62 protein-coding genes and 1 pseudogene (2 of these 63 cut by a window edge) are annotated in these 115,343 nt (G+C 51.4%); 25 read left to right on the top strand and 38 right to left on the bottom strand.

Annotated elements, in window-relative coordinates:
- From FJM74_RS08145 to FJM74_RS08025, 25 genes are all read right to left on the bottom strand, one after another.
- Positions 1-1,095: the beginning of a DUF5123 domain-containing protein gene (locus FJM74_RS08145; RefSeq protein ID WP_187262092.1), read on the bottom strand. Its footprint begins 1,281 nt before the window's first position; only the first 1,095 of its 2,376 coding nucleotides appear in the window; its start codon is at positions 1,093-1,095; its stop codon lies off the left edge, out of view.
- A 511-nt stretch (positions 1,096-1,606) separates the two neighbouring features.
- Positions 1,607-4,906 carry an Ig-like domain-containing protein gene (locus tag FJM74_RS08140; protein ID WP_187262091.1) on the bottom strand — a complete coding sequence of 1,100 codons (3,300 nt, stop codon included), beginning with the start codon at positions 4,904-4,906 and terminating at the stop codon, positions 1,607-1,609.
- A gap of 392 nt (positions 4,907-5,298) precedes the next feature.
- A complete protein-coding gene (locus tag FJM74_RS08135) occupies positions 5,299-6,264 on the bottom strand; it encodes a hypothetical protein (RefSeq protein WP_187262090.1) in 966 nt (321 codons plus the stop codon).
- Positions 6,265-6,550: 286 nt separating this feature from the next.
- On the bottom strand, positions 6,551-8,329 hold the full coding sequence (locus tag FJM74_RS08130; protein WP_187262089.1) for a RagB/SusD family nutrient uptake outer membrane protein: 1,779 nt from the start codon (positions 8,327-8,329) through the stop codon (positions 6,551-6,553).
- 19 nt (positions 8,330-8,348) lie between these two features.
- Positions 8,349-11,627 (bottom strand): SusC/RagA family TonB-linked outer membrane protein, encoded by a 3,279-nt coding sequence (locus FJM74_RS08125; RefSeq protein WP_187262088.1) that lies wholly within the window; start codon positions 11,625-11,627, stop codon positions 8,349-8,351.
- A 1,279-nt stretch (positions 11,628-12,906) separates the two neighbouring features.
- On the bottom strand, positions 12,907-15,306 hold the full coding sequence (locus FJM74_RS08120; RefSeq protein ID WP_187262087.1) for a glycoside hydrolase family 2 TIM barrel-domain containing protein: 2,400 nt from the start codon (positions 15,304-15,306) through the stop codon (positions 12,907-12,909).
- Between the two features lie 304 nt (positions 15,307-15,610).
- A complete protein-coding gene (locus FJM74_RS08115) occupies positions 15,611-16,753 on the bottom strand; it encodes a glycoside hydrolase family protein (protein ID WP_187262086.1) in 1,143 nt (380 codons plus the stop codon).
- Between the two features lie 208 nt (positions 16,754-16,961).
- Positions 16,962-19,760 carry an alpha-L-rhamnosidase gene (locus FJM74_RS08110; RefSeq protein WP_187262085.1) on the bottom strand — a complete coding sequence of 933 codons (2,799 nt, stop codon included), beginning with the start codon at positions 19,758-19,760 and terminating at the stop codon, positions 16,962-16,964.
- 544 nt (positions 19,761-20,304) lie between these two features.
- Positions 20,305-23,607, bottom strand: coding sequence for a glycoside hydrolase family 2 TIM barrel-domain containing protein (locus FJM74_RS08105; protein ID WP_187262084.1), 3,303 nt, complete (start codon positions 23,605-23,607; stop codon positions 20,305-20,307).
- Between the two features lie 37 nt (positions 23,608-23,644).
- A complete protein-coding gene (locus FJM74_RS08100) occupies positions 23,645-24,409 on the bottom strand; it encodes an SDR family NAD(P)-dependent oxidoreductase (RefSeq protein WP_187262083.1) in 765 nt (254 codons plus the stop codon).
- Positions 24,410-24,659: 250 nt separating this feature from the next.
- Entirely contained in the window at positions 24,660-25,733 is a 1,074-nt protein-coding gene (locus tag FJM74_RS08095; RefSeq protein ID WP_187262082.1) for a mandelate racemase/muconate lactonizing enzyme family protein, read from the bottom strand.
- A gap of 508 nt (positions 25,734-26,241) precedes the next feature.
- Positions 26,242-28,383, bottom strand: a complete 2,142-nt coding sequence (locus FJM74_RS08090; RefSeq protein WP_187262081.1) for an alpha-L-rhamnosidase-related protein — start codon at positions 28,381-28,383, stop codon at positions 26,242-26,244.
- 170 nt (positions 28,384-28,553) lie between these two features.
- On the bottom strand, positions 28,554-29,537 hold the full coding sequence (locus tag FJM74_RS08085) for a sugar phosphate isomerase/epimerase family protein (protein WP_187262080.1): 984 nt from the start codon (positions 29,535-29,537) through the stop codon (positions 28,554-28,556).
- A 243-nt stretch (positions 29,538-29,780) separates the two neighbouring features.
- Complete coding sequence (locus tag FJM74_RS08080; protein WP_187262079.1) at positions 29,781-30,911, bottom strand: sialidase family protein; 1,131 nt, start codon at positions 30,909-30,911, stop codon at positions 29,781-29,783.
- Positions 30,912-31,057: 146 nt separating this feature from the next.
- On the bottom strand, positions 31,058-33,823 hold the full coding sequence (locus tag FJM74_RS08075; RefSeq protein WP_317175544.1) for a glycoside hydrolase family 78 protein: 2,766 nt from the start codon (positions 33,821-33,823) through the stop codon (positions 31,058-31,060).
- A gap of 320 nt (positions 33,824-34,143) precedes the next feature.
- On the bottom strand, positions 34,144-35,589 hold the full coding sequence (locus FJM74_RS08070) for a sialate O-acetylesterase (protein ID WP_206684018.1): 1,446 nt from the start codon (positions 35,587-35,589) through the stop codon (positions 34,144-34,146).
- Positions 35,590-35,729: 140 nt separating this feature from the next.
- Positions 35,730-37,583, bottom strand: a complete 1,854-nt coding sequence (locus tag FJM74_RS08065) for an exo-alpha-sialidase (RefSeq protein WP_187262078.1) — start codon at positions 37,581-37,583, stop codon at positions 35,730-35,732.
- A 147-nt stretch (positions 37,584-37,730) separates the two neighbouring features.
- Complete coding sequence (locus FJM74_RS08060) at positions 37,731-38,498, bottom strand: SGNH/GDSL hydrolase family protein (protein ID WP_187262077.1); 768 nt, start codon at positions 38,496-38,498, stop codon at positions 37,731-37,733.
- Between the two features lie 232 nt (positions 38,499-38,730).
- Entirely contained in the window at positions 38,731-39,702 is a 972-nt protein-coding gene (locus tag FJM74_RS08055; RefSeq protein WP_187262076.1) for a glycoside hydrolase family 43 protein, read from the bottom strand.
- Between the two features lie 96 nt (positions 39,703-39,798).
- Positions 39,799-41,217, bottom strand: coding sequence for a glycoside hydrolase family 140 protein (locus FJM74_RS08050; RefSeq protein ID WP_187262075.1), 1,419 nt, complete (start codon positions 41,215-41,217; stop codon positions 39,799-39,801).
- 42 nt (positions 41,218-41,259) lie between these two features.
- On the bottom strand, positions 41,260-44,382 hold the full coding sequence (locus tag FJM74_RS08045) for a DUF6298 domain-containing protein (RefSeq protein WP_187262074.1): 3,123 nt from the start codon (positions 44,380-44,382) through the stop codon (positions 41,260-41,262).
- Between the two features lie 173 nt (positions 44,383-44,555).
- The gene (locus tag FJM74_RS08040) at positions 44,556-46,229 is read right to left on the bottom strand and encodes a polysaccharide lyase (RefSeq protein ID WP_187262073.1); all 1,674 of its coding nucleotides are present in this window, start codon (positions 46,227-46,229) and stop codon (positions 44,556-44,558) included.
- A gap of 227 nt (positions 46,230-46,456) precedes the next feature.
- Positions 46,457-48,130, bottom strand: a complete 1,674-nt coding sequence (locus FJM74_RS08035) for a pectate lyase family protein (RefSeq protein ID WP_187262072.1) — start codon at positions 48,128-48,130, stop codon at positions 46,457-46,459.
- 395 nt (positions 48,131-48,525) lie between these two features.
- Positions 48,526-48,684, bottom strand: a complete 159-nt coding sequence (locus tag FJM74_RS08030) for a hypothetical protein (protein WP_187262071.1) — start codon at positions 48,682-48,684, stop codon at positions 48,526-48,528.
- Between the two features lie 189 nt (positions 48,685-48,873).
- Positions 48,874-49,587, bottom strand: a complete 714-nt coding sequence (locus FJM74_RS08025) for a DUF3826 domain-containing protein (protein ID WP_241738994.1) — start codon at positions 49,585-49,587, stop codon at positions 48,874-48,876.
- A gap of 863 nt (positions 49,588-50,450) precedes the next feature.
- Here FJM74_RS08025 and FJM74_RS08020 point away from each other — a divergent pair.
- The 7 genes from FJM74_RS08020 (at position 50,451) to FJM74_RS07990 (ending at position 62,223) form a co-directional block, all read left to right on the top strand.
- Positions 50,451-51,476 carry a LacI family DNA-binding transcriptional regulator gene (locus tag FJM74_RS08020; protein WP_187262070.1) on the top strand — a complete coding sequence of 342 codons (1,026 nt, stop codon included), beginning with the start codon at positions 50,451-50,453 and terminating at the stop codon, positions 51,474-51,476.
- A 58-nt stretch (positions 51,477-51,534) separates the two neighbouring features.
- Positions 51,535-52,701 carry an iron-containing alcohol dehydrogenase gene (locus FJM74_RS08015; protein ID WP_187262069.1) on the top strand — a complete coding sequence of 389 codons (1,167 nt, stop codon included), beginning with the start codon at positions 51,535-51,537 and terminating at the stop codon, positions 52,699-52,701.
- A gap of 340 nt (positions 52,702-53,041) precedes the next feature.
- Positions 53,042-53,986, top strand: coding sequence for a dihydrodipicolinate synthase family protein (locus tag FJM74_RS08010; protein WP_187262068.1), 945 nt, complete (start codon positions 53,042-53,044; stop codon positions 53,984-53,986).
- Positions 53,976-55,031: a 4-hydroxythreonine-4-phosphate dehydrogenase PdxA gene (gene pdxA / locus FJM74_RS08005; protein ID WP_187262067.1), complete on the top strand. Its 1,056-nt coding sequence runs from the start codon at positions 53,976-53,978 to the stop codon at positions 55,029-55,031. The genes FJM74_RS08010 and pdxA overlap by 11 nt, the downstream gene beginning before the upstream one ends.
- Positions 55,028-56,209: a four-carbon acid sugar kinase family protein gene (locus FJM74_RS08000; RefSeq protein WP_187262066.1), complete on the top strand. Its 1,182-nt coding sequence runs from the start codon at positions 55,028-55,030 to the stop codon at positions 56,207-56,209. The genes pdxA and FJM74_RS08000 overlap by 4 nt, the downstream gene beginning before the upstream one ends.
- A gap of 777 nt (positions 56,210-56,986) precedes the next feature.
- Positions 56,987-58,573, top strand: coding sequence for a sodium:solute symporter (locus FJM74_RS07995; RefSeq protein ID WP_206684017.1), 1,587 nt, complete (start codon positions 56,987-56,989; stop codon positions 58,571-58,573).
- A 116-nt stretch (positions 58,574-58,689) separates the two neighbouring features.
- Entirely contained in the window at positions 58,690-62,223 is a 3,534-nt protein-coding gene (locus FJM74_RS07990) for a glycosyl hydrolase (protein ID WP_187262064.1), read from the top strand.
- 409 nt (positions 62,224-62,632) lie between these two features.
- On the opposite strand, the gene FJM74_RS07985 is transcribed toward FJM74_RS07990, so the two are convergent.
- The 4 genes from FJM74_RS07985 to pelA form a co-directional block, all read right to left on the bottom strand.
- Positions 62,633-64,132, bottom strand: a complete 1,500-nt coding sequence (locus FJM74_RS07985) for a RagB/SusD family nutrient uptake outer membrane protein (protein WP_187262063.1) — start codon at positions 64,130-64,132, stop codon at positions 62,633-62,635.
- 132 nt (positions 64,133-64,264) lie between these two features.
- On the bottom strand, positions 64,265-67,435 hold the full coding sequence (locus FJM74_RS07980; protein WP_206684016.1) for a SusC/RagA family TonB-linked outer membrane protein: 3,171 nt from the start codon (positions 67,433-67,435) through the stop codon (positions 64,265-64,267).
- A gap of 1,191 nt (positions 67,436-68,626) precedes the next feature.
- Positions 68,627-70,093: a DUF1593 domain-containing protein gene (locus FJM74_RS07975; protein WP_241738993.1), complete on the bottom strand. Its 1,467-nt coding sequence runs from the start codon at positions 70,091-70,093 to the stop codon at positions 68,627-68,629.
- A gap of 74 nt (positions 70,094-70,167) precedes the next feature.
- Positions 70,168-71,409, bottom strand: coding sequence for a pectate lyase (gene pelA / locus FJM74_RS07970; RefSeq protein WP_241738992.1), 1,242 nt, complete (start codon positions 71,407-71,409; stop codon positions 70,168-70,170).
- 564 nt (positions 71,410-71,973) lie between these two features.
- Between pelA and FJM74_RS07965 the strand changes: the two genes are divergently transcribed.
- Positions 71,974-73,218, top strand: a complete 1,245-nt coding sequence (locus tag FJM74_RS07965; RefSeq protein WP_187262062.1) for a glycosyltransferase family 61 protein — start codon at positions 71,974-71,976, stop codon at positions 73,216-73,218.
- 413 nt (positions 73,219-73,631) lie between these two features.
- Here the strand turns inward: FJM74_RS07965 and FJM74_RS07960 are convergent, their stop codons facing one another.
- A complete protein-coding gene (locus FJM74_RS07960; protein ID WP_187262061.1) occupies positions 73,632-74,882 on the bottom strand; it encodes a class I SAM-dependent methyltransferase in 1,251 nt (416 codons plus the stop codon).
- 527 nt (positions 74,883-75,409) lie between these two features.
- On the opposite strand from FJM74_RS07960, the gene FJM74_RS07955 reads away from it, so the two are divergent.
- From FJM74_RS07955 to FJM74_RS07905, 11 genes and pseudogenes are all read left to right on the top strand, one after another.
- Positions 75,410-76,174: a DeoR/GlpR family DNA-binding transcription regulator gene (locus tag FJM74_RS07955; protein WP_187262060.1), complete on the top strand. Its 765-nt coding sequence runs from the start codon at positions 75,410-75,412 to the stop codon at positions 76,172-76,174.
- The gene (locus FJM74_RS07950; RefSeq protein ID WP_187262059.1) at positions 76,174-77,595 is read left to right on the top strand and encodes an L-fucose/L-arabinose isomerase family protein; all 1,422 of its coding nucleotides are present in this window, start codon (positions 76,174-76,176) and stop codon (positions 77,593-77,595) included. Before FJM74_RS07955 ends, FJM74_RS07950 begins: the two co-directional genes overlap by 1 nt.
- 27 nt (positions 77,596-77,622) lie before the next feature.
- Positions 77,623-78,456, top strand: coding sequence for a transketolase (locus FJM74_RS07945; protein WP_187262058.1), 834 nt, complete (start codon positions 77,623-77,625; stop codon positions 78,454-78,456).
- Positions 78,457-78,651: 195 nt separating this feature from the next.
- On the top strand, positions 78,652-79,620 hold the full coding sequence (locus FJM74_RS07940) for a transketolase family protein (protein ID WP_187262057.1): 969 nt from the start codon (positions 78,652-78,654) through the stop codon (positions 79,618-79,620).
- 444 nt (positions 79,621-80,064) lie between these two features.
- A complete protein-coding gene (locus FJM74_RS07935; RefSeq protein WP_187262056.1) occupies positions 80,065-81,012 on the top strand; it encodes a D-ribose ABC transporter substrate-binding protein in 948 nt (315 codons plus the stop codon).
- Between the two features lie 7 nt (positions 81,013-81,019).
- Positions 81,020-81,673 carry a DUF2291 domain-containing protein gene (locus FJM74_RS07930; RefSeq protein WP_187262055.1) on the top strand — a complete coding sequence of 218 codons (654 nt, stop codon included), beginning with the start codon at positions 81,020-81,022 and terminating at the stop codon, positions 81,671-81,673.
- Between the two features lie 143 nt (positions 81,674-81,816).
- Positions 81,817-83,322: a sugar ABC transporter ATP-binding protein gene (locus FJM74_RS07925; RefSeq protein ID WP_187262054.1), complete on the top strand. Its 1,506-nt coding sequence runs from the start codon at positions 81,817-81,819 to the stop codon at positions 83,320-83,322.
- 10 nt (positions 83,323-83,332) lie between these two features.
- Positions 83,333-84,367: an ABC transporter permease subunit gene (locus FJM74_RS07920; RefSeq protein ID WP_187262053.1), complete on the top strand. Its 1,035-nt coding sequence runs from the start codon at positions 83,333-83,335 to the stop codon at positions 84,365-84,367.
- A gap of 5 nt (positions 84,368-84,372) precedes the next feature.
- Entirely contained in the window at positions 84,373-85,887 is a 1,515-nt protein-coding gene (locus FJM74_RS07915; protein ID WP_187262052.1) for an FGGY family carbohydrate kinase, read from the top strand.
- A 439-nt stretch (positions 85,888-86,326) separates the two neighbouring features.
- Positions 86,327-86,974: pseudogene (gene ribB, locus FJM74_RS07910) on the top strand (3,4-dihydroxy-2-butanone-4-phosphate synthase); the annotation flags it as partial.
- Positions 86,975-87,201: 227 nt separating this feature from the next.
- Positions 87,202-88,470: a glucuronyl esterase domain-containing protein gene (locus tag FJM74_RS07905; RefSeq protein ID WP_187262050.1), complete on the top strand. Its 1,269-nt coding sequence runs from the start codon at positions 87,202-87,204 to the stop codon at positions 88,468-88,470.
- A gap of 347 nt (positions 88,471-88,817) precedes the next feature.
- Here the strand turns inward: FJM74_RS07905 and FJM74_RS07900 are convergent, their stop codons facing one another.
- The 5 genes from FJM74_RS07900 to FJM74_RS07880 form a co-directional block, all read right to left on the bottom strand.
- Positions 88,818-90,257, bottom strand: a complete 1,440-nt coding sequence (locus FJM74_RS07900; protein WP_187262049.1) for a pectate lyase — start codon at positions 90,255-90,257, stop codon at positions 88,818-88,820.
- A gap of 249 nt (positions 90,258-90,506) precedes the next feature.
- Positions 90,507-92,552 carry an aceric acid hydrolase gene (locus FJM74_RS07895; protein ID WP_187262048.1) on the bottom strand — a complete coding sequence of 682 codons (2,046 nt, stop codon included), beginning with the start codon at positions 92,550-92,552 and terminating at the stop codon, positions 90,507-90,509.
- Between the two features lie 81 nt (positions 92,553-92,633).
- Positions 92,634-94,175 carry a sodium:solute symporter gene (locus tag FJM74_RS07890; protein WP_187262047.1) on the bottom strand — a complete coding sequence of 514 codons (1,542 nt, stop codon included), beginning with the start codon at positions 94,173-94,175 and terminating at the stop codon, positions 92,634-92,636.
- On the bottom strand, positions 94,172-95,119 hold the full coding sequence (locus FJM74_RS07885) for a dihydrodipicolinate synthase family protein (RefSeq protein WP_187262046.1): 948 nt from the start codon (positions 95,117-95,119) through the stop codon (positions 94,172-94,174). The genes FJM74_RS07890 and FJM74_RS07885 overlap by 4 nt, the downstream gene beginning before the upstream one ends.
- A 177-nt stretch (positions 95,120-95,296) precedes the next feature.
- Positions 95,297-97,087, bottom strand: coding sequence for an L-fucose isomerase (locus FJM74_RS07880; protein ID WP_187262045.1), 1,791 nt, complete (start codon positions 97,085-97,087; stop codon positions 95,297-95,299).
- Between the two features lie 740 nt (positions 97,088-97,827).
- Here FJM74_RS07880 and FJM74_RS07875 point away from each other — a divergent pair.
- Entirely contained in the window at positions 97,828-98,706 is an 879-nt protein-coding gene (locus FJM74_RS07875) for an AraC family transcriptional regulator (protein WP_187262044.1), read from the top strand.
- Between the two features lie 636 nt (positions 98,707-99,342).
- On the opposite strand, the gene FJM74_RS07870 is transcribed toward FJM74_RS07875, so the two are convergent.
- Complete coding sequence (locus FJM74_RS07870; RefSeq protein WP_187262043.1) at positions 99,343-101,097, bottom strand: RagB/SusD family nutrient uptake outer membrane protein; 1,755 nt, start codon at positions 101,095-101,097, stop codon at positions 99,343-99,345.
- Positions 101,098-101,127: 30 nt separating this feature from the next.
- Entirely contained in the window at positions 101,128-104,178 is a 3,051-nt protein-coding gene (locus tag FJM74_RS07865; RefSeq protein WP_187262042.1) for a SusC/RagA family TonB-linked outer membrane protein, read from the bottom strand.
- Between the two features lie 1,129 nt (positions 104,179-105,307).
- Here FJM74_RS07865 and FJM74_RS07860 point away from each other — a divergent pair.
- Positions 105,308-106,996 carry a glycoside hydrolase family 28 protein gene (locus tag FJM74_RS07860; protein ID WP_187262041.1) on the top strand — a complete coding sequence of 563 codons (1,689 nt, stop codon included), beginning with the start codon at positions 105,308-105,310 and terminating at the stop codon, positions 106,994-106,996.
- A gap of 429 nt (positions 106,997-107,425) precedes the next feature.
- Here the strand turns inward: FJM74_RS07860 and FJM74_RS07855 are convergent, their stop codons facing one another.
- On the bottom strand, positions 107,426-108,124 hold the full coding sequence (locus FJM74_RS07855) for an MCP four helix bundle domain-containing protein (RefSeq protein WP_187262040.1): 699 nt from the start codon (positions 108,122-108,124) through the stop codon (positions 107,426-107,428).
- A 962-nt stretch (positions 108,125-109,086) separates the two neighbouring features.
- On the opposite strand from FJM74_RS07855, the gene FJM74_RS07850 reads away from it, so the two are divergent.
- The 4 genes from FJM74_RS07850 to ccsA all read left to right on the top strand — a co-directional run.
- Positions 109,087-110,388, top strand: a complete 1,302-nt coding sequence (locus FJM74_RS07850; RefSeq protein ID WP_187262039.1) for an acetylxylan esterase — start codon at positions 109,087-109,089, stop codon at positions 110,386-110,388.
- Between the two features lie 380 nt (positions 110,389-110,768).
- Positions 110,769-111,422: a cytochrome c nitrite reductase small subunit gene (gene nrfH, locus FJM74_RS07845; protein ID WP_187262038.1), complete on the top strand. Its 654-nt coding sequence runs from the start codon at positions 110,769-110,771 to the stop codon at positions 111,420-111,422.
- Positions 111,423-111,429: 7 nt separating this feature from the next.
- The gene (gene nrfA / locus FJM74_RS07840) at positions 111,430-112,917 is read left to right on the top strand and encodes an ammonia-forming cytochrome c nitrite reductase (protein ID WP_187262037.1); all 1,488 of its coding nucleotides are present in this window, start codon (positions 111,430-111,432) and stop codon (positions 112,915-112,917) included.
- A 4-nt stretch (positions 112,918-112,921) separates the two neighbouring features.
- Positions 112,922-115,343 carry the 5' portion of a cytochrome c biogenesis protein CcsA gene (gene ccsA, locus FJM74_RS07835; protein WP_187262036.1) on the top strand. 716 nt of this gene lie beyond the right edge of the window, so only the first 2,422 of its 3,138 coding nucleotides appear in the window; it begins with the start codon at positions 112,922-112,924; the stop codon falls past the right edge of the window.

Genomic DNA, 115,343 nt, shown 5'->3' with positions numbered 1-115,343 from the left:
AATAGCCGCTTCTGTTGCCCAGGTCGGATCGCCTAACGCGCCAGCCTCTGTGTCAGCTTTCAACAATGGGGAACCGGTAAAAAGGCCAAAATTGCCTACAGCCCGGTTGGCAAAGCCTGGGTCATTTGTGTTAAGGTCTGTGACGGTTACAGTAGAAAGCTCAGAGATTGGATCTAAGTTGTACGCCAGCCCACCCGCACCAGTGGCCACAAAGTCGTGCAGAACGTTGTTGGTGAAGTTAAATGTACCTGATTCTGCGCTCAGCAGGAACGGCCGTGCGTTTTTATGGTCTTTGAGTGTGCTGACGATGTTATTGGAAAAAGTCAGGCTCACAGAGGCGTCTTTCGGGTCGTTGATCTGGAAAAGCGCCTTATTCTCTGAACCAATCCGGTAAAAGGTGTTATGGTCCACTACAATTTTCTGCTGGATCACCTCTTCTCGGCCTTCTTTTGAGAAATAAGGATTGAACATGAAGCCACCAGCATTATAGAAGGTAGAGTTTGTGATGCTTAAATCTTTAAGGGCATTTATGCGCGGATTAAACACCCAGTCGGTTATATCGTTCCAAATAACGTTCTCGACCACTATCTTATCATAAACCTGCCCCTGGTTGTAGAACAGTTCTATGCCGTTTTTCAGGCCATAAGCGTGCATATCCTCAATATGGATGAGCTTGGCACCGAAGGCATTTAGCCTACCGTACTCTATAATCATGGCACGCACTTCTTTGTCCTCTGCATCCCTGGTCTTGCCATTAATGTCAAAACCTTTTAACGTAATACTAAGGTCTGCTGCTGCCGGCCTGAAGCCGCCGCCATGAAAGGTAATCATCGGGCGAGTAGCCGCTTCGGAATCACCTATGATGGTAATGTCCTGTGTGATGCTGATATGGCCCGTCTCCATATAGTTTCCTTCCAACATTATTATGTCGCCAGGCGCCCATTTCGTCGGATCCTCTATAAAGGTCTTCAGCGAGTTCTCCTCCATACTAGAGATGCGGTGTACCTCCTGGGCTTCGGCATTTACCTGCAGAAGAACCAGTAAGACGGCCACAAGACTAGCGCCTTTTAAAAATTTAAAGTAATTTTTTATCATAATGCTGAGATTAAGGGTTAAATAATTTACGATTGAGATCTTATTTTTCATCGGGTTAAATCACCCGTTAAACACGAACGTTTGTTTTCAGCAGGGCAACACGTAAATCGAAACTACTATCCAATCCTGCTACTCTCTGTATACAATTATGCTAATCAAAATGCCCCTCCGGAGGCTATAGCTGCTGCTGAATTGATGTTGCCTAATGCCCACAAGTTCTTTTCTTCCAGGAGGACGGAGCAGTTCGCGTTACAGCAGCTAAAGGCTATCATAGACTGCCACTTAGCTTACCGGAACCATACATAGTATCACCTTAAGAAAAACGACACACATACCACGATACCTCACATTTTATGCTTTGTTTATAAGGTGAAACAAATTCCGCTAAGTTGTGCCGATGACTAGAAGCAATTTAACCATTCAACAATCAGCAACTAACAACCAGCAATTAATCTAATCAAAATGCCCCTCCAGAGGCCACTGCTGCTTCAGGCTGGCCAGTTGGCAGCCCTTACTGCTTCATTAATTTCCGCTCAGCGGTGTGCCCGTTCCTAAAGAAAGAGCGCATAACATAAAAGCCTGCCCGCAGGTGTCCTACCCCTATATGATTATCCTGAGCAGGATCGAAATCGGTTTTGGCAAGCACAAGCCTGCCGCTTAGGTCGTAGAGCTCTACTTTTAGTAACTTTTCGGTACTGCTGAAGAACACTCTGTCGCTGGCCGGGTTGGGGTACATTTCAAAACCGGCAGCCAGCATTTCGCCGCTGCTGGTCACGAGGCCCGGCACCAGGCTGTTTAGGTAAATCTCCAGGTTGGAATAACCTCCCTCCACAATTATCTTCCCATCTTCTGCATCGCCCGGGTCCAGGTTGTGCGCCAGTTCCCAGGCATCCGGCATACCATCCTTATCGGAATCAGTGGGTGCTGCTGTGCTGTTGTAATTCGGCCAGCCACCTACTTCCGAAGCGGCATCTATAATGCCATTTCCTCTTACCGGCACATCGCCTCGGGTCTCGGCCACTATGCGGGCATCCACGGCATCCCTTTTTGGCAGAATGGCACCGGCATTCTCCAGCACCAGGCTGTAGGCCTCCTGCGCCGAATGTGTTTGCACCGGATCTACCGGAAACCAGTACTGGTGCCTGATATTATCTGTGCCACCCACTCTGCCGGCATCCACGCCCAGCCAGTTGTCGTTGTTCATGCCACCGGTTACGCCTTCCATGTAGTTCCCGTCGAAATACCACTTGGCATGCCCCATGGCTGTATTACCTTCTGTTACATACGAAGGCTCGGCAAACAGACGGGTACCTGGTGTAGCCGGACCTGGCTTGTAGTAGTTGTTCACGAAGTTTACTTTGCTCTCACCGCCCCGTATTTCTTCTTCGCCGCCGTAAACAGCCCCTCTGCTGCCCCAGTTAAAGATCACGTTGTTCCGGAAATCGACTAAGGCCACGGTGTCGTTAGACCGGCTACCATTGATGCGGGGGGAGCGGCTGCGGTGATGGGCCAGCAGGTTGTGGTGGTACGAGGCATACTGGCCGCCCCACTGCGAGCCATAGCTCCGGGCACCTTTGCCATGAACCGAATTGTGCAGGCCCTCGCTCAGGATGCTCCATTGCACGGTGGTGTAATGGTTATCGTACATGCCCATGTTCTCTTCTACCGCCCAGCTGAAAGAGCAGTGGTCTACCATTATATGCCTTGCGTTTTCTATATTCAGAGGCGTGGTTTGTACCCCTGTTTCATCGCCCGGCCTGAAACGGACATACCGTATAATCAGGTTACTGCCCGAGAGCGCCACTGTATTATCTTTGATACAGATCCCATCTCCCGGTGCTGTCTGGCCGGCTATGGTCATGTTTGATCTGTTCGATTTGAGTTCGGCATTTAGTTTTACAATGCCAGACACCCTGAAAACAACTGTAATAGGATCTGTGCCAGGTGTGTTGAGCGCTGCCCGGAAGCTGCCCGGCTCAGGCTGCCCCGACTGGTTCTGATCGAGCAGGTTCGTAACCTCTACTACTCTGCCTCCACGGCCACCTGTGGCATGCTTGCCAAAGCCCTCTGCACCCGGAAATGCAATTGGCTGGCTGTTGGCCGGCGCAGGTTCACCAACCGGACTGTTGGGCGACTGTATGGTAACTTTAGTGGTGCCAAACATAAACCGGTTTTCCTCCGCATAAGCAGTTACTGTTACCACACCACCGGCCACTGCTGTCAGCACGCCGTCTTCAGAGATGGAGGCTATCCGTGCATCGTCCACACCCCAGATCACCTGCGGGTTATCAGGGTCCGCTGGCGTAAGCGTAGCCACCATCTGAACCGATTCCCCATCGCCCAGGGTGGTGCGGCCATCTTCTGCGGCCACGGTAATTGAAGTTATATTCGACTGGTTGCTGATGGTTACATCCACGGAGCCGGTTACGCCCGATCCGTCGGTGGCGGTAGCGGTTACGGTTACCACGCCGCTTGCTTTTGCCACCAGGCCGCCATTCTGGTCGATCGCAGCTAATTGCTCGTTATTTATGCTCCAGATAATGTTCCGGTTTGTGGCAGTACCAGGCAATACGGTTGCCACCATACCCAGGTAGCCACCTTTAACAGTAATAGCAGATTTACCTCCCTGCCCTGCAACAAGAATCTGGCTAACCAGCACCTCTTCCTCCTCTTCATCGTCATCGTCGGAGCCTCCTGACCAGCGCGGGTCTCCTACTGCTCCGCCCGTTGTTCCGGAAGTCAGCAGAGCAGAGTTTTCCGGCAGCGTAAAATCGCCAGCGGCAGGGTCGGCAAACTCAGGATCAACGTTAAGGATATTGCTGGTAACGACATTCGCCTGGGCGGCATCAATACTGGACAGGTTATACCGGCCGTCGTCGCGGGGCGAATTGAAATTGTGGAGAACATTGTTGCTGAAACTGAAAACCCCGGCCAAAGGATCTAACCTGAAAGGCCTGGCGGTAGCCGGATTAATGAGTGTGCTTACAATGTTATTATTAAACGTGAGGCTAACCTGCCCATCTTTGGGGTCGTTTATCTGAATCAGGGCATCTACACCTTCTTCTCCTGAAGCCACCCTATAGATGGTGTTACGGGAAATGATAATCCGCTGTGGAATCCGGAGGGTGCGGTCAGGATTTGTAAAATAAGGATTTCTCAGAAATCCCCCGATATTATAGAATGTGGAATTGGTAATTCTGATCTCGTCGGTAGCGTTGATGCGCGGGTCGAGCACCCACCCGGAGATATCGTGCCAGATAACGTTACGGATCGTGATGGACTTATAGCGAAGGCCCTGTTCATAGAACAGTTCGATTCCTGTACTGAAACCAGATGCCCGGATGTCTTCAAATTTAATGATGCTGTTGCTGAAAGCCCCGTTTTCGGATCTTCTTCCGAAACGCAGCAGTGCGGCTCGTTGTGGGTCGCCCTTTTCATCAAGGGTGAGGCCTTTGGCATCGAAGCCCAGAAAGGTCATGGTGAGGTCGTTTGCCCTTGGTTGAAAACCACCTGATGCCCCAAAAAAGGTGATCAGCGGTCTTTGGTCATTTTTAAGAGCAGGGTCGCCTTTAATAGCTATACTCTGTGTAATCTGAATAGGCCCGTTTACACGGTATTCGCCAGCGCTAACCAGCAGTATGGTGTCGCCGGGAGCCCAGTTGGAGGTATTTTCAATAAAAGTTTTGAGCGCGTCAGGCCCAGTATTCTCGATGGGATGGGTTACTTGTGCTTTGGCATTTAAATTTATCAGAAACAGGAAGGCTAGGAAAAGGCCTGATTTGTACATTAATCTTTTGTAAATTTTAATCATACCTTCAGGGTTAGAGGAAACCTTAATTAACTGCCAACAGGAGGCAATTAGCCGCACATGTAATCTTAGAAACTGGGCACTGAAAAATTACAGTTTTGCAATTGGCCATTCTGACTGAAAAATAAAACGAGGAGGCAGTAGCTCCTCCGTTTATTAACTGACTGAGTCCCGGTGACTATGCTCATCTGAAGCAATTCCGGCCAGAAAGTTAAAGTGCAGTCAGCACGCTGTATTACAAGAGAAATGAAAGGGCAACCGGAATAGTTGGGCAATGCAGCAGGATCAAAATACAACATGTCTTTGGACCGGTTGCAGCCTTGCTGAAACATAAATTGTTCACAGCATTAGTAGCTACTGCAAGTAACCGCTAATGCTGTGAACAAAAGGAATGCTTATTGTAAGAATACTTTTTTAGACAAGCCGCTGTCTGAGCGAACAATGTACAGGCCACCGCCAGAAACTTTCACATTTTTTCCGGAGCCAACCAGTGCGCCTACCATGTTATACACACGCAGGTTTTCTTTAAGGGCTACAAACGTGTTTTCCTGCACATTAAAGAAAGGCTCATTTTTAGCGATTTCCTCTTTGCTGGATGTTACGGCAGGACCAGTAGCTTCAAGCGCCAAGCTGAATACTTTCAGTCTCTGGCCTCTGTTATCGTTTTTCAACGGACCTTGCCAAGGTATAATTCTGATCATGACTGGCTTAGTTGCCGAAAGAGTTGCAACTTCATTAAAGCCTGGATTATCGCCACCAGCAGTAAATGTGTAAGTTGATGCACCTTGCTGTGCAAGAGACTGCATTACATACATCTCCCAGGTCGCGCCATTGTCTTCCGATGCCTCTATAGCAAATGTAACTGACCGGTCGGCATTGATGCTCAGGTCACTGCCTGCAATAATTGTAAGGGATTTAATAGCTGTAACCTGCGGGCTTGTAATATTGCTGATGGTATATTCGCCGGGAGTACCTGCTGCATAAGCTGCCCACTGTGCGCCGTCGAACTCTCTTAGCTGAACATAGCCTCTAAGAGACTCTAAACCAAACTCAGGCGTTCCTTTACCGTTGCAGTTTGGCATAACTGATACGTGCTCAAACGTGAACCCACCATAAGCGCCATTCTCGTTGTGGCTGCTTGCTGAATGCTCTGTAACGTTTTGGTTTTCACCGGCACCACATCCTTTATGGTTCACACCATCTTTCATTACACCAGCATTGTAATAACCTTCAGCAGAAGGCGGAATTTCATTTGGCTTCAGTTCGTACGTACGCGGCTCGTTCTGCGCAAACACACTGCCAGTAGTACCTACGGCAATAAGGAAGGCAGCAAAGAGGTTTTTTGTAATTTTCAATTTCATAGTTAAGAAATTTTTAGTTGAAAAAATATATTTAGCACTCTTAATTAAATACGTAAAATCCGGTTAAAGTGCTGTCTTATTTTATAAAATGTGCATTTATTCACATTTTATAAACCCTCAGCTACAAAAAACATTATAGCTGAGGATCAACACTTTAAGAAACATTATTTTAAACTAGGCAGTAGGCACAAACATCAATTATTCATACTTAAACAATTGTTTCATTTGCAAAACCTGATATATCACAAATCTTGTATATTATCTGGTTCCCGTGTTTATATCTGTATCAGGGAGCAAGTGGGTCAAAACCATCGCCTCCTGTGGTCCAGCCAATAGTTTGTTTTATTTTAGGGTCCTTATCCAAGTTCGTTTGAGGAATAAAATAGAAATTATATAAAGGTTGTAAGTAATTAATTTCTCTTTCGTCCAGAAGAACGTTATAATTTGTAATAAAATACTTATTATAATCCTTGTCCCAATTAATGGTATCACGCATTGAACTTTCAAAGACAGCCTTAGCTTGTACAGCCGGAACATTCGCCACAGAAGCAATATAGTCAGTATTTAATTCTGCTTGTATACCAGTTCTTCTTGTACCATTCAGTTTCTGAGCAAACAAGTTACGACGGCGCAAGTCCCAATGGCGTTTGTTTTCATAGGCTAACTCAAGCTGTCTTTCCAACATTACAGCTTCGCGCATCGTTTCTTTAATCATGCCCGCAGCCAGACCGTAGTTGCCATCGCCTCCGGCTTGTATTCCTGCTCTTTGCCGGATTGCTTTTAACTCCGCATATGCTTCGTCCACTTTTCCTACCTCATTAGCAGCTTCTGCCAAGTTTAACAGCACCTCCGCATATCGTATTTCGATCCAATCGGTTGGAGTTCTGATCGTTTCAGTTTTTGGAATGGAAGCATCCACATTCTTCCTTAAATAGAAACCTGTTGGTGTGTTCTGGTTGGCTTCCTGATCGTTATTAAGGTATGTCCATTGCCTTCTTGTTTTGCTGGTATTCTCATAAAATCTATCACCTGGCATTTGATACACAGCGCTGTTCCAAACGATTGTAGCATAAAAACGAGGATCCCGGCCTTTCCAAAAGAATGTTTGGTCATATCCGGGGTGACCTTCAATTGAATGTCCATCTGCCATTGGGTATGCCTGTACCATTTCCCAGGTTGGATTTGCATTTGCGCCACCTGAGTTCTTAACGCTCGCAGGACGTACGCTATTCTCGTATCCGTGATACTGCTGCGTTTTGTCAAACACGCGCACAAAGATTGCCTCTTTATTCGCCTCATCTAAGAAGATGCGTTCATAGTTCGAATGTAGGGCATGCCCTGCTGCCTGCGCCAATTGTTTGGCCTGAACATTAGCGTCATAAGCGGCGGCCCAGCGTTCAGGCAAGTCATTTGGATTAAATTGCGGACTTGCATAATAAAGCAGAACTCTACCTTTCAGCGCTGCTGCAGCTGCTTTCGTAATCCGACCGTAGCTATTAGACGGCCAGGTAACAGGAAGTTTTGCAATTGCCTCATCAAGGTCCCGCACAATAAGTTCAATACATCTTGATGCAGGGTCACGTTCTCTATAAAGACCCTCGCCTGCATTTACATCCTGCATTTCCATGACCATAGGTACACCTCCATGCAGTTTTACCATTTCCCAATAGTTCCAGGCTCTTAAGAAGAGCGCCTGCCCCTTTATTGGATCTCTTTCTGCCTGAGGAATATTGCCTTTATCTATTTCGGTAACAAGAAGATTTATTCTATTTATTACTCTATAGTTGCCAACACCGTAGTTGCCGACACCATCAGAAACCGTTAACATTCCATACATCATGTTCCCGGCTCCGGTACCCATACCTTCGTCAGAAAGACCCGAGTTTGCAGCACCTCCAAATCCAGGGAGGCTCATGCTGTATAAATTATTCAGATAAAAGGTTGCCAGCGATGCGTTGTTCCACAGATCAGTGTCATCTATCGCATCAAGCTCTTTTTTATCTAATACATCTTCACAGCTCGCAAAAAAGCTAAGCATAAAGAGATATAGCACGTATTTTTTCATATTAAATAATCATTAAAAACTAGAAGGTAACGTTTAGCCCTAAGCTTGAGGTAGTAACCATTGGGTAATCGTAGGCTCTTGACACGCTCGGATCTTTGTGATCAAAAGGATTTATTAAGGTTAGAAGGTTCGTACCTGTGTAATAAATTCTGAAATGAGGTAGTTTCCATTTTTCACTTATGCTAGCCGGCAGGTCGTATGACAGGTTAACATTTACCAGCCTCAATGTATGACCATTACGCATCCAGAAGGTTGAGATCTGATCAGCATAGCCATAGTTATAAGGTCTTGGCATAGAGGCATCCGGATTATCTGGTGTCCAGTAATCACGCCAAAAAGAGAAAACATTTGTGGTTGGCGAAGGCAGTGCCATTTCATCTTTCTCGATAAATACTTTATGCCCGAATCCTCCGTTGAATGTCCCGCTCAATCTGAATCTTTTATAGGAAGCACCTAACGTAAATCCATACACATATGCTGGGTTTGTTCGTTTTGCGATCACAGTTCTATCCCACTGGTCTATCACACCATCAGGCCCCTGAGAGTAATTTTCTCCATGGATGTCCTGATAATAAATCATGCCTTGTTCAACAGGAACACCATCAATTGTGGGGTACATGGCTAATACTCGGTCCAGGTCCTCCTGCGTTCTAATAATTCCCAGAGCAATAAGCCCAGGCTGATGACTTGGATCATTCAAGTATAAATCATCCCAACGGCCTAACACGGCAGGGTTTTGGAACAGAAAAGTGGGGCGACCATAATTATATGAAATATTACCACCTATGCTATAATTGAAATCCTTCCCGATATTGTTTTCATAGCCGAGAGAGAACTCAACACCTTTAGAGTAACCTTCACCGGCATTTTCAAGAGGCGGCTTATCAACCCCAAGTGTAGTAGGAGAATTACCTCTGGCAATAAGACCATCCCAATTGTAGCGATAGAAGGCGTCCAACCCTATCCTTACTTTATTATTAAACATCCTGGAATCTATACCCACATTATAGTAATCACTTTTACCCCAGGTTGCAGTAGGAATAGCAATTCCATCATTCCTTACATCAATTGGTGTTGCCGAGTTAGCTGTGGTACCCGTTCCAAATAAAGGTCCTGTGCCAGAGGCACTAAAGGATTGTCTCCAGGTGAACGGCCTATTTGTCTCCTGCCCGATACGTCCGTAGGAAGCCCTGAATTTGAAAAAGTCTATGAAACCTATGTTATCCCTGAAGAAAGGCTCTTCTGAAATAATCCAACCCGCCGATACATTTGGAAATAGTCCCCAGGCATAATCAGGATGATACTTTTGAGAGGCTTCATAACGGAAGGCGGATTCAAGCAAATACTTACCTTTATAATTATAATTCACCCGTCCAATGTAAGCCAACCTTCCGGATTCTGAAGCACCTCCAGCAGGTATAGCGGATCGATTAAAGGCCCACCACTGATCTACCCCTTCAATTTGGACTCCCTCTTGAGACATTCTAAAGTCTCTGTTTTGCGATTCCTGCTGCTCGTAAACCAACAAAGCATCCACTTGATGGTCTCCAAAAATCCGGTTATAGGTAAGCGAGGCATTAAACTGATAATTACTTGACTCACCGGAGCTCTGCTGCAAACCAGCCTTATTACCATTTGTTTGCAAAGAGTTCGTTGGTGATAACTCATTGGTATACAAGTGCGAATTTGCTCCGGCCCTTCTAAATGCGTACGTATAGAAGCTCTGGTTGAATGTTATCCCCCGTCCGGAATTCTGGTTATAAGAAAACTGCGCTTTTGCTTTCAGACCTTCAATAAAAGGCAGCCTGTAATCTAACGCACCTGTCACTGTGCTTGTAGAAGATGCGCTTGACTTATAACTTTCCGAATCAATTAAACCATACGGATTCCAGCTACCATCTATAAATACAGGACGGCCATCTACTGTTGGCGGTGTCCATTTAGGCGCTGTGACCAACCTTTTGTAAAATTCTCTGAGCAAACCACCACTATCTCCTGAATAGGTTGGCTCCTTACCATCATTTCGGTTTGTATTAAGCCCTATTGAAAAAGTAACGTCTTTGGTGATATCGGCTTCAACGTTAGTTCTGAGAGAATATTTCTTATAATTAAGGCTTTTGATGTTACCAGTCTCATTATAATAGCTACCACCCACAAAGTAACGCACATTGTCTCCCCCACCACTCACATTCAACGTATGACGCACTGTGGTTGCATCTTTATACAGTCCATCCAACCAATCGTAATTTAGCGTATCCATTGCGGCTAACTCGTCATCAGAGAAATAGTTAAACCGGTCAATCCTTTTATTTCGCTCGTATTGAGCTGGGGACACATAATACTTCCGGTGTTTTTGGTCCAGCATCTCATTCACCATAAGTGCATGATCCTTAGCACTTAGCATATCAGGGAACTGAGTTGGAGTACCTATACCAATGGAGGTATTGTAGCTAATCTTAGGCTTACCCTTGGTTCCCCGTTTTGTCTTAACCAGCACTACTCCACCACCCGCACGAGCACCATAAACAGCTGCAGCACCATCTTTTAGAACAGAAACACTTTCAACCTCAGAGGCATCAAGCATGTTAAACTGAGCACCGCCATCATAGAACTGCACTCCATCAATTACATACAAAATTTCATCTACAATAGCCGACTTATCGGTTTGCCGACGAATAACTAAAGGGTTAGACTGCCCTGGTTTACCAGTTGGCATAGAGACTCTCACACCAGCCATCCGGCCTATCAGTGCCTGAGCTAAATTTGGTACAGGAATGTCCTGAATTTCTTTGGCGTCGAGGGTTTCTACGGCACCTGTCAGGTTGGCTCTTTTTTGTTCACCATAACCCACAACCACTACCTGCTCCAGTGTAGAAGCCTCTAAACCCAGCGAAATATTAATGGTGTTTCTGGTACCTACCACCACTTCCTGGGCCTTATATCCAATATAGCTAAATACCAGTACAGCCTCAGCGTTAGGCACCGCAAGTGAGAAGTTGCCGTCTATATCGGTAATGGCTCCTTTCGTGGTATTCTTGATCAATACGCTTACACCAGGCAAGGGGTCACCTGAGTCCTGGTCTTTCACCTGGCCGCTTACGGTGATGGCCTGCTGCACCTGCGAAAGGGGCACCGTTCTTTCAGAAGCCTTGCTCTTCAGCACAAGTGTTTCCTTCTGGCTCTTTTTTACTCCCGGAGAGATGGTAGCATCTGCCAACTCTTGCGAATAGCCAGCGTTCCATACCAGCATAAAGCTTAATCCCAGAAGCCACTGTGGTTTAGGTAAAAAATGATTCATATTGCAGGTGTTAAATAATACTCGAACCAAAAATAACAAGCTCTCACTAACGTTTGTTGTTTAAGCTTTACAAAACAAAAAACCTCTCCTCAGAAAAACAGAAAAAGCCCTTCGGGTAACCGATCTTCAGAAAAGCTGCGAAGTGTTCAGGCTTTACTAACAATCATTATCCTGATTCAAAAATAAATAAATTCTTTATATATAAAAATAATTTTGTTATTTATTTTCATTTGAACTTCTCAGAAACAGCCTCTGCTGCACCTGAAGTAAGTAATTGATTGTTAGGCTCAAAATTAACCATTCGGAAATAAATCGGCTATAATTTAAATTCTGAAACCCGCCGAAAACTGACAAATATCATCTCTTCTCCTAAGATAATCAAAACTTCCTGCATACCCTAGCGAAGGACATTAGCCTGAAAAGGTGGGCGCCAGGATTTATTGACTATCTTTTCCTTTTTGAGAAAATACGCCCGACAGCAAGACCGGCTACCGTGCCTGCACAGAAACAAGGGAGAACTTTCTTTACTTAACAGCAAATACATTAGCTAACGCGCGTGGCCCTCGCCCACAAAATTATGCAGGGAGGACAAAAGGGGGCGGCGGAAAAACCAGGTACCGCCTAATGCCTGCCGCAAAATTTAAATTACTGCTGTTACGCACCAGTTTGCAAAAAGCCCTGCTGTAGCGGCCTTGCCTTGTAAGGAGCAACCTGTTCAGCATAAAATGCCTGAGTTTGCATGGGTATCCAATCATTTATCAGGACAGATGGCGATTTGGCTCATTACCAGCGGTGTTACCGTGTCACGCCGCTCCAGAGCATCAACAGAAGACTCACGAGGGGCATTTTCATTCAAATAATTGCCTGAGAAGGATTCTATTGGTCAGGATGCCTAACATCTATCAATTATTCGAATCAAAATGCCCCTCCGGAGCTCATCTTGCAGGGGGAATAGCATATAAGTCGCTGGTACGAGCTTGTAGCTCAGACCTTTTTCTCTTTTTGGTCAACAGCATGTATGTGAAGCATCAACACTACATCACCTGATTTTGCCTGATTAAAATGTTCACGTATAATGAAAGTGCAAGCTCGCACTTGCGAACAATACGTCGCATTACGTCCCGAATCTATGCCTGCAAAATGAGCTTAGGAGGCTCTGCTGCTCTCACTACATGCTTCAGGTTCCCGGGCAATCATCATAAAAAAACAGCGGTCGGCTCAGGAAGCCCTCTTTCAGAGAACCTTCTGAGCCGACCGCTATGTTTCTTACTAACCCTGCCTACCTGGCTGATCTGATGCTTACCTGCGCGGGAGCAAGCCCATCAGCCGTGGCTTTTAAGGTAATATTGCCAGCCTGGCCATTCGACTTAACGATAACCAAACATTTTCCCTGCCATGCCTTGCGCTGCGGATCTACGTAACTCTCCAGGCTTTTTGGGTTGGCGTTACCTACCCCTACTATGGTACCGGGTCCGTCTATTTCGAATTTCAGCAGGTTCTCCGCCTTCGGGTCGCGTACGCCATTGGCATCTAGCAGTTCTATGGTAATATAGCTCAGGTCCTGGTTATCAGCTTTTATCTCGTTGCGGTCGGCGCTCATTTTAAGTTGTGTTGGCGCGGCTGCCGTGCGCAGCACCGAGGTGGCTGCCTGTTTGCTTCCTTTATAGGAGATGGCCTTCAGCTCACCGGCCTGGTATGGCACCTCAAAAAGGGCTTTGAACTCGGTGGAGCGGTTGGTTGGCTTGCGACCCAGCGACTTTCCGTTCTGGAACAGCTCCACTTCGTCATTAGACGAGAAGACTTCTACCTCCAGGGGCTTGCCCTCGTTTCCGGGCCAGTTCCAGTCGGCTACCAGGTCATGCCATTTCCAGTTAGCCCAGGTTTCGGGCCGTGGGTTTGTTTCCGGGAATGAGGGTGATGGCGGTTTCACGAACAGCGACACGTTGTCGCCTACCTTCCAAAGGGCATCGCGGTAATAAGATTGCGGCCGCTTCCAGCCACAGATGTCGATGTCGCCTACAAAAGCCAGGTTCCAGGGGTAAAAGTCTTTGCTCTGCTTGTAGCCCAGCCAGCCAATGCTGGCCTCGCCAATATGGTCAAAGGCAGTCCAGACAAAATCGCCGATCACCCAGGGGTAGTCCACAACATCCATCCAGTACTCAAAGGCCTCTATCGTAAACGACTCTGCCGCATACACCACCCGCTTCGGATCACGCTCATGCTCCGACACATATTTATCGCGGGCATAGTTATAGCCAACTACATCAAGGGTAGCAAAAAGGGCGTCTTTATCCGGGTCCACGCCATTTACACCATTGGTTACCGGCCGGGTAGGGTCCAGTTCGTGAATAAGGTCTGTGAGCTTACGCGATACCTCGGCCACCTCCGGCTTGTGCCGGTTCGGGATTTCGTTGCCGGTGCTCCACATAATAATAGAGGGGTGGTTACGGTCGCGCAACACCATTGCTCTGGTATCGGTATCCCACCACTTATCGAAATAAACATTGTAGTCGTCCTTGTTCTTTTTCTCGCGCCAGGTGTCGAAGGCCTCATCGATCACGAGCATGCCCAGGCGGTCGCAGGCATCCAAGAAGGCGGGCGACGGCGGGTTGTGGGCACAACGGATAGCGTTGTAGCCACTGGCTTTCAATATCTCTATCTTGCGTTCTTCGGCTCTGTCGTAGGCTTTAGCTCCGAGGGGGCCGTTGTCGTGGTGCACACAGCCGCCTTTCAGCAGCATGGGCTTGTCGTTTAGCCGGAAACCGTTTTTGGCATCGAAGCTTAGTTTACGCACCCCGAATTTTGTTTCTGTGCGGTCGGCGAGTTTGCGGCCACGGTACACCTCCGTTACAGCCGTGTACTGCACCGGCGACTCCACCGACCAGAGAGCAGGCGAGGCAAGGGTGGCCTCCTGGCTGAATTCGTAGGCACCACCGGCCGGAACAGAGTGGGTGGTTTCTGCTTTTGCCTTTTCAGCTCCTTTTGCATCCAGGAAGCGGGTTACCACACGCACCTTCTCGGCCTTGCGGGTGGTGTTCTGCACGTTGGTGCGGGCGTTAACTTTGGCTGTGGCTGTGCTCACTTCGGGAGTGGTAATATAGGTGCCCCACTGCGCCACATGCACCGGCTCCATGGTTTTGAGCCACACGTGGCGGTAAATGCCCGAACCAGTGTACCAGCGGCTGTTGGCGCCTTCGTTTTTGACCTGCACCGCCAGCACATTCTGCTGCCCCGGCTTTACTTTGTCCGTTATGTCGTACCAGAAAGTGGAGTAGCCGTAAGGGTAGTTGCCCAGGTGCTGCCCGTTGAGCCACACATCGGAGTTCATGTACACGCCCTCAAACTCTATAACCATGCGCTTGCCCTTGGATTTGGCTGGCACGGTAAACGTTTTGCGGTACCAGCCGGTGCCGCCTACCGTAAAGCCCACACTCACGCCATTTACGGCATCAGGCGTAAATGGCGAGGTAGTGCCAGGCAGATTCTCGATACTCCAGTCGTGCGGCAGGTCTACGGTGCGCCATTGGGCGTCGTTAAAACCCGGCTGCTCCGCCCCCTGCACATCTCCCCTATGGAAGCGCCAGTCAGCATCAAATAACATAGTTCTTTCAGTTCCCTTTTGCTGCGCCTGCAGGGTAAGGCAGGAAAGAAGGAAACAGAGAATGAGAAAGTTTTTCATGGATGGTTTAAATGAATTATAAAATATATGTTTGTCTGCGTTTTCCTGTAGGGCTCTTACCCCGGAAATTCACAGCATTCAAGATTTTTTTTGCGTTTCTCTCCCGAAGGATTCTTCCAGAATGACAACCGAGAGTGAGCCGGTTTAGAACCTGCCATGTAGCCATTTAATAATCTAACAGGCAGCTATCAGATTATTCTAATAAAAAAAGACCTCCGGAGCTAATTGCCGCTGCTACTGTTCCGCGCCTGGTGTAGAAAACCTGACAGGTTCTAGAGCCCGTCAGGTTTAATCACAACACAAACTATTTATTAATGGCTTCGGACTTGGAATCGGTCCTAAACGTAAGCTTGCTTTTGCCGAGGTCCTTAGAGGTAGCCACGGCTATACCGCGCTGCTCCTTTTTGTTCACGGCATTGTAAAAGTGGTACACCACGCCCTTGTGCTTCACCACATACGATTTGTGGGCATACTGCTCATCGTAGGGTTCCGATGACTCGATCAGGTTGTCGCCGTTCCAGTCGGTCCAGTTCACCAGGTCGTAGGAGGCGGCAAAGCGGTTGAAGCCTCCCTTACGGTCTTCCCAGAATGCTCCGAAATAGAACATCACGTACAGATCGCCCATCTGCTGAATAACCGGGTCGCCGGTAATGCCCACCGGGTGATGTACGATCGGGTCTTCCACGGTTCTTTTCCAGTTCACCATGTCGTCCGACACGGCCATGCCGATGCGCTCGTACCAACGGGTTTTCAGGTTGTTCTCCAGCGAGTCTCCCACGGCATTGTAGTACATGACAAATGGGTAGCCGGTCAGCTTCTTTTTATCCTGGATGATGGTGCTTTTAAAGAGTTTGTTCCTGTTCTCCCACCAGCGCACGTCCGGGTCGTTGGGGGTAAGCACCGGCTTTGGCAGGCGCTGCCACTCATGCACTTTGGTTGGGTCTTTTTCGGTATAGGCCAGCCCGATGGAGAGCGGGCCCTGCTCATAGCCCCTGGAGTTGCCACCGAAGTAGCTCATCCAGTACTTGCCATCATACTTATTCAGTTTGTAGCTGCCACCCCATTTATAGTCCTGCAGGGCGAGGTAGCCCGCTTTCTGGTGCGCGTCCCACAGAGTAGTGTCATCGGAAAAAGACATGATGGTGCCTTTGTTTTCCCAGTTTAGCAGGTCTTTGCTCTCAGCCAGCCAGGTTTCGTAGCCACGGCCGTCGAACACCAGGTAGGTCATGTACCATTTGTTGCCCTTGCGGAACACAGTGGGGCAATCTGTTTTTTTGGAGTTGTTGGGCGGCACCACTACCAGGCCGTATTTGTGGGGCGTTTTCACCTCCTCGTACACCCGTTGCATCTCGCTTTGCGGCACCTCCTTTTTAGGTGTCTGCGCAAAAGCAGATGAAAAAGACAAGGCAGCAGCTACCAGGAAAATGCTTGCTTTTTTCAATATCATGCTAATTGTTTCATTAATGGTCTTTGTCTGAAGCAGGATTTACAGCCTTTCAGCATGAGTGGCATCCTGCCGTAGGCTTTTGCAAATTATTCCAATGAAAATGCCCCTCCGGAGGCTCTAAAGCTACTTTCGCCCAATGCCTGATGGCGGCCTATTCTGAGCGAAGTAGTTCAGACTAGATTCACTTTTTTGAAAATACAAATTCAAGCTATAGCCCCTGCTTTTCCTGCACCACGAACTTGTATGTGCCCGAACCTACTTTTATAACAGCACGGTCCTTCTGGGGCTCCAACTGTTGCAGGTCTTTGTTGTCGGTAACCGGTTTGCCGCTTTCCATAACCTGGGCTGATGCAGTGGCCGGTAAGTGAACAGTGGCGGTGGTGTTGGCAGGTATCTCCACACGCAGCTCAAACGTTTCGCCGTTTCTTTTCCAGTCGGTGCTGATGGTGCCGTATGGCGAGTTGTAGCTTACAGTTGAAGAAGTGAGATCACCTACAATTTCAGGGCGAATCTCGATCTGGTTAAAGGCAATGCCATTTTCCGGCTGCCGGATGCCGCCAATGCCGCTGTAGAACCATTCCAGAATATGCCCCAGCATCAGGTGGTTGTTCGACACGGTTGGCAGCGCCTGCCACGATTCGGTAAGGGCGGTGGCTCCCTGCGCCAGTTGGTAACCATAACCAGGCACATCCGAGCGGCTGTTCATGTCGTAGATCACATCGGAGCGACCGGCATCGTCGAGCACGCGCAACAGGTAACGGTAACCCACGTCACCGGCGGTTAACCTATTGTCGCGGTTTCTGATGTCTTTAATGATATTCTCCACCACAGCTTCTTTGTGTTGCGGCTCCACGAGCTGCATGTACACGGCCATGGCGTTGGCGGCCTGGCTGCCGGTGGCGTATTGTTTTGTTTCTGCGTTAAAGAAGGCGTCGTTAAATGCTTTCCTTACCTGCGCGCCCAACTGCTCGTATGCTTTGGCATCTTGTGGCTTGCCCAGCAGGTTGGCTATTTTGCTCATGATGCTGAGGTCGTAGTAGTAAATGGCGGTAGCCGTAACGCCATTGGGTGTTTGCTGCGAAAAGCCGGGGCGCTCCGGGCCCAGGTCGTACCAATCGCTGAGGCCATGCGACACAATGTGGTTTTTGGATTTACTTTTCAGGTACTCCACATAGCGCTGCATCATGGGGTAGTACTCTTCCAGCACTTGCTTATCGCCATACCACTGGTACAGGTACCAGGGCAGAATAATGCCGTTGCTGCCCCACTCCGGAGAGTCTCTGAACACACCGTCTGCAAACTCGAACTCTACATACTCCGGCGCAATGTTCGGAATCAGGCCATCGGCTGTCTGAGCCATCTGCATATCGCGCATGGCTTTCCGGCAGAGGCTGGCAATGTCGTAATTGTACCGGATAGAACTTCCTACCAGGTGCACTTCCTCCAGCCAGCCCAGCTTCTCGCGGTGCGGACAATCGGTGAACACGCTTTGCATATTGCTGCGGATGGCCCAATCGATCAGATTCTCCGTTTTATTGAACAAGTCTTTGGAAGTCGCAAATTTTCCTACCCGCTCTGCCGCGTTGGTGTTGTGCAGCCCCTGCAGGCTGACCACCACCGGCAAGCCCTGTGGGTTCGGCTGCCCCTGGGGCACACCTCCCTCTACCATCACATACCGGAAACCGTAATACGTGAAGCGGGGCTGCCAGCTCTCGGTGCCTTCGCCTTTCAGGGTGTAGATAAAGTTATAAGGGCTGCCAGTGTGTTTCTGCGTGACCAGTTGCTGGTCGGTCAGCAGTTCGCCGGGCGTAATCTTAACGGTTGTTCCCTTCTTGCCCTGCACGGTAATGCCTACGATGCCCGATGCATTCTGGCCCAGATCGTATACCCACTTGCCGGGCTCGGGCTGCGTTACCTTTATGGGCGCATAGCTCTGCACCAGTTTAACAGGCGTGGAGGTTTGTGCCTCCAGCTTCGGCCCCTCTACCAGCAGTGCCTGTTTCCAGGTGTTGTTTTCCTTGAAGTTCGGCTTGTTCCAACCGGCCTGCTCTAAGGTCGCATCGTAATACTCGCCACCGTAAATGCTGCTGAAAGTGATCGGTCCGGGAGCTGTTTTCCAGGAGCCGTCGCTGATGATGTTCTCGGTCTTGCCGTTCTGGTACTCCACCACCAGGCGGCAGATCATTTTAGGATAACCAAAAGAACCTGTCAGTTTGCGGTACTGCGGCCCGCGCGGAATATGATAAAAGCCATTACCGAGCATAACACCCACGGCGTTGGCTCCCTGCTGCAGTTGCTTGGTAATGTCGTAGGTTACATAGAGTGCGTGCTCGTCGTAGTCGGTCCAACCGGGAGCCAGGAAATGGTCGCCCACTTTCTCTCCGTTCAGGCTCATTTCGAAATGGCCAAGGCCCGACACATAGACGGTTGCCCTTTTCACCGGGTTATTCACCGAAAACTCTTTGCGTAGAATCGGCAGCACATTGTTAGCTTCGTCCAGGCTCTTCTCGCCTTTGCCGTGTTGGGCGGGCACGATGCGCCGCTCGGCAGGCAGGTCCTCGTAGGCAATCCAGCGGGCGCCGTTCCAATCCTTTTCAGTGGGCAGGCCTGTTTGCCACTGTGCCGGCTGGCTCCAACCGGAGGCGTTGCCTTTGTTGTCCCAAACCTGCACTTTCCAGAAGTAAGCTTTGGCGGGCTCCAGCTTTTTGCCAGCGTAAGCCACCTGTATCGATTGGCTAGACTTTACCTTTTTGCTGTCCCAGATGTTGCCTTTGTTTTTCTGCAGCTGCTCCGGGCTGTCGGCCACCAGTATGCGGTAAGCCGTTTGCACCACGTTGCGTTGCGATGAGTTTAACTGCCATTGTAAGCGCGGGGCGGCCACCTCCACACCCATCGGGTTTTCCCGGTACTCACACTTCAGCTCATTAACTTTAAGCGGACTTCCTTTTTGAGAAAAGGCCTGCCAGGAGATCAGACAGAGAAAAAGAATGAGAACGGATCGGATCATGAATTAAATTTATCTTAACCTTAATCAGGTAATGAACACTTGTAGAGAAGAGGCCTACAACACAAATCTTAGGCACTATGGTAATTATTTCTTAGCCGGTTACTGAGCTACCAGGCATAAGCCTCAGACTTACAAACATTTGCTGGCTTACCGAGGGTATGATGCCTGGATTTTATATTATCAAATATAAAGATTAAATTTATATCTAAACAACAAATGCTGAGATTCCCGGCTTCTTCTATATTAAAACCACGCCTCACACCAAGCAAAAGCCGTACCTTCTTTGAAATACCGAAGGCAGATAAATGGTCACGCGATTATTCCAATGAAAATGCCCTTTTGGAGGCTGATGTTACTTGTCTGAATTTAGATTGGCATGATTCTGCAAATTCACTACGCTACATATCGCCAAATCTACAATTAGCAAACAAATTATTTTAATCAAAAAGGCCTCCCAATTGCTGCTGAGTTACCTTAATCAATCAGCTAGGCAAAGCTGCTGCCTATCCCGTGCGCCGGTTAAGAGTGCAAAAAAAATGTCAGGTTAAAACCTGACATTTTTTGCTGTGGCGCTTATCGCGTCTTTCTTCTTTTTAACAGGCTGCAGGTAGAAGCTGTAGCGGTATGGTTTGGCCGGTATCTGGTACTGCGCCAGCGGCTGCGCCACATCCGACCAGGAATCGTTTCCGCCAACGCCCATTTGCTCCAGGTCGATGTTCAAGGTTATAAAACCGGCATCTTTCAGGTCGTAGGTGTGTTTGGCGGCGTTGATGTTGGCCTCGGTGTATGGCCAGGCGCTCATGCTGAGCAGGCTGTCGGCTACCACCAAGAGGCCTTCATTGCTCTTGTTCGCCAAAAACATCCAGCGCACGTCGGTGCGGTTTCCGTTTTCCTGCGGCATTACGTATGGCTCCATAAACTGCTGGATCGGCTGCGAATAAATGGCCGCATCGAAACCGTAGCGCTTGTCTACGTAGTTCTCCACAGGTCCTCTGCCGTACCAGTTGATCTGGTCGTAGTCGCGTGCGATGCCAACCTGCATGCCCACTTTCGGGATGTTCGGCAAGCCGGCATCTGGTGTAAGCGCATAGTCTACTTTCACCACACCGTCGCCTGCTAGGGTGTACACTACCTGCACCTTGGCTTTTCCGTCTATCAAGGTGTAGTTGCTGGTTACCTTCACCACGCCTGCCTGTGCCTTGTCGGCAGACACGCTCTGCAGTTTCAGGTTAGGCTCGTACCACTCCTTCAGTTTCTTGTCGGCTTTCCACCCTTTTTTGTCGTTGTCGGTAAGCGGGCGACTGAAGTTGGGGAGCAGCGGGCTGTGTATCTGCTCTTTGTTGTTCCACAAATAAGAGCTCAAGGCACCATTAGCCTTGTCGATGGTCAGGCTGAAGCCTTTTCCGCTTATCACAAAGCCTTTGTCGTTTTCGGCTACGGCAGGCGCTGCACCTGTTTTACGGGCAGATGTTGCGTGTGGAACACCTGTGAGTGCAAACTGGTTAGAAGCTATTTCATGGCCTTTTGGCGCCCAAAGCTCGTCTTGCGGCAAGGTAAAGTGAATGTCGGCCAGGTATTCTGCACCTGCTTTTTTGCGAGGAAGATAAGAGGAAATATTAATGACGGTGTCTTTGCCGGCTTCCAGCGAAAGGCGCGGCAGCTTTCTGGTCTGTACTACTTTGCCATCTTCCCGTACGATCAAGGTCACCTCATACGCATCGGCATTTTTGCTGGCATGCCGGTTCAGCACCCTGATCAGATTCTTCGACGCATCTGCCAATTCTGACTCTATCGGCTGGTACACGCGCTTACACTCATATATAGCCGACTTCGGTCTGCCATCCGATGCCACAATACCGTTGATATTGAAGTTTCCGTTGTGCAGCTTTTCTCCAAAATCGCCACCGTAGGCATAAAATTCTTCGCCGCTTTCGTGTTTCTTCACCAGGCCCTGGTCTTTGAAGTCCCAGATGCAGCCCCCGATCATGCGCTTAGTGGATCGGAAGGCGTCCCAGAACTCTTTCATGTTGCCGGTGGAGTTGCCCATGGAGTGCGAGTATTCCACAAATATAATCGGGCGGTTATCGCCCGGCTGGTTGGCCAGCAGGTCTACGGTATACAAGCCCGGGTAAAAACGGCTCACCATGTCCACATAGTAAGGATCGACCGGATTCTGAATGCGGTGCGAGTGGTCGTTGGTGGCCAGGTACCGTGGGTCGCCAAGTTCTATGTAGCCTTCTACGCGGTGATTTCCCTGGGCCGGCTCGTAATGCACCGGGCGGGTAATGTCGAAATCGTGGATCCACTCGGCCATGGCGGCATGGTTCGGGCCGCGACCCGCTTCGTTGCCCAGGCTCCAGATAATCACGCTCGGGTGGTTCTTGTCGCGCATGACCATACGGGTAACCCGCTCCATAAAAGCGTGCGTCCAGGTTGGGTCGTTGCTGAGTTTGCCCCCGATACCGTGCGTCTCGTGGTTGGCCTCGTCCATCACCAGGATGCCGTACTCATCGCACAGATCATAAAAATACGGGTCGTTGGGGTAGTGGGCGGTACGGATGGTATTGAAGTTAAACTGCTTTATTGTTTTAACATCTTCCAGAATATCTTCGCGCGTCATGGCTTTGCCCCTGGTCGGATGGTGGTCGTGGCGGTTCACGCCATAGAGGTAAGTTTCCTTTCCGTTGAGGAGCATTTTGCCGTTCTCTTTGGAGAACTCGATGCTGCGGAAACCTACCTTGCAGCTTTTAGCCTCCAACACCTTGCCATTGGCATCTTCCAGCAAGAGCACCAGCGTGTAGAGGTTCGGGTTTTCGTCGCTCCACTTCAGCGGGTTTTTCACGGTCGTTTCCAGCAGGCCGAATTTCACGTTGTCCAGCCTCGGGTAAATCTCGTTCACGATCGATTCGGCTGTTCTTTCCAGCGCCTGTTCCAGTACGGGCTGACCGGCTTTGTTGTAGAGTTGCGCCTTTACCTTGTAGCCGTCTATCTCGCCGCCGGTAAAGTTATCGAGGCGCGGACGGATGCTGAACACGGCGTCTTTGTAGTCCTTGTCCAGCTTTGCCTGCCAATGGAAATCCGCGATGCGCAGCTTTGGCTCGGCCAGCAGCATCACCTCACGCTGAATGCCGCTCATCCGCCAGTGGTCCTGGTCTTCGAGGTAGGCGCCATCGCTCCACCGGATCACCTGCACCGACACAATGTTCTCGCCTGGCTGCAGGTAAGGCGTTACGTTAAACTCGGATGGCAGAAAGCTGTCTTCGCCATAGCCCAGAAACTGACCATTGACCCACACCTTAAACCCGGAGCTAACGCCCCCGAAATGCAGCGTCACGTTCATGTCTTTCCAGTCGGCCGGTAGGCTGAAAGTGCGCTGGTAAGAACCAACGGCATTGTAGTCTTTCGGTACGCGGGGCGGGTCTATCGGGCGGAAGGGGTACACGGCACTCTTGTAGATCGGAATGTCGTAACCTTTCATTTCCCAGTTGGAAGGCACCTCAATCTTGTCCCAGCCGCTTACGCGGCCTTTGTAAAAATCGGCGGGCGCATCGGCAGGCTTCAACGCAAATTTAAAGTCCCACTCACCGTTCAATAAGATCATGCGGCCGGACTTGTCTCTATCACCGGCAAGCGCTTCTTTTTCAGATTTAAAGGAATAGCCTGTTGCCCGTGCCGGGTCGCGGTTAATGCTGGTGACGTGCTGGTTCTCCCAGGGTTCCAGGTTAAAGATGGTCGGCACTGGCGGTATGGTGGCCGGCAAGCCGTCTACAGTCTGGGCCTTGAGCACCTGCGTAAACAAAAGACCTGCTATAAAAAGAGATAAGCGTACTGGGTTGTAAATTTTCATGTTGCCTGGTAGCAGAAAAAAAATGAACTGAATTGTATTAAAAACCATAAGCCAGGGCACCTGCGTCTACGCAAAAGTCCTGACCGGTAATATAGGTGGCGGCTGGCGAGGCCAGAAAACAAACCATGGGCGAGAGTTCCTGCGGTTTGCCGAAGCGGTGCAGCGGCATCCGGTCCAGAATCCGGGCTTTCCGGTCCTCGTCCATCACCTGCTCGCTCATCAGCGATGGGAACCAGCCCGGAGAAACGGAATTTACCAGCACATTATGCTGGCTCCACTCCACGGCCAGGCCCCTGGTAATACCCTGCACAGCAGCTTTGCTGGAACTGTAGGGCACCACCTCCGAGAAACCAAGGTGCGACGCCATAGACCCGATGTTGATGATGCGCCCCACATGCGGCGAGTTTTTCAGGAAAGGGTATGCGTACTTGCAGCAGTTGAACAGGCCCGTCACATTCACGTCATGTATGGCGTTCCATTCCTCAGTCGTCAACTCCTCGGCGCGTTTACGCTTGGTAATGCCAGCGTTGTTCACCAACACATCTATTCCGCCTTCCTCCCCTATTTCGGTAAAAACCCGCTGTATGTCTTTCTCATCCGACACATCGAGCCTGCCAAACACAATGCTTTTGGGCACCTCTCCTTCGTAATCGACTTTAATGGCACCTGACCGGCTCAGGGCAAACACCTGGGCACCTAACTCCGCCATTGTAATGGCCTGGTGCAAGCCCAGACCGCTCGATGCGCCCGTCACGATAATGCGCAGCCCCTCCAGCGAGAAGAGTTCTTTTAGTTTATCCATTTTTTTGAGGCACAGGTATCAGGACACATAGGACTTTATTGTCTGCTGCTGGTGCGAGCTTGCAGCTCGTACCATTATTTAATTGGCCAGTACCTTTGCAGTTTTAAAAATTCAGGGTACGAGCTACAAGCTCGCACCAGCATAAATACATTAACCATATTGTGCCTGATCAAATTATTCTAATCAAAAAGGCCTTCCGAAGACTTTTATTCAGAAAAGGGCTCAACCTAACTAGCGCAGCATTTGGCACCTACAGCTCCGTCAGGGTTTCGTCTTTGAAGGCGAAGCCCCAGCCTGGCCTGTCGTGGGGCGAGGCAAAACCGTCTTTTATTTCTAAGGGATGGTCAATCAAAGGATCTATCCAGTCGAACGATTCGGCACCGGCTCCGTTGGCGATGGTGCAGAGCAGCGGAATGTCGTAATCTTTGTAGTAATGCGGCAGCACCGGAATGTTGAAGCTGGCGGCCAGGGCTGCGCTGTTGCGCCATGCCTCCACCCCACCGAGCCGTAGAATGTCCGGCTGCCAGATGTCGAGGGCATTGCGCACGAGCAGCTCCCTCAGCGGCACAGTGGAGTACTCGCGCTCGCCCATGGCCAGTGAGATGCCAGCCTGGTTGCGCAGGAGCTGGTATCCCTGAAAATCGGCATGGTCGATCGGTTCTTCGAACCAGTGGATGTTCAGTTCGCGGGCGGCTCTGGCCAGCATCAGGGCGGTGGGCACGTTCATGCCCTGGTTGGCATCCATCATGATGTTGATGTCGTTGCCCACGGCCTCACGCACCAAACGCAATCGCTCCAGGTCTTCTTTCCAGTCGGGTTTGCCTACTTTTATTTTCACAGCCTGAAAGCCTCTGCGTTTGTAGTCGCTGACTTCGCCTATAAGCTCCTCCACCGAGTAGGAGATCCAGCCACCGCTTCCGTAGATCGGCACTTTGGTTCTGGAGGCACCGAGTACCTTCCAAACCGGCTGACCCAGCGTTTTGCACCAGGCGTCCCACATGGCAATGTTGTAGGCTCCCTGTGCCCACCTGTTAATGCCCTCCAGCCCGAAATATTCGTTGGCGGCATTTACTTTCTCAAAAACCTTTACCGTGTCGTACACCTGCTCCCCTACTACCATCTCACCCACGTCTTTCAGTGCACCGGCGATCGCGGCCGGGCTGTACTGGAAGCTGAGCAGGTAAGACTCCCCTACTACGCCGCTCTCCAACCGGATTCTCAACACGATAAAGGAGATCTCCGTGAGCGTATGGGTGGCATCGGCAATGGGTTTGGCCAGTTTGGCTTTGGCCGAATAAACCGTGTAATCTTTAATTTTATGCATGTGCTGGTTAAGGACAGTCCCTTTAAAAACGTCTATTCCGATGATGTCATGCCAACGTCAGAGTTCATGATCATGAACTCTCACATCTCACCTGATGTCGAAATGTCAAAATACACTTTGCTTGCAGCTGCTCATCCTGACTAAGAAGTCCGGAATCGCAATGTAGCCGTAATAAAGCCGTTTGTGCTGGTGCGAGCTTGTAGCTCGTACCCCTTTTATCTGGTTGACATTCTTCGGGATTCTCAGGAATTCAAGGTACGAGCTGCAAGCTCGCACCAGCGAAGAAGTTACCATTTATAAGTCCTGGAAGGCCATTTTGATTAGAATAATTTGTTCATATACTGACTATAAACCTGTTAGTCACAACGCAAATTTGAAAGATCTATCGCTTTATTCCAGATCCCAAAACTCCCAGATCAGCACTTCAGCACATTAACCCGATTATTCTAATCAAAATGGCCTTCCGGAGCGGTTTTCGGCTCCGGAAGTTCCAGGTGCCAGACTGCCTTTAAACAGCCTTATAGGAAACTACATAGTCTTTGCCCTTCTCAATCTTCATCTCATACACATTGTTGCCTTTCGACTGGAAAGTGGCTCCCTTGGCTTTTGGTTTCGACTTGCTCTTGAAACGCAGCGTGCCGGTGCCTTCGGTGGATTTCACTTTTATCTGGCTGGTGCTGCAGTAAATGTTGATGTCGCCGTTTGGTGTGGGCACGGTGCCTTCCATCCATTTCAGGCCGCCCAGCACTGGTGCTACTTCGTAAGTGGCATAGCCTGGCGATAGCGGCTTCACGCCGAGGTAGTATTTGCCCAGCAGGTAAATCGGGCTGGCTCCCCAGGCATGGCAAAGGCTCTTGCCAAACGGACGTCCATACATTTCCAGGTGCTCCACACCGGATTCTGTTGGATCGTATTTTTCCCAGAACGAAGTGGCTCCCAGATCAAGCATGGCACCCCAGTACGATTTCATTTCCTTCATCACGTAATCCTGCTCGTCCATGGCGCAGAGGGCCTCCAACTCATAGAAACGCATATAAGGAGTGGTTATCTGCTGCACCTTGTCGTTCAGGAGCACATTCTGTTTCACGCCCTGCTTCTGGCTCTCGTTAAAGTAGTCGAAAAAGATGCCGAACATGTTGGCGTAGCGGGTCACGTTCTCAGTTTGTTTGCCATCTACGCGGCTGTGTACCAGCGCCTGCTTCTGCTCGTTCCAGTACACAGAAAATAGCTTCTCTTTTAGGTCGGCAGCCAGCTTGGAATATTTGGCGGCACCTTCTTTATCGTCCACAATGTCGGCACAAAGCGCCATGGTCTCTAAACTGCGGGCAAGCAGCAACTGCTCAAAGCTCACCTCACCCTGCTTGCTCAGGCCGTCGGCCCAGTCAATAAATACCCAGTCGCCTGCCATGCCTTCCATAAAACCGTCTTCGTTGCGGCGCTCCAAGCAGAAATCGATGAGGGTCTGCATGCGCGGGTAAAACTGCTGGATAAAGTGCTTGTCGCCGGTGTACTGGTAGTAGTCGTTAATAGCGATGAACCAGTACAGCGTGTAGTCCATAATGGTGTTGATGTGCGTGGTGGTAGGCTCTTTGCCGCGCAGGGCCAGCATAGTGCGCCTTACAGAAGGCGAGTCGAAGCCCAGGTAGTAGTTCATCAGGTAGCTCTGGATGGCATCGCCAGACCAGATCCAGCGGTCACGTTTGATGCCGTCTATAAAGAACTCGCGGGTGGTGAGCTCCATGGTGTATTTTGAAACGTCCCAGATCTTGTTCAGCTGCTCATCGGAGCTGCGGAACTTGCCACGGTCGGCCATCGGCAGGAACTCGTACAGCATCGATACGTCGGCAATCGTGATGCCCGGATCGAACTGGATGTTCACGTAGCGGAACGCCTGCGAGTGCTCCAGCGTCAGGTCTGCTGCCTGCGGCTGATCGATGTTCAGGTGGTCCAGGGTTTCGCAAAACTCTGTCGACAGGGCTTCCTCTACCGACTCGCCGTAGTAAAGCGATACTTTTCCTTTGCCTTTGAGGCCGTGCAGCTTTATAAAGCCGAAGGTTTCTTTACCGAAGTCTACCAGGATCGACTGCCCTTTGCGGTCGATTTTGGCGGCCTTCTGAGGAGTGGTGGGTAATGTAAAAGCTGATGGCAGATTATCTGGCGTATTAAAATTCCAGTTGCCAGCCATGAGCCATTTCGTGCCCGACTGGTCCGACACTTTTCCCGACTCATCTATCCATTCCTTGTCTTCGTAAGTCACCAGCCAGGTAGAATCCGTCATGATGGTCTTGCCCTTCACGAACAAAGCGGGCACCCTGTCCTGCGCATACACTTTAATGTTTATTTTCTGCTTTCCGGCCGGAATGGTGAGTTTTTCAGGCGTGCCGTTCACCATCTTGCTGTTGAGCTTCACGTTGTAGCGGCCTTCGGCAAAAATCTCGATCTCCTCAGGTTCCTTCAGGTCGAATACCTTATGAAAGTCGATCAGTACATAATGGTTGTCCATGCGCCAGAAAGGCGGGAAAAAGGTGCCTCGCTCGGTACGGCGGTTTTGCATCTGGTTGCTTAGCCAAACCTCGTAATCGCCCGGATACCAGATCCAGGTGGCTTGGGGTTGCTGCTGCTGCTGGGCTTTGGCGGTTTCTACAGACATAACGGTCAGAAACAGACAAAAAAAGATCACTACTCTCTGCAGAAATGTAGCTGGTTTTTTCATAAGGGTTGAAAAATGAAAATTAGGTTAATCATGTACAGATCAGTAAACCGACTGTACTTTTGCGGTCCGGGCTGTTGTTTGCCACAAACGCACGTCAAGTTAATAATTTAAGCCTGAAACACAGACTTCATGTAGCGGGTGTTCGCACCAAAGTTGCCTTTTACATCGCGCGGGTTGGTGGCATCGCGGGAACGCTCGATCACCAGCCAGCCACTCCAGCCCATCTTGTCGAGGGTCTGTTTTACTTTCGGCATATCGAGGCGGGTATTGTTCTCCAGCCACACGCCATCCTCATCGGTGGCGTGGATCATGCAGATGCGGTCTTTGCCCAGAATACGAAGCTCCTTGTGCAGGTCGCGTCCTTCTTTGAGTGGGTTAGAGAAGTTAAAGTATATCTTGATTCCTTTTGAACCGATATCCTTCAGCAACTTCTTGTCTCCTTTGGCATCCAGGGCCGTCTCAATACCGATCACCACGCCAGCCTCTTCCGCCATTCTGCCCACCACCTTAAGGCGCTCCACAATAGCGGGGCGCAGGTGCGGGTGCTGCACCAGGTCGCCTTTTACGCCCAGCGGCAGAAAGCCGACCTTTATGTTCATCTGCTTCATGGTTTCGATGCAGTCGCCCACCATTTGCTGGTAGGTAGGCCGCTCCGCGAACGATTGCGCATAAAAGCCAGTCATTGCCAGGGAGCAGAGTTCCAGGTTCAGCTCTTTGGCTTTGTCCAGGTACTCCCGTCGCACTTCCGGGTCGGCAAGTTTACTCTCGAAGGTATCTCTGTTGCCAAGGCCGCCCATGTCAATTTCCAGTCCATCGGCTCCGATTTCCTTTGCCAGCGGCAAGGCACTTATTTTCTGGCGCTTCAAAATCATAAGGTCGATCACCGCGATTTTGTAGCGCTGGTCAGCCGCAAACAAGCTTTCTATTGTTACTGCTCTTTTTGTGGAAGAAGCAGCCAGCAGATCCGGGAAAACCAGCAGCCCAGCTGCAAGCGTAGCGGCACCTCCCAGGAAATGGCGGCGATTGACAGTGGTTGGTTTTGCCTTGTCAGCAGGAAGTGTATTTGTAAGATGATTCTTTGAATCCTTCATAAGCCTTCACTTTTGTTTTCAACAGATTTGCTCCGCTTGTGCGAATTGGCAGTTTTCTGCTGGTGCGAGCTTGTAGCTCGTACCGCTGTTTTTATCTTTAATTAGATGATTAGAAAACAAATTCCACAAAAGCAGGAGCTGCGAGTCCGCACTAATGGAAGTTCCCAAAGCGGCCATAGACCGCAGAAAAGTCGGCACGAGCCAAGACGCTCGCACCATTCTAATTTCTAATTTGGCAAAGCTCTACTCCTCCTGGTCCTGCACGTCGCCCGCCACCGGGTTGCCTCCTGGCCACTCGCCTTTCTTAATTTTCTTCGTCTTCATTTTAGACGGGTCTACCACCACATGCTTGATGCGCTCACGACGCCAGGTGTAAATAAAGTGCAGCATGCCATCGGAAGTCTGGATCACAGCCGGATAGGAATACTGGCTAATAGGGGAATCTTCGAGCACCAGGGCCGCTTTCCACTTTTTGCCGTCTTTAGAAACAGCTACGTTCAGGGGTGTGCGTGGGCCTTTGGCCAGGTCGCCCGGAGGTAGCACGTGGTTATACACCAGCACATGGCGGCCGTTGGCCATGGTCACGGCATCGGTGCCGGAGTTGTTGTTTGGCAGCTCTGCCTTCTCTAACGGTGACCAGGTGCGGCCATTGTCTTCGGACCAGGAGGTTACGATTGTCCTGTTCTTGCTGCGGCACAGGACCTGCAGCTTACCATTGCCATGCTTTAAGATACTTGGCTGAATGGCATCATAATTTTCTGCTCCTTTATCGATCGGGCCGATTTTTCGCCAGGTCTTTCCAAAATCAGGGGTTACCTCAAAATGCACTTTCCAGCCGTCTCCTTCGGTGCTGGAGGCACAAAACAGCTCGCCGTTAATCAGCTCTGGTTTATTTTTAACAGGGCCAACATATCCTTCGGGCAGCATGCGCGCCTCCGACCAGGTGGCACCACCATCGCTGGAGGTTTTGAGCCAGCCCTGCCACTCCGATGGTTTCGGGCCGATCTTGTAGAACAGCATCAGGTCACCGCCCGGGATCTGGTAAAGTACCGGGTTCCAGGTGGGCAGGCGGCTGCCGTCTTCCTGGTTACCGTTGGCTACTTCTACTGGCGCGGTCCAGGCGCCATTCAGCTGGCGGCATACCCAAATGCCCACATCCGGATGACGTTCTTTTGTACCGCCAAAGAAGGAGGCAACCAGGCCTGTAGGTGTTTCGGCAAGTGTGGCAGAGTGGCAGGATGGGAAAGGGGCTTTGTCGTAAAGAAACTCCTCCACCAGTATGCCTTTGTTCCATTTCTCCTTCTGCGCCTGCACCGGCATAAATCCTGCACTTCCGCATACTAAAATAGCCAACGCTATTACAAATCTCTTCATGTTACGCTTATTACTCTTGTTTAAAATCATTTATTTCTGGCAGTTATCTTGCTACCGCTGTTTCTGTTTCATCCCCAGACTATCGCAGGAGCCCCCGAAATGCTTCGGGGCAGGTGTGCACGCTGCTAGTTCTTTGCTGTCTTATCTTACTTCGCTACAAAAGAATAGGAGCCTGACCCGACCTCGAACACGGCTCTATCGCCTTCCATGCGGAGAAATTTCACGCCGTTTGCTCTGGCAGCTGCTTTGCCTCCTTCCGTCACACTTTTCTCAGAGCTGGCCGGAATGTATACCACCGCCTTTGTGTTGCCTGGCACTGTAATGTTCCAGGTAAACCGCTTCTTCTCCTTTTTCCAATCGCTTTTGATCAGGCCGTACAGGGAATGATAGCTGGCATTCACGAACTCCAGGCCATTCACCATCAGGGGCTTCATTTCAATCTCCTTAAATCCGGTCTGCTCCCGGCTGGATCTGATGCCCCCCAGGTCTTCGTAATACCAGCTCAGCAGGTCCCCCAGCATCATCACGTGGTTGTAAGAATTCATATTGGGGGCGGCAGTATTGCCATTCCATAGTTCCCAGATAGTAGTGGCCCCATTAGCTACCATGTAGCCCCAGCTGGGGTAGGTGGTGTTGGTGGCAAGCCTGTAGGCAAGGTCAGGGCGCCCGAATTCGGTCAGGCTGCGCATCAGCCACTGGGTTCCTACCACGCCGGTGCTTAGATGTCCTTTGTTCTGCACTTCAATAATATGGACAATGGATTTGAACAAAGCCGCTTCCTGCTCCTTAGGCACCAGCCCGAAATACAAGGCCAGCAGGTTATCCGTTAATTTATTCTCGCCATAGAAGGCCCCTTCCGGATTGTAAAATTCATCGTTAAAGCCATCCCGCACTTTTTCGGCCAGGGCCTGATATCCTGCAATGTCTCCTTCATTTCCCGTAAGGCGGGCAAAGCGCTGCATCATCTGCAAGTAGTGATAATGATAAGCTGTAGAAATTAGCTGACTGGGGTATTTCACATTTGCGTTCATGCCCCGGCCTTCTTCTATAGTGGCCGGAGGCGCGCACCAGTCGCCATAGCTGTCTTTCGTCATGATATAGCCGTCCGTCATATACACGTTCTGCATATACTGCAGCCACTTTTTCATGGATGGGTAATGCTTCTCGAGTGCCTGCACATTTCCGTATTGCTGGTGCAGCATATCGGCGATCATCAGGTAGGTGCCCGCCCAGGTCATGTTATCGCTATAATAGCGCCAGAAGGCAGGGGCTACATCCGGAATAGAGCCATCAGCTTTCTGGGCATACTGAATATCGTCGAGCCACTTGGCATATAACTTTCCATTGTCAAAGATAAAGCTTTCGCCATAGGCCTGTACAGGGCGGTCGCCGAGCCAGGGCTGCCGCTCATTTCGTTGCGGGCAATCTATCGGCATACCTTTGTAATTTCCTTTGATGCCCCAGTAGGAGTTTTGGTGCACCTGGTTAATGATGGGGTTGGAAGTCCTGAAGCTGCCTACTGTTTGAATGGCATCGTACACCACGCGGCCTTCGAAGCTGTTGGCAGTAGGCTTGCCAGGGTAACCGGAAACTTCCACATAGCGGAACCCGTGGTATACAAAAGACGGCTCCCACACTTCTTCTGCGCCACCTTTCAGGGTGTAAATATCAGTTACTTTTGCATCGCGCAGGTTTGCCATGGCCAGTTCGCCTTTCTCATTCAGGACTTCCGCAAACTTCAGCGTTACCTGGTCGCCGCTCTTGCCCTGCACTCTCATTCGCACCCAGCCCACCATGTTCTGGCCCATGTCCACGATATAGGTGCCAGGCTTCAGCTGCTTCACGGAAACAGGTTTAAGGGTCTGCATTACTTTCATGTTCTCATTCATCTGCGCCTCGAACTCTCCGGTGGGCTCCTGCACATACTCCGACGGCAGCCATTGCTTGTCGTCGAACCCTACTGTGTTCCAGCCGGGCATTTCTTTGCGGGCATCGTATTCTTCGCCATCGTATTCGTTGTTGGTCCGGATAGGGCCATCGGCCGTCATTTTCCAGCTTTCGTCGGTGCGGATTTTTTCGGTAGTACCGTCTGTGTATTCGATCACCAGATTGAGCAGCATTTTAGGGTAGCCGAAGTTTTTGTTCTTATAGGCCTTGTACTGCCGCATGGTATAGAAGCGCCCGTTGCCTAACACAGTGCCGATCGCATTTTTGCCGGACTTTAGCTGCTCCGTTACATCGAAGGTATTGTATTTTACATTTTCGGAATAGTCGGTAGGCGTTGGCGCCAGCACCTGGTCGCCGATGCGCTGCCCGTTGAGGTACAGCTCGTATAACCCGAGGCCTATGATATATACTTTGGCTTTTTTGATCTTTTTAGGCGCTTCAAACTCCTTACGGAAATAGCGGGCAGAGAGGCGCGAGAATCTCTCTTCCTGATCCCAGGGAGACAGCTTGTCCATGCCGATCCAGCGCCCGGCCCAGTCGCCATAGTGCAGCAGCCCCATGCTCCAGTAGGCGGGTTCGCTCCAGGAGCTTTCGCCGTTCCCGGTCCAGGTCTTTACTTTCCAGTAAGCTTCCTGGCGGCTCTCTAGGGGTTTGCCGGCATACAGCACGTGCACCGACTGGCCGGAACTTACCTTGCCGGAGTTCCAGAGGTCGCCGTCGTTGGCCGCCAGTTTCTCGGGGGTGGATGCCACCAGGATCTGGTAGGCTGTTTGCCCGATGCCCCGCTGCTTGCCGGTTAGTTCCCAGCTCAGCCGGGGCGTGGTGACATCGATGCCCTCGGGGTTTTGCAGCAGCTCACAGCGCAGGTTCTGCAGCTGCACATTGGCAGCAGCTTCTCCACTGCCAAGGAGCGAAAGCACACCCGATAACAGGATAATGACTGGGATATAGATATAGTTTTTCACGAAAGATATAAGATAGCTAATTTTTGAATTCTATGTTTTGTCTGAAACCCGGCATTATTAACCTGCCAGATTTGGTTCTCCAACACTCCCCGGTGCCGGCATAATGCTGTCTGTGAGGCTCTGAAGCAATTATTCTAATGAAAACAGCCCTCCAGAGGCAAAAGAGACTTTAAACGGTATGTAAGTTAAGAGTTGAAAGTTATGAGTTTAACATCACACTTTCTGATCACTCCTTTAACCATTAAGCGATTGGACAGCCAACCCGATTATTCTAATCAGAAAGGCCCTCCGGAGCTTGCTGTTGCTGCTACTCTACCTGACTACAGCTTCGGCTGCCACTCCGGGGCATCGGTGCGGAAGGGCCTGGCTGGCAAACCTTCTTTGTTAAAAAAGTTCGATTGAGCGGCTTCATGCCAGGCAAATCGAACGGCCACTGGCACCTTTACCCCCGGTGCCGACACCACCACAGTTCGGCCTTTTATGACGGCTTTTGCCGGCACGAACGTCCCATCGGCGCCTGCAACGGTAAACCAGGAAAGCGGCTGGCCGTCGTAGCTGGTGAGGCCGCTGCCAATGTGGTCGAACTCCAGCACGGCTTTCTTTCCCTTCACTTTCATCTGCTTGTACACCGGGCCGGCATAAACCACCTTTTTGCTATAGCTCTTGGCCAGCGCCACGTTGGCCAATCGTCGCCCAATTTCCCATTTATAAGTCGGATGAATATCGGCGATGCTGTCTACCAGGTCGGTGGTCACGATCATTTCGGTGTTGGGTATTTTGAGCGCCTCTGCCTGAGCCTCCCAGAACGCAGGTAAGGTTTCGGTGGTTCGCGGGTGCTTGTCTTCGCTCTGAGAGTATGCAAACGGCGCAATCTGCACATAATAGAAGGGCATCTCCCTGTCTTTCCAGATGTGCCGCCAGGTGTTGATCAGCACCTCCATTTTGTCGGTGTAGTCGAAAGTTTCGCTCTGGAAGCAATTGGTTTCGCCCTGGTACCACAGGAAACCGCGCATGGCAAAAGGGGCCAGCGGCTGTATCATGCCGTAATAGAACTTTCCGTCCTTGATGTCTCCTACTTCCTCTTGGGTCTTTGTCGCTTCCACATCAAAGCCCTGCTGACCTTTTAACGCTTCTTCCGGCGCCCATCGTTCAATGTGGCTACCAGATACTGAAGCAGCAATGATGCCGATAGGAATGTTCAGCTGCTGGTGCAGCTTTTCGGCAAAGAAAAAACCAGGGGCTGAGAAGTCTTTCACTGCTTCATAATCGGCTTCTTCCCAGGCGGTGGGCAGCCCCCCTTTTTTATAATGATCCTTCTTCACCAGAAAGACCCTGATGTTCGGGTAATCTATCTTCTTTATTTCTTCCTCTGAAGGGCCTTTGCTGCGTTTGGCATCGGCATACTTGGCGCTCTTGTTCATGGTGAACTCCATGTTCGACTGACCCGAACACAGCCACACCTCCCCTACCAGCAGGTTTTCCAGACGGATGGTGTTGGTTCCGGCAATGGTCATAACGGCGGGTGTGGCGGAGGTTTGCAAAGGGTCGAGCACTACTTGCCACTTGCCGTCTGCTCCTGCCTTTGCGCGTTTCTCCTGTTTGCCAAAGGTCACGGTCACTTCCTCGCCTGCCGCCGCAGTTCCCCAGACAGGGAGCGGCTTGTCGCGCTGCAGCACCATGTTGCTTTGCAGGATTTTGGGCAGCGCCACGTCGGCCTGCACGCGGTAGGCAAGCAGGACAAACAAGGCGCAAAAAAATAAATTCACTTTTAACATCGCTGTTTTTGGGCATTAAACCCGGCAGGCTTTTAAGTTCCTGCCGGGTGGTGAGGCGGCGCGTGCCATCTCTGAATTATTTTAATGAAAACACCCCTCCGGAGCCTTAATCTCAATTTTGGGCGCTGACCTTACAGGTTCAGGTTCTCGGTTTTAAAGGATTTGATGAAAAAGGCTGCCTCTGCTTCCGGTTCTCCCGGGTTCTCCAGGTCGTAATCCTGATCGGTTGGGGTATCGGCATCGGGGAAGCGGCGTACCTCGCCGGTCCTGAACATAACGCGGTCGATGGAAGCAACCGGGGCAAAGAAAATACGGGTCGATACTTTTTTGCCATCTACAAACACGTGGTAGGTTCTGGCCGCCACATCTGCCTCTACCCGAACATTGTACTGCTTTCCAGCCTCGTATTTCATCATGTTCGACAACCGGTAGCCTGCCTTGTTCTTGAAATTGCCGTCTGCATCCAGAATCAGGCGGATAGCCGGATTGCCTTTGGCATCCTGAAACTCGATGTGCAGCTGGCCCTTGTCGTTCTGGGCCGGAATCACTGAAAATTCTGCCGTTACCTGCTTGGAGGACGGGATAACACGTTCAGCCTTGGCGTAGTCGTAGCGGTCTTTGTCGCGAAGTGCCAGTGCGTTGGTGCCGTCTGTCGCTTTTTCGATGTTTACCGGTGCCCACAGCGGGCTGTAGATATTCCAATCTGCCAGGTCCTTCAGTTCAGATATGTTGGCAAAGTTCACATCGGCATGACCATTCACCTTACTTGTAACCGGCACCGGGATCTTAGACACCCACATGTCTTCCTTGTTCATGCTGTAGGTTACCCACATGTTGCCGTCGGGAGGCGTGCCGTTTCCGGGCAGGATGCCTCTTACATACTGCGGGCCGTAGGATTTGTAGTTGCCGCCGTAGCGCATCGGCGAAATCTCGCCGTTCACGAGCAGCAGGTCTTTGTACTCCAAGCCATCGTCGCTGGTAGAAACGGCCAGCGGCCAGCGGAACTCCGAAGGGTTATACACGGTGGCATAGCGGCCGTCAGAAGTTTTCTGGCCCCAGATCTTGGCATTGCTGTTCACGAAGCCGGGCGCACGCAGCGCATCGTACTGCCAGGTTTTGCCGCCGTCTTTGCTCATGGAGGTCAAGGCGTGTTTCCAGAGGCCTACCACTCTGCCATCTTTCAGGTGATAATAGCTGAACGCCTTGTACTCTTTTTTGAGCGGAATAAGCGGATCGTTTCTGTCGGCCTCCTCTGCCCACTGCTGCATCATGAGCGGGTCTGCCATCAGCTCTTTGCAAGCCTTCACGAAGCCCTTGTCCTTGCTCTTGGTGTAGAAGGGGAACTCTGACTTTTTCTTATCCCAGGAGGAGTTGTAGCGGATAAAATAGATCGGGCCAAAGGTGCCGTCTTTCTTGATCTCCCGCACCACGCGCCCGATGCCCTTGCCATCGTTCGGGTCATCTTTCGCATCGAGGGCGATGCCGTAATAAGCCAGGGCCAGCAGGCGGTTGTCTTTCGACACGTAGAAGCCCATGCGCTGGTGCACAATGGCGTACAAGTCTTTGGCCACGCCAGGGTGCCCCTCTTTGCGGGTGCCGTCCGGCACTTTGTAAGGAGGGAAGATTATTTCGGGCCCCGTCCAGCTGTAGCCGTCTTTAGAAGTTTGCAGCAGCGTCTGGCTGGGCGGAATGTGCTCACCCACAGGGTCGCTCAGGTAGTTCATGTAGAAGGTATTGTTCCAGTAGGCCAGCATGGGGGCGTGGTTGTAGGTCCACCCAAAGCCGTTGGCCGGCGTCGGGTTCTCCCGGTTAGCCCGCATCACCTGGATGTTGTGCACGCCGATGGCCGGGCTGAGTTGCCCATGATGATAATCGACATTAGATAAGGTTTTGCCGGTATACTTGATGGTATCCTGCGCCTCTGCCGTAAAACTCCAGGCCCCTAACAGGGCAAGTACAGCCGTCTTATACACTCTTTTTAACATACTTTATTAGATTATGGAATGCTTTGTTTCAGATGCTGGACAATTTATGTTCTCGCATAAGTCATCATCATCTGCTCATATTGTCTTTCAAATTCAGGTTACCAGCTATAAAATTACCTCGGGCACATTTCCCGGGTCTTTGGGTCACTATCCCTTCACGGCCTCCAGCCAGGCCTGCGCCATCAGGCGGTTGCCGGCTATGGTGGGGTGCACCCCATCGTAGGTCCAGTATACCCCTGGGGCGGTTTTCTGGGCTTTGTCGAACACGCTTTGATAGGGTATAAACCCTGCGCCATAGTTTGCTGCTATTTCGCGGGCTGCCTGGCGGTACTCGTTAAAGGCCGGGAACCAGGTGTCGTCTACACTCTTAATGCCCGGCACGGCAAACGGCTCTCCGATTATCAGTCTAACATCGGGCAACTGCTGCTTTGTTCTGTCGAGCAGGGCGCGGTAATCGTCGCGGTAAGTTTTGATGGTACCTTTGTAGTCTCTTACCAGCGAGTGCCAGAAGTCGTTCACGCCGATCAGGAGGCTCAGCACATTAGGATTCAGTTCCAGGGCATCGGTATCCCAGCGCTCGGCCAGTTGATAGACTTTATTTCCGCTGATGCCTTTGTTGTAAATCTGAAGGTTCTTCCCGGCCTGGTTACAGAGCAGGTCGGAGGCAGCCATAAACGCGTAGCCACTGCCAAGGGCAGAAGCACTGTTCACGGTCATGTCATCACGCTTCCGGCGGGCATCCGTAATAGAGTCGCCCTGGAAAAGGATAACATCGTTGTTGTTCAGGCGCACCTTCTTCACCTTTTCGGCAGCGAAAGCCGAAGTTACAATGGCAGGAATACTCAATGCCGCCAACCCGCCGATAGAGGCGGTTTTCAGGAAATTTCTGCGGCCTTCGTTCTTATCTTGATGCATGTAAACTGCTGATTATGTTTTCGTTTTTAACCCCGACATTTTAAATTATTCTAATCAGAATGGCCCTCCGGAGCTTTCTGCTGCTCTTTAAAAAGGACACAGGACCAGCTTAACTAGTTAAGAGTTGGTCGCTCTTTTTACCCCAGCTGAATTCATTTCGAAAATTCCGAACCTCCACATTCCCAAATCCTCTCATCTTCAAATTTCCAAATTGAAAAATTAGCACACTAAATTACGGGGCCTCTGTTCTGTTTAGCAGGTTCTGGAGCACTTCTTCGTTTGCCTTAAAAATGGTGCCATGTTTGTGTCCTTCCGGAATCTGCAGCTCTTCGGTAATGTCGGTAAAGGTTTTGAAGTCGCGGGTTTTCATGCCTCCGTAAATTTTCTTCTCATACACGTCATAGTAAATCAGCCAGTCGTCGCCTACTTTCAGCACAGTAGGGCCTTCGATAAAATTACCGGTAAATGGCTCCGAAATATTGGAATAAGGTCCCAGCGGGTCGGTGGCGAAGGCCACTTTCAGGTTGCGGTTCGGGCGCGTGTTGTCCTTGAGCACCTGCACATAGTCATTTTTGTCTCGTTTCACGATCACCGCATCGATGATGCTGAAGTCCGGATCCATGAACAGCTTCGTCTCGGTAAAAGTCTTGAAGTCTTTGGTGGTGGTGTAGTACATGCGGTGGTTGTTGTCCTCTGCCTCTACGCCTCGCGGAAAGCGGTTCGGGATCGTAGAAGCCCAGATAATGATGTAACGCTCATTCTCGTCGTCGTAGAACAGCTCGGGTGCCCACACGTTTACGGTGGTTGGCTCGTGCTTCATCACATCCACAAACTGCTGCTCCGACCAGTTCACCAGGTCTTTGGAGCTGGCGTAGCCAAAACCATTGTCGCCGCGCCAGGCGGTCGTCCACACCAGGTGGAAGGTGCCATCAGGCCCTGTTACGATAGAGGGGTCGCGCATCAGCTTGCCTTTTCCGGCATCAGGCTTCAGAAAAACACCTTCCAGTTCTTCCCACTTATAACCATCGTAGCTATACAGCAGGCGCAGCCCTTCGTCGGCCGGTTCCCGGAACGAGCTGAACATATACACTTCCCTGGCAGCTTCTTCTGTCGTGGCTGTTTCTTCGGTCACCTCTTCTTTGGCAGAACCGCAGGAGGCGAACAGCCATAGGGCCAGTAAAAACAACAAATTCTGTTTGATCATGTCAGTTTGATATTTGTAGAGTTACTGGTATAGCGGCGCTACACAAGTAACTCTACAGTTTTAACTCTTAACTTTAAACTCTTAACTTAAATAAGCCTATTTTCCGTCCAGCACCAGCACCCAGTCGTTGCCGTTGCGGGGCTCACCCGGCGGGTTAAACTCCACCACGCCTTTGTTCGGGAAAGTCTCTTCCAGTTCGGTGAAGGTCCCTTTTTTAGGGTTGAACCAGGAAGCTTTCACGTTGTCGCCTTCTATCTTGCCCATGTTCACGCTGATGTTCTTGCCGTTGTAGGTGTAGATAAAAGCATAATCCTTGCCACGGGTAGCGAGCTGGTAATCGTACTTATCGCCGGGCTGCTTGGCCACCAGTGACTGGTCCGGTACCCGATCAAAATATGGTCGCGACAGCATCAGCGTTTTCAGGTGTACCATCTGCCCCGCTCCCGGGTGATCGATGGCATCGTCCCAAACGCCCTTGCCGCCAAAGGCGCTGCCCTTGTCAGTCGGCTGCAGCATCTGCATCACGGTGTTGTGCCCGTAGGTATAACCGGCTCCGCCAGCAAATACCGACCAATAACCGTACCGACGCACATCACTGGAGCCCCAGTAGGGGTTCTCCGGGTTGTGCAGCCCCTGCGGAATCATTTCGTAAGATGGTTCTCCGTCCAGGGTAGGCTTGGGAGGCGTTTTCTTCATGTCTTCTACCACAAATCGCCAGTTGTCTTCGCCGTAATGCAGTTCACCGGCGCTGGTATCCTGCGCATAGTTGCGATGGCCAGACTGGAACATGTTGAAATCGAGCCAGTCTTCGTTATGGAACCAGAATGAGGAGGTTGTTCTGCCGCGCGGGTGGAACGTGATCAGGTGGTTCTTGTCTTTTTCGCGCAGTGTAGCGCCCATGCGCTGCCACACTTCCAGCGAGTCGGAGCCTTTAATGTCGCCACCGTTCAGCCAGATAATGTTTGGCCTGTCTTTGTATCGGTCAGCTATCCAGGCAGCATAGGCCTCGCCCTGCGCCTGGTTTACATGCCCGCCCTTCACATCTGTTCCCCAGATCGGCACCAGGGCCATATAAAGTCCTTTCTCAGCGGCCAGGTCCACCATGTAGTCCACGTGGTCCCAGTAGTCGTACTGCAGAGAGTCCTCAAAGGAGTTCCCCTCCGTCACTTTTGGGGTGGCCACATTCTTCTTCACCAGGGCCGAGTCGCCATACACATTCACAGCTCCTACCGTGTGCAATACCATCACCTGAATGACGTTAAAGCCTTTTTCACGCCTGTTCTCCAGATATACCTCTGCCTCGTCGCGGTCTAGTTTCGAAAACAATAGCCAGCCGGTATCGCCCAGCCAGAAAAATGGATCGCCGTTCTCTCTTGTAAAATACCTGCCATCGTCCGATATCTTCAGCTTACCTACGCCCCCTTCCTCAGCGGTAGATTCTTGTTTTTGATCCTGGGAAGTACAGGCTACAGCTAGGATAGTCAGCAGCACTAAGGAAAAAATGTTCTTCAACATGTCCGGGTTTTTATCTGTTTTAGTTGATGATAATTCAGTTTTCTATTTTGTTACCCACAGCACAGCCGGACCGGAATTCGGGCCCGACAGGTTCAGTAGCTTTCCGCCTTTGAGCCGCTCTTCCTTCTTCAGGAGTTTGCCGGTTTTCGGGTCGAGCCAGCGCATTTTGTAAGTGCCGGAATCTTTCGACAAATCCAGTTTCAGCTGCTTGCCTGAATCGCTGTAAATGATGTAACCTTTGCCACTCTTGCCCAGGGTAAATTGCGTTTCGGTGCTGCCCGGAATATCAACGGGCAGCATGGTGGCTGCATCGGCCAGAAACTGAGCTGGTGTAGTAGGCGGGATAGCGGCTAAGGAACCACCAGCCATAAATACCGCCCAGCTGTGGGCATCGTAATTGCCTTCCGAGTAAATCACGGCCTTATCCAGGTGCTTCTGCCTGTACTCCCGCACTGCCCTGTATACCTGCTCTGCCGATCTCTTGCCCACCTTCATTTTCCGTGCGTGCTGGCGTGGTGCCAGGTTTACGCCGCCTTGGGGGGCATACACACTGCCATCCTCACGGTAGCCCCAGTATCGTATATCAATCAGGTCGATGGCCGCCGCTCTGGCCGGGTCCCCCAGAATAGCGTCCTGCACGTCTTTGGTGGTGCTCAGACCAACCAGGGCATTTTTGCCAGTTTCCTTCTCCCACTCCAGTATAGTGTCTATCCAGAACTCCACAAAGTGCAGGGGGCCGGTATACTCGGCACTGACCAGTTGGATCACGCCGGTATTGTCGGCAAAATTATCAAGGCACTTGCGGATATACGTTCTGTGCAGCTCCCGGCGAATTGGGTGGGTAGTGTCGTAAAACTGCTCGGCCATGAATATGCGCTTATCGCCGGCATAAGGAGGGGGCTCCGGGAAACCGGTTTCGTTAATGTTGTTCGCGGGCCGCCACGGAGAATCGGACCAGTGCGCCCCCGCTTCGATGATATTGTGCTGAAAATAGTTCTGATGCACCAGCACCAGCCCCTTTTGGTCAGCCAGGTCTGCGAACTGCTTCAAACGGCTCCAGTACCAGTGGTTGAATTTGGTGAGGTCATATTTGCTCAGGCCGTCCCAGGCTGTTCCTTCGCCGCTCCTGGCAAAAGGCTGCTCATAAAATGGAGCCCAAACCTCCCCGTCCATTCTCCTTACACGCTCATGGTCGTCGCGGCGGCGCTCGTACCACAGGCCGTAGTTGTGCTCCAGCGCCACCACCCCACGCTGCGCCATGCTGTCAGTTACTTCCTCCAGGTTGTCTGTCAGCCCCGGGCCGGTGCGGCCTGCCACATAGCGTGTAACAGCCGGCTTGGCCTTTGGCTGCTCGTAATAGCGTATATCTCCCCGCCACCACGGCACATCCTGCCGCTTGCCGGTTACGATGGCATTGCCCCGCACCAGCCAACCGTTGCGTACCTGCATCGGAGCAGCCAGCTTTGCGGGTGTAGTGTTTTTAATGCCAATCTGGTCGATTGTCTTAACTTTTGAAGTCTGTACCGGAATGGGCACACGCTCCGAGGCTTTCTCAATCCAGTCTTTCAGTTGGGGAGCTGGTTCAACTGCTTGCCTGGTCAGTTCCATGGCCTGCTCCACGGTGGGGCTGCTGGTGGCATTTGTTTCCATGGGAAGCAAATGCGCACGGGCCATCACCTGTTCTCCGAGCCTGTCGCTGAGCTGCGCATAATACAGGCTGCGGGGTTTCACGTGGCTGTTCACGCTGCCCCAGTAGCCATCGCCCCCGAACTGTGACCAGGCTCCGAAGGCCCAGTTCGTGGCGGTAGGCGGAGCGTAATTATCGATGCGGGCGGCAGTAGATTGCCAGAACACGCTGTTGGCTGCGGCCCAGCCTGCGCCCTGTGCATCCTGATACCTGTTCTTAAAGCTCAGTGCCTGCCCGTCTACGTCCACAATATCAAACAGCACGCCCGATGCCCAGCTATCGATGGCGCCGCTAAAGCTGTGCGGCAAATACGAAACGCACTGTACAAAGGCGTTTGGGCCGGCAGCCATAAAGCCCACGGCAAAGTCATGATAACCGTCTTCGGCATACAAACGCTGAAAGAGTGTTTGCTGGCCTGTGGTGTAAAAGGTATAGCGCCGCTGCCCCCCGATTTCGGAGACAGGCGCCAGCGATTTGCAATCTTCCACGGTTACCCGCTTTGCCGTCTCGAAAGCAGCCACGGCAGAACCTGCAAAATGCTTAAAGATGATCTGACGGACCCAGGCATCCTGCACGTTTTCCATCGTGATGGCCATCCAGCGGTGCGCCTCGTCTTTAGGGTTGCTCTTATCATAAGTAGATTGCAGCCTCATATTCTCCACGCCTACCTGTGAAATACGCCCAGGCCAGGTATAAGCTATCAGGTTGCCGCCACCGTAAGTAGCATCTAAAGCCGTGGTAATGGGCGCATCCAGTGTCACAGTACTACCTTCCACAGCTACAACGGTACGGTCCCAGTATATATCGCGTTCGCCGGGCTTCCAGCCGATATAGCCGGTTTCGCCGCCGAACTCCTCCATCTGCAGCTTCTGTATCCACTCTTTGGTACTCGGCCGGTGCACCAGCACCTTATCGCCTGGTTTAAAGGTACCTGCTGCTGCCACCCGCACTTTGGTAGCGTTTACAGGCACATAATTATCGGTAATTTTAACGGCAGGTTTTAACTGCCTATCATACTTACCTGCCACTGTAACCAGTGTTTCGCGCGTCAGGCCGCTTCCCAGCAGTACAGTTCCGCCCTCCTCCTCGCCACTTCCGCGAAGCACGACACCCGAGGCTGTTATGCGCAGGCTGCCCAAAACTTCGTAGGTGCCTTTCTCCAGCAGTACCGCCCCACGAATACCCTGCGGGTCGGCTGGCAAAGTAGCCACATGATCGAGCGCTGCCTGAATCCGGCGCGTAGCATCGCCTTGCTGCACCGGCACCACCACTTTAACAGGGGCATCCGGAATGGCCTGCTCACCGGCCATGTAACCGCTGTAGGAGAAATCAGGCACCCTGTTGCCAAGCGAATCGGGGGCATAGGCGAGCCTTCCATCTTTCCCGATCGCAACAGGTGGCACAGGAGGTGCCTTTTTGGTCTGCGCCCAGGCGGTGTTCCCCATGGCCATACTGCCAGCCAGGAGCCAGAGAACCATGCAAACGATTTGTTTCAGCTTAATTATACTATTCACAGGAGTGATCTTTCTCAAAGCTTCGTTATCAAATTTTGGCTGTTACAGCACCCTACTTGCCTCTTTTTCATAGCGCTGCCCCGCCCTTATTTTGTGTTTTGAGGCGGGGCAAAGCTTATTGCCGAAACGTGCAGTTCTTATTTTCTGGCAAGCGTATCCTTGTTATTTTTCAGGTCTGTCCAGTCTATTTTCTTCTTCGGGTCGATGCCGTTGATGAACTTCTCGATGTTGGTATAACCGTCGCCGTTCAGGTCGCCGTTGGCATCAGAGGGATCATTGGGGTTCAGACCGTATTTTTTCTCCCAGTCATCCGGCATGCCGTCGTTGTCGGAATCTTTGTAAGGTTTGCCTTTGTACTCCGGATACCCGCCTACCTGGCTGATGTGGGTAATGATGCCCAGTTTATAGGAGTCTTCTGGCAGGCGGCGCTTTATATATTCGCTGCCGACACCTGTCTTTCCATTCTTCTTGTACTTGATCTTGCCTGTTTTTACCTGCTCTATGATGCGCTCATCCACGGCATCGCGTTTAGGAAGCGTGGCACCGGCATTGGCCAGCACATACTGGTAGGCTTCCTGCGCCGGCATGATGGTAACCGGTGGCATGGCAAATGGCTTTTTGGTGCGGATATAGTCGGTGTAATCGCCTGTTCCGGCCTTGTCCTGCACCTGCACGCCACCTTCCCAGTTGTTGTTGGTCACCTTTTCGTTTCCTTCAATAAAGTTCCCATCTACATAGGCGCGGCCGTACTCCTGCTTTCCTTTAAGCGAACGGTTCGACTCGGGTTTCAGGATCCGGTAAGCCATCGGCTCATCTTTAGGTGTGATTGGCCCTGGCTTGTAGTAGTTATTGATCATGTTGAACTGCGACCGATGATCGCCTCCGTCTACAGAGCGGTTCCACCAGTTAAAGAGCACGTTGTTCACAAAGTTGAAGCTGCCATACATCCCCACCGATGGGTTCCGGCTGATGTTGCTGGCCCACAGGTTGCGCGAAAAGGTGCTGTTCAGGCCCCCGACGGTACTGCCAAACGAGTGATTGTAGGTATCGAGGCACTCAGAGGAGATGCAGTTCTGGAAGGTAACGTTTACCGTAGGCAGCTTTTGCAGCTTCCCGTCGCCGGAGTCGTACTGGTGGCGATACATGGAAATGTTCTCATCAAGCCCCCAACTGGCAGAAACGTGGTCCACGATCAGGTTGCCGATCGGGTTGCCTCCCAGGGCATCGTCGCGGCGGGCCACATCTGTCTCGCCTCTTCTGAAACGCATGTGCCGGATCACCACATCGTGCGTGTCTATCCAGACAGACTCTCCTGCAATGCAGACGCCATCGCCCGGAGCTGTCTGGCCGGCAATGGTGATATAAGGCGCTCTTACAATAACCGGGCTTTTGAGGCGGATGATACCGGCCACGTTAAAAACTACAATCCTTGCGCCGCCCTGCTCACAGGCATCGCGGAAGCTGCCGGGGCCGCTGTCGTTGAGGTTGGTCACCACATATACCTTGCCGCCACGCCCGCCGAAGGAGTACATACCGCCCCCCTCAGCTCCCGGGAAAGCCGGGATATCAGCCTGCGGCAGGTCAGATGGCACCGCAGCCCACGGAATATAAGGCTTCCCTTCACGCGCCTCCTTGTCTATAATAGGCAATGCCCGCGCCCAGGCCTCATCGGAGCGGCGTTTGGACTCCTCCAGTGCTGCATCTGCCTTGGCCTGCACCTCTTTTGGGATGGTAGGGTATTGGGCAGAAGCAGTGTGCGTGAGGGCAAACATGGAGACAAGTGTAAAAACAGGAATGAAGTACTTTTTCATGTTTGATATTTTCTGGTTATAAGGTCTTCTTTTGCTGCTACTGCTGTTTGGCCGTAACCGAACCCCGGCAGCTCTATGATTGGCGCTGAAATGTATCAGAAACACCGCCTAAAATGGCATGAAGATACTGGCTGTCAGCAACAGCCAGTATCTTCAAATTTTAAAACAGCACCATAAACTGTTGTTCTTTCAGTAGCATAAGTCTTTGCCAAGAACATGGCCGGCAATTATTTGCTCGCCAGTGTGTCTTTGTTATTTTTAAGGTCTGACCAGTCTACTTTTTTAGTCGGGTCGATGCCGTTGATGAACTTCTCGATGTTGGTATAGCCGTCCCCGTTCAGGTCGCCGTTGGCATCAGAAGGATCTTTTGGATTCAGGCCGTATTTTTTCTCCCAATCATCCGGCATACCGTCGTTGTCAGCGTCTTTGTAAGGCTTGCCTTTGTACTCCGGGTAACCACCCACCTGGCTGATGTCTGTGATAATACCAAGCTTATAAGAATCTTTTGGCAAACGACGGTGCTGGAAGTCCGACTCAGGCAGCTTCACGTTTTTCTTCGGGTTAATTTTACCTGTTCTTACCTGCTCCACCACACGGGCGTCTACCGCGTCGCGCTTAGGCAAGGTGGCACCAGCATTGGCCAGCACGTATTTGTAAGCTTCCTGGGCAGGCATAATGGCCATGGTTGGCATAGGGAAAGGTTTTGTAGCACGTATATTATCGCGATACTTGCCTGTGTTCGGCAGGTCCTCTACCTGCACGCCACCGTCCCAGTTGTCTTTGGTAATGCGCTCGTTGCCTTCCAGGATGTTTCCATCAACATACGCTCTGCCAAACACTTTGTAATCCAGCTTGCTTCGGCCAGACTCAGGCTTCAGGAACCTGTGGCCCACAGGTGCATCTGTTGGCGTGGCGGGTCCTGGCTTGTAATAGTTGTTGATGATGTTGAAGAGGGCTGTGTAGTCGCCACCGTCTACAGAGCGGTGCACCCAGTTAAACACGACGTTGTTGGTAAAGTTGAAAATACCGTTCCAGCCGATAGAAGGGTTCCGGCCGGCGTTATTGGCCCACATGTTGCGCATAAAGCTGCAGTTCTCACCGCCCAGGGTGCTGCCAAACGCATGGTTCCAGGTATCCAGCGCCTCAGAGAAAATACTGTTCTGGATGGTAATGTTCACGGTTGGAAGCTTCAGCTGCTTCGACCCATCTCCCGGATCGAACATATGCCGGTAGAGCGACATGTTTTCGTCGAGGCCCCAGCTGGCAGAAATGTGGTCCATGATAATGTTGCCTACTGCGTTCCCGCCAATGGCATCGTCGCGGCGGCCTACGTTGGTCTCGCCTCTTCTGAAGCGCATGTGCCGGATCACCACATCGTGCGTGTCTATCCAAACTGTTTCACCGGCCACGCACACCCCGTCACCAGGAGCGGTTTGGCCAGCTATCGTTACATAAGGAGCCCGTATAATAAGGGGGCTTTTCAGTTTAATGATACCAGCCACGTTGAAAACGATGATACGGGCACCACCCTGCTCACAGGCATCGCGCAAACTGCCGGGACCGCTGTCGTTGAGGTTGGTCACCACAAACACCTTGCCGCCACGACCGCCAAACGAGTACATGCCACCACCCTCAGCTCCCGGGAAAGCAGGGATTTCGGCCTGAGGCAAATCAGTTGGCCTTGCTGCCCACGGAATATAGGGCTTTCCTTCTCTTGCTTCCTTTTCGATTATCGGCAGTGCTTTCTCCCAGGCTTCGTCAGACCGGCGTCTTGCATCTTCCATCAGCTTGTTGCTCGCCTCCTGCACATCCTTCGGCACTTTAGGGTACTGCGCCAGAGCCGTCTGGTTCATGCCCAGCATAGCGGCCAGCGTAAGAAGTGGTATAAAGTATTTCTTCATAATATGAATTATTAATCTTTTTCTTAATTTATAATATTACCCTGATTAGCTGGCCTGAAACCCTGCCACAGGCATGCTGTGATAAAAAAACCTGTAAGGCTAAACAGAACCTGCACTTACGTTCGTTGCTGAAAGCAGCAGACGGCCCCTACGCGCCGCACTCTGTTTTAATTGCCCGGTGCTGCGCCGGCTACCCTGAAGTCATCTGCAAAGCCAAACACGATTATTTATTTAAATATAAATATGATTTTCAAATATACAAAATTATATTAACAATCATTTGTTAGATAGCTAGCATTCAGGCAATTACGACTCTTTATTTCAGCTTCCTGTACAAGATATCGGCTGACAAAGTCACTGTGCCGGCGCAAGACCGTATCAAAATAATGCTACTTTCACCCCTCCTGCTTTCTACTTGCCCCGCCTTTCGGGAGTTGCCACACATACCCCTGGCTGACTACCAGCAGCGGCATCTCCGGAGGGCCTTTTCCATTAGAATAATCTACCTGTGCGGCAGCGGCACCAAACAAGGCAAATAACGTTGCCAGCTTCACAGCCTGACGAATCTTCTTTTGCGCGCTCAGGTGGCAAGCAAAGATATCCCCGATTTTGAGCCGCTTGATTTTCGCTGGAGCTCTCCCTCCATTTCCAAGAGGCGCCACCCTTGCAGCAGCTTAGAACATCTAATTCCCCCGTAACCAAATTATTCGAATCAAAAGCGCCCTCTGGAGCCCGAACTGCCCTTACTCAGCTTTGGCAGCCTGCTCAGCTTTTACTCGCTCGGCCCAGTCCTTGCTCGCCTTGTTCAGGTCGTAGCCGGCAGCAGACAGGTAGTTGTTTATTCTGCCTTTGTATTTACCGAACCAGGCGTGCTTTTTATCAGATGTACCGGCATCCATGGCGTGCTCCCGCGCCTCCACCAGCCAGGCCCAGATCTGCGCCTTCTGCTCCTCGGTCAGGTTAGGCAGCATCTCCTGGTATCCTTTATAGGTGATCGGCACCACGCCATAAGTCATACCGTCTTTCACCTGGTCTACCTGCTCTTCCGTAAGCTGGGCCTGCAGGTTAGCTATATAAGTTTCGTGAAGCTTTGCCAGTTGGGCATTAGTGTGCTCCTCGATCTCGGCCACACGCTTATCAGCCGCCTCTTTGTTGCTGCCTGCTGTTTCCTTCACCGCCTTCACTCTGCGATCGCGCAATTCATGAATCGCGCTCAGGTCGCGGTACTGCTGGGCGATGTAGTTACGCACGCGTAGTTTCTTAGCCCTGTCCGCGATCTTCATGTTGTCCACAATCTTACCTGCCCGCTGATTGGTAACCTGAATATAGGCTGCCGCCTCTTCTTTTGCTGTTTTTTTGCCGCTTTGAGCAAGCGCAGGCGCAAGGCCTATCAACAGGAGCCCCGCCAGCAGTGAGAAGCTTTTCATTCTCCAGTTCAATTTCAGATTCTTCATCATACTAGTATTTCTATTTGATTGTAATTTTTCTTCAGAAAGGCCACCTGCATGTCAGTGTTGTTCCCAAACTTAAACCAGCTATAGCCCGACTTCTGCTAGCTAGTCTCTAGACACGCGCCTTTTATTTATATATGAAATCAATATTCATGCAAATATAGCAAATAACTTACTACCGTTTGTGCTTTTTCTTCGCAAATTATTGTAGTATATTAGCACTGGTACAAACATGCTGGCTACGCCAATGAGTCAGCCTGCCGACAAAGGGCACGCTTTCTGTCAACCCGAAGCAAAAGGATACATAATTCCTTACTTATCAGCAAATTACCAAACTGGCAGCTGCCTGTGTCTGTTTAATTTTGCGCAGCATCAGGCAGGCGCTTCGGTTTGCTGAAAATTAACGGCCTTGCGCCAAAATAGTAGAGGATTCAGCAATTCCCGGAAATGGCCACAGGAGACGGGCAACCCTCCCCAGCCGTGCCTTAATACCCTAAAAGTAGAGGACAGGGAGCACAATGTATAGAAGAGAGCGTTCAACCCAGACTAAAAGCGTATCAACCGGGATTAATCCACGCTGAAAAAGAAACACCAGACCTGCGTCTCAACTGTGCAGGGCAGCCAGGCAAACCCAGCCGCTGCACCCGATTATTCTAATAAAAGCAGGCCTCCGGAGCCTCAGCAGCTGCTGCAGCTCCTCCACGGATCCTTACGGCTGTTCTGGATTTGCTTTTATTTTTAAAAACATTTTTTTACCTTACCTCTTGAAAACGTTTTCATGCCATTACAAAGGCACAAGCGCACTGCGTAATCCTACAGCAGGCGCATCAACTGAAATCGTTTACAGCTGTTTACAGAAAAAATACCTGATGACAAAACTGACAGATGTGGCCAGGGCAGCAGGCGTATCCATCGCCACGGTTTCCAGGGTGCTCAATAACCCGGGCTCGGTAAATGCGGCTACGCAGCAGAAGGTGGAGCAGGCTATCCGGTCGCTCAACTACCGCCCTAGCCGGGTGGCGCAGCGGCTGCGCAGCAAAGGCGGCAACAGCAAGATCATCGGGCTGGTGCTGCCCGACATCCAGAACCCCTTTTATGTGGATGTGATACGCGGGGTGGAAGAGGCGATGTACGAACAAGGCTACGCGGCCATTATGTGCAACTTTGCCCAGAACGAAGACAAGGAGCGCCTTTACCTCGATATTCTGCAGTCGGAGTCTATTGATGGGCTGATAGTGGCGCCCGTGCATGGGCGGGACCAGAAAGTGGTGAACCTGGTGCTTAGTGGCCTGCCCATTATCTGCATCGACAGGGGGCTGACAGGCGTGGACGTAGACGTAGTACTGGTAGACAATCACCAGGGAGCATTCGATGCCGTGAGCCACCTTATAAAGCTGGGGCACCGCCGCATTGCCTTTATCTCGGGCCTGCCGCAGATACCGACCAGCAAAGCCAGGCTCGGCGGCTATGAGGCGGCTTTCAGGGAGCACGGCCTTGCTATAGACGAATCCTATATTAAATACGGCGACTCGAAGCATGAGAGCGGCCTGCGCCTTTCGGCTGAGCTCCTGGACCTGCCCACGCCACCAACAGCCCTCTTCACCGGCAACAACCTGATCACGCTCGGCGCCCTGGAAACGATCCACCGGCGGGGCGTTAAAATTCCGGAGGAGATCGCCTTAGTAGGCTTCGACGACATGTACTGGTCTATTTCGCTGAACCCACCGCTTACAGCCGTCCGCCAACCCGGCTTTGAGATGGGGCACCGGGCGGCAGAACTGCTCTTCCAGCGGATAAAAGACCCTGGCAGGCCAACCGTTAAAGTAGTGTTCGATGCTGCGCTGCAGGTGCGAAGTTCCTGTGGTGCAGCCACAGCAGCCCTGAAGGATAATTAGTGCGCGCCAAACCATCTTCACAATGGAAAAGATATTTACAAAAGAAAGACAGTTAGCTATGGAACCATTGCAGGTTACAAATCAAGAATTAAGGATACAGTTTCCGGGGAAGCTGATTTTTGGAAAGGGAGTACTCTCCAAACTGGCCGAAGAGATCAGCAGCCTGGAGTGCTCCAGCGTATTTATTGTTACGATTACCCCGCTGCTCCCTAAACTGGAGGAACTGGTGCAGCAACTCCGGGAGCAGGGCATCAGCACCACCTTCGACACCAGCATCGTGCAGGAGCCCACCTTCAGCGATTTTGAAAACCTGATGGAGCAGGCCGAGCAGGCGAACCCGGATGTAGTAGTAGGCATTGGCGGCGGCAGCGTGCTGGACGTAGCCAAACTGGTGGCCGCCCAGCTCGGCAATGAGCAAACGCTGCAGGAGATCGTTGGTATCGGCAACCTGAAAGGTCGCAGCCGAAAACTGATCTGCCTGCCAGCCACAGCTGGAACAGGCAGCGAAGTATCGCCCAATGCCATCCTGCTCGACGATGCCGACAACCAGAAAAAAGGCATCATCAGCCCCTTCCTCCTGCCCGATATTGTATATGTCGATCCTTTGCTCACCATGAGCGTGCCGGCACACATCACCGCCGTAACCGGCCTCGATGCCCTTACCCATTGCCTGGAAGCTTATACCAACAAATTCTCACAACCCTTTATCGATATGTTTGCGCTGGAAGGCATACGCCTGATCGGAGCGAACCTGGCAAAAGCGGTTCAGAATGGCGAAGATGAGGAAGCCCGTACGCATGTAGCTATGGGCAGTATGCTGGGCGGCTTCTGCCTCGGCCCCGTAAACACGGCCGGTGTGCACGCCCTGGCTTACCCGCTTGGCAGCATGTTCCACCTGGCGCACGGCCTGAGCAATGCGCTGCTGCTGCCTTACGTCATGGAGTTTAACCTGCCGGCTGCCCCGGAGCGCTTTGCGGCCATAGCGGTGGCACTAGGCTGCACCCCCGGCAGCAACCACCAGGAAACCGCCCAGAAAGGAATCGCCAAAATCCGTTCTATTATAAAGCAGTGCGGCGCCCCGGCCAGACTACGGGATGTAAACATTCCGCAGGACGCCATCCTGAGCATGGCTCAGGACGCCATGAAAATAACCAGGCTCCTGAAAAACAACCCCCGCCCTATTACCGTGATAGACGCTGTGGATATTTATACAGCGGCGTATTAGGGCGGCGCCTAAATAAAATTAGAAATTAGAAATTAGAAATTCTGAGAATTTGGAGGAGATAGGGAGGCAGAAGCCTGGAGGATTAGCAGGAGCTTTTACCCGGATGAAACGCTCACAGGTCTGAAAGACGCTGCGAGGCTTACAGCTCCTAAAACTAAATTATTTAAATAAAAAAGGCCCTCCGGAGCATCTAAACACTGCTGATGCCCCTGCTGCTACTTTCTGAAGCACCAGCAGTAGAACGGGCATTGCAAGTTGAGTTAAGTGGAAATGTTTCCGATTCTCAAAAATCAAAAGCTACAGCCACTTAACAATTCAACCATTTAACCATTAACCGAAAATGAAACAGAAAAAGAAATACCAGGGCGTGGTCGTACCGGTAGTCACGCCGCTTACTGCCAACTACCAGCTCGACCACCAGGCGGTGGAGCAGATACTCGCCAATTTCAGGCAACATGATACCAAACCCTTTATTCTGGGCACTACCGGCGAAGCAGCTTCCCTGCCTTTCGCTGTGAAAGAGGATTTTATCAAGCTTGTAGGAAAAAGCAAGCAAGCGGGCGAGACCTTTTATGCCGGCATTGCCGCTAACGTACTGCAGGAGTCGGTGGAGCTGGCTAAGCGCTGCTTCGATGCCGGCATTGATGTGGTAGCGGCCAACCTGCCCTCCTACTACGCCCTCTCCGAAGACCAGATGCTCCGCTATTTCGAGCAACTGGCCGACCAGTCGCCGGCACCGCTCATTATCTATAACATACCGGCCACCACGCATATGTCTATCCCGCTGCCCCTGCTCGACAAACTGAGCCAGCACGACAACATTGTGGGGGTGAAAGACTCGGAACGAAGCGAGGAGCGCATGCAGGAGTCGCTGCGACTGTGGGCCGAGCGGGAGGATTTCAGCTATTTCCTGGGTTGGGCGGCGCAGTCGGCGGAGTGCCTGTTCCGGGGCGGCGATGGGTTGATCCCAAGCACCGGCAACTTTATACCGAGCATTTACCAGGATTTATACCAGGCGGTGGCGCAAGGCGACCGCGAAAAAGCATTCCAGCTACAGAAACACTCTGACTTGCTGGGAGCTGTTTACCAATCAGGGCGCACCCTGGGGCAGTCGCTGTGGGCGCTGAAAGTGCTGATGCAGGACGCAGGCCTTTGCCAGCCGCACATGATACCGCCGCTCACCGAGGGCACCGAGGCAGAAGCAGAAGCCCTGCGCCGGAACTTACAGGAACTCATCTCAAAAGAAGAAATAAAGTTTAACGGAACATCATCTTATGCAAGATAAACCAATTATTGGCGTAACCATGGGCGACCCGGCCAGCATAGGCCCGGAAATTGCCGTGAAAGCTCTTTTAGACGAAAACATACATGCCATCTGCAAGCCGCTTATAGTAGGCGATGCAAAAGTTTTCCAGCAGATAATAGACAGGCTGGACCTCAAAGCAACAGTTAACGCAATCCAAAACGTGAAGGACGCGCAGTTTAAACTGGGCGAAATAGACGTGTTCGATCTGCAGAACGTGGATCTGGCGCAGCTTGCTTTCGGCGAGATCTCGGCTATGGCCGGCGAAGCCTCCTTCAGAGCAGTGGAGAAGGTGATTCAGCTGGCTTTAGCGAATGAGATAGACGCGACCGTAACCGGCCCGATCAACAAAAAGTCTATCAACGAGGCAGGGCATCACTTTGCAGGGCACACCGAGATCTACGCGCACTACACCAACACGAAGAAGTATGCCATGCTCTTGTCAGAAGATTTCCTGCGGGTAATCCACGTTTCCACGCACGTATCGCTGCGCCAGGCCTGTGACAATGTGAAAAAAGACCGCATTCTGGAAGTAACGGAGCTGCTGCAAAACGGCCTGAAGCAACTGGGCATCGAAAACCTGAAAATCGGCATTGCAGGGCTTAACCCCCACGCCGGCGACTCCGGCCTGTTCGGCACCGAAGAAGCAGAAGAGATTCTACCAGCCGTAGAAGAGGCGCTTCGCCTGGGCTACGACGTGGAAGGACCGGTTCCGGCCGATACCATGTTCTCGAAAGCTGCCACAGGTTATTATGGTGGCGTGGTGGCCATGTACCACGACCAGGGCCACATTCCGTTCAAGCTGTCTGGCTTTAAGTGGAACGCAGAGAAAAAGCAGATGGACAGCGTGAAAGGGGTGAACATTACGATGGGATTGCCGATTATCCGCACTTCCGTAGACCACGGCACCGCTTTTGAGATTGCGGGTAAAGGCGTGGCAAGCCCCGATGCCATGGTGCTGGCCATTGAGCACGCCGTGCAGCTGGCAAAATATAAGTTGGCAGAAAAAACAACCGTTTCTTCATGATCGCAGTAGTGGCAGATGATCTTACCGGGGCTGCAGAGCTGGGCGGCATCGGGTTGCGCTATAACCTGAAAGTAGAGATAAACGCAGAAGTAAACCCGCAATCGCAGGCTGACCTGCTGGTGATCTCTACCGACACCCGCTCCAAGCCCCGGGAAGAAGCCGTACGCGTGATGACCAAAGTAACGGAGGAGCTGCTGAAGCTGCAGCCCAGGCTAATCTACAAAAAAGTGGACTCCGTGCTGCGGGGCCATGTGCTGGCCGAGATGGAGGCGCAGCTCCGTGTGCTGGAACTGGAGCGGGCATTGCTCGTTCCGGCCAACCCTTCGCTCGGCAGGGTGCTGGTAAACGGGGAATACCTCATCAACGGAACACCCATCCACGAAACCAGCTTCTCTCATGATCCTGAGTTTGCCATTACTACCTCGGAAGTACGCAGCATTTTAGGGGCCGGAGAGCTGCCGGTACATGTGCAGCAGCACCAGGAGCCCCTGCCAGCCACAGGCATTATAGTAGGCGAGGCAACCAGCACCGCCGACCTGCAAACCTGGGCCAGCCTCACCGACCACAGCACCTTTGCCGCCGGTGCCTCCGGCTTTTTCACGGCCCTCCTGGACCAGTTGGTACCGCAGGCAGCCGACAGCCCGGAAGCAGCTAAAGACGCGTTTGGCTCGCCGGCGCTCTACGTGTGCGGCACCACCTTTAGCGAAAGCCGCAACGCCATCCGAAAGATAAAAGAGAACGGCGGCCCCGTCTGCTACATGCCTGCCGAAATTGCCCTTGCCGCTGCCCCTGCTGAGGAGGCTTTTGAGAAGTGGTGCGCCGCTATTGTCTCCTGCCTCCATACCACCGGCAAGGCCATTATAGCCATAGCAGCAGAAACAACAGCAGGAGTTACCACCAGCGCCGACGACCTGAGAAAGAAAACGGCCCGGGTGGTGCAGCTTGTGTTTGCAGAAACAGTCCTGCGTGAGCTGGTGCTGGAGGGAGGCTCCACGGCCTTTGCCGTCCTAAAAGCGTTGCACCTGCAGGAGTTTTACCCCATCCGTGAGGCAGGCCCCGGCGTTATCCGTATGCGTGTAGGTAGCAAGCCCCACCTCTGCCTCACCCTCAAGCCCGGCAGCTACGCCTGGGGTCCCGATATCTGGGACTTTAAGGGTACTAAGGCTGGGGTTTCTTGAAGCAGGACATAGGACACAGGAGCTTCAACAGTTAGAAAATAGAGTTTTCCTGCTTTCTAAACGCCAGAAGGTATCTGATTCAGTGAGTGCTGTGTTTTTGATAATTTGAGCCCCTTCTGGCGTCTAGATAACAGGAAAAAAGCATCAGGGGCATCAGCAGTACAAGGTCCTCCGGAAGGCTATTTTGATTGAAATAATTTTAGTTATGCGCTTATTGGATCAAGGTGCTAATTCCGGAATAGTTAATTAAAAACAAGTTGGTACTTTTTTGTTAGCCTGAAAGGGTGATGAGGCGAGAAGCACATCGCTAAAGCAGTGAAAAGATCCTGCGAATCCTGATTCAGACAGATGACCAGCAGCATCAGCAAAGCCTCCGGAGGGGCAATTTCATTTGAATAATTTAAGTATATAGCATACTGGGTGGTGTATAAGAAGCGATAAAAAGCACTACTCCCGCGAGAATAACCGCAGCCTTCTCCTCTCTTTGCCTTTCAACAATTGAGGGGGGTAAATTTTAAAAATAAGTAACTATTGTTCGTTATGGCCCAAAGTTTTAGTACATTTATATATAAATTTCCCTTTTATATAATAATAGACATAATATCTTCCCGGAAGCCTCTGAAAGCCAGCCACTCATTTAATTCTATTAACAAGGGCTTGTATATGCTGATGAGGCACAATCTGGCCCGGCTTGCGATACCGGCCAGGAGGTTGAAAGAAGATAAGCACGGTAAGAGTACCTACAAACAATCCTTTCATCTATACTAATCAATGGGAATGGAAACATTACACATCGTTGACTACATTATTATTTTCATCTCGCTGGCAGTCTCGCTTTATGTAGGCTTATACTTTGCCAAAAATCAGAACTCGACGGACACTTATTTTGCTGCCAGTGGCAGCATTCCGGCCTGGGCTATTGGCATGTCGCTGCTGGCTACGCTGGTGAGCAGCATTACTTTTCTGGCTTACCCCGGCGAGGGCTACTCCTCTAACTGGATCCTGCTGGTGCAGGGTATTATGGTGCCGGTGGTGCTGGTAGGTATGATCTGGTTTATTGTGCCGCTCTACCGCAAAGTTATCGGGCTGAGCACCTACGAATATTTTGAGAAACGCTTCGGCAAGTTTGCCCGCTTCTACAGCTCCCTGGCCTTTATTCTCACGCACTTCTCCAAAATGGGTACCGTGTTCTTTTTGCTGGCGCTGGCACTGGCAAACATGACGGGTGCCAACGTCTATGCCACGATCTGGGTCATCGGCCTGCTGATTATTGCCATCACCCTGCTAGGTGGTATAGAGGCCGTAATCTGGCTCGATGTGATACAGGGCTTTATGCTGATTGCGGGTGGCATTGTGTGCCTGCTCATTATTATGTATTCGGTAGATGGCGGCCCGGCTGCTGTATGGGAGATTGCGGAGGAGAACGGCAAAACCGGCTTTGGCCCCTACGACTGGAATTTCACGAAGCTCACATTTGTGGTGATGGCCCTGAACGGGGTGTTTTACGCCATCCAGAAATATGGCACGGACCAGACCATCGTACAGCGTTACCTCACCGCCCGAACCGATAAAGCTGCGGTGCGGGCATCGCTGATGGGTGTTTTGCTGACAGTGCCGCTGTGGGCGCTTTTCATGTTTATCGGCACGGCCCTGTATGTGTATTACCTGCAGAACCCATTGCCTGACGGGCTCCGCCCGGATGCGGTGTTCCCTTACTTTATCAATACGGAATTGCCTATTGGAGTTACCGGACTTATCCTCTCTGCCCTGATCGCAGCCGCCATCTCCAGCCTCGACTCCGACCTGAACTGCCTGGCCGCAGTAGGTGTAGCCGATTATTACAAGCGCTTTAAGCCAGATCGCCCCGACGCTGAGTACCTGAAAGTGGGCAAATGGATTGTGGTGGGTTCCGGCATAGGCGCCATCCTGATTGCGACCCTCTACCTGTCGGCTGGCGAAGAGGGCGTGCTGGGCATTGTCTTTACCCTGTACTCCATTTTCTCGGGTGGTATAGCCGGCATCTTCCTGTTGGGGCTCTTCAGTGCACGCGCCAACAAACAAGGCCTGAACATCGGCATTATCTCCTGTATTGTATTCACAACCTACGCTTTTCTGTCGTCTACGAAATTTGATTTCGGAAACGGCCCACAATTATTACTGGATCTGGGAACACTTAACTTTACACAACACAAATACATGCTAGGCGTTTACACCCACCTGATAGTGATTGTGGTAGGCTATATTGCCAGCTTGTTTTTCCCGAAACCAGTGCTGGACAAGAACCTGCTCTACAGTGGCTGGCTGGAAACCCACCGCAAAGAAAAGAGAGCACGCAAGGCGGAAGAAGCCATACATATTCGTTAATTTCAACTTTCCTTTTTGTAGCTGAATAGAAAAAAACAGCTACCATCTGTTAGAGTAAAAGAAGCTTTCTTCAGCATTAAAAAGTTAACTAATACAAATATACCTCATCCCTCCTGATGAATTTGAAGTGGAATAGAAGAGATTTTTTAAAGAAAACAGGCGCCGCCGGCCTGGTATTGTCTGCTACAGGCGTTCCGCTCGCCGGCTTGCTGTCATCGTGCAGCAGGCAGGGCACGGCCTGGTCCAGCATGGTTCCTGCCAGCGCGCTGAGTGCCGCGTTTCAGTCGCCACCGGCTGCTGCCAAACCCTGGGTGCTCTGGTATTGGATGCATGCCAGTTCTTCTAAAGAAGGAGTAACTGCCGACCTGGAGGCCATGAAAGAAGCCGGCATAGGCGGAGCCTACCTGGTGGCTATCAAAGGCAAAACGGATCCGCCCCTTACGCCAAATCCGGTAGAGCAGCTGTCGCCGGAATGGTGGCAGATGGTGAACCACGCCCTGAGCGAAGCCGGACGGCTGGGCCTGGAGATGGGCATACACGCCAGCGATGGCTTTGCCCTGGCTGGCGGCCCCTGGATAACGCCGGAACTCTCGATGCAAAAAGTGGTTTGGTCCGAAACCCATACCGAAGGCGGCCGCCGGTTTAGCGGAAAACTGCCACAACCACCCACCAAAGAAAACTACTACCGCGACATAGCCGTACTGGCCTATCCTACGCCGGACAAAGCGGATATATCCACACGAACGGTCGCGCCGAAAGTAACCTCCAACAAGCCAGACGCACCTGCCCCGCAGTTCCTGGTTAAGGAGGGCAACAAAGAGAACTTCACGAGCAAAGAGCCCTGCTGGATCCAGTATGCGTTCGACAAGCCGTTTACCTGCCGCTCTATTCTCATCCGCACCAATGGCAACAACTTCCAGTCGCAGCGGCTGCTCATCGAGGTCAGCGACGATGGCAAAACCTTCCGCTCGCTTGGCCGGCTGAAGCCGCCACGCCACGGCTGGCAGGATACCGATGCCAACAACACCCACGTGATCGAGCCCACCACGGCCCGCTATTTCCGGTTCGTGTACGACAAGTCCGGATCGGAGCCCGGCGCAGAAGATGTGGATTCAGCAAAATGGAGCCCTACGCTCAAGGTGGCCGGAATCGAACTTTTCGGAGCCCCGCGCATCCATCAGTACGAAGGCAAAACCGGCGAAGTATGGCGCATCAGCCCCCGCACCACTGCCACACAGGTGCCGGATGCGCTTTGCGTGCCTGCCGATAAAATAGTAGACATCACCAAACACCTGGACGCCAACGGCAACCTGAACTGGAACGCACCGAAAGGCAAATGGACCATTCTGCGGATGGGCCACACCTCCACCGGCCACACCAACGCCACAGGTGGCGCCGGGGCCGGCCTGGAGTGCGACAAGTTCAACCCCGAGGCGATCAACCTGCAGTTCGACGGATGGTTTGGCGAGGCGCTAAAGCAGGCCGGGCCGGAACTGGCAGCCAAAGTAGTAAAGCTTTTCTACATAGACAGCTGGGAGTGCGGCAGCCAGAACTGGTCGCCGGTGTTCCGGGAGGAGTTCCAAAAGCGCCGGGGCTACGACCTGATGCCTTACCTGCCGCTGTATGCTGGCATCCCGATCCAGAGCGCCGACGTATCGGAACGCTTCTTGCACGACGTGCGCCAGACAATCGCGGAGTTGGTAAACGACATGTTTTATGGCACCCTCATGACCAGAGTGCGCGAACATGGCCTGCAGTTTACCGCCGAATGCGTGTCGCCAACCATGACCAGCGATGGCATGCTGCACTACAGCACCGTGGATGTACCGATGGGTGAATTCTGGTTCCGGAGCCCCACCCACGACAAGCCGAACGATGTGCTCGATGCCATCTCAGGCGCGCACGTATATGGCAAGCAGATTGTGCAGGCTGAATGCTTTACACAGCTGCGCATGGCCTGGGATGAGCACCCGGCCCTCTTCAAAACACTCGGCGACCGCAACTATGCCCTCGGCTTTAACCGTTACGTGTACCACGTATTCACCCACAACCCCTGGCTCGACCGCAAACCCGGCATGACACTGGACGGTGTAGGTATTCATTTTCAGCGGGACCAGACCTGGTGGCAGCAAGGCCGCGCCTGGGTTGCATATGCGCAGCGTTGCCAGGCCCTGTTGCAGCAAGGCAATTATGTGGCCGATATTGCTGTGTTTACTGGAGAGGATATTCCGAGAAGGGCCGTTTTACCTGACAGGCTGGTATCTACACTACCCGGTATTTTCGGAGAAGAGGTAGTACAGCAGGAAAAAGAACGACTGGCCAATACAGAAGTACCCTTACGGCAGATGCCGGACGGCGTGACGCACACGGCCAACATGGCTGACCCTGAAAATTGGGTGGACCCGCTCCGTGGCTATGCCTATGACTCTATAAACCGCGATGCGCTGTTGCGGCTTGCCAAAGTAGAAAATGGCCGCATCGTGTTGCCTGGCGGTGCCAGTTATGCCCTCTTGGTTATTCCGGGCGCACGGCCGATGGCGCCAAACAGCGACACCATGTCGCCGGAGGTGGCGCAGAAGCTGCTGGAACTTGTGAAGGATGGCGCCACGGTACTCATTACTGATCGCCCTGACCGCTCGCCCAGCCTCCACCAGGCCCAGGCCAGCGACGCGAAAGTGCAGCAACTGCTACAGGAGCTGTGGGGCCAGGGCGCAGCTGAAGCCAGTGCCGCCACAGGTGCCAGCGCCGCCGCACAAACAGTAGGCAAAGGCAAAGTGCTGAAAGGCCCTTACCGCGCTTCTTCCTTTGACGCCTTGGGCCTGGAACGCGACGTGATCGTAAGCGAAACAGGCAGCAGCCAACGAGCCGCCGACATTGCCTGGACCCACCGCTCCTCCCCTGACTTCGACATTTACTTTATTTCGAACCAGCAGGAAAAGCAGCGTAGCCTAAACCTGTCCTTGCGCGTGGCGGGGCGGGAGCCGGAACTGTACGATGCCGTAACAGGCGAAGTACGCAGAGCTGCCAACTGGCGCATCGAAAACAACCGTACTCTTCTACCGCTGCAGCTGGAGGCAAACGGATCTGTTTTTGTGGTGCTGCAACATACGGTGTCTAACAAAAAAGCTGAAGAAGGAGACAACTGGATAACTCCACAGCCTGTACAGACGCTGGAAGGAAGCTGGCAGGTGCAGTTCGACCCCGCTTTTGGCGGACCGAAAGCAGCTGTTGCTATGAACCAACTGGCGGATTGGAGCAAACATGATAGCTTTGGCATAAAGCACTACTCCGGCACAGCCGTCTACACCAAAACGTTTGAGAGCAAGGTATCTACTGATAAAAACAACCGCGTGTGGCTGGACCTAGGTAACGTGGCGAACATAGCAGAGGTAAAAGTGAATGGCACCCCTTGCGGCGTTGCCTGGACGGCCCCTTACCGCGTGGAGATAACAGACGCCATCCGCTCCGGAAAGAACCAATTGGAGATCGAAGTTTCCAACACCTGGGCGAACCGCCTGATCGGCGACCATGGCTTGCCGGAGAACGAACGCATCACCTGGACCCTGGCACCTTACCGCCTGGAAGGCAAGCCGCTGCTGGAGGCAGGGCTGCTCGGCCCGGTAACGATACAGACAGCAAAGCAGCCGTAAATTGCAATTTCACCTTTATAAGAAAAGCACCTGTTCAGCTGAACAGGTGCTTTTCTGTTTTTTAATCAAATTACCCGCGCTCATGACTAGCCAGATGAGCAGCATATGCAAATGCTCAGGAGGGGCATTTTAATTAGAATAATTTCATTCAGAAAAATAAAGTCACTACATCTGTCATTTCGACGCAAGGAGAAATCTAAGTTTTTACTAGAACTGCTTCATGAAGCAGATTTCTCCTTACGGGGAAATAACAAAGCAGGCAGGTCTAAACCAGCAGCACCAGGAGCAGCGAAACCTCCGGAGGGCCATTTTCATTAGAATAATTAAGACCCTTGCTCTCCCATTCAACCTCCCCCTAAGGTCTCACAAGTCTTGATGACAGTGTGAGGTCTTAGGGAGAAGGCAAATCTTACTTCAGGTTAGGGTTAACCTGGGCCTCTGTGAACGGAACAGGGAATAGCAGCTTGTCGGCCGTAACATTGTAAGAACCAGGTAACAGGTACGGGTATTTGCCGCTCGCCTTTATGGCGGTTCCATAGGCCGACAACACCTCAATAGCCTTGCCAGTACGAACCAGATCCAGCCATCGTTTATTCTCGAAGGCCAGCTCCACCCTTCTTTCCTTCATAATAGCTTCGCGCAAGGCCTCCTGCCCTGTAACCGTAACCGGCGACACGCCTGCCCCGAAAGCCCGGTCGCGCACCTGGTTCAGGTAAGGCAAGGCCTCGCCGCCTTTCCCCTGCTCGTTTAGCGCCTCTGCCAACAGTAACAGCACCTCCGAATAGCGGTAAACAGGCCAGTTCTCATCGGTGTTCGGCGAAGATCCGTTCGGTGTAGGCAAAGGCAGGTGCAGATACTTCTTCACGTAAGGCTGATCCACAAAAGTGCCGTTTGCTGCCGTATACCCTGGGGCTATCGACGCCTCCTTGCGCTTATCGCCGGGTTCGTAGGCAGCTATCAGGTTATCGGTTGGGATGTTCCAACCACCCGTGTTCTGGTTGTTGAACCGGAACCCGACAATAGGAGTCAGGTCGGTGAGGTTGGGCATAAACACATAGGCGAAATTGCTTTGCAGCCCCAGGTTGCCCTGCATGTACTGCACCTCAAAAACAGACTCCGCATTGTTCTTATTAGCCGGGTTGAAAAAAGCAGCATAATCCGGCAACAGGGAGTATTGGCCTGAGTTCACGACCTCCTTGAGCACGGTTTCTGCTTTGTCCCACTGCTTCAGCACGACATGCACGTTGCCTATAAGCGTTTTGGCCGCACCAGAGGTGGCGCGCCCCTTCTCCTGCTGGTCTTTGGCAGGCAAAAGTGTGGCAGCATCTCCGGCATCTTTCAGAATCTGGTTATACACCTCCGCCACCGGCACGCGCGATTTGGTAGAGTGTACATTCAGGATCTCGTCGTCGCTTCCGGCAGTCGGTTCCAGCACCAGCGGCACATCCCCGAAATACTGTACCAGGTCGAAGTAAGCCAGGGCCCGCAGGAACAGCACCTGCCCCTTCAGGTTGCTCTTTACGCTCTCGCTGAAGGTGGTGGCATCTATTCTGGCGAGCACCTGGTTGGCGTAAGAGATGATCCGGTAATTGCCCGACCATTTATCCAGCATAGGCGCAGCGGTAGGGTTGTTCATAAAGTCCGCTATCTCTTCCCGCACCAGGTTGCCCCGGTTGGAGTTGTTAAAAATGTAGTGGGTATTATCCGACCGCATTTCACCTGCTATGTAGGCACTGTTGTACACAGTGCGGAGCGGCGCGTAGGTAGCATTTACCGCCTGTGTAAAATCTGCTTCCGTCTTGAAGTAGTTGTTCGAGCTGATAAAATTTTGCGGGGTCACATCTATGAAATCTTCTTTACAAGCGCCCAGCGACAGCAGCAACCCTATAGTTATGATTTTAATTTTCATCTTTTCTTGAATTTTAGCTCTTCAGCCACCTGTTGCTCTTTGGCCAGTCCCGCCTGCACGCGGTGGCAGGAATGGAAAGGAACAAGTGCCGGAAAAGGAGTTTAAACGTTCTTAACGGTCACATTTCCGAGGTTATAAACCTAAATTCACACCAATGGTGAAGGTGCGCGGAACCGGATAAGCGCCCAGGTCGAGCCCCTGCGCCAGCGGGTTTTCCCCTCCTGCGTTTACCTCCGGGTTGGACCCTTTGTATTTGGTGAGCACCAGGGCCTGCTGGATGCTGCCATACACGCGCAGGCTACGCACATGCTTAATCAGGTTCTGAGGCAGGTTGTAACCTAGCGAGATGTTCTTCACCGTCAGGAAGCTGCCGTCTGTTACCCACAGGGTGTTCGCGTTTCTAAAAAGGCCTGTCGTACCAGCCAGCACACGGGGGTGTACGCCATCGCCGGGATTCTCCTCCGATCTCCATCTGTTGGCTACGTCCTTGGTCACGTTAAACACACCGTCCAGGTTGTTGATGTACTCCATGGAAGTGTTCATGATGTCGTTGCCCACAGAACCGGAAGCCACTATGGAAAGGTCGAAGTTTTTCCAGGCAAAGTTGTTGGTGAAGCCGAAGATGAAATCAGGGTTCGGGTTGCCGATTATGGTGCGATCGTCCACAGTAATCACGCCATCGCCGTTCACGTCCCGCATTTTCACGGCGCCCACAGTCGAGGTCTGGAATTTAGGAGAATTATCGAAATCGGCCTGGTTCATGTACACCCCGTCGGCCACATAGCCCCAGAGCATGCCAATCGGCTGCCCCACCATCGTAATGTTGCGGCTGGTGCCGCCGCCCAGCGCCGCGTTGGCTGTGCCCAGCTGCATCACCTCGTTGCGGTTAAAGGAGATGTTGAAATCTGAGTTCCATTTAAAGTCGCCCACCAGGTTACGGGTGCTCAGCGTGAACTCATGTCCCCAGAACTGAAACTCCCCTATGTTGGCGATGAGGCTTGAGAAGCCTGTGTGTGTAGGCACCTGCACCTGAAACAGGAGGCCGTCGGTTGTTTTGGTGTAGTAGTCATACCCCAGGAAAATCCTGTCGTCAAAAAGCCCCAGGTCGAAGCCGATGTCGAACTGCGAGGTTCTCTCCCAGCCCAGGTTCGGGTTAGCCAGCGAAACAATGTTGTTGCCGGGGGCCAGGGCGTTGTTAAACACATAGTTGTTAGAAGTGCCGCTGTTAGTGGAGCTTACCTGCTCAAAGTAGGTGAAGTTGCCAATGTTAAAATTGCCTGCGAGGCCGTAGCTGGTGCGCAGTTTCAGGAAAGAGACCGCCGACAGGTCCTGCATAAAGCTCTCGTCCGACACGATCCAGCCGGCTGATACAGATGGGAAGTTACCCCACTTATTGTTTGACCCAAAACGGGAGGAACCATCGCGGCGCAAAGAAGCGGAGAACAGGTACTTGCCTTTATAATTGTAGTTCAGGCGGCCCAGGTAAGAAAGCAGGCTCCACTCCTCCAACGAACTGGTCGGCACAAAACTGGTGGCTGCACTTAAGGTCCGCACCAGGTCGTTAGGAAAGTTTGTCGCTGTCACGTTGCTAATATCGGCCCTGAACTTCTGGGCCGTGTACCCGCCCAGCACTTCCACGGAATGATCTCCGATCTCCTTGGAGTAGGTGGCCGTATTCTCAGAAAGCCAGGTGAAGAACTTGTTATTGCTCAGGGTCAGGTCGCCCGATGCCCGTGGCAGTGCCTGGTTTACGTTGCCGGAGGTGGAAGGCACAAAGTTCTTGAAAAACGTCTCGCCCAGTTCGGCGTTGATTGATGTTTTCAGCACTAAGCCTTTCAGGACCTCATATTCCAGGAAAGCGTTTGAAAGCAGGCGGTTATTTCTGTTAGTGCCATCGGCTTCGCGTGCCACGCGGTACCAGTTCGGCACGTTGAGCATGCCGGGCGTATGGGCTGTGATGGGCAGGCTGCCATCGGGGTTCACGGCAGGGGCCAGCGGCGAAGCCAGCAAGGCGCTGGTCAGCATGCCGCCCGTGTTAGTGAACGGACCGCCATCGGTAGGTCTACCCGATGTGTTGGCCACTGTAGGGGCGATGTTCACTCCTACGCGCACCCTGTCGTTGAACCGGTACTCTGAATTGAGCCGGGCCGAAAACCGTTTGTAGCCTGTATTAATAATAACGCCCTGCTGATCGAAAAAACCCAGCACGGCTGAGGTGCTGAACTTCTCTCCGCCTGCGTTAAATGAGACGCTATGGTTCTGGATAGACGCTGTCCGGGTCAGGAGGTCGTACCAGTCGGTGCCTTCGCCATACTGGCTCGGGTTCTGGTATATTTCCGGCACCGCGCGCTTATTTTCCTCATGCACCTCTTTCATGTACTGGGCAAACTCCCGGGCGTTCATCACCTCCGGCACTGCGCTGGATGGTATCTGCTGCACCCCGTAAAAAGAGTTCAGCCCCACCGTAGTCTGGCCGGATCTTGCTCTTTTGGTGGTCACGATTACAACCCCGTTGCTGGCCCTGGAACCATACATGGAGGTAGAGGCGGCATCTTTCAGCACACTGATGGTTTCTATCTCGTCAGGGTTCAGGGTGCTGATGTCGCCACTGATCGGGAAGCCGTCTACCACATAGAGCGGCTGGTTGCCGGCCGAGGCTGAAGCCTGGCCCCGCACCCGCACGGTCATGCCTTCGCCAGGGCGGCCCGTGGTCTGCAGGATCTGGACGCCTGCCAGCCTGCCCTGCAGTTTCTGAGCTACCTGTGGCACCGGCAGGTCTGTAAACTCTTCGGACTTAACGGTTTGCACGGCTCCGGTTATGTTTCGCTGGCTTTGTGTGCCGTACCCCACCACCACTACTTCATCGAGCGCCTTAGCATCAGGAGCCAGCGATATGTTAACAGAAGCACGGTTATTAATAGCTATCTCCTGTGAGGTATATCCCACAAAAGATACTACCAGCGTGCCACTTCCGCCCGGCACCGACAAGCTATAATTGCCATCCAGATCGGTTGATGTTCCCTGTGTGGTTCCTTTCAGCATAACCGTTACGCCAGGCAGACCATTGCCGGCCTCGTCCAGGACGCGGCCAGTTACCGTTACTCCCTGCTGAGGCGCCACTTCCGTATATCTTATGTTAGGAAAATCCACAGCCCCTTTCTCTGCACGTAACGCAGAAGAGAGAAGCAAACTCTCCTGAGACAGCCAGGCATCGGGCCCGCTGCGGCTAAAGCCGGCATGGGCAGAACCGAGGAGCAGGCATGGGAAAATCAGGTTTTTTAAATAGTACATCTTTTTTTTCATGGCACAAGCTTTAAAATTGAGCGTAAACGATTAAATCTTCCTGCAGACAGGGCATGGATTTTTGTGTAGACGAGGCTGAAGGCCGAACACCTTAGGCAGCAAAGACGCTGGAGTAGCGGTACATGTCGTAGCAGAAGTTCCCTCTGGAGCCCATCGGTTTCTTTGCCATCTTCCTGATGCCTTACCTCAGCGCCTGGTGGTTACAGCCCCTATAGGCCGTAATGGTTGTATCAATCGATATCTGCCTAACAAACGGTAGTTAATTTTTAAACCTTTCATAAGGCCTGTTTATTTGTCATACCGGTTTGGTGTTTATTAAAATAAAGGTTTGCTGTACACTGGATTAGGATGAAGGCCGCAGCCTGTAAAGCAGATCAGGGAAAAGTCCCCTTCCAAGATGCTGCCAATGCTCCTTCTGAAAGCCATGCTACAAGTGGCTTGAAGTGTCGCCGGAGCATTGAGCTACCAAGTGTCTTATCCTGTTTTGCCGTTAAAAAGTAATGTTTCTGCTTTAGCCATGTCATACGCCAATTTTGGTTTCTGCTTAATCAGAAATTATTCTAATGAAAAAGGCCTTTCCACAGGACTGCTCCTGCTGGTGCTTCTGTTGCTCCCTACCATGAGAAAATATAAAGGCAGGGCACTGATGAGTATGGCAGGCAACCAGGCTAGGTTGCTATATGAAATACAAGTATAGCAAAATAAAAAGAAAACAAAAGAAAAATAACGGAAATTATTTTTTCGATATTTTTCCTCCTCTTTATCCATTAAGCTCGGATCAACAAGAATATTTGATAAAACGAAGAAAGTTCAAAGCTAAATGATAAGTTTATTATTAGAACCAGTGTAGCCATATTTTTTGCAGTTTAACTATAGAGATTCTAACTGGTAGAGGATAACAGCATGCAGGCTCGCTGAAAAACCAGCTAGGAAGTAGATTCTCAAATTGCTAAATGAAGATGGTGCCGCTGAGGATATCAACTGGCCAAGCATTTAGAGTCACCGAGGTCACGTACCACGACTTGAAGAAATTAAAAATAAGAGGGAACACGCGACCAAGTTTCTCTCCCTGCAGTTGCCCTATGGGTACAGGAGCAATTATTTAAATGAAAATGGCCTTCCAGAGGCTTTCCTGATGCCGGTGCCATCTACCCCTGAATAACTGCCAGGGAACCCTTCGGACCAGCAGCTTCATTCCGGATACACCACCACCATTACCCGCTGGTAACGTGTCAGGGCTGGTTTTCCGTTGTCGGTCACGGCCACTACAAAATGGATTGTTTCAGGCTTGGTTACTTTTGGGGCTACAAACGACGCTCTGGCATGTTGGCCACCTCTAATCGGGATTAAATCTTTGAAGGTATAGGTGCCGGCTTCTCTATACTGCATCCACTCATAGGAAAGCTTGTTCCCGTCAGGGTCTGTCGACTTTTCGGCACTTAGTATCACCTCTTCGCCACTTTTTGCTTTTAACTCGTTCGGGTGACTTAGCCTGGCAACCGGAGGATGGTTTGCCTTGTGGTAAGCAGGCTGAACGGACCAGGCAATCCGTGCCGCAAAATCATTTTGGTAGGCCTGGCGCCACCGCCAGATCGTAGCCTTGTTGCTCGTCTGAAAATTACCGTCTACCCCTTTGGCCTCATCCTCGGCACTGGCCCAGAAAGGCCTTGTTTCGGGCTCGTAGAACCAGGGCTGCTCCCTGGGTGTGTAATACTCGTACCTGCCGCCCCAACTGCCATAGTTCGGATGCTCGGAGTTGCCTAAGCCGTTATCTACCAGATACAAAAAAGAGGGAGAATCACCTTCCATCAGGAATTCGGTATGTGGGTACTCCGCACCAAGCGGACCTTGTTTGCGGATGTGCTTGTCGAGCCAGGGGTTGTCCACCAGGCTGAAGTCTGGTCCTGAGAAACGACCGTGGAACTTGTCGCCGCTTATGCCGGTCCAGGTGGCATGATGATAGCCTCCTTTAGCATGGTAGCCAGGGCTGGCAATGTAAAACAGGCCCGGAAATGTTTTCCGGAGCCAGGGACCCGAATCATCCTGATCGGAGATGGTGTATACCCTGAGCTTGGAAACGAATTTATCCAGTTCTCTGGGGGAGCGTGTCATCCGCACTTTCCACAGGGCCTGCGCCAGGCAGTTCGGGCCGCCCCACACCAGCACCCACACCGGCCGTTCATCCTCCTTGTCTACGGTTGAGATAAGCCAGTCGGAGCCTTCCGAGTCTTTGCCCGACCCTACCGCATCCATGCCAAACCCCTTGTAGCCTTCTTTGATGACGCTAAACAGGTAATCTGTTTCAGGAAATCCTTTTTCGTGCACCAGCAGGTTATCCCGCACCTTGCCATAGGCGGTCACGATTTCCTTTATCCGCCACGTTGCCAGCTTATCTTTCTGATGCACGGAGGTGGTGGCTACCAGCCCTTCTACATCCCACTGGTTGGCATAGGTCAGGAAGCGCACCAGAGATTGGGCATCGTCCGGTTCGTTCTCAATGTCCGTCAGCACCAGTACCCTTGGCTTTTGGCTGTTCTCCTGGTCCTGCGCCAAGGCAGGTGCCAAAGCCGGGAGAACCAGCAGAAATATGACAGCGAAAGCGCGCGAAGCAGGTGGCACAAAAGGAAACAGCATCACGGAAAGTCGCTCGTGGTTCATAAAATTGCTTTCTACATACTTTAATTAGGAGAGCAGCCGGATAGGATGGGGCAATTTCAGGGAGACGTGCCCGTTTACTGTCGCGACGCCCATTTCTGCTTCCATTGTGGGTAGCTCTTCTCCAGCAAAGCTTGCGGGCTGTTTACATACCAGCTATAGCCGGCGCGCCGCTCCTGCTCTATCTCCGACAGATGGTCGCGGATAATGCCGTCGCGGCCTACGAAAATAGGGCGGTTGGTGCCGATCTCATAAAAGCGTGCCCAGAGCGGTGATGCGCCAGGATCATTCACCACCACCACATCATACCCTTTGTACAGGGCCGTATCTTTTTTCCTCTCCAGCCGCAAGCCGGTTAACTTCGCCTGCTCAAACCAGGCCACAGCACCTTCCACTGCACGGATCACTTCCGGACTAGGGTTCTCGATCTCCATCAGGTACTTCACAATGCCCACACTCTCGCTTCCGCTAATGGACGGCAGTTCGTATGCCCGCGCTTTTGCCGGGGTTAAGGTATGGCGGTCGTACTGTGCGCACCAGGCAGTAAGCCTTCCGTCTACTTTTATCTGTGTCCTGAGTATGATATTCAACCCTTTGCCAATGGCGCTTGCTGCCTTCTGCCTGCGTTCCGTATCAACAACGGCATAGGCGCCTTTGCCCTCCGACACATCGCGCAGCAGGCGCATCACGCCCATCATGGCACCATCGTTAAAAGTAATGTGCTCGTAGTATCCTTTCCGGATGGGATAAAACTGGGCCCAGCCCCCATCCTCATACTGCGCATCGAGCAGGTAGTCCAGGCCGCGCATAAACCCTTTCTTGAACTTTTCCTGACCTGTTGCCTTATACACCCGCAGCAGGTACTCCATTTGTGTAAAGGTGGCTCGGTTATCGATGGTTGTTTGTGCGTCTGCATTTGCCTGCTCTGCCTTCAGGTGCGCTTTCTCGGGCTCACTGAGCACTTTGGCCATGTCTATGTTCTTTAGCCAGCCGCCATTCTGATTCTGATAAAGAAGCACATTGTCGGCTATGCGGACAGCCTCAGCCCCGGAGTACCAGTCCGGCTCCTGCTCCAATGCCTGGCTCCACCTAACAGGATCGGCAGCCATCACTGTTTCGGAGTGCTTAGTGGCGGTATCGGTGGCCGCCATATTGGTTCCTCCTGCACAGCCTGCCAGCCCTAGCGCGACCACCAGGCAAAACGACCCTGATCTGGCTGCCAGGGGCAAAAAGCGAAAAGGGCGCTCGATAACACCGGAAACTTTACTATCTATAAGCCGAACTCCCCCTGCCGCCGTAAGTGCAGGCTCAGAACTCAAACGTCGATTTGTAACAGACCGCCCGCTGCGAAACACAAATCCGCAGACCGATTGGAACATGCTCTGAAGTTCTTTTAAAATCATAAGCTATTTTATTTCTGGGTTCTAAGACATGACTCCCTTTTAAACAAACAGAGCTACCTAACTAGACTATGAGGGAGTTGACTATGTTTATGGCAGGTGTTCTGGTAAGCATGCCAGAATGCGGGATCAATCTCACCATACAACCTGACGGCCCCCATCTGCGCGTAAGATAAAAAATGATTACGAATATTAGTTAGCTTTGTGAAATTTAGATACACAATTCATCCACCTGGCCGGCATATGCCCTGCTTTAGCACAGCAAATGGCTTTTTTAGGGGCGCCTGAGGCTTCACCATCGTCCCCTGCCGCACCTCCGAAATACAGATGCTTTTCTTACTAACCTTCCGGGTAAAATATCGTTTACGGCATATTCGGCTGTCACTCCCATAATATTTGAACTATGCTCTTCCTGTAGCATGCAGAACAGACCCGGACTATAAAACTCCTCATCCCTTGAACCTATTCTGAAATCATGACACGATGAAAGCAAGTGTACTCTACCGCAAAGCCTTGAAGCGGCTAAAGAAGATTGGCAAACGAATACTCCCTTACAACCTGCGCTACAAACCCACAGGTGTGTATACACTGCAGGAGGCCGGCCAGGGAGGCAACACAGGTGAGGTGGTGCACCACATCTACCCGGCGCTTGTTTCCACCATGGACATTCCGGAGCAGCTCTTCGATGCCTGCCCGGCCTACTGGAAGCCGGAACGAAAAGTGGTTACCGATTATGTGGTGGTGGAGCTTCCGAATGGCCGGCTATACACCGATAATGAAAGCAGCGTGGCCCTTATTACCCAACACAACAAGGTAGTGGAGAATGTGTCGCTCAGCCTTCGGGATGGTGGGATCGCTGCAGGGCCGGCATACAACAACATATTTCAACAACGGTTTTTCAGCCCTCCCACCCGCCTGGCGGGCACTGTTTTCTCGCTGCTCACGGGTGGCGCGGGCCTCAACAACATCAGCCACTGGTTTATGGATGTACTCCCCCGGCTGCACCTGCTCCAAAAGAGCGGTTTATACGATCAGGTCGACTGGTTTCTGGTCCCGAGCCTGCGCTACGATTACCAACGGGAGACGCTCGAACTCTTGGGCATACCAACTGCAAAGCTGATCGCCGGAGATGAGCACCCGCATGTCGCAGCGGACAGGGTGATCGCCTCCACAGCTCCCCGCGGCAACTACACCCTGATGCCGGACTGGCTGTGCGACTATTTACAGGAGGCTTTTGCGCCGCTGGCAACGGCCGAGGATGTGCTGGTGGAGGAAGCTCCGTTTATCTACATTGCCCGCAGCGACTCCAGCATCAGGCGGGTGCTCAACGAGGAAGAACTAATTGGGCGACTGGAACCCTACGGCTTTAAAACCATTGTTTCGAGCAAGCTGAATATCAGGCAAAAAATTAAGCTGTTCTCTAACGCAAAGGTGGTGCTGGGAGCCAGCGGTGCCGGCCTGATCAATTACATTTTCTGCAAACCAGGCACCACCGCCATCGAGGTCTTTAACAAAGGGTTCATGCTGCTGCCGTTCTTCAACATCGCCCAAAAGATAAACCTGGACTACCATTACCTCATCTGCAAAGGCGACGAGGGTATCGAGGATGCGGGCCAAGGGCAGCGCGAGGACGTGGAAGTGGAAATAGACAAGGTGCTGGACCTGCTCAACGAGCTGGCTGAGAAACCCGACTCACCACTGCCAAAGCTTACCGAGGCAGTAAGCTGATTGCGGCCTCACTTAGCAGCGATCAAGTTAAAGCCAGCCACGGACAATCCCGAATTATTTGAATGAAAAAGGCCTTCTGGAAGGCCTTTTTCATTCAAATAATTCGGGATTGTTGTTGATTGCTGAAGGGTTGTTTCAGGATTTGGAAGATGAACGGTCTAGGCGAACCTCCCAAAGTGGTCGGCCTATAACAAGCAGTCATCAACGACTTGCAAACTGATGTCCGGTTACAGAAGAAAGTCTTGCGGCTTGTGTCCTTTATCTCGTGTCGCTGTCCTGCCTCCGGAAGGCCATTTTCATTCAAATAATTGCGCTTTACCACGCAAAGCATCTTCCCAAAGGCCCACTGAAAAAGCACGCGGCATGCTGAACCTGTCAGCATGCCGCGTGCTTTTTATAGCGGAAAGGCAAGATTACTTTTCGGCAAAGCTGCTGTCATAAACCCTTACTTCAGGTATAAAGGTAGCAAACTTGCCGCCCCACTCCCCAATGTAAGCCAGTTGCTCCATGATCTCATCTTTCAGGTTCCAGGGGAGGATGATCACGTAATCGGGCTGGTATTCTGCAATCTTAGAGGCATCGTACACCGGAATATGGCTGCCTGGCAGGAATTTGTTCTGCTTGTGCGGCGAAGCGTCCACGACGAACTGCACCAGGTCGTCGCCTTTAATACCCGCATAGTTCAGCAGCGTGTTTCCCTTGGCAGCCGCTCCATACCCGATCACTTTCTTGCCCGCCTGCTTCTGCTCGATCAAAAAGCTTAGGAAGCTGTACTTCACCTGGTCCACACGGGCCTGGAAATCCTGGTAGAACTCGGGCGTGTTCATGCCCGCCGCCTCTTCCTTGGCCAGCAGCGCCTGCACATTTGGCGAGATTTCTTTAGACTTGTCTTTCTTGTGCTTGGCAAAAATCCGGAGAGAGCCTCCGTGGGTTGGCAGTTCCTGCACATCGAACATCTCCAGGGCGTGCGCCTCAAATATCCGTTTAACGGTGCCGAAGGAGAGGTAGGAGAAGTGCTCGTGGTAAATGGTGTCGAACTGGCAGTCTTCTACCAGGCGCAGCAGGTGCGGGAACTCCATGGTCACCACGCCATTCTTGCGTAGGGCCACTTTCAGGCCCTCCACAAAATCGTCGATGTCCGGCACGTGCGCCAGCACGTTGTTCCCGATAATGAGGTCGCCCTTCAGCTTGCGGTTGCTCAACTGCCTGGCAAAGCTGGCGCCAAAGTACTCAGAAATCGTAGGAATCCCTTTCAGCGTGGCGGCATTGGCCGTGTTCTGCGTGGGCTCAATGCCCAGCACCGGCACATTCTTCTCCACGAAATGCTGCAACAGGTAACCGTCGTTGGAGGCGATCTCGATCACCTGCGACTTCTCGTCGTAACCAAACCGGCCTATCATCTCGTGCACATACTTTTTGGCATGTGCCACCCAGCTTTTTGAGTAGCTTGAGAAGTACACATACTCATTATCAAAAATCTCCTGCGCTTTCTTATACTCGTCTACCTGCACCAGGTAGCACTCCGAGCAAAAGTAAATGGTGAGCGGAAAATACATTTCCGGCTGGTTTAGCTGCTCAAAGGAAAGAAAGGAGTTGGAAGGGGGGCAGTTCACTAAGTCTACAAATTTATTGTAGAGTGGCTGTTCACAAAATCGGCAGTTCATAGGGCGAAAATGGTCAGAATAAATCGTTGTGAAATTTAGTTTAGGGGCCTATCGCCTTTCTGCTGTATGGCCAGACCATAAAACAGGCGGTATTCTATCAGGAAAGAATCTTTAAAGCTCAAGGCGGGTAAAATATACTTTATATTAAAATCAGAATATTCTACGGAGGAGTTTATAAAGGGTTAGGTTAAAACGAGATTAAAACGAAATTAAAATTCGATTAAATTTATTGCTGCTTAACCAGCAACAGAACAAGCCCATGCTTTATCTATAAACCGCACCACTTCAATGACTTAAAAAAATAAATGAAAATTTCCGGAAATCATTCTTCCTTCCTTCCTGTTACTACCATTAAGAAAGCCTGAATAACTTTCGAAACATGTCTTAATCGAAGAAAATAAAAAATAAAACAAAGTAATCAGATATTTTTTTATATTAGCCTTTCCGTACACCGGTATTGTGCAGCAGATCGTTTTAATGATTAATTTTAAGTCTGCTTCCATAAAAACAGAAAAACACAAGAGACTATGATGGCAAACCAGCGCAGGGAAAAGATTCTTGAGCTCCTCCAGGAGGACGGTTCGGCCAAGGTCATCGACCTGGCCAAGCTCTTCAAGGTCACCGAGGTCACCATTCGCCAGGACCTGGAGAAATTAGACAAAGACGGCCTGCTGGTGCGCGAGCACGGCGGGGCCTTCCTCAAGAACGTCGAGGACCAAGTCAGGGAGGTGGCGCTGGCCAACAAGGAGAACATGGACAAGAAAGAGCTCATCGCCCGCAAGTGCCTCGACTTCATCGAGAGCGGCGACACGATCATTCTCGACTCAGGCTCCACCACCACCGAGATCGCCAAGAAGCTCCGCGGCTTCAAGCACCTGACCGTAATTACCAACGCCCTCAACATCGCCCTGCTGCTGGGCGCCGAGCCCGGCATCGAGGTGATCATGACCGGCGGCGAGTTCAAGCCCCCCACCCTCTCGCTCACGGGCCAGAAGGCGGCCGACTTCTTCAAGGGCATCAACGTGCAGAAGCTCTTCCTGGCCACCGCCGGCCTCTCCCTCAAGTCGGGGCTGACCTACCCCAGCATCAGCGACATTGTGGTGAAGAAGGCCATGATCGACGCGGCCGAGACGACGTACCTGGTGGCCGACTCTACCAAGATCGGCAAGAGCGCCTTCGCCAGCCTGGGCGCCCTCTCGCTCATCGACTACATCATTACCGACGCCGGTATTGCCGACAAGCACCTGAAAGTGTTCCACGACAACGAAATTGAATTAATTATAGCAAGCTAATGCAAAACGTAAAACAGCAACTCACACTTGGAGTTATCATTGGTAACCGCGACTTTTTCCCGGATGCACTGGTGGCAGATGCCCGGATCGAGATATTAAGCACTTTACAAGACCTGAACATCAACCCGATCCTGCTCGGAACGGAAGATACAAAACTGGGCGGTGTGGAGACGTTTCAGGATGCGCGCAAGTGCGCCGAACTGTTTAAAAAGCACCGCGACGAGATTGTAGGCGTGCTGGTAGTGCTGCCAAACTTCGGCGACGAAAGAGGCGTGGCCGAAACCCTGAAGCTCTCGAAGCTGGAGGTGCCCGTGCTCATCCAGGCCTACCCCGACGACCTGGAAAAACTTGACCTGGCCCGCAGAAGAGACTCCTGGTGCGGCAAAATATCGGTTTGCAACAACCTCTACCAGTACGGCATTAAATACACCACCACCACCAAGCATGTGGTACATCCTTCCGACCCAAGCTTTATAGCCGATCTGAACGATTTTATGGGCGTGTGCCGCGTGGTAAGAGGCCTGCGCAACATGCGCATCGGGGCGGTTGGCGCCAGACCAGGCGGCTTCAACACCGTGCGCTACAGCGAGAAGATTCTGCAGCGCCATGGCATTTCGGTTACCACCGTAGACCTTTCGGAGATACTGGGCAACGCTAATAAACTGAGCCTGGAAGACCGAAGTGTACGGGAGCGCTTAGAGGCAATTAAGGCCTACACGCCTACTGGTGGTACACCGGACGAGTCGCTGGTGCAGATCGCGAAACTGGATGTGGTGCTCAACGAGTTCGTAGAAGCAAACGCCCTCGACGCCACCGCCATTCAGTGCTGGACTTCCATTCAGCAAAACTATGGCTGCAACGTGTGCACCAGCATGAGCATGATGAGCGAGAACATGCTGCCAAGCGCCTGTGAGGTAGACGTGACCGGCACACTGAGCATGTACGCCATGCAACTGGCCTCCGGCTCGCCGAGCGCGCTTGTTGACTGGAACAACAACTACGCCAGCGACGAAGAAAAATGCGTGCTCTTCCATTGCGGTAACTGGGCCAAATCCTTCCTGCCAGACATTCAGATGAGCACTGCGCCGATTCTGGGCACCACCGTTGGCGAAGAGAATACATTCGGAGCCTTGGATGGTCGCACACCAGCCATGCCGCTGACCTATGGCCGCATCAGCACCGACGACCCCAAAGGCATTATTAAAGTGTACATCGGCGAAGGCGAACTGACAGACGACCCATTGAACACCTTTGGAAACAGGGCGGTTGCCAAAATAAACAACCTGCAGGGGCTGATGCAGTACGTCTGCAAAAACGGCTTTGAGCACCACGTGGTGATGAATGCCTCTAAAACAGCCGGCATTCTGAAAGAAGCCCTGGGCAATTACATGGGCTGGGAAGTTTACCACCACGAAGGGTAAGCAGCCAGCAGTTTAAAACCATTACGAATGAAGCAGATGACAGAGCAAGAGCTACAGCAAAAATCGGTTCAGTACCGGAAAAATATAATCAAATACATTTACGGAGCCAAAGCAGGCCATACCGGCGGGAGCCTTTCCTGCGTCGATATACTGAATGTGCTTTATAACTATGTGTTGAATGTTGGTCCGGAGAATTTCGATTCGCCGGACCGCGACCGCTACATCCAGAGCAAAGGCCACACCGTGGAAGCCCTTTTTGTGGTGCTGGCCGACAAAGGCTTTTTCCCGGAGTCGGACCTGGAGACGATGAGCCAGTACAAATCGCACTATATTGGGCACCCAACCCGCAAGGTAAACGGTGTGGAGCAGAACACCGGCGCCCTGGGCCATGGCTTGTCGCTGAGTGTGGGCACTGCCCTGGCGGCTAAAATGGATGCGCGTGATTACCGCGTGTTCACGCTGCTGGGCGATGGCGAACTGCCCGAAGGCTCCAACTGGGAAGCTGCCCTTACGGCCTCGCACTACAAACTCGACAACCTCTGCGCCATCATCGATCACAACAAGCTGCAGATAACAGCCTCTACAAAAGAAGTGTGCGACACCAACCCTATCGACGACAAGTTCGAGAGCTTTGGCTGGGCTGTGCGCCACGTAGACGGCCACGATATCGGGCAACTTAAGGAAGCCTTCGATGCCATGCCATTTGAGGCGGGCAAGCCAAGCCTGATCATCGCGCACACCGTGAAGGGAAAAGGCATCAGCTACATGGAAAACGTGCTGAAGTGGCACCACGGCGTGCCCAGCGAAGAGCAGTATGCGGCAGCCATGGAAGAGCTGGACCAGGTTATGGCGACTTTGTAAGTGGGGCTTCGCAAATTCACTTTGCAAGAAAAAGTCCCCCTTTGAAGGGGGTGAGGGGGATGTTTCACGGGCTGTAGAAATATTTGAGCTCAGATGTTAGTCATCCCCCACCCCTTCAAAGGGGGACAAAAAACTTCTTACATAACATCAGTTTGTAAGTAAAAAAAATTATTCTTCACGAAAATAAATACGACTGTGGGTGCTATCATAGACAAGGAAATAGAAACCGGAAAAGCAAACCTCGAGGTATTCTCCAGTACGCTTCAGGAACTGGCCGCCACCGATCGCGACATTGTGGCTGTTACCAGCGACTCGCGCGGGTCAGGAAAGCTGGTGCCGTTCGGACAGAAATTTCCGAAACAGATTGTGGAAATAGGCATTGCCGAGCAGAACCTGGTGGGCGTGGCAGCCGGCCTGGCCTCGGTAGGTAAAAAAGTGTTCGCTGTTTCGCCGGCCTGCTTCCTGACGGCCCGGGCGCTGGAGCAGATCAAAAACGATGTGGCCTACTCCGACAACCCCGTAAAGCTGATTGGCATTAGCGCCGGCGTAAGCTATGGCGCCCTGGGCACCACCCACCACAGCCTGCACGATTTCGCAGTGCTACGGGCCATCAACAACATCATCATTGTAGCCCCGGCCGACAACTTCGAGACAGAGCAGGCTATTGCACAGGCAGCCGCTTCGGAGCAACCGTTTTATATCCGGTTCGGCAAAAAGCCGATGCCCCTGCTGCAGCCCCGAAGCGAAAGCAGCTTTGAGTTCGGCAAGGGCCGCGTGATTAAGGAAGGCGACGACATAACCTTTATAGCCACCGGCGAAACGGTGTATCCTGCCTTGCAGGCCGCCGCCAAACTGGAGAAGGAACAAGGCATCAGCGCTACCGTTATCAGCATGCACACCATTAAACCGCTGGATCACGACCTGCTCACCAAAGTTGCCGCCACTGGCAAACCCATCCTTACGGTGGAGGAGCACATGGTGTATGGCGGCTTGGGCGAGGCCTGCGCTTCTTACCTGATCCAGAACGGCCACCACAACCGCTTCAAGATCATGGGCATTCCGGACGAATACACCGTTACCGGCTCGCAGAACGACATCTTCAATCACTACGGCTTAACAGAAAGCGGCATTGCAGCGGAAGCGGCGAAGCTGCTGGAGAAGTAGCAGGAGCAGCAGTACCGGAGGGCCTTTTTCATTAGAATAATTTGATAGATGTTCTTATGGATAAAGGTGCTGATGAGCTGATTTTATATGCTAAGAGTGAAGAGTTGAATATCAATTATCGAGTACAGATCAACTCTTCACTCTTAAATTTGTCCTGCGTCTTGTGCCTTAGAAGAGCCTCCGGAAGGCCATTTTCATTAGAATAATTCGGACAGGAACATGACTAAGATCATCTTCTGTTGTACATTCCCCTGCAGTTGAGATTCTCCACTAGCAACAGCACATTCAAAAATAAAATCATTATTTATATGTAAATATTTGGAAGCTTATTTTTAATGTTTTATTTTAAACGAATGTTCGTTCAAAGCTAATAGGCAGGGTCGTAAATCTCAGTTTATTGGTGAAGAAAGGCACACCATATTGCATACCATCAGAAGTAACGCTATGCTAAATTACTTAATCAAAATTCCGGTTCTGCTCCTGCTGTTCGCGGTCCTGCTAATGGCAGGTTGTTCCGGCAAAGCCGATGCAGATGAGCCAAAGAAAGTGGCCGTCATTATTTCTACGCTCAACAATCCCTGGTTCGTGGTGCTTGGCGAGAGTGCGGCAGCCAAGGCCCGGGCGTTGGGTTACGAAGCCAAAATATTCGATTCGCAGAACAACACGGCCCTGGAAGCAGACCATTTCGAGAATGCCATCGCCTCCGGCTACGACGCTATTCTATTTAACCCGACCGACGCCGATGGCTCCGTGTCGAATGTATTGAAAGCGAAAGCAGCCGATGTGCCTGTTTTCTGCATGGACCGCGAAGTGAACGCCACGGATGCCGCCACTTCCCAGATCCTCTCCGACAGCTACTCCGGCTGCGTGGCCATGGGCAAGTACTTTGTGCAGCGCCTGAACAAAAAAGGCAAGTACGTGGAAATTCTGGGCTTGGTGGGCGACAATAACACCTGGAGCCGCTCCAAAGGCTTCCACAGCGTAGTCGACAATTACCCCGACCTGAAGATGGTGGCCCAGCAGAGCGCAGATTTTGACCGGAACAAAGCCATGGAGGTGCTGGAGTCGGTGCTGCAGGCTCACCCCGACATTGACGCCGTATTCTGCGGAAACGATGCCATGGCCATGGGCGCTTACCAGGCCGTGGTGGCCGCCGGCATAGCCGACCGGGTGCAGGTATTCGGGTTCGATGGGGCTGATGATGTGGTACGATCGATAAGCGAAGGCAAAATAGCCGCTACGGGCATGCAGTACCCGGTCGTGATGGCCGAAACTGCTGCTGCGTACGCCGATGAATATTTTAAGGGCAAGCGCGAGTTTCCGCAGAAAATGCCAGTAGCCGTGGAGCTCGTGAAGCAGGACAACGTGAAAGATTACCTGGCTACTAACTAAAGAGACGATGAAGAAGCGCATAAAATACGGGATCATGCTGGTCGTAGCACTGGTGCTGGCCTACAACTCCGTCTACTTCAAAAGCCTGAGCGAAGTAAAAGCCACTCCCACTGCCGATCAGTTTGACGCAACTACCTATGCCAACGAGTTCTGGAGCACCAAACTTACCCCAGGCTTAGGCCAGGCCGTAGAAATAAACACACTGGTCGCAGAACTGGAAACAGACAAAGACGCTGCCTTTGCCAAACATTCACACGCCCTGGGCATCGGAAACATCCGCTATTTTATGATACGCGGCGAAGGAGAAATAACAACCATCGGTGAGAACACCGTAACCGTTGTAGCCAAAACAGACCAGGCGCAGCAGCCCGTGAAAATAGAGACGGAGTTTGTATACGGCAACGCGGTGCGCGACGCACAGGGACTCATCGACCTGACGGAGTTTACCAGCACCATGCACCTCAACAGTGTGTCTGAAGAAATCAACCGCAAAATCAGGACAGAGGTAGTACCTCCTTTTAAGGCAAACGCGCAGAAAGGACAGCGTGTGCAGTTTGTAGGCGCTATCGAGCTCAACCAGGAGCACCTGCGCCTCGACGAGATAGAAGTAATCCCGGTTGCACTGGATCTGGTGGAGCCGGAGGGCGCTTCGACAAATTAAAGATTATCCGGCTGCTCAGGCTGGCGCGAGCGTCCCATCTGCATAGGTTTCTTAAGCTTCTGTCAAAATTTAAAGAGTCTTGTGTCTTACGTCCTGTGTCTTGTGTCCTTAAAACAAACGAACTTCAATAATCGCCATACATTGTGCTAGTAGCAGAGAACATAACGAAACGCTTTGCCGGGGTAACCGCCCTGGACCAGGTAAACATGGAGCTTCATTTCGGAAAAGTAACCGCCATAATTGGTGAGAACGGAGCCGGTAAGTCTACGCTCATGAAAATACTTTCCGGGGTGTACCCTGAGTACGAAGGACGCATTGTATATAAAGGGAACACGGTCAGCTTCTCGAACCCGCGCGAGGCGCAGGAGTCTGGCATAGCCATTATTCACCAGGAGCTCAACCTCATCCCCTACCTCAGCATCACTGAAAACATATTTCTGGGCCGCGAAATAGAAACCTCCTGGGGCACCCTCAACGCCACAGAAATGCGCTCCCAAACCCAGCAGCTGCTCCGCCGCCTCAAACTCGATGTAGACCCCAACACGCTGGTACACGAATTGAAGGTGGGGCAACAGCAGGTGGTGGAGATCGCCAAGGCCCTGCTCCTCGACTCTGAAGTCATTATCATGGATGAGCCGACTTCTGCTATCAGCGAAAGCGAGGTAGAAGTGCTTTTCGAGATCATTAACGACCTGCGGCGCGAGAATAAGGCCATTGTGTATATTTCGCACAAGCTGGATGAGCTGTTCAAGATTGCTGACCGCTACATTGTGCTCCGCGATGGCAAAACCATAGAGTCTGGCGAAATGGCCGGCATGACACACGACCGCATTATACAGAAGATGGTGGGTCGTGGCGTGACCATGATGCGCAAAACACCCTGCGAAAAAATTAAACAGGAAGTGCTTTCGGTGGAGAATCTATGCCTGAAACACCCCACCAGGCCGCAGGAGAACCTGATCAAGAACGTTTCCTTCAGCCTGGGCCGAGGAGAGATCATCGGTATTTTCGGGTTGATGGGCGCTGGCAGAACCGAGCTGCTGGAATCCATTTTTGGGCTGCACGCCAAACAGATAACCGGCCGCATGTGTGTGGAGCAACAGGAGGTTCATTTTAAATCGCCTGCCTACGCCATTAAAACCGGCATAGCACTGGTACCCGAAGACCGCAAAAAAGACGGGCTGGTGCTGGGGCTGGACGTGAAAACCAACATCTGCCTCACCACCCTGGAGAGCATGGAAGACATGGGCATGCTCAACGACAGCAAAGAATGCAACCTGGCGGATAAGTATATTGAAGAGCTGCGCATCAAAACCTCTTCCAGTGGACAGGCAGCCAAAAACCTGAGCGGTGGCAACCAGCAGAAAATCGTGATCGCCAAATGGCTGGCCACCAAACCCAAAGTACTGCTCCTCGACGAGCCCACCCGGGGCATCGACATCAATGCTAAAAACGAAATCTATAAACTGATCCAGAGCCTGGCCGATGCAGGCCTCGGCATCATCGTGGTGTCGTCGGAGCTGCCGGAAATACTGGCCCTCTCCGACCGGATACTGGTAATGGCAGAAGGCTGCCTGACAGCCGAGGTACCCGTAAGCGAAGCCACAGAAGACAACATCCTGAAAGCGGCCATCCCGAAAACAATTTAATTTTACCAGTATGAGTCCTGAAGTATACAAGGAAGAAAAAAAGGTGAAAACAGGCACTGCCACCACCTCTGCAGGCACAGAGCAATACCGACAACACTTAGTTAAGTTTCAGTCGCTGATCGCGCTGTTTATCTTGTGCCTCGTGATCGGCTTGTTGTCTGACAAATTTTTCACGGTAGCCAATGGCTGGAACGTGATGCGGCAGATCTCGGTGAACATCTGCATCTCGGTAGGCATGACCTTGGTGGTGCTCACGGCGGGCATCGATCTTTCGGTTGGGTCTATCCTGGCGCTTTGCGGAGCCATTACAGCGGGGCTGCTGAAGTTTGGGCTGGAGTTTCCGGCGCTGGACATGTTTATCGGGTTTACAGTGCTCGGCGCCATACTGGCTGGCATGCTGACAGGCACTGCCTTAGGCGCTTTTAATGGCTGGACCATCACCAAATTTAAAGTGCCGCCCTTTGTGGCCACGCTGGCCATGCTTACGATAGCCCGGGGCCTCACCATGCTCTGGACAGAAGGCTTCCCGATCTCAAACCTCGGAGAAACGTTCTCCTACCTCGGCACCGGCTGGTTCCTGGGTGTTCCGCTGCCTGTCTGGATTTCGGCCATTATTGTGCTGGTAGCGGTAGTGGTTACGAAGAAAACAAGGCTGGGGCGCTACATCTACGCCATTGGCGGCAACGAAAGCGCGGCCCGCCTATCCGGTATCAACATCAACCGCATCAAGATCATCGTTTATTCCATTGCAGGTGGCTTAGCTGCCATTGGCGGGTTAATCGTGACATCCAGGTTGGATTCGGCACAACCGAATGCCGGTATGAGTTACGAGCTCGATGCCATTGCGGCGGTCGTAATCGGGGGCACTTCGCTGTCTGGTGGCAGAGGCACCATTATGGGTACAGTGCTGGGGGCGATTATCATTGGCGTACTCAACAACGGCCTGGTGTTGCTCGACGTATCGCCGTTCTGGCAGCAAGTAGTGAAAGGCTTTGTAATTCTGCTGGCCGTAATTATTGACAAAGCAAATTCAAAAGGCGAATAAAATCCATGAAACGTAATTATATACTGGCTGTAGACCAGGGCACCAGCAGCACCAAAACCATCATTTTCGACGAAACCGGCGCAGCTGTAGCCAGAGCATCCGAACCGCTATCCTCCAAATACGATGGCGCGCACGTGGAGCAGGACCCGGAAGGTATTTACCAGAACGTGCTGGCCTCCGTAGCCAAATGCCTGCAGGAGTTTACCGCAACAGGAGGAGACGTGAGCAGCATAAAAGCCTGCGGCATATCGAACCAGCGCGAAACTTTTGTGGTGTGGGATGAAGCGGGAAAGCCGCTTTACAATGCGGTAGTGTGGCAATGCAAGCGCTCTGTGGCTATATGCGAACGTTTAAAGTTCGAGAACCTGGAGCCGCTGGTTAAATCCAAAACCGGTCTCATCATCGATCCTTATTTTTCGGGCACCAAACTGATCTGGCTCTACGAAAATGTAGACAACGTACGAGAAGCTGTAGACGCTGGCAAGGCCTTTTTCGGCACCATCGACACCTGGCTGCTCTACAAGCTCACGAACGGCCAGAGTTACCTCACCGACTACACCAACGCCTCCCGCACGCTATTCTTTAACCTCGCTGACCTTGCCTGGGACCAGGAACTGCTGGATGCTTTCAACCTCCCGCGCCTGAACCTGCCGGAGCCAAAGCCATCGTCGGCATTGTTTGCCGATTCAGATTTTAACGGGCTTTTTCCACAGCCAGTTCCCATCACGAGCATGATCGGCGATTCGCATGCTGCCGCCTTTGGCGAAGGATGTTTTGCCCCTGGCACCGCCAAAGCAACCATGGGAACCGGCTCTTCCATTATCATGAACATCGGCGAAAAAGCGCAGGATTCTGAAAGAGGTATGGTGACCACCATCTGCTGGAGCACCGAAGACCGCGTGGATTATGCCCTGGAAGGTGTAATAGTTACCTGTGGCGCAACCATCGAATGGCTCAAAAATGAAGTTGGCCTGATCTCCGACAGCAAGGAAACAGAAGCCATGGCCCGTGCCGTAACCGACAACAATGGCGTGTACCTGGTGCCAGCCTTCAGCGGACTGGGCGCTCCGCACTGGGACATGAGCCGCAAAGCCTCTATCACCGGCCTTACCTTTGGCTGCAACAAAAACCACATCGTGCGTGCCGCCCTGGAGTCTATCCCTTACCAGATCAAAGATGTGATTACGGCCATGGAACAGGACACCGGCATTGCCCTGCAGGAGCTGAACGTGAACGGAGGCCTCACCGCCAACAAGTTCGTGCTGCAGCTATTGGCCGACCTGCTCGAAAAACCAGTTGCCGTACAACACATGCCCGACATCTCAGCCCTTGGCGCTGCTTATCTGGCAGGCCTAAAGGCAGGTGTTTACAGAGACATCGAGCACCTGAAAACCCTGAACCTGAACAAAGCTGTGACCAGCCCCGGAAAGGATAGCGAAAAAGTGAAGAAAGATTATGCAGGTTGGCAGGCGGCTATCGGCAGTAGTATATCGGCTGCTAAGGCGGAGATGTCGGTCTAGAATTATTTGAATTGATGCCATGGAAAATTTTAAAGATTAGCAGCAAAGACCTCGCAGTGTGCGTAGCTCCTGCGAGTGTCTGAAGGCACGGTTGCAACTTTCCCAAACAAAACGCTCGCAGGAGCTGCGCACACTGCGAGGTCTTTTATTAAACCTGAATTATTCGAATGAAAATGACCTGCTGGAGGCTTTGCAACACATCCGTTGGCTCTTTCAGACTGGGAAGTCCAGAAAAGCAGCAGTAACATCAGCAGAAAAAACCTCTCCGGAAGGCCATTTTCATTCGAATAATCTGCCACTCCCGAACCTCCTGCCAACTTACAACCACCACCAGAAAAAGACAAAATTGCGATTGGCTGCTGATTTTGTTTTACATTTACAGGAGTGCACCGGTAGCAGGTGCAGAACTAAAAAATGTATATAAAAAGAATCCTATAGCATGGGTCACGATAAAGCAGCAACCGGGAAAATAGTCTTAAATACCATAGAAGAAGCCATAGCCGACATTCGCGATGGTAAAATAGTGATTGTAGTAGACGATGAAGATCGCGAAAACGAAGGCGACATGATCTGTGCCTCGGAGTGTATTACGCCTTCATTAGTCAACTTTATGGCCCGTGAAGGACGGGGCCTGATCTGCGTGTCGCTAACAGAAGAGCGTTGCGAAGAGTTGGAACTGCCGATGATGGTGGAGAACAACACCTCCTCGCACGAAACGGCTTTCACCATTTCCGTTGACCTGATCGGCCACGGCTGCACCACCGGCATCTCCGCTTCCGACCGCGCCAAAACGATAAAAGCGCTCATAGACCCGGCCACCAAACCGGAAGAACTGGGCTCGCCTGGCCACATTTTCCCGCTCAAGAGCCGCAACGGTGGCGTATTGGCCCGCCCCGGCCATACCGAGGCTACGGTAGATTTCGCGCGTCTGGCTGGCTTCAAGCCTTCCGGCGTTTTGGTAGAGGTGCTCAGCAAAGATGGCTCTATGGCGCGCCTGCCCGAGCTTCGCCAGATTGCCGATAAGCTCCACCTGAAGCTGGTGAGCATCAAAGACCTGATCGATTACCGGAAGAAAACAGAGGGACTCTAGCAGTTCCGACCTCAGTGTGTCTTCCAGACCTGTGCGTGTCTGGGGGAGTAGAAAGGCCATTCATCAGCCACTGGTGTAATTATTTAAATAAAAAAGGCCCTCCGGAGGCTCTGCTGCTGCTGCTGCTCATGTCAGCGACATTTTTACCATTTCTTCGTAGTTGATAAAACACGCACAGGTCTGACAGACACTGTAAAATTTGTACTATCCGCTATCCACTTCCCATGGCCTACAAACAGCTGCTCCTTTTGCTATTTATGGTTCTCGCCATGCTGCCTGCTGGTGCCCAAAATTACGAGGAGGACAAGGTGCAGCCTTATACCCTGCCCGATCCTTTGGTTTTTACGGATGGCTCCAGGGTAAAAAACAAAAGGCAATGGAAGAAGAAGCGGCGAGCTGAAATTCTGGAACTGTTCGAGCACGAAATGTATGGCCGGTCGCCTGGCAAGCCGGAGAACATGACGTTTCAAGTGTTTGAGCAGGATACGCAAGCCCTGAACGGCAAAGCTACCCGGAAACAGATCACCGTATTTTTCACGGGTAAGCCGGATGGTCCGCAAATGGATATCCTGCTGTACCTCCCCAACCAGGTAAAGGGCAAAGTTCCTGTGTTTTTAGGGCTTAATTTTCAGGGGAACCATGCGGTGCACTCCGATCCGGCTATTAAACTCTCGCCGAACTGGGTGTGGGCGGGTGGAGCAGGAGTAGTCGACAATATTTCCACCGAAAAATCGAGGGGGGCCACGGCTAGTCGCTGGCCGATCGAGATGATTTTGGAGCGAGGTTATGGTGTGGCCACCGTGTTTGCCAACGATATTGCCCCCGATAAAAAAGACAATGTGACAGATGCCGTCCGCGCGCTATACCCGGAACTGCAAAACCGGGACGACAATTTCAGCACCATGAGCGCCTGGGCCTGGGGCCTGAGCAGTGCCCTCGCTTATCTGGAAACAGATAAGCAGATAGCTGCTAAAAAGGTGATGCTGTTCGGTTTCTCTAGGATGGGCAAAGCCGCTTTGTGGGCAGGAGCCCGCGACGAGCGCTTTGCCATGGTCATCAGCAACGAGTCTGGTGGTGGAGGCGCGGCTCTATCAAAGCGTAAATATGGCGAAGATGTGGAGCGGCTCACGCGTGGAAACCCGCATTGGTTCGCTTCCAATTTTAAGAAATACAACAAAAACGAGGAGGCTCTCCCCTTCGACCAGCACATGCTCCTGGCCCTGATCGCACCGCGCCCTCTCTACATTGCCAGTGCCGAGGAAGACAGAGGCGCCGACCCATACGGCGAGTTTCTGGCAGCCAAAGCCGCTGATCCTGTGTACCGCTTTTTAGGCACAGAAGGCTTGCCTTCCCAGGAATTTCCACCGCTTAACCAGCCAGTACATGGACGCATCGGTTACCACATCCGAACTGGAAAGCACGATGTTACTGAATATGACTGGAAGCAATACCTGAATTTCGCTGATAAACATTTAGGGAACAAGAGACCTTGATTGGAAAGGTTTTTCTGATTACCCTGATTTTTTTTCTGAATTATTCTAATCAAAATCGCCCTCTAGAGGCGCTGCTGCTGCTTAGTAGATTTTCTTCCTCGATATGCGGTATGCAGGTTATAAACTTGCATCATACTCAACCACGAGTTGCGGCTGCGCCTAAACTTGCGATATGCCATTTAATTTTTCTAATGAAAAAGCCCCTCCACGTACTGTAAAGGCTTCTGCTGCACCTGCTGCTACTTCTCTGCCAAACAGAAAAAGCTTGTCCGGAAACTGCTGTAACAAGCAGAATCCGGACAAGCTTCAGACTTCAGAAACAGATTTACTGCAAGCAGCAACTGAAATTAGCGAGCTGTTTTCTGTTTTGTTGGCACTGTTCCGTTCAGGTATTCTTCCAGGTTGGTGTAGCCATTGCCATTCAGGTCGCCGTTCCGGTCAGATGGGTTGTTGGGGTTGAGGCCGTGTTTGCGCTCCCAGGCATCGGGCATGCCGTCTTTGTCGGTGTCCACAGGTGCTGCAGCAGCTTTATAAGCTGGATAGCCACCCACCTGCGATGGCGAGTCGATAATGCCTGGCTTGCCCTGCTTACCGGTAGCGCTTGCCGTTCCCTTCCGGGTTTCTTCCACCACTCTTTTGTCTACCGCATCGCGCACCGGCAGAGTGGCTCCGGCATTGGCCAACACGGCCTTGTAAGCATCGGCAGCAGGTTGCTCCTGCAGCGCCGCACTTATCGGAAAGGGTTTGGCGGATTTTGCGTTAGCTCTGCTCTCTTCCGGCACGCGCTGCAGATCTACGGCCTGCCAGTTGTTTTTGGTCAGGGCGGCGTTTCCAGCCATTACATTACCGGCCACATACCACTCTCCCACGCCTTTTGCCTTGGCCGGCGTGTAGTATGCCTGCACAAATTGCAGGGTTTTAGGCGTGGCTGGTCCTGGTTTGTAGTAGTTGTTCACGAGGTTGATCTGCGACTTCCCTCCTGGTATCTCTACCTCGCCCCCATAGGCCCCGTTCTGGTTGCCCCAGTTATACACCACGTTGTTGCGGTAATCTACTATGGCCAACGTGTCGTGTGCCCTGGCCCCGTTGAACCGGATGGTGCGGCTGTAGAGGTGCGCGATAAGGTTGTGGTGATAAGAGGCATTCTGACCTCCCCATACGCCGCCATAGGCACGCAATCCTTTATGATGGTCCGCATCATGCAATCCTTCGCTCACAATAGACCATTGCACGGTGGTGTTGTGGGTATCGTACATGGCGGCCACCTCTTCGTTGGCCCAGCTAAAGGAGCAGTGGTCCACAATCACGTTCTGGCAGTTTTCCATGTTAAAGCCGTAGAGTACATCCTTGCCTGTGCCATGGCCGGGGCGGGAACGCAGGTGCCGGATTATGATGTTGCCGTGGTTGCCTCCCTGGCTTTTGGCCCTGGCGCCATTGATGGTAAAAGAATGGCCGGTCAGCACAATGCCGTCTCCGGGTGCTGTTTGCCCTGCTACAGTTATATCAGATCGCTTTATCCGGAGCTCCGATTTCAGATCAATAGCACCTGCCACCCTGAATACAATGGTGATCGGTTCTCCCGGGAACTCCTCAAACGCCTGCCGGAAGCTGCCGGGGCCACTGTCGTTGAGGTTGGTTACTGCCACTACCTGCCCGCCTCTGCCCCCAGTAGCATATTTGCCGAAGCCTTCTGCTCCTGGAAAGGCGAGTTGCTGGGCACTGGCAGTCTGTATGACAAGGACTGCGATTCCTGCGAGCAGGCACTTCTTCAGATTTGTTACTTTCATATTTTCAGCTCAGTTTTTTGCTGTGAGTCTTTGATTATTGTTAAGCCTGTTAGTTTGTAAAGCAAGTGCAGGCTATAATTGAAATATAGTTCTATGTGCAACACCAGTGTAAAAAACTGCCGGAGGGGCATTTTGATTAGAATAATTGCTCTGCTGACGCTTCTTGCTAAAAAAATAATCAGGCCCTCTTCCAGAATTATGGAGGCGAACCTGATTATTTTATATAAAAAATCTTGTGTATTTAATCAATTACCTGCTTAATGGCATCCAAACCGACATTTCAGCGTGGCCTCTGTTGCCCCAGGCGTAGTAAGGCACCAGTTTTACCGGCACGGTTTGGTTATCTTTGGCAATTTCGCGGTAAAGCTGTTTATCCCAATCCTGGTTTTTGATCAGTTTCGCATTTCCTTCCAGGCTCATAACGTCGCTGTTTTCGATCTTGATGAGTTTTGGCGTAAAGCGGATATCGGCAGGAAGTGTTACGTTGAAGATGGACTGGCCCTTTGGCATGTCCACCGACTCGATGCAGTATACTACCGGACCACGCTTTACGGCTACCTGGTTTCGGGTTTCCTCTACAAGCGGGTTCGACTCAATCAGCTTGGCCTCCATTGGCAGCACAAGTTCAATCTTATCGCCTTTCGCCCACCTGGCGCTCACTTCAGCGTATTCGCCGGGAGTTAGCTTAGCGTTATGCGGCTTGCCGTTCACGAGCAGTTTAGCTCCATCGGCCCAGCCCGGAATGCGCAGAAACATAGAGAATTCCTTTTTCTTTCTGGGCACCTGATCCAGGGTCACTTTTATGTTGCCGTCCCATGGGTAATTGGTTTCCTGCGTCAGCTTTACATCAGAGCCATCTTTCAGTTTAGTGGCCAGTTTGTTACCTCCGTACAGGTTAAACCAGATGCCTTTGTCAGAAGTGCTGTAAGCATAGTTATGCACCTCGGCTACCGTACGCACCACATTGGGCGGGCAGCAGTTAGATAAGGCGATGTAGCCTACCCGGTCTTTAGACCAGCGCTGCTTAAACGGCAAATCGTCAGACTGCGCAAGCGGGTTGGTGTACAGAAACTCGGTTCCTTTCAGGCTGATGCCGGAGAGCACGCTGTTGTGCAGCGCCAGTTCCATTACATCGGCATACTTGGCATCGCCAGTCAGTTTCAGCATGCGGTAGTTCCAGAGCACGTTGCCAATATTGGCGCAGGTCTCGTTGTGCGCGGTGTGGTTCGGCAACTGGTAGTCGCGGCCAAAGGCCTGGTGTATTTTCTGCACATCTTTCGGGTTGTAAGAAGTGCCGTCCGGAGATGTGCCATCATACAGCGAGCCTAGGCCACCGGTAATATACATCTTGCGGTACACCACATCATCCCACATCAGGTCGAGCACCGACATAAGCGATTTGTCGCCTGTTTCGGCATATACATCGGCTACACCGGCATACAGGTAACTCGCTCTCACGGCATGGCCCATGGCTTTTGTCTGCTTCCGGAGTGGAATGCGGTCCTGGTTATCGTCGGTGCCATCGTCTGTGGTGCCGTGAATATTGACCAGGTTCTGCGCCAGTTCCAGGTACTTAGGATCCTGGGTAGTGCGGTACATTTCTACGGTACCCATGTAATGCGAGGGGCAGATGGCATTGCGTGACAGCTCCGGGGATGCTGTTTTGTAGTAATTGTAAAGGAAATCGGTTGCTTTTTTAGCCACGTTCAGCAACGAGGTTTTGCCGGTGGCGCGGTAATGCACGCAGGCGGCCGTCATGAGGTGGCCCAGGTTGTAGGCTTCAAAGTTTACCTTGTCCTGAAAGGCGGAGCCGGTGCCCTGGTTTTTCTTTTTCTGAATAATGGCTGGTGTGTAGATGTAGCCATCATCCTGCTGTACCTTGGCAATAACGGCAATGGCCCGGTCCATCTCCTGGTCCAGCTTAGGGTCTTTGGTAACAGCATACGTAGCCGCCAAAGACTCCAGCACTTTATAAAAATCGCCGTCGTGGAACGAGGGTCCTTTGTGCTCTCCTTCGGCCATGCCGGCTGCTATCTCAAAGTTCCGGAAAGCATGCGACACCTTCGGATCGTTGTAGATGTTCCATATGTTGGGCACCATGGTCTCCTGGGCAACCTTAAAGCGGTCGGCCCAGAATCCCTGCGTCCAGGTTACGGCATTCATGTCGACACCGCTCAGCTTGGCATGAGAGCTGGCCGTGGTGTTTACAAGGCTTTTCTGCTGCGCCAGGGCAGGCCCGCCCGACAACAGGAAACACCCTAGTGCGACACAAAGAGTCTGTGATATCTTATTCATATTTTTTAATTTTTAACTTATAAAGAGCCTATGAACCAGCAGTTGTTTTGTAGCAGCAAAAAGTATGCTTCCCTGCATCAGCTATTGCTTTATTTTATCTTTTGCATGAACTGGCTTTCCTTGTTGAGCCGCTTTACCTGTGTTACGGTTAGCAATTCCGGCCACTACAAAGCCTACAATGAAAATGGCCATGGTACCTAATACAATTGCCAGGTTCGTATGCAGCGTACTTTTAAACTGCACCCATACCCCATCCGTAAAATACACGGGCGACAAACTCACCCAGCTGATTACCAATACACCCGCTACCACACCGATAGCAGCATCGAAGTTCCTGACTTTCTGCGAAACAAAGCCGAGCAAAAACAGACCCAGCATACCACCGCTAAAAATGGAAGACAGCGCCCACCAGGCATCGAGGGCGCTTTTCACCTGCATCATAGCTAACGATACCAGGATGCTTAAAATTCCCATAATAAAGGATGTGGTATACAAAACGCGCATCGACTGCTTCATGCTGGCGTTCTTATTAAAGAAGCGCTTGTAATAATCTGTCAGAATAACGGTGGCAGAGCTATTAATACTGGTAGACACCGTGCTCATGCCGGCGGCAAAGATAGAGGCAATCAACAGTCCGGTTACCCCGGCGGGCAGGCCATGCACTATAAAATGCGGGAATACCTTATCGGCCATACCTGGCGCTTTCAGGGCCTCGGGCAGCAGATCGGGTTGTGCCTGGTAGTAGGCAAACAAGGCCGTCCCGATAAAAAAGAACATCAATGATACCGGAATATACAACATGCTGCCAAACAAGGTAGACTTAACAGCTTCCTTCTCCGACTTTGCAGTCATGTAGCGCTGCACATAGTTCTGGTCTATCCCATAGTTCTGCAGGTTAATGAACAAGCCATACACCAGAATCACCCAGAAGGTGGGGGCGGAAAGGCTGGTACCAAAACTGCCCAGGCTAAACTTATCGTTGGCAGCCGCGATCTCAAATAATTGTCCGGGGCCTTCCGGCAACGTAAACACAAGCACACCCAAACAAGCCAGGGCTCCCACTATCAGGATAATCCCCTGAATGGCATCCGTCCAGATAACCGCCTCTATGCCCCCCATCATTGAATACAGCAACACACAAACACCTGTCACGATGATGATGAGCGGAATGCTCCAGCCAAACAAGGCATTCATGGGCAGGGCGAGCAGGTACATAATGGCCCCCATGCGCGCCAGCTGTGTGAGCAGGTAGCAGACAGAGGCATACACCCGTGCCCAGGGCCCAAAGCGGGTTTCCAAATAATAATAAGCCGAAGGGCTGTTGATGCTTCGGTAGAGCGGCACAAAGAATTTTACAGCAAAAAAAGCAGCAATCGGAATGGATAAGCTGAACACAAATCCATTCCAGTTGCTCATGTAGGCCGCGCCTGGCAAGGCCAGAAAACTGATGCTACTCACGAAGGTGGCAAAAATAGACATCCCTACAGTCCAGGAAGGCATTTTACCGCCACCAATCGTATAATCGTCAGGAGAGCTTCTGCGGAAGTAAAAGGAACAACCGAAGAGCACTACCCCTCCCATGTAAGCAATAATAACAATTAAATCTATGAGGGGAAGATTCATAGGCTAACGGAGTTTACACGCGGCATGCTGCTTTTAATTTCTTCTAAATGCGACTTGATTTTTTCTTTTTCGGCTCCCTGAAAACGCTGATGCGGCTCGGCCAGAAAATCGTTGCAAATACCCAGCTCAGACAGGGCTGCCTTTACTCCTTTCAGGTAACTGGTGCCGCACTTGCTCACGGTATACAGACGGGAACTGATGTTGAGCACCTGCTGCTGCAGAATACTGATTTGCTCAAAGTTTCTGTTTAGCGCGGCCTCATATAACTCAACGTACAGGTGCGGGAAAATATTGGCACCACCATTCACACCACCGTGGCCGCCCATCAGCACCACTTCAGCGGTTATCTCTTCTGGGCCTACCAGCAGCGAAAAATCAGGCTGGTCGCGCATGATGTTGCACAGCATCTGGAAGTAAACCGAGTTGCCGGAGCTGTCTTTTAAACCTACAATATTTTTGTGCGCAGAGAGCGCCTTTACCGTAGCCGGCTCAAACGACACCTTGGTATGCGACGGCATGTTGTACAGGAACAAGGGCAGTGTTACCCGATCAGCCACATAGTTATAGTAGGTTACCAACTCTGCCTGGCTTGGCGTGTAGTAATAGGGAGGAGCCGATACCACTGCAGCAGCACCCGCCTCAGCAGCCGTCTGGGCCAGCCGAAGGCTCTCCGAAACTGCCGTATCGGTAATTCCTACCAGCACCGGCACACGGCCTGCTACCTGCTTACAAGTGCGCTGCACCAGCTCATGGCGCAGGTTATAGCTCAGGTTTGGCGCTTCGCCGGTAGTTCCCAACACGAACAAGCCATGCGCTCCCCCTGCCAGAATATGTTCGATCAGCCGTTCCAGCCCTTCTACATCCAGCGTATCGTTATCCAGCAAAGGCGTAACCAGCGGCGGAATAATTCCTTTTAAAGGTGTTGGCAGTGTTCCAGTTTTCATTATGTATAATTTTGAATTTTGAATGAGAGATTGAGTGAGATTTGAATTTCGAATGAGTAATTGAGTGAATTCTTAATTGTGAATGAGTGCATGAGTGAGTTTTAGAATTGGAAATTCTTAAATCTTCAAATTCCCAAATTTAATATTCACTCAATCACTCATTCACTCATTCATAACTTAATAAAGAGTCCCGTAACTCTGGCAGGCTCTGTAATCGGCTCCTTCGGCATCCATGCCGAAAGCGGCCCAGGCGCTTGGCCTGAAGATTTTTTCTTCGGACACGTTGTGCATGCACACCGGAATACGCAGCATCGATGCCAGCGTAATCAGGTCGGCACCTACGTGGCCGTAGCTTACCACGCCATGGTTGGAGCCCCAGTTGTTCATAACCGAGTACACATCCCGGAAAGCGCCGGTACCGGTCAGGTTTGGCACGAACCAGGTAGTTGGCCATGTTTTGTCGGTGCGCTGATCGATGTGGTTGTGCACGTGCTCCGGCAGGTCAATGGTCCAGCCTTCGGCAATCTGCAAGACCGGACCAAGGCCTTTTATCAGGTTCACGCGCGACATGGTTACCGGCATTTTGCCTTTGGTCAGGAAGTTGGAAGAATAGCCTCCGCCTCTGAAGTACTCCAGGGTGGCCGGGTACCAGGTGGTGGCATCGAGGCATTTCTTGGCTTCCTCTTCAGAAATTTCCCAAAAAGGCTTCATTACCGGCTCGTCGTTGCGGGTTTGCTGGCCGGTGCCGTCGAGGGTGCAGGAGCCGGAGTTGATCAGGTGCAGGAAGCCGTTGCTGGCGATGCCTTCCAGTTCGTAACCGGTAGTTCGTTTCACTGCTTCAGGGCTCCAGTAGGTGCGCACATCGGCAAAGATCTGTGCCGTGTCGGTGAGCAGGTGCCCGAAGAGCATGGCTACTCCGTTCAGCGAGTCGTTCTCGGTGGCTACGATAAAGGCCTGACGAATGCCGTTCCAGTCGAAGGAAGAGTTGAGGATAGCCTCCGAGAAATCGCCGTTTGGCAGGTGGTCGGTCCACTGGCGTTGCCCCTGGAAGCCCGAAGCAATGGCGTTGTGGCCGTTTGCTTCTTCGCCAAAGCCCATCTCCTTCAGCTTCGGGTTGCCGATCATCAGGTCGCGGATAATGAGCGTCATTTTTACTACGAACTCCCAGTCGGCGTCTTTTTGCTCCCGGTTACGCTTTAAGTTCTCCGGGTTATAGTCGGTGCCTTCTTTGCAGTTCTCGCGGGTCCAGGCAATGGCTTTCTCAAACTCTTCCTGATCGAAGATGTTGCGCTCGATGCGGCGCAGCACCTCCGTAGAGTCTACATACTCGGTGCGCATGCCCAGGTAGCTCTCAAAGAAACCGGCATCTACAATAGAACCGGCAATCCCCATCGACACAGAACCGATAGAAAGGTACGACTTACCACGCATGGTAGCAACGGCCAGACCTGCTTTGGCAAAGCGCAGCAGCTTGTGCTGCACATCCTGTGGAATAGTGGTATCGGTGATATCCTGCACATCCTGCCCATAGATACTGAAGGCAGGCAGACCTTTCTGATTGTGGCCGGCAAGGGCGGCAGCCAGGTAAACTGCCCCAGGGCGCTCGGTGCCGTTAAAGCCCCAGATCGCTTTTGGGGTATAAGGGTTCATGTCGATAGTTTCGGTGCCGTAGCACCAGCAGGGCGTAACGGTAAGCGACACACCTACGCCACTTTTCTCAAACTTGTCGGCTGCCATGGCTGCCTCTGCCACACCACCTATGCAGCTGTCGGCAATCACGCACTCTACTGCCGCTCCGTCCGGGTGACGCAAGTTTTCCTCAAAGAAACGGGCAACGTTTTGTGCCATGCCCATGGTGGTATCTTCCAGCGATTCACGGATACCGCCTAAGCGGCCGTCTATGACAGGGCGAATGCCGATTTTTGGCCTGGAACCAATCAGCCTGTTATTCACTTGCTTGTTATCCATTTTTATTCCGGTTATAAATGCTGCCAGGGCGGCTCTGCCGGCACCCCTGACATAATCTTAATTAACGTTTGTTATATTTTAGTAAAAAGAAGTGCTGCTGTACTGCCATGGCATAACCAATACCAGCCGTACCCGCACAGCAACAGCTCCAGGTTACCGGATCTGTTTGCTTTTAATAGTAGCAGGCAATTCAGCAACCACTTTTGTAAAAGATAAAATTACACATTTTCGCCACACCGATTCTATGTTTTATTCGCTATTAATTGTAGGATCTTATCATAAATAAAGAAACCTGTATACAAGCTCCCATATTGTTGTTAAATTTGAAGCTGTGACATAAAACCCCGACAAATATCTTAAATTAACTATAAAGATGGCATAAAGCAAGTTAAAGAAAGTTTCCGGAGTTAATCGAAACGGGTTAAGTATAAAGCAAAATAAGTACAAAGACACCCCGTTTTATGTTATATCCGCAAAGCAACGAAAGTTTATAGTTGCTGCGGCAAACAGGCTGTGTTGCGAAGCAGCAGCCACAATCCTAAAAAACATTGTTGATTTTAATTTGAGGTGCCGGAAGACTCATACAGGCAGGCTTTTATGGAGAGGCGTAATTATGCTAATGAAAAACGGCCTCTCTGGATTGTTGCCCCCTGTTGCTCTGGTTCATCCCGCAGAAATTGCTTGGCTGACTCCAACCACCAGTGCTTTACTTCCGGCGCAACCACAAACGTGATACATGCATGAAACCCCATTTCCATAAAGTCCCGATTGGGCTACAGAGTTCCTTCAGCATACGGCACAACAGGCAGCCAAATTTCGGCACGGTCTGGCATTACCACCCGGAGTTGGAGCTGCATTTTGTTATCAAGGGGGAGGGCGTGCGTTTTATCGGTGACCATGTCGACAACTTCTCTGCCGGCGAGATCATTTTGCTGGGCGAAAACCTGCCGCACACCTGGCGCTGCCGCGAAGCCTATTTTGAGGAAAACCCCGCGCTGGAGGTAGAGGCCATCGTGATTCAGTTCCTGCCCGACTGCCTTGGCCGCGACATCCTGAACCTGCCGGAGGCTTACCTGATCCCCAAGCTGTTTGAGCGCGCAAAAAAAGGACTGGTGGTAAAAGGGGCCGCAAAAGAAAAACTGGCGCAGCTGATGCACCAGGCCGTAAATGTCAAAAACCTCGATAGCCTGATCGTGCTGCTCTCAATCCTGAAAGTACTCGCCGAAACCGACGAGGTAGAGAACATCACCTCGGCCCATGCCTTCTATAAATCTAACGAGCTGGAGACGGAGCGGCTGAACAGAGTCTGCGCCTACACCCTGTCCAACTTCAACAAAGATATCAGCCTGGCGGAGATTTCCTCTGTGGCCAACCTGAGCGTCACGTCCTTTTGCCGGTACTTCAAGATCATGACCAAAAAGACGTACAACGATTTTCTGACTGAGATCCGGATCAGCCACGCCTGCCGGGCGCTTATCGAAGACAAGCAGTCAACAGAAGTAATCTGCTTTGCGTGCGGGTTCAACAACGTTTCCAACTTTTACCGCCACTTTAAAAAAGTGATGGGCACTACGCCGCTGGAGTATAAGCGGCAGTACCTGAAGGCGGAGATGGTGTAGCAGCAGCAGGAGCACCAAAGACCTCCGGAGCTCATCTTGCAGTGAAGAAAAAGACTTCTGTTTCCTGAATTTTGCGCTGGCACGACCTGCTTTTCCTTACAAAATCAGCTCTGGAGGGGCATTTTCATTCGAATAATTGCTGGTTGCTAGTTGTTGATTGTTAAATTGTTAGATGGTTTAATGGTTGGTTTGAAGATGAACCGGATAACACAAATCAACTCTCAACTCAAAAGAAGTCTACCATCTAAAATCTAGCATCTATTGTCTAAGAAAGCCTCCGGAGGGGCATTTTCATTAGAATAATTGCTCCCCAAGTCAGGGAAGAAAGCAAATAAGAGGCAGGGGACTCTGCCGGACACCTGGGAATTGCTTGCGGACCAGGAGCATCATATCCCTGAAAATCAGCATGTAAGAGAAAACAACATGGCATATAGATTTCGACAAAACTTATTGAAATTTAGGATAGAAAAATCTGCTGTGGCAGTAACCATTCCCTCTCCTTATTTCCGATAAGTTTTGACGTCATCTATAGCCTTCATACTTAATGCCAGAATCAGGCAAGCCGCCATCCCTGTAAATAAAAAAAGACACCCGATCGGGTGTCTTTTTTTATGGAGTTAAAAGTCGAATTGTGTCTTACTGCACATAGCCAGGGTTCTGCGCAAACTCATCGCCATTCAGCAGCGCGTCTATTTCTCCTTGCGGCACAGGGCGCAGCATATGGAACTCACGTACGGCTGTAATGTCAGGGTTGTACCTGGCAATGCGATCTACCAGTGTGCGGGTTCGCTTCAGGTCGAACCAGCGGGTATGCTCACCTGCCAGTTCGCGCGCACGCTCATCCAGGATAAAATCGATCGAAATTCGCTCCGGACCGATCTGCATCTCAGCTTCCCTGCCGGGCACTGCAGCCCTGGTTCTGATGACATTGATCAACTCAGCAGCTCGTTGGTTGTTTCCCAACTGGTGTTCGGCTTCTGCCGCGATCAGGTATATCTCGGCAAAACGCATCAGGATAATGTCGTTAAAACCAGCCTGAGTAGTTGGGGTTACCCTGTTAGGATCATGAAACTTCTTCAGCCTGACAAAGTCTGCTCCTGACTTGATAGCATTGTTTGATTCGGTGGCATACACGCTATCTCTGTCAATGGCAACGTAGGGCATAAACCTTTCGCCTGTCAGTCTCCTTCGGGTAATCACCATCGCTGTGTCACGTGGCGTTCCGCCGGCACCTGTTCTGATCACTCTGCCTGTCAGGCTTGGATCCTTACGAAGCAAAGCAACTATTGGGGCAGTAAGCGTAAAGTTATTGTTGGCATTTGCGAGCCATACTTCCTGAAAGGATGCCTGATAGCGGGTGTCCAGTTCATCAGCTTCATAAAAGTCCAGTAAAGCCAAGGTAGGCATTAACCTTCTTTGGTTGTCCTGTCCATACTCCAGGGTCTGTTGCAGGGCAGGCTTGTTGCCGTACTGAGTCATGTGCCATAAGTGCAACCGGTTGGAGTTCAGGTCAAAATTAAGGCTTTGGTTGTTAGAATTGCTGATGATATACATCGCCTCTTTATGGTTCCTGGCATTCAGAAGGTTCGCGGTGGCAAAGTTTTCGGCAAATCTCGGATACAAGTCAATACCTAGCTCCCCTTTGCGGTTGATGATGTCGTTGGCAACATCTCTTGCTCTGGCAAAATACTGCTCGCGCTCTGCTCCTTCAGAATAATAAGCTCTGGATAGCAGCGCCTTCGCCAGAAAGCCCAGGGCAGACTTTTTAGAAGCTCTGCTGTACTCCGCAGCCCAGAAGTTCTGGTTAGGAAGGTTAGCAGCGGCAAACTCAAGGTCAGCGATAATCACATCATAGAATGCCTGAACAGAGCTTCTTTCAGCTGTAAAGCCCGGCTCAGTATCTAGCTTCAGGTTTATGCCGCCCCAGGTCTCCACCACGTGCCAGTAATAGAACCCTCGCAGAAAGCGCAGTTCCCCTTCACGCCTGGCACGCTCTTCGGGAGAAGAAAAAGGCACTTCCCCGATGCGGTTGATTCCTTCGTTTGCGTGGCTGATAGCCGTATAGAATGTTCTGAAAGAGTTATTCATGGTACCGCTGGCATCGGGCGTAAAGCCTTCGTAGCGGGTTAGCTGGTTGGCGTAGCTGGCACGGTTGGCATTAAACCACAGGTCAGTACCTGCCTCTGTCATAAAAATAGCATCTTCTTTCCCATAGAAGTTGCGCTGGTAATGATATGCGCCGTTAACAATCGTTTTGAAGCCCTGCTCTGTCGACCAGACAGTATCTGCTGTGTTGCCGCCCGGGTTGTATTCTTCTAGATCGCATGCAACCAAGCCTACTGCAAGTGACCCAGCTACGATACGAGACAAAATATAATTGATACTTTTCATAATATCTGATTAATAGCTTAATGTATTAAATTAAAAATCAAGGTTCACACCGAACACGAACTGGCGGTTAAGCGGGAACGACTCTGATCCACCTCTTTCCGGGTCATAATCTCTAACCAGGTGGCTTTTAGCTACTACCAACAGGTTGGAGCCCGTGGCATAGAGCCTTACCTTGTTAATGCGCAGTCTTTCTGACAAGGCAGTCGGGAAAGTATAGCCAAGTGTCAGGTTTTTGATTTTGAAGAAAGATCCGTCCACAAATGTGAGGGTCTGGTAGCCTGGAATCGTGCTCAGCACCGCTCCCCGCACAGGTCGCGGATAGTCGTTGGTAGGATTCTCCGGCGTCCAGTAATCAAAGAAAGCAGGACCATTTCCTTCGCCAGACGGGTTATAACGGCCCAGGTACTCGGCATTCATCATTTGTCCCCAGCGGGCAAATACAAATACCCCCAGGTCTAAGCCCTTGTAGCGGAACGTGTTCTGCAAGCCGCCATACCAGCTAGGAACTGTTGAGCCAATGTAAGTTCTGTCGTTGGCCGGATCAATTACACCATCGCCATTAACATCCTGCACCTTTATCATACCGGGAGCATAGGGCGTAGTACCGAAAGTGTACCTGGCAGCCTCATCCGCTTCGTCCAGTTGCCAGATTCCTAACTTGTTGTAAGTGTAGAACGAGTTAATCGGACGGCCTATTAGCAGGGAAGCAGTTTCAGGCGTATTGGCATCTATGATATCACCATCGATCAGGTCTGTTATTTTTTCGCTGTTCTTGCTGAACGTAAAGGTAGAGCTCCAGGTAAAGTTGCTGTTTTCTATGTTAACAGTTGTCAGGGCAACTTCTACACCTCTGTTTTGAGTAGCAGCAATGTTCTGGTACGTGTAAGCGCCCCGGCTATAGCCAAAGGACAAGGGTAGGTTTCTTCTGTACAACAGGTCAGAGGTTTTTGTGTTGTACACATCAATGTTGGCAGTGATTCTGTTATTTAAGAAGCCAAGGTCTAAGCCAAAGTTAGCGGTAGCAGATTTTTCCCAGCCCAACGTCTGGTTACCTATAATCTGGCTAAACAGGTAAACAGGAGCAGCCTCTTCGCCAAACGACATGTTCTGCTGCGCGTTTATGAGGCTTTGGGTACCGTAGGCCCCGATACCGGAGTTACCTGCCACACCGTAGCTAGCTCTAATTTTCAGGAAGTTCAAAGCATTTATATCCTCCATAAAGGCCTCGTCGCTGGCAATCCAGGCACCGGCTATGGATGGGAAATAGTCCCACTTCTTATACAACTGCGAGGCGCCATCCCATCTGTTCGTCAGGGTCAGCATGTATCGGCCTTTGTAGTTGTAGTTTATCCTGCCAGCATAAGACATCATATTCGACTTCACATAGTTGGAAGATACCTCTCTGTCGGTCGCGTTTGAAGCTGCCAGATTGTAAAAAAGGTTAGAACTGATAATCTGGTCCCAGCCGGTGATGGAATATTCATCTGTAACCCTGTTTATATAGTTAGTTACACCGGTAAGAGTGATGGCATGGTCGCCGAAATCTCTGGAATAAGTCAGGATATTGTCGAAGTTGTAGAACCGGTTCATGTTATTAGATACCATGGCACGGTTACGCTGCGTGTTCCGCATTACAAAAGAGGTTGCATCATGGAACTGCCCAACCCGCGCTGAAGAAATATTAGTACCCAGGTTAGACCGGAAAGTAAGCCCTTCGATAGGGTTGATCTCCACATAAGCGTTTATGTTTGCCACAATCCTGTTGGTGTTGTTCGTGGCGATGTGGCGTCCGCGCTCATCAGACAGAGGGCTGATAACGTTTGTATTGCCAATTACCGGACGCACATTCACGTTTCCATTCGCATCGTAAGGGACACCAAACGGAGAAGTTGTAAGAGCGGCAGACAAAGGGTCGGCTCTGTTATTGATATCGAAATACGTAATCTGGCTCAGAACGCCCGCCTTTGCCCAGCTTGAGAGGGTCTGGTCTAAGTTAAACCGACCATTAAAACGATCCATATCGTTGAAACGGAGCAAGCCTTCTTCTCTGAAATAGGCACCGGAAGCAAATATTTTCGTTTTCTCGGATCCCCCGCTTACAGAAATAGAGTGGTTTTGCTGCGTACCATTACGCATTACCATATCGGTCCAGTCTACCCATTGTCCTGCCTGCAGGGCATTCCATTCTTCATCGTTAGGGAACAGCATGCGGTCATCATCAGGAGATGTCCATATGTTCTGGTTGCCATTGGCAGGATTGCGCCATGCCTCTCTTCTTAGCTGAATATACTCGTCGCCGATGCGTGGGCTTGGGTAGGGCGTGAAGCCGTTTACACCATAAAAGCCGTTATAAGAAACTCTGGCTTTGCCTTCCTGGCCTTTTTTGGTAGTAACTATAATTACCCCGTTGGCACCCTGCGATCCGTAGATAGCGGTAGCAGAAGCATCTTTCAAAATTTCAATCGACTCAATATCGTTTGTATTCAAGGAATTGATATCGCCGCCCTGAAAACCATCAATAATTACCAGCGGGTTGCTGCTACCAAAAATAGACCTTGTACCACGCACATTGATGTTAGCAGTTGCCCCCGCCTGGCCGGAGCTTCTGGTAATGTCCACACCTGGTGCACGCCCCTGTATGGCTTCGAGCGCATTGTGTGTAGGCGCCAGGGTTATCTCCTCGGCTTTAACAGAGGCCACAGACCCTGTCAGTTCTCTTCTGGTACTGGTACCATAGCCAATCACCACCACTTCGTCGAGCAGCTTGCTATCGGGCACTAACGTGATATTGATGGTGGCTCTGTTGTTCACAGCAACTTCCTGGCCCTGGTAGCCTACATAAGATACCACCAGGACGCTGTTACCAGCAGGAACATTCAACTCAAAGTCACCGTCTATCCCTGTAGCTGTTCCCGTTGAGGTTCCCTTCACCATCACGGTAACACCGGGCAGGCCGGTATTCGTCTCGTCAACTACTGTCCCTCGCACCACCATGCTTTGTGCAAACGCCCCGGCGATACACAAGAAGAATAGTGGAAGTATGAGAATAAATCTCAACTCTTTAGATATTGAGTTTTTCATTTAGAATAAGTTAAAAGTTGTAGAAAAGTGTATTGGTCATTTATAAAAACAGATTGCCTGGCATGTATTTAGCTGAACCAAAGAAAGCTGTACAGCTTTATATACCGTGCGCATCCGTAAAGATTAAAAATGCAGTTTAAATATATTGGCCTGAAGTAAGGTAGAGACAGAGCATCGCAGCTTTATTATTCCGGCAGCTCCATTTATTGCGTTACCATCCTACGTCATTCCCGGCTTCTTCTACTCATTGTGTTTTACTCATATCACCTCCTTTAATGATTTATACTAGCGTTCGTTAAAAGTTGCTCTTTAAAAATCTGTTAAATTTACTATTTCGCATTTCGCCTCCCCATTCTACTGCTAACAACCGGTCTTTCAGAACCCTTTCGTATAAAATAAAAATGCAGGCTGATGCAGGTTTTCCGTGTTTAACATGGTCTGCCTCAACCCTCAAACTATCATTTGTATAGCTGATTCATCTGGAAAAACGCTCTTTTGCTGCTGAAAAGTGTACCTGGCCCCATTAGTTTTTCTTCGATTACCTTCCTTATACCACATACGATAACCAGCTGATAACAAGCAACATACACTAAATTTAACCTAGCAAGGTCAGATTAAAGAAAAACTGGTGTCTTTTTTACACCTGGCAAGCAACTTTAGCTAATGTGCATTTGCATGTTCTTTAGCCGATAAAATTGCTTCCTGCTGCTCTTGAAGCTGATTTGCTTAAAACTTTTGCGAGAGTAAATATAGGGCTTATTTCGAAAATTTGCCCTTTTTTTTATTTATTTATAAATACTATGTTTGTAAGTAAAAAATGAATAACTCGTAAATAATTTAAAATTTGCATTCCTTTGTCTGTAAGATGAGAAGTATCGCCGTGGAGCTGCCTCTTTGTATATAAATACTCTAAAACAAATGATTTTTCAAAATCTGGCACTGGCAGTCACTAACTTACAGAAAGCACGGACAGAGCATAACCGGCAGCAACGATTAGCAACGGCATAAGCCAGAAATCATAAAGGCCACTGAATTAACAGCCCTTTGGCTGGCTTGTTTTGCTATTTAGCGCAGGAGCAGGACAGCTGTTTCTCCATTACTTTGCAATCGGATTTTTAACTTATACATTATGAAAAAGGCACCCCGGGCAGGAGCATCACTACTACCTGTATTTAAAAGTTTAGCCAATTCGGGCACGAGGCATTTTGCTTTCCTATTGCTCAGCTTGCTGGCAGCGGCATGCTCCGGCACCACGGAGAGAACTGCCGACGATGCTGCGGCAGTTACCGACGGTTCCTGGGCAGACCGGGTTCCCACCATCGACCAGGTAGGGGCCGCCATGATGCCGGACACGATAGCGCCCGTTACGGCACCTTTCGACATGCCCCAGTTCAAAAAGCCCACCTTCCCCGACCTTACCATCAGCATAACAGAGCGGGGAGCCAGAAAAGACCGTATCACCACCACCGAGATACAGGCCACCATTGATGAAGTGCATCAGAAAGGAGGCGGCACCGCCCGCGTACCAGCCGGCATCTGGAAAACAGGCCGCATCAGCCTGAAGAGCAACGTAAACCTGCACCTGGAAGAGGGGGCTGAGCTGCACTTCAGTGGGGAGATAAAAGACTATCGGCCTGCCGTGTTTACCCGCAACGAAGGCATAGAAGTCATGTCGCTGGGAGCCTGCATTTATGCCAACGGCCAGGAAAACATTGCTGTTACCGGCAAAGGTAAACTGGTGGGCCCGCCAAAAGACTCCGAGTTGAGAAATCGCGTGATGGAGGTAGACGTGATTGAAAAAGTGGTACCCCACGACAAACCGGTGTCGGAACGCGTGTACGAAGGCTATAACGACGAGTTTATCTTTCTGCCCATGTTTGTTTCGCCCATCAACTGCAAAGATGTTTTCATAGAAGGCATCACGCTCGAAAACACGCCATTCTGGAACATTGTGCCTGTGTATTGCGACGGTGTGATTATACGAGGCGTAACCGTGAACTCGGTTGGCATTCCGCGCGGCGACGGCATCGACATTGAATCGTCGAGAAATGTGCTGATAGAATACTGCACCCTGAGCTGTGGCGACGACTGCTTTACGATGAAGGCAGGCCGGGCCGAAGACGGCATGCGGGTAAACAAACCTACCGAAAATGTGGTGGTGCGTTTTTGCCTGGCACGCGAAGGACATGGCGGTATTACCACTGGCAGCGAAACGGCCGGCATGATCCGGAACCTGTATGTGCACGACTGCGTGTTCGACGACACTGGGGTGGGCATTCGCTTTAAAACACGCCGGCCAAGAGGCGGAGGCGGTGAGAACCTGCATTACGAGCGCATCCGGATGAACCTGCGCGGCGACGCCTTCCATTGGGACATGCTCGGCAGCAGAACCTACGTAGGCGAACTGGCCGACCGTATGCCTGCCAGAGAGATCAACCGCCTTACCCCCAGTTACAAAAACATCTTCGCCCGCGATATTATTGTGGAGCAGGCAGCACACTTTGTAAAGATCAAAGGCATACCGGAAACCCCTATGACCAACCTGCTGATCGAGAATGCGCAGGTTAATGCCAAAGGCCTCATTATTGCCCGCGATGCCAAAGACATCACCTTCCGCAACATAGAGGTACAAACCCAGGATTCGCTTATCGAGATTCTCGACGGGCGCAACATCCTGTTCGAGAACGTACGGTTTAAAGTACCCGGCAACGAGGTGGTGACCAAGATAGAAGGTGACCTCTCGGACGATATCCGGTTTAAGGACAGCATGCCGCAGCAACCAAAAGGCTGGCAGAGCCCTACCTGGAACAAAGAGTAAACCACCAGTTGTAACTGCAGCTACAAAAAAGCTCCCACTTCAGGTTAGCCTGAGGCGGGAGCTTTTTTGGTTAAATTATAGCAAAGCTACTAGTTTGGGAGGTGCAGCTTTATAAGCAGCAGAGCTCCGGAGGGGCAATTTTATTGGAATAATCCGGAATTCTGCTTCTCCTTCAATCCTGAAAATCCTGGGTCAGACAGTTATGATATCGTAGCAGCCCCAGTCCTTGCCGCCGACCATGCCCTTGGCAGCAACAGGGGCTCTGGAGGCATGTTTTCATTCCCATAATTTATAGTGAACAGGATCAGGCTGATCCAGTACACACTAGTACGCCCGAAGCACCCTTTTTTAGGATATGAATCTCAGCGAAAGTGGAAACCCAGGCAGCCAGTGGTGCTACCATAATTTCAGGCCTGGTGCAGCTTTTTGCTAATTAAGGTTGAATTTCTTCAGGTTAAAGTTTTTGGTTTTCATGTTCACCATCTTGGAGGAAGCAATCAGCACCTGCACAATGAGCCCGATTACCAGGACCAGCCCTACCTCCAGGCTCGACAGAATGCTGCTGCTGGACATGATATGTTCCGAATCCCCCATCAGTTCCTTCCCTACCTCCGACTGGATCTTGGTAAGTTCGTGCAGGTGCGCAATGGTGCGCTGAAACACTTCCTTCCCTTCATGCTCAAACATAACCAGGCCTGCTTCTCTGCTGTCGGCCTGGCTTAGGGCCAGTATCGCGCCTTCCACCTCCTTGTATTCTTTTACTTTGGCTTTGAACCCGGACAAACTCCTGGACTCCTGATCGATGAGATAAGTCTTTTCAAAATTGCTTATCAGCGAATCTACCTGGCGGTTGTGCCATTGCATCTGCTTTGTCAGTTCCATTTGCGGCTCCAGTTTGGTAACCAGCAGGTAGTGCTCCAGCAACAGCCGTTTGTTGTATAAGTGCTCCGTCAGGTACACTATGTCGGTAGCAGGAATCAGGCGATCGTTATAAATAGAGGCGAAAGATTTGTTCATGCTGCCCATGTGCTTTTTCCACATAAAGTTCGCCAGCAGGACCATCACTATCAGACCTCCGAGCAAGCCGGCGATCTTTAATTTTTGCTGAATGACAAAGGACCATTTCATAGCTACAAAATTGGTGTATGTAAAGATAATATTTTTTAGGACATAAAAAACTCATACCTGCCTGAATTAAAGATGATACTACTCATGTTTTTACTGCTGTTTATGCCATCCCTTAAGACAGAACCTACCCGGATTAACCTAAAGAACCAGGGCAAAAAGGATGAGGGAAAACAATTCGGGGCTCTCTTAAAAGCCGAACCGGCACCAGCCTTTTGCAACCAGCCAGCAGCTTCGTTCTCTAAATTTACAGGATGTCCGTTATCCTCACCTGTAAAATACTAAGGCAAAATATAGCCCATGTTATCACCCGTTTCTACCCACCTGCCAGGCCGGGCTACTTAATAGAGTATGTGTTTCGTGCTATCGCCATTACTAACTTCCCTGACCATTACCCGGCATTAGCGAAAGCTATCTAAAAAATCCCAGTCCCTGGCTTAAGGCGCCGGGGGAAGGGGCCCTCTATTTGAGAGGTTCGGTGCCGCAGGCAGCCTGCGCGAGAGCGAGTCTAAAAGGGGCCCCTGCACCCCTGGCAGGAGCGAACACAGCGCCGATGGCCAGGGACGGGGCCTCGCTTAGAGAGGGCCCCTTCCCCAGCCGTGAGCGCTAAGACTTCCACCATACCACAAGAAAGTATAAGGGCCCTGGAAAAAGCAGCAGTTAAGACAGGTGGAACTCTGTACGGTAGGATTACTATATTAATACCACATAATATGATACGCACTCCAATTATTCTAATAAAAAGTGACCTCCTGAGCCATTCTGGCCCTCTGCTGCTGCTATGGCAGCCCCTGGATGCAGATCAGGAGCCGCCCGCCATCTTATAACCTTTCTATGGTTTTTTGCTGCAAAAACACTTGCCCTTTGTTTGGTTTGGCATAGAATGTAAAAATACTATATTTACAAATCCGGTGCCTTGCCAGGCCGACCAATACCTTTAACCAGACAGAAGAAGCTCTATTGCTATGAAATACAACTTTTTTATATTTTCTTTCCTGTGCTGCTATATATGCTGTACGCAGGCTGTTGCTCAAAACTCGCCTGCTCCCATAAAACTGGTAGATATCCTGCTGACACCCGACGCTAAAGACTGGAATTACCTTACCGGCCAGAAAGCTACGGTAACGGTAAGTATCCTGCAGTTTGGGGTACCCCGGGAAGATGCCATTATCAGGTATGAGGTCGGCCCGGAACTAATGCCACCCGATAAAACCGGCCAGCTAACCCTGAAGAAAGGCACCGGCAAAATAGACCTAGGCACCAGCAGGCAACCGGGCTTCAGGCAGCTGGTGGTCAGAACGGAGCTCAATGGCAAGACCTACAGCAACATGGTAAAGGTTGGCTATGCACCCGAAAAGATCGCCCCCACGATTCCTTTGCCAGCCGACTTCGCAGATTTCTGGCAGAAGGCAAAAGCCGAGGCCGCCAAAGTGCCTGCCGACCCGGTGCTCACACACCTGCCCGCCCACTCCACCGCCACGGTAAATGTGTACCTGGTGAGCCTGCAGAACTACCAGAAAGGGCAGCGCCTCTACGGCTACCTGTGCACACCCAAAGCCCCGGGCAAGTACCCCGTTCTTTTCTCGCCTCCGGGAGCCGGCATCAAACCCATGAGTCCGTACACGGGTTATGCGGAACAAGGCTTTATCAGTTTCAGCACCGAAATACATGGTTTGTCGCCGGAACTGGATGCCGGTACCTACAAAAGCATCAGCACCGCCTTCGGCGACTACTGGCTCAACAAGCTCGACGATAAAGACAATTACTATTACAAACGGGTGTATCTGGGCTGTGTGCGGGCCATCGATTTCCTGAGCAGCCTGCCGGAGTTCGACGGGAAAAACGTGTTGGTTACCGGCGGGAGCCAGGGTGGCGCCCTGGCTATTGTCACAGCCGCGCTCGACAAAAGAGTTATCGCCCTGGCCTCCTTCTACCCTGCCCTATCTGACATGACCGGTTACCTGCACGGGCGAGCAGGCGGCTGGCCACACTTGCTGAGCCCCCGGCAGCAAGCTTCTACCAACACGCCTGCCAAACTAAACACCATCAGTTATTACGATGTGGTAAATTTCGCAAAGCAGCTAACAGTGCCGGGCTTTTACTCCTGGGGCTACAACGACAACACCTGCCCGCCTACTTCTGTCTATGCCGCCATTAATGCTGTAAAAGCTCCCAAAACCATCGCCATTACGCCCATTTCGGGCCACTGGCGATTTGAGGAAACCAACCAGGAATCGATGGCGTGGTTAAAGTCGCAGCTAAAGTGAGGCATACCGCCGCAAAGAGACAAAACAACTGACTGTTGTCATTTGTTTTCACATAAATATGATTGACTTTTACCAGGAGATTTTAGGCAGGATTTATAAATAGCGATACGGCTAATCGGAATTTGCATCCCCTATTAGACCCATAATAAAATGTCGTGCTACGTGGGTCGTTTTCGTCAGGATAATGCAGGTTATGATCCCTGAATTTAAGTCGCAGGCCCTGTGTGGCAGAAACGATATTCAATAATAGCATTACAGAATGCCAGCTTTTGGGCACCTCACAAAGGTTGAAACCTGTACCCGTAGTAAAGAGTACAATTCCAATCCAATACCATTAAATTTTAGTCTAAAATTCATTTTCGGCCCCTAAAATTTAACGAATGGCTAAATTCAACAAGCTGAAGCGGTTTCTTTTCAAATACAACTTAATCCCACCCAAAAAATGGAGACCGGCGGCTATCGTGATGGTGGCCACTTTCTTCGGGTTAGGCCTTTATGTATTGAAACTCAGCAATGCAGCCTCCTATCTTTCAGACGATCCGCAGGCCTGCGTAAACTGCCATCTGATGACGCCCCAATACATCACCTGGAACCACAGTTCCCACCGGGAAGTAGCCAGTTGCAACGATTGCCACGTGCCGCACAACAACATATTTAACCAGTATTATTTTAAAGCCAAGGATGGCCTGTACCATGCCTCCATCTTCACGATCAGGGCAGAGCCGCAGGTAATCAAAGCCCGCGGCCCCTCTATCGAAGTGATTCAGGATAACTGCGTCCGCTGCCATACCTCGCAGGTGACAGACGCCAAGATGGCCTCTTTTGTAGAAGACCACCATGCCTCCAGAACTGACCGCACCTGCTGGGAGTGCCACCGCGAAGTGCCGCATGGCCGGGTCAAAAGCCTCTCGTCGGTAGGTCACCAGATAGAGCCCATCCGCGCCCATGCCCCACCCGACTTAGAAATTATTCCTGCCTGGCTTAAAAAGTCGATGCAGGAAGAAAAAACGAAACAAGCAGCACAACGAAAATAACAGCAACATGAAAAACTGGTTACTCTTTATTACGACCGTGTTAGTGGTTTTTTTACTGGCTATGCTGGCCTACTCCATCATGGATAGAAAAACAGAGGCACGATTTGCCTACCAGCCCAAAGTAGAAATTGAGGGCATAGAGCCACGCGACACGCTCTGGGGCCTCAACTATCCGCGCCAATACCAATCGTACCAGAAAACGCAGGACACTACTTTCAAAAGCAAATACAACACCAGCGGATTCAGGGATGCGCTGGAGGAGCAGCCTGAAATGATCATACTATGGGCCGGTTATGCCTTCAGCAAAGGCTACAACCAGCCCAGAGGCCACAACCATGCCGTACGCGATGTGTTGAGCTCGGTGCGGATTGGCGCGCCCATGGAGCCCGGCGCAGGCGTGATGCCCAGCACCTGCTGGACCTGCAAAAGCCCCGATGTGCCACGCCTGATGAGCGAGATAGGCGTAACGGAGTTTTATAGCCAGAAACTGTCGGACCTGGGCAGCGAGGTAATAAACCCCATTGGCTGTGCCGACTGCCACAACCCTAAAACCATGAACCTGACCATTACCAGGCCAGCCCTTATCGAGGCCTTTCAGGCCATGGGGAAAGATGTAAACCAGGCCTCCCACCAGGAGATGCGCTCGCTGGTGTGCGCCCAGTGCCACGTAGAATACTACTTCGATAAAACCATAGCCGACAAACCCGGCGCCAATTACCTGACCTTCCCCTGGAAAGACGGCATGACCGTAGACTCGATGGAGGCCTATTACGACAACATCGATTTTGCCGACTGGGTACACCCCTTAAGCAAAGCCAAAATGCTGAAAGCACAGCACCCCGACCACGAAATTTACTCGATGGGCGCGCATGCCAAAAGAGGCGTATCGTGCGCCGACTGCCACATGCCGTACCGCACAGAGGGTGGCCAGAAATTTACCGACCACCACATTGGCTCGCCGCTGAGTAATGTGGAGAACTCCTGCTTTGTATGCCACCGCGAAAAAGTATCGGACCTGGTTTCGGATGTGTATGAGCGGCAGGGCAAGGTAAAAGAAGGCACCATGAAACTGCAGAAGCAAATTGCCATGGCTCACCTGGAGGCAGAAAAGGCCTGGCAGCTAGGCGCCACCGAAGCGCAGATGAAAGACATCCTGACCGGCATCCGGCATGCCCAGTGGCGCTGGGACTTTGTGGCCGCCTCGCACGGTGCCGGCTTCCATGCCCCCCTCGAGTCGAGCCGTATTATCAACACCGGCTCCTCCATTATACAGGACACTAGAATTAAGCTGGCCCGCGTGCTGGCAGCTTTAGGCCACAACAAACCCGTGGAGATGCCTGACCTGAACAGCAAATCGGCCCTGCAGGCCTATATCGGCATTGATCTGGAAAAAGAGAAGCTGGCCAAAGCAGATTTTCTGGAGCAGGTAGTACCCAAGTGGCTGAAAGAAGGCAAAGTCCGCGAAGCCAAGAAACAAGTAAACTACCTACAGTAGCAGCATGAAGTATTTAGCGAGTTTGGTTTCGACCAGGGTGACGTTGGTGTTGTTGATTGCCTATGCCGTGTCTATGGCGGCAGCCACTTTTATAGAAAACGACCACGGCACAGCCGTGGCAAGAGGATTGGTGTATGATGCCTGGTGGTTCGAGATCATCATGTTCTGGCTTGGGATTAACTTTCTGAGCCATATCGGAAAGTACAAACTGTTTCACCGGAACAGGTGGCCGGTGGGTCTGTTCCATATTGCTTTCGTGATGATCTTGTTAGGGGCTGGGGTTACCCGATATTTCAGCAAAGAAGGAATCATCCATATAAGAGAGGGAAGCACCGAAAACACTTTTTATACGACAGCGCATTACCTGCAGGTAAAGCAACTGAACGATGCGCAGCCAAAGCGCTTTGAGCAGCCGCTTACGCTTATCAGCCACAATTTCAAACCAAAGAGTATTCAGGCGAGTTTCAACGAGCCGGACTTTAAGGTTACTTTTGAAGCTTACATAACCGGTGCACGCCAGGAGTTTGAGCCTGGCAACGAAACCTACTTCGACCTGGCCATGGCCATTGGTGGCGGAAGAGAGGATTTTCTGATTACCCAAGGCGACACCCTGCCCATGGGCACGGTGTCGCTGGGAACTGCCAAAGAGGCCGCAAGCCCTATCCGCCTGTTCAAAACAGACAGTACCTGGCAGATCCACACCGATGTGCACCTGCAGGTAATGGAAATGGCCACCCAGAAAATTGGCGTGGTGCATGCAGGTGCCACACAGCCCCTGCAACTCCGGTCGCTCTACCAGTGGGATGGCGGTGCCTTTATTGTTAAATCGATAAAGGAAGACGCTACCCTGACGTTTAAGCGAGAACAGGACGAAAAGCTGGCCAAAGACCTGCCGAGTGTGGTAAAAATGAAAGTGACCGACCAGCACGACCAGCCGGTAACAGAAACCTATGTGAAGCTGGTGCGCTTTAACCCGGCCTGGCACCCGTTTACCTACAACGGGCAAAACTACTCCCTTACCTATGGGCCGCGGGCGGAGACCTTGCCGTTTAGCCTGCACCTGAGAGCCTTTGAACTGGAACGTTACCCGGGCAGCCAGAGCCCGGCCAGCTACGCCAGCGAAGTAACGGTACAGGACGCTGAAACTGAATTCCCGTACCGCATTTTTATGAACAATGTGCTCGACTACAAAGGCTACCGTTTCTACCAGTCGTCTTTTGACACCGACGAGAAAGGCACCATTCTTTCCATTAACCAGGACAGGCCCGGCACCTACCTCACCTACCTGGGTTACTTCCTGCTGACCCTGGGGATGCTCCTCACCCTGTTTGCGAAAGGCAGCCGCTTCCAGCTCCTGAACAAGAAACTGGGCACTATCCGCAAAAAAGCGGCGGCACCCAAAGTTAAGACCACTGCCATCATCGCTTTGTGCCTCCTTGCCGGGTTGCAGGCGCAGGCACAGGTCAACCTGCCCATCGTGCCTGCCGAAAAAGCCTCTGCCTACGGAAAACTGATCGTACAGGACCTCGACGGCCGCATGAAACCGCTCAACACGCTGGCCAACGAAATCGTCCGGAAGCTGAATGGCCGATCGTATATCGATATTCCGACCGATTCTGGTGAGGTCAGGCTAAGCTCTGAGCAATTTTTGCTGGCCGTGCAACTGGACCCGGTTACGTTAAGCGACCTGCCAGTTATCAAGATCGACAAGGAGAAGTCGCACCGTGCCTTTGCGGCCTTGGGGCAGGAACCGCAGGAGAAGCTCAGCTTCAGGGATTTTATAAATGATGATGGCGACTACCTCCTCCACGAACTCGTGGAAGAAGCTAACTTACTCAAGCCATCAGAAAGAAACGAGGGGCACAAGGAACTGCTTAAGACAGATGAGCGCTTCAATATTTTCTATGCCATCATCACGGGCGATTTTCTGCGGATTTTCCCTAACAAGCTCGACGATAACAACACCTGGTTTACAAGCCAGCAATCGCAGCAGGGCTTTGCAGAAGACGATGCCATGTTTGTGCGTAACATAACGTCCTTTTACCTGGCAGGGCTGCAGAAAGGCATTGCAGAAGGTAACTGGAAAGAGGCAGACGAAGCCTTAGGATACATGCACCTGTTCCAGCAAAAGGCAGGCACCAAGGTGTACCCGTCCGATGACCTGATCGAGGCCGAACTGCTCTACAACCGCCTCAACCTTGGCAATAAGCTCTTTGGCCCTTTCTGGTTAGTAGGCGCTTTTATGCTGATTATTGGCATTACCATGTTATTTAAGGAGGCAAGACCGATCCAATTCGCCTGGAGTGCCGGAAAGGTGCTAAGCTGGCTGGGTTTTGTTGTTTTCACTTTCCACCTCGGCATCAGGTGGTACATTGCCAAACACCCGCCCTGGAGCGATGGCTTTGAGATGCTGGTGTTCGTGGCCT

This window comes from Pontibacter beigongshangensis, from assembly GCF_014332515.1.
Classification (GTDB): Bacteria; Bacteroidota; Bacteroidia; order Cytophagales; family Hymenobacteraceae; genus Pontibacter; species Pontibacter beigongshangensis.
This window is presented reverse-complemented; position numbering and strand designations above follow the sequence as displayed.

Excerpts from the sequence above, each read along its gene's own strand:
- FJM74_RS08110 (WP_187262085.1), bottom strand. The coding sequence starts at position 19,760 with ATGATCCGATCCGTTCTCATTCTTTTTCTCTGTCTGATCTCCTGGCAG.
- FJM74_RS07920 (WP_187262053.1), top strand. The coding sequence starts at position 83,333 with ATGAGTCCTGAAGTATACAAGGAAGAAAAAAAGGTGAAAACAGGCACT.
- FJM74_RS08045 (WP_187262074.1), bottom strand. The coding sequence starts at position 44,382 with ATGGTTCTCTGGCTCCTGGCTGGCAGTATGGCCATGGGGAACACCGCC.
- FJM74_RS07870 (WP_187262043.1), bottom strand. The coding sequence starts at position 101,097 with ATGAAAAGTATCAATTATATTTTGTCTCGTATCGTAGCTGGGTCACTT.
- FJM74_RS08055 (WP_187262076.1), bottom strand. The coding sequence starts at position 39,702 with ATGATCAAACAGAATTTGTTGTTTTTACTGGCCCTATGGCTGTTCGCC.
- FJM74_RS07905 (WP_187262050.1), top strand. The coding sequence starts at position 87,202 with ATGGCCTACAAACAGCTGCTCCTTTTGCTATTTATGGTTCTCGCCATG.
- FJM74_RS08060 (WP_187262077.1), bottom strand. The coding sequence starts at position 38,498 with ATGCATCAAGATAAGAACGAAGGCCGCAGAAATTTCCTGAAAACCGCC.
- FJM74_RS08100 (WP_187262083.1), bottom strand. The coding sequence starts at position 24,409 with ATGGATAAACTAAAAGAACTCTTCTCGCTGGAGGGGCTGCGCATTATC.
- FJM74_RS08000 (WP_187262066.1), top strand. The coding sequence starts at position 55,028 with ATGATCGCAGTAGTGGCAGATGATCTTACCGGGGCTGCAGAGCTGGGC.
- FJM74_RS08125 (WP_187262088.1), bottom strand. The coding sequence starts at position 11,627 with ATGAATCATTTTTTACCTAAACCACAGTGGCTTCTGGGATTAAGCTTT.
- nrfA (WP_187262037.1), top strand. The coding sequence starts at position 111,430 with ATGAAAAACTGGTTACTCTTTATTACGACCGTGTTAGTGGTTTTTTTA.
- FJM74_RS08085 (WP_187262080.1), bottom strand. The coding sequence starts at position 29,537 with ATGAAGGATTCAAAGAATCATCTTACAAATACACTTCCTGCTGACAAG.
- FJM74_RS07975 (WP_241738993.1), bottom strand. The coding sequence starts at position 70,093 with ATGAACCACGAGCGACTTTCCGTGATGCTGTTTCCTTTTGTGCCACCT.
- FJM74_RS07995 (WP_206684017.1), top strand. The coding sequence starts at position 56,987 with ATGGAAACATTACACATCGTTGACTACATTATTATTTTCATCTCGCTG.
- FJM74_RS07990 (WP_187262064.1), top strand. The coding sequence starts at position 58,690 with ATGAATTTGAAGTGGAATAGAAGAGATTTTTTAAAGAAAACAGGCGCC.
- FJM74_RS08015 (WP_187262069.1), top strand. The coding sequence starts at position 51,535 with ATGGAACCATTGCAGGTTACAAATCAAGAATTAAGGATACAGTTTCCG.
- FJM74_RS07895 (WP_187262048.1), bottom strand. The coding sequence starts at position 92,552 with ATGAATAAGATATCACAGACTCTTTGTGTCGCACTAGGGTGTTTCCTG.
- FJM74_RS08080 (WP_187262079.1), bottom strand. The coding sequence starts at position 30,911 with ATGAAGAGATTTGTAATAGCGTTGGCTATTTTAGTATGCGGAAGTGCA.
- FJM74_RS07985 (WP_187262063.1), bottom strand. The coding sequence starts at position 64,132 with ATGAAAATTAAAATCATAACTATAGGGTTGCTGCTGTCGCTGGGCGCT.
- FJM74_RS07980 (WP_206684016.1), bottom strand. The coding sequence starts at position 67,435 with ATGAAAAAAAAGATGTACTATTTAAAAAACCTGATTTTCCCATGCCTG.
- pdxA (WP_187262067.1), top strand. The coding sequence starts at position 53,976 with ATGCAAGATAAACCAATTATTGGCGTAACCATGGGCGACCCGGCCAGC.
- FJM74_RS08135 (WP_187262090.1), bottom strand. The coding sequence starts at position 6,264 with ATGAAATTGAAAATTACAAAAAACCTCTTTGCTGCCTTCCTTATTGCC.
- FJM74_RS07855 (WP_187262040.1), bottom strand. The coding sequence starts at position 108,124 with ATGAAATGGTCCTTTGTCATTCAGCAAAAATTAAAGATCGCCGGCTTG.
- FJM74_RS08010 (WP_187262068.1), top strand. The coding sequence starts at position 53,042 with ATGAAACAGAAAAAGAAATACCAGGGCGTGGTCGTACCGGTAGTCACG.
- FJM74_RS07885 (WP_187262046.1), bottom strand. The coding sequence starts at position 95,119 with ATGAAAACTGGAACACTGCCAACACCTTTAAAAGGAATTATTCCGCCG.
- FJM74_RS07930 (WP_187262055.1), top strand. The coding sequence starts at position 81,020 with ATGAAGAAGCGCATAAAATACGGGATCATGCTGGTCGTAGCACTGGTG.
- FJM74_RS07890 (WP_187262047.1), bottom strand. The coding sequence starts at position 94,175 with ATGAATCTTCCCCTCATAGATTTAATTGTTATTATTGCTTACATGGGA.
- nrfH (WP_187262038.1), top strand. The coding sequence starts at position 110,769 with ATGGCTAAATTCAACAAGCTGAAGCGGTTTCTTTTCAAATACAACTTA.
- FJM74_RS08040 (WP_187262073.1), bottom strand. The coding sequence starts at position 46,229 with ATGAAAAAGTACTTCATTCCTGTTTTTACACTTGTCTCCATGTTTGCC.
- FJM74_RS08090 (WP_187262081.1), bottom strand. The coding sequence starts at position 28,383 with ATGTCTGTAGAAACCGCCAAAGCCCAGCAGCAGCAGCAACCCCAAGCC.
- FJM74_RS08065 (WP_187262078.1), bottom strand. The coding sequence starts at position 37,583 with ATGTTAAAAAGAGTGTATAAGACGGCTGTACTTGCCCTGTTAGGGGCC.
- FJM74_RS07880 (WP_187262045.1), bottom strand. The coding sequence starts at position 97,087 with ATGGATAACAAGCAAGTGAATAACAGGCTGATTGGTTCCAGGCCAAAA.
- FJM74_RS07955 (WP_187262060.1), top strand. The coding sequence starts at position 75,410 with ATGATGGCAAACCAGCGCAGGGAAAAGATTCTTGAGCTCCTCCAGGAG.
- FJM74_RS07900 (WP_187262049.1), bottom strand. The coding sequence starts at position 90,257 with ATGAAAGTAACAAATCTGAAGAAGTGCCTGCTCGCAGGAATCGCAGTC.
- FJM74_RS08025 (WP_241738994.1), bottom strand. The coding sequence starts at position 49,587 with ATGATGAAGAATCTGAAATTGAACTGGAGAATGAAAAGCTTCTCACTG.
- FJM74_RS07860 (WP_187262041.1), top strand. The coding sequence starts at position 105,308 with ATGAAAAAGGCACCCCGGGCAGGAGCATCACTACTACCTGTATTTAAA.
- FJM74_RS08020 (WP_187262070.1), top strand. The coding sequence starts at position 50,451 with ATGACAAAACTGACAGATGTGGCCAGGGCAGCAGGCGTATCCATCGCC.
- FJM74_RS07875 (WP_187262044.1), top strand. The coding sequence starts at position 97,828 with ATGAAACCCCATTTCCATAAAGTCCCGATTGGGCTACAGAGTTCCTTC.
- FJM74_RS07850 (WP_187262039.1), top strand. The coding sequence starts at position 109,087 with ATGAAATACAACTTTTTTATATTTTCTTTCCTGTGCTGCTATATATGC.
- FJM74_RS07965 (WP_187262062.1), top strand. The coding sequence starts at position 71,974 with ATGAAAGCAAGTGTACTCTACCGCAAAGCCTTGAAGCGGCTAAAGAAG.
- FJM74_RS08120 (WP_187262087.1), bottom strand. The coding sequence starts at position 15,306 with ATGAAAAACTTTCTCATTCTCTGTTTCCTTCTTTCCTGCCTTACCCTG.
- FJM74_RS07960 (WP_187262061.1), bottom strand. The coding sequence starts at position 74,882 with ATGAACTGCCGATTTTGTGAACAGCCACTCTACAATAAATTTGTAGAC.
- FJM74_RS08105 (WP_187262084.1), bottom strand. The coding sequence starts at position 23,607 with ATGAAAATTTACAACCCAGTACGCTTATCTCTTTTTATAGCAGGTCTT.
- FJM74_RS08140 (WP_187262091.1), bottom strand. The coding sequence starts at position 4,906 with ATGATTAAAATTTACAAAAGATTAATGTACAAATCAGGCCTTTTCCTA.
- FJM74_RS08095 (WP_187262082.1), bottom strand. The coding sequence starts at position 25,733 with ATGCATAAAATTAAAGATTACACGGTTTATTCGGCCAAAGCCAAACTG.
- FJM74_RS08130 (WP_187262089.1), bottom strand. The coding sequence starts at position 8,329 with ATGAAAAAATACGTGCTATATCTCTTTATGCTTAGCTTTTTTGCGAGC.
- FJM74_RS08050 (WP_187262075.1), bottom strand. The coding sequence starts at position 41,217 with ATGTTGAAGAACATTTTTTCCTTAGTGCTGCTGACTATCCTAGCTGTA.
- FJM74_RS07915 (WP_187262052.1), top strand. The coding sequence starts at position 84,373 with ATGAAACGTAATTATATACTGGCTGTAGACCAGGGCACCAGCAGCACC.
- FJM74_RS08115 (WP_187262086.1), bottom strand. The coding sequence starts at position 16,753 with ATGATATTGAAAAAAGCAAGCATTTTCCTGGTAGCTGCTGCCTTGTCT.
- FJM74_RS07935 (WP_187262056.1), top strand. The coding sequence starts at position 80,065 with ATGCTAAATTACTTAATCAAAATTCCGGTTCTGCTCCTGCTGTTCGCG.
- FJM74_RS08035 (WP_187262072.1), bottom strand. The coding sequence starts at position 48,130 with ATGAAGAAATACTTTATACCACTTCTTACGCTGGCCGCTATGCTGGGC.
- FJM74_RS07865 (WP_187262042.1), bottom strand. The coding sequence starts at position 104,178 with ATGAAAAACTCAATATCTAAAGAGTTGAGATTTATTCTCATACTTCCA.
- FJM74_RS07950 (WP_187262059.1), top strand. The coding sequence starts at position 76,174 with ATGCAAAACGTAAAACAGCAACTCACACTTGGAGTTATCATTGGTAAC.
- FJM74_RS07945 (WP_187262058.1), top strand. The coding sequence starts at position 77,623 with ATGAAGCAGATGACAGAGCAAGAGCTACAGCAAAAATCGGTTCAGTAC.